Origin of the sequence: Mycobacterium palustre, from assembly GCF_002101785.1 — a bacterium.
Taxonomy (GTDB): Bacteria; Actinomycetota; Actinomycetes; order Mycobacteriales; family Mycobacteriaceae; genus Mycobacterium; species Mycobacterium palustre.
Genome location: NZ_LQPJ01000102.1, coordinates 57,226 through 156,771 on the forward strand (window position 1 = coordinate 57,226; position 99,546 = coordinate 156,771).

General features: G+C 63.8%; 95 protein-coding genes and 1 pseudogene (1 of these 96 only partly in view). 36 read left to right on the forward strand and 60 right to left on the reverse strand.

Going from position 1 to position 99,546, the window contains the following annotated elements:
• Positions 1–1,251, forward strand: partial view of an amidohydrolase family protein gene (locus AWC19_RS14025; protein ID WP_085078661.1) — the 3' portion only. 150 nt of this gene lie to the left of the window's left edge; the window shows 1,251 of its 1,401 coding nt (coding positions 151–1,401); its start codon lies off the left edge, out of view; its stop codon occupies positions 1,249–1,251.
• 54 nt (positions 1,252–1,305) lie between these two features.
• Here the strand turns inward: AWC19_RS14025 and AWC19_RS14030 are convergent, their stop codons facing one another.
• Positions 1,306–1,893 carry a hypothetical protein gene (locus AWC19_RS14030; RefSeq protein ID WP_085078662.1) on the reverse strand — a complete coding sequence of 196 codons (588 nt, stop codon included), beginning with the start codon at positions 1,891–1,893 and terminating at the stop codon, positions 1,306–1,308.
• A 317-nt stretch (positions 1,894–2,210) separates the two neighbouring features.
• Here AWC19_RS14030 and AWC19_RS14035 point away from each other — a divergent pair, with 317 nt between their 5' ends.
• Together AWC19_RS14035 and AWC19_RS14040 are read left to right on the forward strand one after the other, a co-directional pair.
• On the forward strand, positions 2,211–3,578 hold the full coding sequence (locus tag AWC19_RS14035; RefSeq protein ID WP_085078663.1) for an amidohydrolase family protein: 1,368 nt from the start codon (positions 2,211–2,213) through the stop codon (positions 3,576–3,578).
• A 50-nt stretch (positions 3,579–3,628) separates the two neighbouring features.
• A complete protein-coding gene (locus AWC19_RS14040; protein WP_142281166.1) occupies positions 3,629–4,324 on the forward strand; it encodes a carboxymuconolactone decarboxylase family protein in 696 nt (231 codons plus the stop codon).
• Positions 4,325–4,388: 64 nt separating this feature from the next.
• Here AWC19_RS14040 and AWC19_RS14045 read toward each other — a convergent pair whose 3' ends face one another.
• The 7 genes from AWC19_RS14045 to AWC19_RS14075 all read right to left on the reverse strand — a co-directional run bounded on the left by AWC19_RS14045 (position 4,389) and on the right by AWC19_RS14075 (position 10,125).
• Positions 4,389–5,102, reverse strand: coding sequence for a hemerythrin domain-containing protein (locus AWC19_RS14045; RefSeq protein WP_211284925.1), 714 nt, complete (start codon positions 5,100–5,102; stop codon positions 4,389–4,391).
• Positions 5,103–5,264: 162 nt separating this feature from the next.
• A complete protein-coding gene (locus tag AWC19_RS14050; protein WP_085078666.1) occupies positions 5,265–5,843 on the reverse strand; it encodes a hypothetical protein in 579 nt (192 codons plus the stop codon).
• Between the two features lie 66 nt (positions 5,844–5,909).
• On the reverse strand, positions 5,910–6,311 hold the full coding sequence (locus AWC19_RS14055; protein ID WP_085078667.1) for a hypothetical protein: 402 nt from the start codon (positions 6,309–6,311) through the stop codon (positions 5,910–5,912).
• Positions 6,312–6,976: 665 nt separating this feature from the next.
• Entirely contained in the window at positions 6,977–7,759 is a 783-nt protein-coding gene (locus AWC19_RS14060) for a hemerythrin domain-containing protein (protein ID WP_142281167.1), read from the reverse strand.
• Positions 7,760–7,889: 130 nt separating this feature from the next.
• The gene (locus AWC19_RS14065; protein WP_085078669.1) at positions 7,890–8,462 is read right to left on the reverse strand and encodes a hypothetical protein; all 573 of its coding nucleotides are present in this window, start codon (positions 8,460–8,462) and stop codon (positions 7,890–7,892) included.
• Between the two features lie 39 nt (positions 8,463–8,501).
• Positions 8,502–9,053, reverse strand: coding sequence for a hypothetical protein (locus tag AWC19_RS14070; RefSeq protein WP_085078670.1), 552 nt, complete (start codon positions 9,051–9,053; stop codon positions 8,502–8,504).
• Positions 9,054–9,348: 295 nt separating this feature from the next.
• Positions 9,349–10,125 (reverse strand): hemerythrin domain-containing protein, encoded by a 777-nt coding sequence (locus AWC19_RS14075; protein ID WP_245848965.1) that lies wholly within the window; start codon positions 10,123–10,125, stop codon positions 9,349–9,351.
• A gap of 274 nt (positions 10,126–10,399) precedes the next feature.
• Between AWC19_RS14075 and AWC19_RS14080 the strand changes: the two genes are divergently transcribed.
• Both AWC19_RS14080 and AWC19_RS14085 read left to right on the forward strand, forming a co-directional pair.
• Positions 10,400–10,990 (forward strand): TetR/AcrR family transcriptional regulator, encoded by a 591-nt coding sequence (locus AWC19_RS14080; RefSeq protein WP_281255282.1) that lies wholly within the window; start codon positions 10,400–10,402, stop codon positions 10,988–10,990.
• Positions 10,991–11,199: 209 nt separating this feature from the next.
• On the forward strand, positions 11,200–11,862 hold the full coding sequence (locus AWC19_RS14085; RefSeq protein WP_085078673.1) for a TetR/AcrR family transcriptional regulator: 663 nt from the start codon (positions 11,200–11,202) through the stop codon (positions 11,860–11,862).
• 42 nt (positions 11,863–11,904) lie between these two features.
• On the opposite strand, the gene AWC19_RS14090 is transcribed toward AWC19_RS14085, so the two are convergent.
• Together AWC19_RS14090 and AWC19_RS14095 are read right to left on the reverse strand one after the other, a co-directional pair.
• The gene (locus AWC19_RS14090) at positions 11,905–12,600 is read right to left on the reverse strand and encodes an HXXEE domain-containing protein (RefSeq protein WP_158090870.1); all 696 of its coding nucleotides are present in this window, start codon (positions 12,598–12,600) and stop codon (positions 11,905–11,907) included.
• 213 nt (positions 12,601–12,813) lie between these two features.
• Positions 12,814–14,028 (reverse strand): FAD-dependent monooxygenase, encoded by a 1,215-nt coding sequence (locus AWC19_RS14095; protein ID WP_085078675.1) that lies wholly within the window; start codon positions 14,026–14,028, stop codon positions 12,814–12,816.
• A 520-nt stretch (positions 14,029–14,548) separates the two neighbouring features.
• On the opposite strand from AWC19_RS14095, the gene AWC19_RS14100 reads away from it, so the two are divergent.
• On the forward strand, positions 14,549–15,952 hold the full coding sequence (locus AWC19_RS14100; RefSeq protein WP_245848976.1) for an amidohydrolase family protein: 1,404 nt from the start codon (positions 14,549–14,551) through the stop codon (positions 15,950–15,952).
• A 57-nt stretch (positions 15,953–16,009) separates the two neighbouring features.
• Here the strand turns inward: AWC19_RS14100 and AWC19_RS14105 are convergent, their stop codons facing one another.
• Positions 16,010–16,594 carry a hypothetical protein gene (locus AWC19_RS14105; protein ID WP_085078677.1) on the reverse strand — a complete coding sequence of 195 codons (585 nt, stop codon included), beginning with the start codon at positions 16,592–16,594 and terminating at the stop codon, positions 16,010–16,012.
• 230 nt (positions 16,595–16,824) lie between these two features.
• On the opposite strand from AWC19_RS14105, the gene AWC19_RS14110 reads away from it, so the two are divergent.
• The 10 genes from AWC19_RS14110 (at position 16,825) to AWC19_RS14155 (ending at position 25,842) form a co-directional block, all read left to right on the forward strand.
• A complete protein-coding gene (locus AWC19_RS14110) occupies positions 16,825–18,192 on the forward strand; it encodes an amidohydrolase family protein (protein ID WP_211284926.1) in 1,368 nt (455 codons plus the stop codon).
• 27 nt (positions 18,193–18,219) lie between these two features.
• The gene (locus tag AWC19_RS14115) at positions 18,220–18,798 is read left to right on the forward strand and encodes a hypothetical protein (protein WP_142281168.1); all 579 of its coding nucleotides are present in this window, start codon (positions 18,220–18,222) and stop codon (positions 18,796–18,798) included.
• A gap of 83 nt (positions 18,799–18,881) precedes the next feature.
• A complete protein-coding gene (locus AWC19_RS14120) occupies positions 18,882–19,424 on the forward strand; it encodes a hypothetical protein (protein WP_085078680.1) in 543 nt (180 codons plus the stop codon).
• 117 nt (positions 19,425–19,541) lie between these two features.
• The gene (locus AWC19_RS14125) at positions 19,542–20,084 is read left to right on the forward strand and encodes a hypothetical protein (RefSeq protein WP_142281169.1); all 543 of its coding nucleotides are present in this window, start codon (positions 19,542–19,544) and stop codon (positions 20,082–20,084) included.
• 8 nt (positions 20,085–20,092) lie between these two features.
• On the forward strand, positions 20,093–20,635 hold the full coding sequence (locus AWC19_RS14130) for an NADPH-dependent FMN reductase (protein ID WP_085078682.1): 543 nt from the start codon (positions 20,093–20,095) through the stop codon (positions 20,633–20,635).
• 490 nt (positions 20,636–21,125) lie between these two features.
• Positions 21,126–22,259 carry an LLM class flavin-dependent oxidoreductase gene (locus AWC19_RS14135; protein ID WP_158090871.1) on the forward strand — a complete coding sequence of 378 codons (1,134 nt, stop codon included), beginning with the start codon at positions 21,126–21,128 and terminating at the stop codon, positions 22,257–22,259.
• A complete protein-coding gene (locus AWC19_RS14140) occupies positions 22,256–23,143 on the forward strand; it encodes an alpha/beta hydrolase (RefSeq protein WP_085078684.1) in 888 nt (295 codons plus the stop codon). Before AWC19_RS14135 ends, AWC19_RS14140 begins: the two co-directional genes overlap by 4 nt.
• A 743-nt stretch (positions 23,144–23,886) precedes the next feature.
• Positions 23,887–24,582 carry a carboxymuconolactone decarboxylase family protein gene (locus AWC19_RS14145; RefSeq protein ID WP_085078685.1) on the forward strand — a complete coding sequence of 232 codons (696 nt, stop codon included), beginning with the start codon at positions 23,887–23,889 and terminating at the stop codon, positions 24,580–24,582.
• 44 nt (positions 24,583–24,626) lie between these two features.
• On the forward strand, positions 24,627–25,076 hold the full coding sequence (locus AWC19_RS14150) for a PPOX class F420-dependent oxidoreductase (protein WP_085078686.1): 450 nt from the start codon (positions 24,627–24,629) through the stop codon (positions 25,074–25,076).
• A 34-nt stretch (positions 25,077–25,110) separates the two neighbouring features.
• Positions 25,111–25,842 (forward strand): class I SAM-dependent methyltransferase, encoded by a 732-nt coding sequence (locus AWC19_RS14155; RefSeq protein WP_085078687.1) that lies wholly within the window; start codon positions 25,111–25,113, stop codon positions 25,840–25,842.
• A gap of 152 nt (positions 25,843–25,994) precedes the next feature.
• On the opposite strand, the gene AWC19_RS14160 is transcribed toward AWC19_RS14155, so the two are convergent.
• From AWC19_RS14160 to AWC19_RS14215, 12 genes and pseudogenes are all read right to left on the reverse strand, one after another.
• The gene (locus AWC19_RS14160) at positions 25,995–27,113 is read right to left on the reverse strand and encodes an FAD-dependent monooxygenase (RefSeq protein ID WP_158090872.1); all 1,119 of its coding nucleotides are present in this window, start codon (positions 27,111–27,113) and stop codon (positions 25,995–25,997) included.
• Positions 27,114–27,214: 101 nt separating this feature from the next.
• Positions 27,215–27,490: pseudogene (locus tag AWC19_RS14165) on the reverse strand (acyl-CoA dehydrogenase family protein); the annotation flags it as partial.
• Complete coding sequence (locus tag AWC19_RS14170; RefSeq protein ID WP_085078689.1) at positions 27,490–29,229, reverse strand: CocE/NonD family hydrolase; 1,740 nt, start codon at positions 29,227–29,229, stop codon at positions 27,490–27,492. The gene AWC19_RS14170 and the pseudogene AWC19_RS14165, both read right to left, overlap by 1 nt.
• A gap of 184 nt (positions 29,230–29,413) precedes the next feature.
• On the reverse strand, positions 29,414–30,046 hold the full coding sequence (locus AWC19_RS14175; protein ID WP_158090873.1) for an HXXEE domain-containing protein: 633 nt from the start codon (positions 30,044–30,046) through the stop codon (positions 29,414–29,416).
• A gap of 130 nt (positions 30,047–30,176) precedes the next feature.
• Positions 30,177–30,944, reverse strand: a complete 768-nt coding sequence (locus tag AWC19_RS14180) for a TetR/AcrR family transcriptional regulator (RefSeq protein ID WP_085078691.1) — start codon at positions 30,942–30,944, stop codon at positions 30,177–30,179.
• 144 nt (positions 30,945–31,088) lie between these two features.
• Positions 31,089–32,207 (reverse strand): LLM class flavin-dependent oxidoreductase, encoded by a 1,119-nt coding sequence (locus AWC19_RS14185; protein ID WP_158090875.1) that lies wholly within the window; start codon positions 32,205–32,207, stop codon positions 31,089–31,091.
• 153 nt (positions 32,208–32,360) lie between these two features.
• Positions 32,361–33,827, reverse strand: a complete 1,467-nt coding sequence (locus tag AWC19_RS14190) for an AMP-binding protein (protein WP_085078693.1) — start codon at positions 33,825–33,827, stop codon at positions 32,361–32,363.
• Positions 33,828–33,957: 130 nt separating this feature from the next.
• A complete protein-coding gene (locus AWC19_RS14195) occupies positions 33,958–34,458 on the reverse strand; it encodes a VOC family protein (protein WP_085078694.1) in 501 nt (166 codons plus the stop codon).
• Positions 34,459–34,510: 52 nt separating this feature from the next.
• The gene (locus AWC19_RS14200; protein WP_085078695.1) at positions 34,511–35,296 is read right to left on the reverse strand and encodes an enoyl-CoA hydratase-related protein; all 786 of its coding nucleotides are present in this window, start codon (positions 35,294–35,296) and stop codon (positions 34,511–34,513) included.
• Positions 35,293–36,429: a CaiB/BaiF CoA transferase family protein gene (locus AWC19_RS14205; RefSeq protein WP_085078696.1), complete on the reverse strand. Its 1,137-nt coding sequence runs from the start codon at positions 36,427–36,429 to the stop codon at positions 35,293–35,295. The genes AWC19_RS14200 and AWC19_RS14205 overlap by 4 nt, the downstream gene beginning before the upstream one ends.
• A 2-nt stretch (positions 36,430–36,431) precedes the next feature.
• Complete coding sequence (locus AWC19_RS14210) at positions 36,432–37,970, reverse strand: carboxylesterase/lipase family protein (RefSeq protein ID WP_142281172.1); 1,539 nt, start codon at positions 37,968–37,970, stop codon at positions 36,432–36,434.
• Between the two features lie 25 nt (positions 37,971–37,995).
• The gene (locus AWC19_RS14215; protein WP_085078698.1) at positions 37,996–38,913 is read right to left on the reverse strand and encodes a fumarylacetoacetate hydrolase family protein; all 918 of its coding nucleotides are present in this window, start codon (positions 38,911–38,913) and stop codon (positions 37,996–37,998) included.
• 480 nt (positions 38,914–39,393) lie between these two features.
• Between AWC19_RS14215 and AWC19_RS14220 the strand changes: the two genes are divergently transcribed.
• The 3 genes from AWC19_RS14220 to AWC19_RS14230 are packed head-to-tail and all read left to right on the forward strand — an operon-like array spanning position 39,394 to position 42,342.
• A complete protein-coding gene (locus AWC19_RS14220; protein WP_085078699.1) occupies positions 39,394–40,212 on the forward strand; it encodes a cupin domain-containing protein in 819 nt (272 codons plus the stop codon).
• Positions 40,209–41,438 (forward strand): DUF3500 domain-containing protein, encoded by a 1,230-nt coding sequence (locus AWC19_RS14225; RefSeq protein ID WP_085078700.1) that lies wholly within the window; start codon positions 40,209–40,211, stop codon positions 41,436–41,438. Before AWC19_RS14220 ends, AWC19_RS14225 begins: the two co-directional genes overlap by 4 nt.
• A 22-nt stretch (positions 41,439–41,460) precedes the next feature.
• Positions 41,461–42,342 (forward strand): SDR family oxidoreductase, encoded by an 882-nt coding sequence (locus AWC19_RS14230; RefSeq protein WP_085078701.1) that lies wholly within the window; start codon positions 41,461–41,463, stop codon positions 42,340–42,342.
• 17 nt (positions 42,343–42,359) lie between these two features.
• On the opposite strand, the gene AWC19_RS14235 is transcribed toward AWC19_RS14230, so the two are convergent.
• Genes AWC19_RS14235 through ipdE1 form a run of 5 tightly spaced genes read right to left on the reverse strand, consistent with a single transcriptional unit; the run spans position 42,360 to position 47,342 of the window.
• A complete protein-coding gene (locus AWC19_RS14235; RefSeq protein WP_085078702.1) occupies positions 42,360–42,770 on the reverse strand; it encodes a MaoC/PaaZ C-terminal domain-containing protein in 411 nt (136 codons plus the stop codon).
• Positions 42,767–43,231, reverse strand: coding sequence for a MaoC family dehydratase N-terminal domain-containing protein (locus AWC19_RS14240; RefSeq protein ID WP_211284928.1), 465 nt, complete (start codon positions 43,229–43,231; stop codon positions 42,767–42,769). The genes AWC19_RS14235 and AWC19_RS14240 overlap by 4 nt, the downstream gene beginning before the upstream one ends.
• Positions 43,231–44,925 carry a thiolase C-terminal domain-containing protein gene (locus AWC19_RS14245; RefSeq protein ID WP_245848969.1) on the reverse strand — a complete coding sequence of 565 codons (1,695 nt, stop codon included), beginning with the start codon at positions 44,923–44,925 and terminating at the stop codon, positions 43,231–43,233. The genes AWC19_RS14240 and AWC19_RS14245 overlap by 1 nt, the downstream gene beginning before the upstream one ends.
• 40 nt (positions 44,926–44,965) lie before the next feature.
• The gene (fadA6, locus tag AWC19_RS14250; RefSeq protein ID WP_085078704.1) at positions 44,966–46,114 is read right to left on the reverse strand and encodes a steroid 3-ketoacyl-CoA thiolase FadA6; all 1,149 of its coding nucleotides are present in this window, start codon (positions 46,112–46,114) and stop codon (positions 44,966–44,968) included.
• 49 nt (positions 46,115–46,163) lie between these two features.
• Positions 46,164–47,342 carry an acyl-CoA dehydrogenase IpdE1 gene (gene ipdE1 / locus AWC19_RS14255; protein WP_085078705.1) on the reverse strand — a complete coding sequence of 393 codons (1,179 nt, stop codon included), beginning with the start codon at positions 47,340–47,342 and terminating at the stop codon, positions 46,164–46,166.
• A gap of 88 nt (positions 47,343–47,430) precedes the next feature.
• On the opposite strand from ipdE1, the gene ipdE2 reads away from it, so the two are divergent.
• Complete coding sequence (gene ipdE2, locus AWC19_RS14260) at positions 47,431–48,411, forward strand: acyl-CoA dehydrogenase IpdE2 (RefSeq protein ID WP_085078706.1); 981 nt, start codon at positions 47,431–47,433, stop codon at positions 48,409–48,411.
• 254 nt (positions 48,412–48,665) lie between these two features.
• Positions 48,666–49,442, forward strand: coding sequence for a TetR/AcrR family transcriptional regulator (locus AWC19_RS14265; protein ID WP_085078707.1), 777 nt, complete (start codon positions 48,666–48,668; stop codon positions 49,440–49,442).
• 261 nt (positions 49,443–49,703) lie between these two features.
• Here the strand turns inward: AWC19_RS14265 and AWC19_RS14270 are convergent, their stop codons facing one another.
• On the reverse strand, positions 49,704–50,015 hold the full coding sequence (locus tag AWC19_RS14270) for a hypothetical protein (protein WP_142281173.1): 312 nt from the start codon (positions 50,013–50,015) through the stop codon (positions 49,704–49,706).
• A gap of 303 nt (positions 50,016–50,318) precedes the next feature.
• On the opposite strand from AWC19_RS14270, the gene AWC19_RS14275 reads away from it, so the two are divergent.
• Positions 50,319–51,944 (forward strand): AMP-binding protein, encoded by a 1,626-nt coding sequence (locus tag AWC19_RS14275; RefSeq protein WP_085078709.1) that lies wholly within the window; start codon positions 50,319–50,321, stop codon positions 51,942–51,944.
• Between the two features lie 421 nt (positions 51,945–52,365).
• Positions 52,366–53,619: a DUF3500 domain-containing protein gene (locus tag AWC19_RS14280; RefSeq protein WP_085078710.1), complete on the forward strand. Its 1,254-nt coding sequence runs from the start codon at positions 52,366–52,368 to the stop codon at positions 53,617–53,619.
• A gap of 310 nt (positions 53,620–53,929) precedes the next feature.
• Here AWC19_RS14280 and AWC19_RS14285 read toward each other — a convergent pair whose 3' ends face one another.
• The 5 genes from AWC19_RS14285 to AWC19_RS14305 form a co-directional block, all read right to left on the reverse strand.
• The gene (locus tag AWC19_RS14285; RefSeq protein WP_085078711.1) at positions 53,930–55,066 is read right to left on the reverse strand and encodes an acyl-CoA dehydrogenase family protein; all 1,137 of its coding nucleotides are present in this window, start codon (positions 55,064–55,066) and stop codon (positions 53,930–53,932) included.
• Positions 55,067–55,158: 92 nt separating this feature from the next.
• The gene (locus AWC19_RS14290) at positions 55,159–55,944 is read right to left on the reverse strand and encodes a TIGR03084 family metal-binding protein (RefSeq protein ID WP_085078712.1); all 786 of its coding nucleotides are present in this window, start codon (positions 55,942–55,944) and stop codon (positions 55,159–55,161) included.
• Positions 55,945–55,963: 19 nt separating this feature from the next.
• Positions 55,964–57,946, reverse strand: coding sequence for an acetyl/propionyl/methylcrotonyl-CoA carboxylase subunit alpha (locus AWC19_RS14295; protein ID WP_169718115.1), 1,983 nt, complete (start codon positions 57,944–57,946; stop codon positions 55,964–55,966).
• Between the two features lie 5 nt (positions 57,947–57,951).
• Positions 57,952–59,550 (reverse strand): acyl-CoA carboxylase subunit beta, encoded by a 1,599-nt coding sequence (locus AWC19_RS14300; protein ID WP_085078714.1) that lies wholly within the window; start codon positions 59,548–59,550, stop codon positions 57,952–57,954.
• Between the two features lie 159 nt (positions 59,551–59,709).
• A complete protein-coding gene (locus tag AWC19_RS14305; RefSeq protein ID WP_085078715.1) occupies positions 59,710–60,588 on the reverse strand; it encodes an NAD(P)H-dependent flavin oxidoreductase in 879 nt (292 codons plus the stop codon).
• A 360-nt stretch (positions 60,589–60,948) separates the two neighbouring features.
• Between AWC19_RS14305 and AWC19_RS14310 the strand changes: the two genes are divergently transcribed.
• Both AWC19_RS14310 and AWC19_RS14315 read left to right on the forward strand, forming a co-directional pair.
• The gene (locus AWC19_RS14310; RefSeq protein ID WP_085078716.1) at positions 60,949–61,872 is read left to right on the forward strand and encodes a helix-turn-helix transcriptional regulator; all 924 of its coding nucleotides are present in this window, start codon (positions 60,949–60,951) and stop codon (positions 61,870–61,872) included.
• Positions 61,869–63,029: a LuxR C-terminal-related transcriptional regulator gene (locus AWC19_RS14315; RefSeq protein ID WP_085078717.1), complete on the forward strand. Its 1,161-nt coding sequence runs from the start codon at positions 61,869–61,871 to the stop codon at positions 63,027–63,029. The genes AWC19_RS14310 and AWC19_RS14315 overlap by 4 nt, the downstream gene beginning before the upstream one ends.
• 227 nt (positions 63,030–63,256) lie before the next feature.
• On the opposite strand, the gene AWC19_RS14320 is transcribed toward AWC19_RS14315, so the two are convergent.
• From AWC19_RS14320 to AWC19_RS14340, 5 genes are read right to left on the reverse strand one after another with little or no spacing between them, the layout of a single operon-like run.
• Positions 63,257–63,721 (reverse strand): hypothetical protein, encoded by a 465-nt coding sequence (locus tag AWC19_RS14320; protein WP_085078718.1) that lies wholly within the window; start codon positions 63,719–63,721, stop codon positions 63,257–63,259.
• Positions 63,722–63,756: 35 nt separating this feature from the next.
• Positions 63,757–65,265, reverse strand: coding sequence for an aldehyde dehydrogenase family protein (locus tag AWC19_RS14325; RefSeq protein WP_085078719.1), 1,509 nt, complete (start codon positions 65,263–65,265; stop codon positions 63,757–63,759).
• 15 nt (positions 65,266–65,280) lie between these two features.
• Positions 65,281–66,864: an AMP-binding protein gene (locus tag AWC19_RS14330; protein ID WP_085078763.1), complete on the reverse strand. Its 1,584-nt coding sequence runs from the start codon at positions 66,862–66,864 to the stop codon at positions 65,281–65,283.
• Between the two features lie 31 nt (positions 66,865–66,895).
• Positions 66,896–67,399, reverse strand: coding sequence for a ketosteroid isomerase-related protein (locus tag AWC19_RS14335; protein ID WP_085078720.1), 504 nt, complete (start codon positions 67,397–67,399; stop codon positions 66,896–66,898).
• A gap of 11 nt (positions 67,400–67,410) precedes the next feature.
• Complete coding sequence (locus tag AWC19_RS14340) at positions 67,411–67,863, reverse strand: nuclear transport factor 2 family protein (protein WP_085078721.1); 453 nt, start codon at positions 67,861–67,863, stop codon at positions 67,411–67,413.
• Positions 67,864–68,070: 207 nt separating this feature from the next.
• Between AWC19_RS14340 and AWC19_RS14345 the strand changes: the two genes are divergently transcribed.
• On the forward strand, positions 68,071–69,315 hold the full coding sequence (locus tag AWC19_RS14345; protein WP_085078722.1) for an acyl-CoA dehydrogenase family protein: 1,245 nt from the start codon (positions 68,071–68,073) through the stop codon (positions 69,313–69,315).
• On the opposite strand, the gene AWC19_RS14350 is transcribed toward AWC19_RS14345, so the two are convergent.
• Positions 69,312–70,349, reverse strand: a complete 1,038-nt coding sequence (locus tag AWC19_RS14350) for a TIGR03617 family F420-dependent LLM class oxidoreductase (RefSeq protein WP_085078723.1) — start codon at positions 70,347–70,349, stop codon at positions 69,312–69,314. The genes AWC19_RS14345 and AWC19_RS14350 overlap by 4 nt on opposite strands.
• A gap of 114 nt (positions 70,350–70,463) precedes the next feature.
• Between AWC19_RS14350 and AWC19_RS14355 the strand changes: the two genes are divergently transcribed.
• Positions 70,464–71,300: a hypothetical protein gene (locus AWC19_RS14355; protein WP_085078724.1), complete on the forward strand. Its 837-nt coding sequence runs from the start codon at positions 70,464–70,466 to the stop codon at positions 71,298–71,300.
• On the opposite strand, the gene AWC19_RS14360 is transcribed toward AWC19_RS14355, so the two are convergent.
• Together AWC19_RS14360 and AWC19_RS14365 are read right to left on the reverse strand one after the other, a co-directional pair.
• On the reverse strand, positions 71,208–71,741 hold the full coding sequence (locus AWC19_RS14360; protein WP_142281181.1) for a TetR/AcrR family transcriptional regulator: 534 nt from the start codon (positions 71,739–71,741) through the stop codon (positions 71,208–71,210). The genes AWC19_RS14355 and AWC19_RS14360 overlap by 93 nt on opposite strands.
• Positions 71,742–71,997: 256 nt before the next feature.
• On the reverse strand, positions 71,998–73,197 hold the full coding sequence (locus tag AWC19_RS14365; protein WP_085078726.1) for a LuxR C-terminal-related transcriptional regulator: 1,200 nt from the start codon (positions 73,195–73,197) through the stop codon (positions 71,998–72,000).
• Between the two features lie 271 nt (positions 73,198–73,468).
• On the opposite strand from AWC19_RS14365, the gene AWC19_RS14370 reads away from it, so the two are divergent.
• Both AWC19_RS14370 and AWC19_RS14375 read left to right on the forward strand, forming a co-directional pair.
• Positions 73,469–74,383: a 1,4-dihydroxy-2-naphthoyl-CoA synthase gene (locus AWC19_RS14370; protein WP_085078727.1), complete on the forward strand. Its 915-nt coding sequence runs from the start codon at positions 73,469–73,471 to the stop codon at positions 74,381–74,383.
• Positions 74,384–74,507: 124 nt separating this feature from the next.
• A complete protein-coding gene (locus tag AWC19_RS14375) occupies positions 74,508–75,614 on the forward strand; it encodes an NDMA-dependent alcohol dehydrogenase (protein WP_085078728.1) in 1,107 nt (368 codons plus the stop codon).
• A 73-nt stretch (positions 75,615–75,687) separates the two neighbouring features.
• Here AWC19_RS14375 and AWC19_RS14380 read toward each other — a convergent pair whose 3' ends face one another.
• Together AWC19_RS14380 and AWC19_RS14385 are read right to left on the reverse strand one after the other, a co-directional pair.
• Complete coding sequence (locus AWC19_RS14380) at positions 75,688–76,839, reverse strand: helix-turn-helix transcriptional regulator (RefSeq protein ID WP_085078729.1); 1,152 nt, start codon at positions 76,837–76,839, stop codon at positions 75,688–75,690.
• Between the two features lie 21 nt (positions 76,840–76,860).
• The gene (locus AWC19_RS14385; protein ID WP_085078730.1) at positions 76,861–78,309 is read right to left on the reverse strand and encodes an aldehyde dehydrogenase; all 1,449 of its coding nucleotides are present in this window, start codon (positions 78,307–78,309) and stop codon (positions 76,861–76,863) included.
• 755 nt (positions 78,310–79,064) lie between these two features.
• On the opposite strand from AWC19_RS14385, the gene AWC19_RS29670 reads away from it, so the two are divergent.
• The 5 genes from AWC19_RS29670 to AWC19_RS14410 all read left to right on the forward strand — a co-directional run bounded on the left by AWC19_RS29670 (position 79,065) and on the right by AWC19_RS14410 (position 82,088).
• Complete coding sequence (locus AWC19_RS29670) at positions 79,065–79,607, forward strand: cytochrome c oxidase subunit 3 (protein WP_158090877.1); 543 nt, start codon at positions 79,065–79,067, stop codon at positions 79,605–79,607.
• Entirely contained in the window at positions 79,607–79,882 is a 276-nt protein-coding gene (locus tag AWC19_RS14395; protein WP_085078732.1) for a cytochrome C oxidase subunit IV family protein, read from the forward strand. Before AWC19_RS29670 ends, AWC19_RS14395 begins: the two co-directional genes overlap by 1 nt.
• Before the next feature lie 36 nt (positions 79,883–79,918).
• A complete protein-coding gene (locus AWC19_RS14400; RefSeq protein WP_245848971.1) occupies positions 79,919–80,662 on the forward strand; it encodes a hypothetical protein in 744 nt (247 codons plus the stop codon).
• Between the two features lie 65 nt (positions 80,663–80,727).
• Positions 80,728–81,411, forward strand: a complete 684-nt coding sequence (locus tag AWC19_RS14405) for a 3-oxoacid CoA-transferase subunit A (protein WP_085078734.1) — start codon at positions 80,728–80,730, stop codon at positions 81,409–81,411.
• Positions 81,408–82,088 carry a 3-oxoacid CoA-transferase subunit B gene (locus tag AWC19_RS14410; RefSeq protein ID WP_085078735.1) on the forward strand — a complete coding sequence of 227 codons (681 nt, stop codon included), beginning with the start codon at positions 81,408–81,410 and terminating at the stop codon, positions 82,086–82,088. Before AWC19_RS14405 ends, AWC19_RS14410 begins: the two co-directional genes overlap by 4 nt.
• A 30-nt stretch (positions 82,089–82,118) precedes the next feature.
• Here the strand turns inward: AWC19_RS14410 and AWC19_RS14415 are convergent, their stop codons facing one another.
• The 10 genes from AWC19_RS14415 to AWC19_RS14460 form a co-directional block, all read right to left on the reverse strand.
• Complete coding sequence (locus AWC19_RS14415; RefSeq protein ID WP_085078736.1) at positions 82,119–82,919, reverse strand: enoyl-CoA hydratase/isomerase family protein; 801 nt, start codon at positions 82,917–82,919, stop codon at positions 82,119–82,121.
• 3 nt (positions 82,920–82,922) lie between these two features.
• Complete coding sequence (locus tag AWC19_RS14420) at positions 82,923–83,738, reverse strand: enoyl-CoA hydratase/isomerase family protein (protein WP_085078737.1); 816 nt, start codon at positions 83,736–83,738, stop codon at positions 82,923–82,925.
• 7 nt (positions 83,739–83,745) lie between these two features.
• Positions 83,746–84,510, reverse strand: a complete 765-nt coding sequence (locus AWC19_RS14425; protein WP_085078738.1) for an enoyl-CoA hydratase/isomerase family protein — start codon at positions 84,508–84,510, stop codon at positions 83,746–83,748.
• Positions 84,507–85,265 carry an SDR family NAD(P)-dependent oxidoreductase gene (locus AWC19_RS14430; RefSeq protein WP_085078739.1) on the reverse strand — a complete coding sequence of 253 codons (759 nt, stop codon included), beginning with the start codon at positions 85,263–85,265 and terminating at the stop codon, positions 84,507–84,509. Before AWC19_RS14430 ends, AWC19_RS14425 begins: the two co-directional genes overlap by 4 nt.
• 36 nt (positions 85,266–85,301) lie before the next feature.
• Positions 85,302–86,246: a hydroxymethylglutaryl-CoA lyase gene (locus AWC19_RS14435; protein ID WP_085078740.1), complete on the reverse strand. Its 945-nt coding sequence runs from the start codon at positions 86,244–86,246 to the stop codon at positions 85,302–85,304.
• The gene (locus tag AWC19_RS14440; protein WP_085078741.1) at positions 86,243–87,469 is read right to left on the reverse strand and encodes an acetyl-CoA hydrolase/transferase family protein; all 1,227 of its coding nucleotides are present in this window, start codon (positions 87,467–87,469) and stop codon (positions 86,243–86,245) included. Before AWC19_RS14440 ends, AWC19_RS14435 begins: the two co-directional genes overlap by 4 nt.
• A complete protein-coding gene (locus AWC19_RS14445; protein ID WP_085078742.1) occupies positions 87,466–88,668 on the reverse strand; it encodes a thiolase family protein in 1,203 nt (400 codons plus the stop codon). Before AWC19_RS14445 ends, AWC19_RS14440 begins: the two co-directional genes overlap by 4 nt.
• The gene (locus tag AWC19_RS14450; RefSeq protein ID WP_085078743.1) at positions 88,669–89,439 is read right to left on the reverse strand and encodes an SDR family NAD(P)-dependent oxidoreductase; all 771 of its coding nucleotides are present in this window, start codon (positions 89,437–89,439) and stop codon (positions 88,669–88,671) included.
• Positions 89,439–90,605 carry an acyl-CoA dehydrogenase family protein gene (locus AWC19_RS14455; protein WP_085078744.1) on the reverse strand — a complete coding sequence of 389 codons (1,167 nt, stop codon included), beginning with the start codon at positions 90,603–90,605 and terminating at the stop codon, positions 89,439–89,441. Before AWC19_RS14455 ends, AWC19_RS14450 begins: the two co-directional genes overlap by 1 nt.
• A gap of 80 nt (positions 90,606–90,685) precedes the next feature.
• Entirely contained in the window at positions 90,686–91,774 is a 1,089-nt protein-coding gene (locus AWC19_RS14460) for an acyl-CoA dehydrogenase family protein (protein WP_085078745.1), read from the reverse strand.
• 103 nt (positions 91,775–91,877) lie between these two features.
• Here AWC19_RS14460 and AWC19_RS14465 point away from each other — a divergent pair, with 103 nt between their 5' ends.
• Positions 91,878–92,633 carry a FadR/GntR family transcriptional regulator gene (locus tag AWC19_RS14465; RefSeq protein WP_085078746.1) on the forward strand — a complete coding sequence of 252 codons (756 nt, stop codon included), beginning with the start codon at positions 91,878–91,880 and terminating at the stop codon, positions 92,631–92,633.
• Between the two features lie 15 nt (positions 92,634–92,648).
• Here AWC19_RS14465 and AWC19_RS14470 read toward each other — a convergent pair whose 3' ends face one another.
• From AWC19_RS14470 to AWC19_RS14490, 5 genes are all read right to left on the reverse strand, one after another.
• Positions 92,649–93,839 carry an acyl-CoA dehydrogenase family protein gene (locus AWC19_RS14470; RefSeq protein WP_085078747.1) on the reverse strand — a complete coding sequence of 397 codons (1,191 nt, stop codon included), beginning with the start codon at positions 93,837–93,839 and terminating at the stop codon, positions 92,649–92,651.
• 5 nt (positions 93,840–93,844) lie between these two features.
• A complete protein-coding gene (locus tag AWC19_RS14475) occupies positions 93,845–95,530 on the reverse strand; it encodes an AMP-binding protein (RefSeq protein ID WP_085078748.1) in 1,686 nt (561 codons plus the stop codon).
• A 71-nt stretch (positions 95,531–95,601) separates the two neighbouring features.
• Positions 95,602–96,411, reverse strand: coding sequence for an enoyl-CoA hydratase/isomerase family protein (locus AWC19_RS14480; protein ID WP_085078749.1), 810 nt, complete (start codon positions 96,409–96,411; stop codon positions 95,602–95,604).
• Positions 96,408–97,388: a quinone oxidoreductase family protein gene (locus AWC19_RS14485; protein WP_085078750.1), complete on the reverse strand. Its 981-nt coding sequence runs from the start codon at positions 97,386–97,388 to the stop codon at positions 96,408–96,410. The genes AWC19_RS14480 and AWC19_RS14485 overlap by 4 nt, the downstream gene beginning before the upstream one ends.
• Positions 97,389–97,430: 42 nt before the next feature.
• Positions 97,431–97,865, reverse strand: a complete 435-nt coding sequence (locus tag AWC19_RS14490) for an ester cyclase (RefSeq protein ID WP_085078764.1) — start codon at positions 97,863–97,865, stop codon at positions 97,431–97,433.
• A gap of 317 nt (positions 97,866–98,182) precedes the next feature.
• Between AWC19_RS14490 and AWC19_RS14495 the strand changes: the two genes are divergently transcribed.
• Positions 98,183–99,130, forward strand: a complete 948-nt coding sequence (locus AWC19_RS14495; RefSeq protein ID WP_245848973.1) for an NAD(P)/FAD-dependent oxidoreductase — start codon at positions 98,183–98,185, stop codon at positions 99,128–99,130.
• 3 nt (positions 99,131–99,133) lie between these two features.
• Here the strand turns inward: AWC19_RS14495 and AWC19_RS14500 are convergent.
• A partial coding sequence (locus AWC19_RS14500) for a transposase (RefSeq protein ID WP_196761794.1) occupies positions 99,134–99,546 on the reverse strand: 413 nt, incomplete at its 5' end.

A 99,546-nucleotide genomic window follows, 5' to 3' on the forward strand; every position in this document is an offset into this window, starting at 1 on the left:
GCCAAGCTGCCGGCTGAGGTTCGCGCAGTTATCGACGAGCGGGGTGTGCGCACCGGGCTGCCCGACGTGTTCTGGGATGTCGATAAGCGGGTAGCCGAACTGGACGCCGAAGGCATCGCCTGTGAGCTGGTGCTCGCGGACTCGAGTCTGGCGCCGTTTTTCAGCAGTCTGGGCGATGCCTATCCGGCCCCGCTGCGCTCGGCTGGATCGCGTGCTTTCAATCGTTGGGCGGGTGAGTTCCTCAGCGCCGCGGGTGGCCGAATCGTCGGCAACGCCGAGATCTACCCCGACGACATCCCTGGCACCGTGGCGGATCTGCCGAAGCTGGCCGAGCAGGGGTTCGTGTCGATCACACTTCCCGGCGCGAACGCCGACAACAGCTTGCCATCTCTGGAGAGCCCCGAGTATGAGCCGCTGTGGGCAAAGTGCGCCGAGCTGGGGCTGGCGCTGAGCGTACACGCGGGTTGGGGCAGGCCCCAAGGTGCCGCGATGAAATTCTTCCGCGCACTTGCCGACGAAGGTAAGAGCGCGAACATGATGGCGCCTGAGGAAGCGGCTTCGCAAGAGAGCGGCGAGATGATGGAGGCCTTGGAAAGGCTGGGGAAAGAGAAGAAGATCGATGCCAAGAACCCCGATTCGCCCTTGGCGCTGACCCTGCACCCGCAGCAGGCGCTCTGGCGACTGATGCTCGCCGGCGTATTCGACCGCTACCCGACGTTGCAGTTGGTGTTGACGGAGGTCCGCGCCGATTGGGTGCCGGCGACGCTGAAGTATTTGGATCAGCGATTCACCGAGCATCCAGGCAGGTGCAAACTCAAGCCGAGTGAGTATTACGAGCGCAACTGTGTTGTCACACCGTCGGCCCCGCACCGTGCCGAGATCGAGATGCTGGACCAAATCGGTGTTTCGAAGTTCATGTTCGGCGCCGACATCCCCCACCCGGAAAGCACCTGGCCCAATACCCGGCAGTGGATCGCCGATGCGTTCCGCGGTCTGCCCGAGGACAAACTGCGGACGGTGCTGGGCGAGAACGCTATTCGGGTCTACCACCTAGACCGTGCCGCGCTCGAAAAGACCGCCGCGCGGCTGGCGATCACCCCGAACGATCTGTTCAGCGGCGGTGCTCTTGATGATCGCCTGTTGGCCAATTTCGATGCCAGGGCGGGCTACCGACGTCCCGCCGACGAGGTCGACACGGAGCGGATCGGCCAAGAACTGGATCAGGACTTCGCCCGACTCGCGAAGGTCTGACAACGATTCTTTGTCTGGGACGGACGTTTTCGCAGGCGGACGTCTGATAGTCGGTCAATCGATTGCTGCGCCCCACCACTCGTAGGGAAAACCGAGCCGTTGCCGGAGGGCTTCGAGGAAGACCGCTGGCGGGCCTGCCTGCCACGGGGTACTGAGAGCGTCGACGGTGGAGCGGTTGACGTAGTGCCGGACGTAGGTCGGCAGGGGGAGGCCGGAGCTTTCCAGGAATGGTTCGGCGATGTAACCGGTGAGCTTCTCGTGGATGTAGGCCTCGCCGTGTTCGAGGAGTTCTGGGTGGTCGGCGTCGATGATGTGGAAGCTTTGATTTTGGTCCCAAATTTCGGGCAATAGTTCAAACATTTCCTGGTAGCGGTGTGCGGGAGTTGCTCCGTCGTCTTTTGCGGCGTGGGCTTGGTCTTCGGAGTCGTAGGTGTTCATCTGTTGGCCCATGATGTCGGTGGACTCTTGGCGAATGAGTGAGGAGACATCCAGGTAAGGGTTGCCGTGGGCCCGGGCCTCGTTGAGATTGGTGCTCTCACCCATTCCCCATAGGCCTAGCTCGTCCATTCGGTGCAGGTAGCCGTCGACTTCGGCGGTGTAGTTCTCGTTGTAGGCGACGCCAAACACGCTCCACAGGGCCATGGCTCTCCGATCTCGTTATGTCGTGCCGGGTTCAGCGGTGGAGCCCCGATCGAAGTGACGTTGGCGGCCGTACCTCGCCGATGGCTCACCTCGCGGAGCGTACCCCAGCGGGTTAGCAGCCGTGAACCCTTTCGCCCGAGGGTTGCGGCGTTCAACGGTTTCCGATTCGGAGGCTTTAAAGAGGCGAATCGCCCGATTTGCGGGTCAGGTTTCGAGCATTGCGGTTAGTGACCGCTAGCAGTACTGTCGCTGACAGTGTGGCCTGCCGTAGGCGTGGCGGGCAGTTGGTTCGATGGATCGAAGGGGTGTTTGGACAAGTGCAGCGGATCACGGTGGTTTCTGGCGACGGTCATTTCGGAGGTTCGATCGACGTGTACCGGCCCTACATTGATCCGGCCTATCGCGATCGTCTGGACGACTTGGCGTCCGAGGAAGCCGGCAACTTGATGTTCGCCGGACTGCAGCGCAACAGCATGTTGGTGCCTGGCGTCTACGAGAAGGAGACTCTCGCGGTGGCGCCTGATCTCGGCGAAGACGTCGCCAAGCGCTTGGCGGTGCAGGACGACCAGGGAATCGCGGGGGAGATCCTGCTGGTCGGCAGCGATCACACCCAGCCGTTCTTCACGGTGACCAACCGGGTTTATCCGGCTGATCTTCGGGCCGCCGGCATGCGGGCCTATCACCGATGGGTGGCCGATATAATCAGCGAGGCCAAAGGGCGTCTGTTCCCGGTGGGCTATGCCGGTGAGCTGCTGGACGTAAACGAGGCGGTCGCCGAGCTGCACTGGCTGGCCGAACACGGGTTCGTGTCGGTGTTTTTGCCGGGGTATGTCACCGATAACAGCCGGCCGCCAATCTATGACCGGTCCTATGATCCTTTCTGGGCGGCGTGCGCCGATCTGGGTCTGGTGATCAACCTGCACGTCGGATGGGGGATGCCGCAGGGCGCCATCACCAACTTGTTCGACATGGCGCTGGCCGCGGACAGCAAGGCGCTCGACACCGATGGCTTCGATCTTGAAACGTTCGGCAGCCAGGTCATGGAGATGATGGACGCCAACAACGAAGGGTCGCCGTTCGCTTTGGATGTCGGGCCGCGCCAGGGTGTTTGGCAGCTGATGATGAGCGGAGTGTTTGATCGTCATCCGACGTTGAAGTTGATGATGACCGAGCTCCGGGCGGACTGGGTGCCGGCGACGTTGGCCTTCCTCGACGAGCAGTTCGCCAAGCACGCTCACGGCCTCGAGCTGACACCTAGCGAGTATTTCTACCGCAACTGCGCGCTCACCCCCACTTCGCCGCATCGGGTCGAGGTGCAGATGCGCCGTGAGATCGGCGTCGATCACTTCTGTTTCGGCGCCGACATCCCGCATCCGGAAAGCACCTGGCCGCACACCCGCGAGTGGATCCGGCACGCATTTGCCGGTGTTCCGGAGGACGAGGTTCGAAAGATCCTGGGCGGGAACGCGATCCGCTTCTATAACCTCGACGGCACACATTTGGACAAGATCGCGGCGAAGATCGGTCCCACCGTCGAAGAGGTATATGAGGGGATCGAAGTGGACCAGCAGTACCTGGACAATTGGCAGAACCGGGCCGGCTACCTCAAACCGGTCGAGCAGATCAACACCGGTAAGCTCACCGAACTGATCGAGGCGGACTTCGCCCTACTCGGCGCCCAGTAACGAACTAATCGCTGCCCCTCTCCTCATACCCGTTCCCTAGGAGTGCAAAGTTGCCTTCACCTGCTGAGCAGAAGCCGTTTAAGCTCCGCCTGCCTCACATCGACAATGACGAGCTGATCCGGCGGGCTAAGGAGTACGGACGCCTGCAGCACTGGCCTAAAGTCATGGAGGCGCCGGCGAGGTACGGCGAAAACCTGTTCTCGGGAACCGTTCCGGAGATTTACGCTGCCGATTTCGACTACTGGGTCGTGCTCATGGCGCTCGTTTTGGGCGTCGATCCCTCGCTGCCGCCGGATGAGATTCTGGCACGCGGGGTGCCGGTCGATCAGCCGAAGAGTGAGCAATATCTGCGCTACATGCTGATGTCGACCTGGCTGCACGTCAAGCACATGCACAACGGGTGGACGCGAACGGTGATGGGCGGCTGGGCATCCGAAGGGGCCGGCATCACCCGGACCAAGTTGCTGCTGCTCGACATGCCCGACTCCGACATCTGGACCGATGACGAGCGGCTGGCGCTCAAATTCGTCAAGGCGTCCTTCGAGTGGAACATGACCGACGAGCTGTGGGATGCTGCCGTTGCGGCGTGGGGCGAGAAGTGGATCCTCGCTGTGTTGGCGCTGCTGGTCCATTACTACGGCTACTCACTGCGCTTTTCGGTTCTCGGGCTGGACCGCGTCGACGGCTTGACCCCCGACAAGCCGCTCGGCGAGGTTCTCGGCTTGGTGCCGCCCGGCGGGTCCTGAGATCCAGACGTCACCGCGTTTAGAGATGTCTTAAGACAGAACGCTTTTCGCCGTTCCGGCGGACTCAGGGCTGCGTGGTGCCATGGATGCGGAGGTTGTGGCGCGCATACATGCGGCTGGATATCAGCGGCACGATGACTCGGACCGGGGCGGGAATGGCCTTGAACATCATCGCGATCACTTCGGGATCCGCCTTATAGATGCACATTCCGGCGCCGAGCAGCAACGATTTTGGTGAGAGGGCCCGGAGGGACTGTCCGATGGCCCGCCACTCGGGGTCGCTCAGGTATGCAGCCGCCAGGGGAAGAATGTCGCGCTCTTCGTCCGCCAGATGTTCGACGACCAGTTGGTGCAAGGTTTCGAGTTCGTTGGCCAATGCCGCAGCGTGGTTGGAGTCAGGCTGCTCGAGAAACCTGCGGCGAGCACCTTGCACCCGCTCTAGCGCGGCGTTGATGCCAGCGTGCTGTGTCTCAACCTTGTCGAGTAGTCGACGATCGGCAGCTGACAGCCGGGCTCTGAGGGTAGGCCAGACGATTTCGTCCTCGCCGACGTGATGCTCGTGGAGCAGCTTGCAGATGAAGCCGAGATGATCGTTTACCTTGCGTGCGTGTTTGCGATCTCCTGGCTTGACCCGACGGACCGCCGCCGGTGCGAGGCGAAACTCGCGTGACAAAGCTGCGTGAATAACCAACATGTCGCGGACATCGACGAGCGCGGTCGGGCTCTCGGCGGGATTCCCGTGCGGATCGCACGCCCGGGTGCGGTCGGTACTAGTCACGAAAGCCAGCCTAGGCCCCGGACGGCGTGGCTACCATTCCCTACTTTGTGGTAATTAATCTCGCCGACCGCGACGGTCCGAAGCTAACCCGCAGCTAAGTGACGGCTGGTCCACCCCGGCTGTGTTAGTGGGCGCTTAATTTCCGGGCCGACTAGTAATCGGTCAATCGATCGGTGCGCCCCACCACTCGTAGGGAAATCCCAGTCGTTGGCGTAGTGGCTCGAGGAAGACCGCCGGTAGCCCGGTGTACCACCCGTCCGCGAGTCCGATGACCGTGTTCTGGTCGACATATGAGCGGATGTAGGGAGGCAACGCGGCCGAGTTCGCCCGAAACGGCTCGGCGATGTAGCTCGTGAGCCGTTCGTGTATGTATGCCTCGCCATGCTCGACAAGCTCAGGATCGTCCGCATCGATGATGTGGAAACCATGGTTCTGGTCCCACATGCGGGGAATGTTTTCGAACATCTCCTTGTACCCGTACCCCGCGGGCTCCTCGCCTGACGCGCGACCCTCGTCCTCGGCGCGATAGGTGTTCATTTGACCGGCCATTCGCGCGGTGGATTCGTGCCAGGCGACCGACGACACGTCGAGGTAGGGATTGCCGTGCGAGCGGGCCTCACTGAGGTTGTTCGGGTTTTCCTCGATTCCTGCCCAGCGCGCCCCCATCTGGTGCAGGAAGTCATCCATTTCCTGGGTGTAATTTCCGTTGAATCTGAGCCCGTCTACGTACCACATCGGCATAGTGTCTCCTAAGTTCGGACCGTCACTCTAAAGGCGATATTTGGCTGCCGGTTCTCTGCGCCGCGATCACCTCGGGGTTTGACTGTCGGCCCAGTACCCTCTGCCGGTACAGGCTGTCTTACCGACATCAAGTGTGATTTCGCAGAGCAGGCTTCCTTTGCTGTAAATGCGGAGAGTTACCCATAGATAACGGCCGGCGTTCGGGTACGTAATCGTGCCGGGTTGCCACTCGGCGGCAAGCCGTGCGTCGTCGCTGCGGGCGTTGTCGACCATCACGCTGGTTCGCCACGGTAGCGGTACGTTCTGCAATGAATGTGTTCCGGCGGTGTCAGACCAGTCGATGTTCGCCGTCGGGATGGTCGATGACCGGACTTCGTACACCACGGGATCGTCGGCGTGAGCGACCGGTGCCAGCGCCAGCGGGGAGATGCAACTCATCAGTGCGACGATGATGGGGTAGATGCGCATCGTGTGCTCTTTCTTGCTCCGAATGTCGCTGTCGGCCGATGTACGGAGTCAACCACAATTGGGTTGTTTCGCAGTAGGGTTAGTCGTGAAAAATGTGAGAAGGCCGTTGCGGTTCTCCGCGACAACTTTCACCAGCCGGTTCGACCCGGCGGAACAGCAGAGGGTAAGCGCCGTGACTTTGAAACGATGCATCGGACTCTGGGGCGTCGGAGCTGCGCTCGCCGCAATCGCGGCCGTGGCCGAGGGTGTGGCCGCGCCGGGTGTGGCATCCGGTGTGCCATGTGACGGGGTGAGTTGCGCCGACCATGTGCGGACAGGTGCAGTCGAGGGTGCTTCATGCGAGGCCATGCGCATCTACCCATTCGGAGTGGATGCGAGCGGCAACACCTTGATCTGTCTGGCCTCATACCGCCACCCGAGGACGAACACCTGGACGCGAGTTCCGCAATTCGACGGGGTGAAATTTTACGGCGAGGCTTGTTCCGATGACCAGGCCGCCGCGCAATCACCTGAAGGCATACCGCTTCGGTGCACCGACTCGATATGGCAGCAGTACATCATCGGGATTCCGCAAGGCTAGTTATGTCCGGATGGCGCCTGAAGAAGCGGTGCAGGGCGTACAGATGGCGTGGTTCGGGCACGTGCCACATAGCAATTCGCAGAACCTAGGGCCGCCTAGTGCCGTGAACGCGGGCGGCGCGGCGGACGTACATGAGGCGCGCCAGTGGGGGGATGGCAATTTTGGCCGGAGCTGAAAGGGAGTACAGCACCACGTTGGTGAGCCGCCGGTTCACCCGGTAGCAGGTCATGCCGACGATGAAGAGAACAGCTTTGAATGAAAGCACAGCTTTCCCCCCTTCGTTTACGGCGTGCCACTCGGCTTCGCTCAAGTAAGCGGCGGCCAGCGGGAGAATGTCGCGTTCTTCGTCGTCGAGGTGACGATCCACCAGCCGGGACAGCGCGTGCAGCTCGTTCGCCAGTGCGTCGCCGTGGTGGTGATCGAGGTGCAAAAACCATTGGCGCCGAGCATCTTCGACCCGTTCGATGCAGCTCGTGATGTCCGCATGTTGGATCTCGATCTTGTCGAGCAGCCGACTTTCCTCGGCGGAGAGGCGTTCTCGTAGGACGGGCCAGAGGATCCTGTCCTCGCCGTCGTGATGCGCATGAAGGGCGTAGCACAGCATGCCGAGATATTCATCGACGGCTTGAGCATGCTTGCGATCCCCTGGCTTGACTCGCGCCACTGCCGCGGGCGCGAGGCGAAATTCCCGGGATGCGGCCGCATGAAACACCAGCATGTCGCGGATGTCGACAAGCTCAACCGTGCCGCCACCGCAGTTCTGCAGATCATCGACGGGGCAGATCCAGGTGTAGCGAGCAGGATCCTTCCGGCAGCGGTCGGTGTGACGGTGAGCCGTGAACGTCGGAGTTCTGCCGGTCTCAGTCACGGGGCCGGCCCAAGCCTCGAAGGGATGCCTCACCCGCCAACGTCATGGTTGCTGACGCTTGGGATAACGGGGTCCTGCGTCGCACCACAGTCGGAAAGGCACTCGCAATCGTCGGTTTCACGTGACGAGATCAGCCTGACTGGGTGACGGTCTTGGCGCCGCGCTCCGCCGCGAATTCCGGCCAGGCGAGGCGTGCGTCAGGACCGCCGAACCACTTCTGCGGGAAACCCAGCCTGTCGCGCCACACGGCCTGAACGATCGAAGGCGGGAACGTGTTGTTCTTGACGCACGACACCCCGATCACGTTGAGGTGGTAAGCCACCTCTGGGTTCGCCTTGGCGACGTCGATCCAGGGTTGCACCGCTTGAACGTGCCACCCGTCATCGCCCAGCGAGACCAGGTCCGGGTCGTCGCGGGGGACCATATTGCGGATCTCCATCGCCGCTAGCGATGGCGAGAGGATCCGCAGATTGCGCAGCAGGTTATCCACATCTTCGACCTCGGCGCGCAGCGCCGCGAGGCCATCGCGGCGAAACACGCTGGCATGGGTATAGATGGGATGTCCCCAGGTGCGACCGAAGAAAGTACCACGGGCCGGGTCGACGCCCGGGTACACCTTTTCCACTCCGCGTGTATCCAGCTCGTCCAACGCAGTCGGGGCCATCCCCCGGTTGAAGCGGTAAAGCCATACGGTGAACATCATCGCGCTTCCATCCTTGTGAGTCTCATCAGCGGCCCTGCGCTAGTCGTCGATCTGGGCGCTCGGCCACGCGTAAGGCAACCCCATTTCCTGCCGGATGATCTCCATGAGGATCGTCGGCGGCAGGTGGCCCGCGGCGAACGAATTGAGCACGATCGAGTTGACGTAGTGCTTGCAGGTGTCCAATCCGAAGTTTTCTGGGCGGTCTTCCTCCGGCATCGTCCAGAGATCAGCCATGTGGCTCGTCAGTCGCTCATGAATTCGTTCTTCGCCCAGCTCCAGGAACTCCGGGTCGTCGCGGTCGAAGATGTGGATGCTCTCCATCCGGGTCGCCTGGTCGGGCAGGAGTTCGAAGAGCGGCATGAACAGCCCGTTGTCCTTGTCGTAGAACTTCGCGTCGAGCTCGCCGCGGCGGTTCTCAACCGAATCGAGCCAGGCGATGCTCATGGTCTTCATAAACGGGTTTCCGTGAACCCGACAGCCATAGTCGCGTCGGTCATCGCTGGCCCACTCGTCCCCCCACTCACCGTTGATCGCGGCATCGACCTCGCGGGTGTAGTTGTCGTTCCAATTGATCGAGTCGATGTACCACATGGCAAGTCACACTCCCTCGAGGAAGACGTAATGGCCGACCGTGATCTCCGCCCGCCACCACAAATCCTGCGTCGTTCGGACCATACTGCTAGCGGGTACTAACCGCAATGCTCAACGCGCGGCAGCTAGCGCGTGAGTTGAAGTCGCAGCTGCTGCTACGTTTTACGATTCCTATCGACCACTCGCACCCCGGTTGACTTAGCCGACGGTAACCCTACGAAGCGCCGTGTCCGGGACGAATCGACCTCCCGTGCGCGATGGTCATCGCGGGCGAGTAGCCCGGGGTGCGAAGCTGTTAGGGACGCCTCGTGCCGTAGACGCGTGCGGCGCGGCGGGCGTACATGAAGCCGCCTATCCGGACGACGGCGGGTCGAAGTGGGGCGGGGATCACACCGAGGATCACCTGTATGAGCTCGCGGTCTGTCCCATAACAACACAAGCCGGCAGCAAGCAGCAGCATCTTCGGCGAAAGCGTCAATCCGGCCTCGTTGATGGCGCGCCATTCGCGTTCGCTCATGTACGCCTCCGCCAGCGGGAGAATGTCGCGTTCTTCGTCCTCGAGATGTGTGGTGACCAAGTCGTAGAGAGTTTGCAACTCGTTCGACAATGCGCTGCGCCGGGCGCGGTCGGGATTTTCCACCCACTCGCGGCGAGCTTTGTTGACGCGCTCGATACTGTCGTTGATGCCGACATGCTGGCTCTCGATCTTGTCGAGCAGCCGATTCTCGTCAGCGGATAGCCGCGGCCGCAGGACCGGCCAGAGGATCGCGTCCTCGCCGCCATGATGTTCGTGGAGCATGTCGCAGATCAGGGTGAGATGCTCGTCGACGTATCTAGCCTGCTTGCGATCACCAGGGTCAACTCGACTGACCGCCGCGGGCGCGAGGCGAAACTCCCGTGCCAACGCGGCGTGAAGAATCAGCATGTCCCGAATATCGACACTTGAGGACGCGCCTCCCGCCGGCCCACTCGCGGCGTCGGGGCATGTCCAGGTGTGTCGAACGGGATCTTTTTGACAGCGGTCCGTATGACGGTGCGGGCTGAACGCCGGCGTGCTGGAGATCTCGGTCACTGGGCCAGCCTAAGCCTCCAAATCTGTCCTCCCAAGGCTCTAATTTGTGACCGCTAACGTCCCGGCGGGCCGCTGCGTGGTGGGGCCGGGGGTCGAAGTGCCGCGTCCGTTCAATTCTCGACACTATTTTGAGATCCGATCGTCTCGTAACGTAGTAAGCTAACCCCTCGTGAACCGTCTCCCTCGCCAGAGGCAGGACGTGGCGCAACGACGCCCGGGCCGACCTCGCATCACTGACGAGGCCGCGGTCGCTCGCGCGGTGCTCCAGGCCTTGGTGGATCGGGGCTATGACGGGATGACCGTCGACCACGTCGCCCGGCTCGCCGGGGTCGGTCGCGCCACGCTGTACCGGCGCTGGCCGACGAAGACGGCCATGGTCATCGATGCGCTGAAACGGAGCCAGGTGGCCGTTCTGGAAGATCCTGACAGTGGCGACCCTCAGGCTGACTTCGAAGTCCTGCTGCGCGTTCTGTATGCCGCGATCGAGCGGGAGCACCCCATCATCCGGGCTCTGGAAATAGAGACACACCGTCACCCCGACCTGGGTGTTGCGCTGCAGCGCGACTTCGTGGCGCAGCGAAAGGACGTCCTCATCGGCGTGCTGCGTCGGGCTGCCGCCGATGGACTGCTTCGAGCACCGTCCGACCTGGAGCTTCTCGCCCGGGTGGGTCCTGCCCTGATCTGGGAGCAATTCGCCTTGTCGGCCGAGGGGCCGTGGGACTCGGACCTACTCCGGCGGATCAGCGACCTCATCTTCGTCGACCGCGTGCCCTCCCGCGCCGGCATTAACGAGCATGATCGCGCGGCTGATGTCGGTAGCAACGATGCGACGTACTCCGTCGCCCACGAGCTTGGATCCGCGTGACTAGGCGCTGGTCAGAAACCGGAGACGAAGGAGAATTGCCCATAGCCTGAATCATCATCGACGAATGCTGGCATAGAGCAGGCAGTGGCTTTTCCTGCAGCACTGCCACGGCGGCCACCGCGCGATCGTGATCTGCGTCGCGCGGCATGTCGTGTTGCCTTAGTGGGCGCTAAACTTCCTCCAAAGGCTGGAAAACCCGGGACACTGAGGTGGCATTCAAGATGGCTAGACGGCAGGACGTCGAGACGCGCTCGTCGCGACAGAAGGAGTTCATTGCGGCCGCGGCGCGGCTCTTCTCGGCCCGCGGTTACCACGCCGTCGGCATCAACGAGATCAGCGCCGAACTCGGGCTGTCCGGACCCGCTATCTACAACCACTACTCCAGCAAGCAGGCACTGCTGATCGCGGTGCTAGACGACGTGATCACCACCCATCTGGAGAGCACGCGCGATCTTGTGTCTTCACTGACGGACCCGTACGAGACGCTGGCGGCCATCATCGACCACCACCTCGCTTTCGTATTCGATCAGTACGAAAACATCGTGACGTGGCGCACTGAATTTCGGAACCTTCCAGAAGCCGACAGCCATCGGCTGCGTTACCTGCAGCGCCTCTTCATTGGCGAATGGGTTAGGACCGTATCCAAGTTGCGCCCGGAGTTGGACGAAGGCGTAGTGCGAGCAATGTGTGATGCGGCGATCGCATTGCTGCAGTCACCGACGGAGCCTTGTGCCGCGGACCCTCGGAAGCGGCCTTCGCACAGCGGATTGCCGCGGGAGGAACTTGCGCCCGTGCTCGCCCAGATGGCCTTGGATGCGCTGCTGGGCGCCCGTGTCCCCGCAGAAGCGGGTGCCAGTAACGGCGCGGCCTAGTAAAAGCAGGCCTAGTAAAAGCAGCGGACGGTTAGCCGACCGTCAGGCTTGCTTTTTCGCTGCGCGGCTTCGCTGGGCGGCTTCAAACTTTTCCGGAATCCGGAAGCGCGCCAGTTCGTCTTCGTCGAACGGGTGGTAATTCGGATCATCGCTACCGAGCCACACTTGTTCGACCAGATAAAAGCAGCCCACCCCGCCGGCGATTGTGTATGCGACTGCGAGCGGCCAGTCCCATGCGCCAACCAGGCCGTGATCGTAGATGTACTTCACATAGATCACACCCAGCGGCAGCCAACCGAGCACGGCTGTAATGGTGCCGGGGCTGATCAGGGATCGGATCTGATAGTTCACGACGATGCCGTGGCCGATCACCTGAAGGACTGACCCGAAGATGAAGGTTCCCAGTGCCAGCCAAATCGTGTGCGGGAAGAAGACCGGCAGAAGGTAGAAGACGTACGCAAAGGTGCAGTTGGCCGCCGCCGACGAGAGCTGGTTCAGCGGCTTGAAAAAATTTCCGCCCACCAGCGGGATGAATATCTTATTGGCCACGTACGGAAATCCGCCGGGCCAGCTGTACTCCTCGAATTGATGCAGGACAACAATGATGAAGTTAATGATCACAATTCGCTGGAGAACATCGAGGTGCTTCCAGGCGATCGCAAGGTAGATGCCCGCGATCAACCCAGAGACGACGCCCACGTCGTGCCAATGCCGCGAGAAAAATTTCAACGGGGTCATCTCCGACTCCTTATTTGACCTGGTTGCAACCGCCCCGACGCGCCGCGCCGACCAAGTGGTTGGCGACCGACTGCCGAATCGTACGATACGAGACGGTCCCATATCAACACCAAGCCACCTGCGCCCAGGTTAACTTCAAGCCGCCGTTGGTTAGCGCTCAATAACCTGCGCTTTCGAAGGATTCGGCCGGGTCCGTGAATCGCAGCCTGCGCACTACTTGGGGCGTTTCATGCATTCGGTATCTGGATAATCGGGCAGGTCGATTTTGTCGGCCGCGACGTTGACGAGTCTCTTGCCGAGCAGGTTCATGGCAGCTCGACCGACGGGACTTGCGGCGAGCCGGGCGGCTGCGTGTAGTGCGCTGATGCCCGCTGGGGTGCGGGGGCTGATGCGCCGTAGCAGGCGGGCGCTGACGTGCCGAGTGGCGTCGACGTGGGGACGCATGAATTGTTCGTACCGGATTAGTGCGGCACAGTGGTCGTCGGTTCGGGATAGTTCTCCGGCCAGGACGTAGGCCTCGATGAGGGCAAGACTGGTGCCGCCACCGTCTGCGTTGTAGAACGCGGTGTCGCCGAGCAGCGCTATGCGGCCCTTGCTCCAGTTGGGGGCCCGTAGGTGGCCCATGGCTTCGAAGTAGAGCGGTGCGTCTCCGTCGAGTTCCGCGAGTACGCGCGGAGCGACGCCGCCGACGTCGGCAAAGGTCCGGCGCAAAATGGAGATTTGATCGGCTCTGCCGAGGTCCTCGAGGCCGCGCACGTCGGACAAGAAGCTCAGTATGGCGCGGGTGGTGCCGAGGTTGTCCGGCCGCAGGTGCACAGAGCGGGAGCCCGGTGCGTGTTGCCAGTTCCACCATTGGTCGTCGGTGTCCTGGCGGGCGATGGTGAGGTAGGCGATGAACACGCCCAGTTCGTGGACTTCGACGGAGGTGACGTACTTGCGTGATCGCGAGCGCAGTCCTTCGGCGATGACGACGACGTCGGCGTCAATGGCGGATCCATCGTGCAGGGTTGCGGTCACGTGGTCGCCATGGTCGATGAGATCGGAGATCTGGGTGGCGAAGCGATAATCGGTGCGGTCGCGGGTGTGCTCGACCAAAATGCGAGACATCTCTCCGCGTAGGATCTCCAATTCCGCGGTGGGCCCGTCGATCTTGCCGCCGGCATTCGCAGGAAAAGACGCCGCCGGTGAGCCGTCCGGGTTGATGAAGCGCATACCGACTTCACCGGTGGCGGCCGCCCGAAGATCGTCTTCGATGCCCATCCGGCGGGCGACTTCGCGTGCGGCGCCGCGCACGTCGATGTTCTGTCCCTCGTCGCGGCGCTCGGGGAAACGCTCGATGACGGTGGTCCGCCAGCCTCGGGTGGCGAGTTGATGGGCCAGTGCGGGTCCGCCGATGCCGGCTCCCGAGATGACTGCGTGGGGAGTCATGCGGGCTGACGTCCCGGGTATGCCAGCCTGCTCCGAACATCATCCATCTAGATCAGCGTAATCCGTCTGATCGGAGGCTAGACCCGACCGGCGGCCAGCTCGCGAGCCGATCTTCGGGCAGCGATCGGCGGCTCCCACCGTGCGCTGATCGAAATCCTCTGTGGCACAATGTGATCGAACTACTCTTGATCACCTACATTGCGCTGACGCGGCGCGTCACCTTTGCGTCTAATTCGGAGCCCGCAGTGCTGCCGGTGCAGCTCACCGGTCACGACCAAATCCCCTAACAAGCGCAGCTTTGTGGCTGCTAACGGGGCCGAGAAGGCAGCTATCCAGCGGATTGGCAAGCTCGTCTCCTACCGATCAAGTGGCGACTTGGAATCAACGATGGCGCTTCTGGCGCACGAGCGAGGCGGTCCATGTCGCCAATCCTGGACAAGCGAAGGCGCAATGGGTTAGCGTTCGCAAATCCTCGCTAGGCGCATCAGTGCAGGGTTGCTTTGCTGGAGGGCCGGTGAACATGGATGACCCATTGGTGATCGTTTCGACCGATGGCCACATCGGGCAGCCGTTCGAGCAGTATCGGGACTATATCGATCCGGCGTACCGGGACCGGCTCAGCGATTTGGCCGAGATCCAACAGTTTTTTGCGACGGTCGTGTTCGGGAAGTTGGGCAAGTTGCCGCCCGATGTCGCCCGGGTGGTCGATGAGCGCGGGGTGCGCAGGGGCCTGCCGGAAGTGTTCTGGGATGTCGACAAGCGGGTCAAGGAACTGGACGCCGAGGGCATTGCCTGCGAGTTCGTCATCCATGACGGCAGCCTGGCGCCGTTTTTCAGCAGCTTGGGTGATGCGTACCCGGCCGATGTCCGCGCCGCGGGCGCCCGTGCCTTCAACCGCTGGGCGGGCGAGTTCCTGAGCGCAGCGCGCGGCCGAATCGTGGGCAACGCGGAGTTGTATCCCGGCGATATCGCCGGCAGCGTGGCGGACCTGCCGGGCCTGGCCGAGCGCGGATTCGTCTCGGTCACGCTGCCGGGCCACAACGCCGATCCGAGCTTGCCGGGCCTGGAAAGCCGTGAGTACGACCCGTTGTGGGCGACCTGCGCGGAACTGGGACTGGCGTTGAATGTGCACGCTGGTTGGGGCAGGCCTCAGGGCGCCGCGATGCAATTTTTCCGCCAGCTTGCTCCAGGGGCGAGTGCGAACATGATGCAACCCGAATCCGGCGCTTCGGCGGAGGAGGGCGGCGAGACGATGGAGGCTTTGGAAAAGCTGGCGCGCGAGAAGAAGATCGATGCAAAGAATCCCGATTCGCCGTTGGCGTTGACGCTGCATCCGCAGCAGGCGCTGTGGCGGTTGATACTGGGGGGTGTTTTTGATCGGTTTCCGACGTTGCAGCTGGTGTTGACCGAGGTCCGCGCCGACTGGGTGCCGGCCACCATCAGGTATTTGGATGAGCTCTTCGCTAAGCATCCGGGCAAGTGTGAGCTGAAACCGAGTGAGTATTACGAGCGTAACTGCGCTGTCGCACCGTCAGCGCCGCATCGCGCCGAAGTCGAAATGCTCGATCAGATCGGGGCTTCCAAGTTCATGTTCGGCGCCGACATCCCCCATCCGGAGGCCACCTGGCCCAACAGCAGACAGTGGATCGCTGATGCGTTTCGCGGTGTTCCCGAAGACAAGCTGCGGATGGTGCTGGGCGAGAACGCCATTCGGGTTTACAACTTGGATCGCGCAGAGCTCGAGAAGACGGCGGCGCGACTGGCGGTCAAGCCCAGCGATCTGTTTACCGGCGCTGACCTTGATCCTCGGCTTTTGGACAACTTCGACGCCAGGGCAGGTTACCGCCGTCCCGCCGACGAGATCGATAAGGACCAAATCCGCCGAGAGCTCGAATCAGACTTCGCTCGACTCGCGAACGTCTGACCTACTTAGCAACCGCTGCCCACCCGGCGACCCGCAGCTGGGTCGGGCACATGGGCGTCAGTCGATCGGTGCCCCCCACCACTCGTAGGGAAATCCCAGGCGCTGACGTAGTGGCTCGATAAAGACGGCAGGTAGGCCCCCGTGCCACCCCTTCGCAAGGCCATTGACTGTATTGCGCTCGACATAGGGCCGGATGTAAGGGGGCAGTACCACCTCCGAGCCCTCGCGGAAAGGTTCAGCGACATAGCTGGTTAGCTGCTCGTGGATATAGGCCTCGCCGTGCTCGACCAGTTCGGGATCGTCGATGTCGATGATGTGGAAGCCGTGGTTCTGGTCCCAGATTTCCGGCAGGACCTCGAACAACTCCCGATAACCGTGCCCGGAGGGGGCCTCCTCACCTGCTGCACGAGCCTCGTCTTCTGAACCGTAGGTCTTCATCTGTCCGCCCATGACGGACGTGTTTTCCTGACGGATGATCGAGGTGATGTCGAAGAACGGGTTGCCGTGGGCGCGGGCCTCATTAAGGTTGTTGCCCTCGTCCATCCCCAACAGCCCTAAGTCATCTAGCCGGTGCAAAAAGCCGTCGATTTCGGCGGTGTAGTTCTCGGTGTATCTGGCGCCAAACACATACCACATTGCCATCGGCCTCCGACCTCCTTATGTCGCTTCGGAAGGTTAGCATCCGTGAATTTGGCGAGCGAACGTGACAGGGGAACGAGACGAAAACCCCTGCTAGCGCCGAGGGATTACCGGAAGCTTGGGGCCGATCACACCGGGTCAACCGAGGTCATTGCGGTTAGTCACCACTAGCGGTAGTGTCACTGCAGCGGGTCGCGGCAGCGTGGCTAGCGGCCGCATTGAGCAACGTAGGAGTGACTGGCAAAGTGCAGCGGATCACGGTGGTTTCAGGAGACGGGCATGTCGGCGGTGCCATCGACGCGTATCGGCCCTACATCGATCCCGCCTACCGCGATCGCCTAGACGATTTGGCCGGTGAGGAAGCCGGCAACCTGATGCTGGCGGGAATGCAGCGGAAGAGCATGACGGTGCCGGGCGTCTACGAGCTCGGTGACGTGTCACCGCCAGACCTCGGCGGTGATGTGGCCAAGCGGTTGGCGGTGCTCGACGACCAGGGGATCGCCGGGGAGATCCTCCTATGCGGAAGCGATCACACGCAGCCGTTTTTCACGGTGACGAACAAGGTTTACCCGGCGGAGCTCCGGGCCGCCGGCTTGCGGGCCTATCACCGGTGGCTGGCGGATGTGATCAGCGAGGGCGACGGGCGTCTGTTCCCGGTGGGCTACGCCGGGGAGCTCCTCGACATGGACGAGGCTGTCGCCGAGCTCCACTGGCTCGCGGAGCACGGATTCGTGTCGGTCTTTCTCCCCGGGTATGTGGCCGAAAAGAGACCGCCGATCTATGACCGGTCCTACGATCCCTTCTGGGCGGCATGCGCCGATCTCGGTCTGGTGATCAACCTGCATGTGGGCTGGGGCATGCCGCAGGGCTTGATCACCAAGTTCTTCGACCTGGCCCTCACCCCCGAGGGCAAACCGGTCGACACCGACGGCTTCGATCTCGAATCCTTCGGCAACATGCTGATGGAGATGATGGACGCCAACAACGAAGACTCGCCGTTCGCGTTGGACGTCGGTCCACGCCAGGGCCTTTGGCAGCTGATGCTCAGCGGTGTCTTCGACCGGCACCCGACATTGAAGCTGATGCTCACCGAGCTGCGCGCCGACTGGCTTCCGGCGACGCTGAAGATCCTGGATGAGCACTTCGCCAAGCATGCCCAACACCTTGAGCTCACCCCCACGGAGTACTTCTACCGCAACTGCGCGACCACTCCGACATCGCCGCACCGGGTCGAGGTGCAGATGCGCCATGAGATCGGTGTCGATCACTTCTGTTTCGGCGCCGACATCCCGCATCCGGAGAGCACCTGGCCGCACACCCGCGAGTGGATCCGGCACGCATTCGCCGGCGTGCCGGAGGATGAGGCCCGAAAAATTCTCGGAGAGAACACCATTCGATTCTTCAATCTCGATAGCACCCATCTCAACGAGATCGCCGCGCGGATCGGGCCCACCGTCGAGGAGGTGTTCGGCGGCATCGAAATCGACCAGCAGTTCTTGGACGGTTGGCAGGAACGGGCCGGCTACCTCAAGCCCGTCGAGCAGGTCAACGCTGGCAAGCTGGCCGAACTGCTCGAGGCAGACTTCGCGCACGTTAGATAGCTACGAAAGCCCGATACTCATATGGCGATGTGGTACGTCGTTGGCTGGAAATACAACAGCAATTACACACAGCAAATCGATGACGCGCTCAACCTGATGGCAGACCCGTTGGAAATCCGCGAGGACTCGAGCGCCAATGAGGCCCGAGCCCACGGCAATCCGTTCCTGGACGTGTCGTCAGTCATCCGGCATGATTCCACGGCTGTCATGGCCGGTCAGATGAAGTCGTATAAGGCCGAGGTCGCGGAGCGCGCGGCAGGCGACGAGCCGGCCACCGGTTTCGGATACGCGGAGATGTTTGAAGCGTTACCGGATGCCTGGGATCAAAACCACGGCTTCCACATCATCGACATCGACGATCCTGAACTCGTCGAACATGGCGAGGCGTATATCCACCATCAGCTCACCAGCTATATCGCCGAGCCCCTCCGAGAGGGGTCGGAGTCCTATCAGTCTCTGCCTCCATACGTCCAGCGTTACGTTGACCGCAACACCGTCAACGGGCTGGCGAAAGGGTGGTACACGGGACTCCCGGCCGTCTTCCTCGAACCGCTGCGCCAACGTCTCGGATTCCCGTACGAATGGTGGGGCGCGCCGATCGACTGATGAATCCATGCTGATCTCGACTCAGCAATCCACCCCGAAGCGCCGAAAATTGACCTACGACCGAACAGGGAGATCCGCCGAAGATGATGTACACGTTGTGGCTGTACCGGTTCAAGCCGGGTATGACTTACTCGACGTTGTCGAAGCTGCGTTCCCGGGGCCCCGAGAGGTTGTATCCGGGCATCGAGCCGGGCAGCGGCTCGTTTTTAGGCCGAATCTGGGGCCATCCCCACTTCACCTTCGGCAGCGTGTTTCGTCGCGACGGCATCGCCGCCGCCCAGGCGGAAGCCAAGGATGTCGACAACCTGCTGCGGAACCTGCGCATCCTGTCACCGAACGTCGCGGCGATGGAAGTGCGCAACCTGATTCCCCGGGACGACAAAGAGCTCACCGAGCTCGGCGACGACGGTTGGCACGCGAAAGTGGTGGAGCCCTACCTCGAGGCGGCGAAGGCTAATCCGGAAGTCGAATACCACCTCAGCGCCATTGGTTTGTCCTGCTTGAAGAGCAGCGTAGTGCCGCCCTACATGGTGCAGGCGATCTGGCGCGAGAAGCTCGGCTTCCCCCAGCAATGGCTTGGCGGCGTCGATCCCCGCACCCGCATCAAGGACAAGGTCGCCACCTGACCGGCGGCCGTGCTGCTTGAGCACTGACCAGCTCTGCCGCCCTGTGCATGTTGTTGGCTACGAACGATATCCATAGATTAACAACGACTGGAGTAAAAGTTGGACACCGTGTGGCACATGCCTCCAGCGGCCGGCAAAGAGCTTCCGTTTGTCGTGCTCAATCTCTTTCACTTTCCCAGCGATGAGGACGTGAAGCACTTCGAAGAAACGGTGTTGAACTGGTGGCCCGAACTCATCTTCTTCGTCGGTCGTCTGTCCGGGGATGTGTCCGAGCGTTACACCCACTGCGTCGTGTGGCTCTACAAAGACTTCGACGAGTACAAGCGCAACGTCGAAGAGTATGCGAAAGTGCTGAATCAGATGCCAGAAGGCTATGGGGACTGGCCGGGTTACAGGTTCGATCACGCCTATTGCGCCAGGGCCGCGGACCTGAGGGACCCCATCCTGAAGGAACACGGCATCGAAGGCTGGACGCAGCGTTTGCATGAGATCTGGGGAAACCCGAACGTTCCTGACGATGCACGGGTGCGCGAGTGGAGCAAGCAGCTGTGGGGGAAGCTGGCGAATGATTGGACCGCCGAAGCGCTCGTCCGCAGCGGCTGGGTTCCGGCAGCTGGTCCAAAAGCGTTGCAGCACACACCGACCCGTGAGCCGGAGTAGAGCAAGCGATGTCCAACACAAAGATTCTGGCGCTGGTGGGAAGTCTTCGCGCGGCATCACTGAACAGGCAGATCGCAGGTCTTGCGGCCGGGGCGGCCCCGGCGGGTGTCACGGTGAGCGTCTTCGAAGGCCTTGGCGATTTGCCGTTCTACAACGACGATATCGACGGCCCTGATGTTGCTGCCCCGGTCGTCGGCCTCCGTACCGCAGCTGCTGAGGCTGACGCGCTGCTCGTGGTGACACCGGAATTCAACGGCAGCATCCCCGCGGTGATGAAGAACGCGATTGACTGGCTGTCGCGACCTTTCGGTGCCGGTGCCGTGAAAGGCAAGCCGCTCGCCGTGATCGGCACCTCGATGGGTCAGTACGGAGGTGTGTGGGGGCACAACGAGACCCGCAAATCGTTCGGAATCGCCGGCGCCAGGGTGGTCGACACGATCAACCTGTCGCTACCGGTAAAGTCATTGGGAGGCAGACACCCTCGAGACAACGCCGAGTTAATGGCAGCGCTTGGCGATGCGGTGCAGAAGCTCGCCGCTGAAGTCGGCTGAAGTGCCTACCGCCACTGTCAGGCCGGCTTTCGACTTCTTCGCCCCTCAACCGGTTGCCAGCGCCTCGACTTGTCGCTTTCGCCCTCGCCCGTACCAGACTCACTCAAATGCGGTCGCAACGGTTGGATTTCACATGGTCCCGGTGCCCTCGATACGACTCTTCAAGACGGATTCGGGATCGTTACCGCGGCTGGCGCGTGGCGCCGACGCCTGCCGAGTGCCGGTGAAGATCGCGTCGCCGGACAGAAGCGGCAGCGCGGCCGCACCCGCTCAATCAGCTGGGCAACTCCTAAGGCCAGGTCGCTCACGGTGCCCGTGGGACTGCGCCTCCGTCCACGGACTAGCCCCGTGGCGCCTGTTTCCATGCAAGCTGACGCAGATAGGCAGGGATGTAAGAGACCGACATTGAAAACTCCCATTAGCAGCTGCTAACGTCATCACTAGACTGCGCGTCCGCAGGCGACGGCAGCGGCATTGGCAAAGGATGGTCATGATCGAGACGTGGGGTTTTTACATCTTCGGGTTGTCGAAGAAAGTCATGGACGCCGGGTCCACCACAGAGGATTACCAACGGGTCTTTGACCGGTACCTGGATCTTTGGCCGCGGTGTGAGGGTTGGGGCTTTGATGGTCTGACATTTGCTGAACACCATTTCAATGCGTCCACCATCTCGCCGTCAGTGAATTTGCTCGTCGCCGCGGTTGCGGCGCGAACGACGACGCTGAAGTTCACCACTTTGGGGGCGGTGCTGCCGCTGAACGACGCCCGGCGGTATGCCGAGGAGTGCGGCATGCTGCAGTACATGACCAACGGCAGGTTTGAACCCGGGATCGCACCGGGAGCCGGGGTTATCGAGCTGGCCGCCATTGGTATTCCGCCCGAGGAGTCGCGGCCTCGCTATTACAGCGGCGCCGACCTGCTACAGAAGGCAATGGCGGGTGGCCCGGTCACCCACAAGGACGCGTTCTACAACTTGGAAAAGGTGCCTTTGGAGCCGCCGATTCGCTTGCGGCCGGATCAGGCGGTCTGGGTGACAGTGCTGTCCCCGGATTCGGCGGCGTGGGCTGCCGAGCGGGGGTACAGGATGTGCACGGCATGGAGTAAGACAGACATCGCGGCGGCGGTGGCCGGTCGCTACTACGAAGCCGCTGACGCCGCTGGGCGCAAGGTTGATCCGTCGATGCTCGGTCTGCGACGTCGAGTCTTCGTCGCCGACTCCGATGCCCTAGCTCAAGAGCTCGCAGAAGAGGCGGGCGACCTTGTGCAGGCCCACGCTGGAACTGCGTTCGAAAGCTTGGACCCGGCGATCTTCAAAATGCTTATGGATCCAGATGATTACGCTATCGGGTCACCCGAAACGGTGGCCGAACGGCTCATCGATCAGTGCCAGGCCGGGGGCTTTGGCCACCTTGTCTGCTTCACCGATTTCGGGGATTTCGCCGAGAAGGATCTGTACCGCTCACACGAGCTCATCGGCACCAAGGTCGCCCCGATTCTGCGTAAGGCCAAGGTGGAGGGGGGCAAACGAGCTGCCAGCGCCAACGTGGACGCCCACGGCTTCGATGCGGCTCACGGCAGAATGATCAACCCCGTGAGGTTGAAGAAGGACGAAGTGAGCCAGTGAGCGACAGTCTCGACGTCGTTTATAGCACCACGCACGGCCAGGATTTGCATCTCGATATCTATCAACCCACCAGCCCGAGCGATCACCGCACCGCGGTGTTGCTCGTGCACGGTGGGGGCTTCCGGCAAGGTGATCGCAAGCTGCTGGCACCGCGGTGCGCTGCGTTGGCGCGGCGCGGGTTTGCCGCCATCGCGGTGCAATACCGTTTGATCAACGACACCACCACCACATGGCCTGATCCGCTCGACGACCTTCAGGAAGCGATTTCCTGGACAGCGGCTCACGCCCAAGAGATTGGCGTCGAGGCGGACAGGATTGTCGTGCAAGGCCACAGCGCCGGCGCACAACTGGCATTGATGGCGGCCGCAGCGGCGGACAAGCTGGAGGCGCGCATCGCCGCGGTCATCGCTTACTACCCATTGGTGGAGTTCGTTATTCGGGATATGCCGGCGCTTCCCACCGATGGGCCGCCGACCCCGGAGATCATGGCCGAGATGATTCAGGCGGCGCGCGGTGAGGACGGCACCACGCCGGCGTCGATGCTGCTGGGACCTGCGGCGACCGAAGAGCAAGCGGCGCAGGCGAGTCCGATCAACCAGGTGAACTCGGCGCTTCCGCCGACGTTAATCTTCGCCGGCACCGACGACATGGTGGTGGCGCCGGCGGCGAGTTTCCGCCTTTTCGAGGCGTTGCGAGCTGCCGGGGTTACTGCGGAGTTGCACATCCTGGCTGACTCCCTGCACGAGTTCGACGCCACACCGAGTCTGCTCGAACCTGCCGTGGCTGTCATGGAGTCTTTCCTGCACCGAATCGTCCTGGACCCCGCGGGCTTCGCCGAAGAGGAGGCAACTCACAACCCGCTCGCCGCACTCGGTCGCCCGTAGCTCACCAGCGGCCTGCTGTCAGTTGGTTGCGATCCGCGCCTTATGTGCGCGGATGAACGTGGCACCCCGTCCCGTGGTCGTGAGCGGTGTAGTGCTGGCGGAGTAGATCGTTGCCGTAGGCGTGCCATTCGGCGTCGGCACGATGGTGTGGATATGAAACGTCGTCGGCCCTCTGTTGCTCAGCAAGATCCCCCAGTGGTGATCGAATTGGGCCATCATCACTGGGCCTCGGGTCCATGAGTGAAAGGCCGATCTTTTGCGGGCTGCCGACCCAGCAGCAGTACGTTGCATCGGAATGTTCTTCGACCTGGGCCAGCCGCGCCGATCGGGGACCGGACAGGGAGGCAGGAGGGCTTGACCAGACCGAGTAGTTTGTCGCTCGCCGGCGTCGAACTCCTTAACCGGCGCACCTTCGTAACCGATCACGCGGTTGTCTTGAAGCGCGCCACCCAAACGCAGCTGGAAGACCATGTGGACGCGGCCCGGTGGTGGCTTCGGATCACGAGTTTCGTTGTATAGCACCACGTCTTCGCTCAGTCCCGATGAGCGATTTCCGCCGTCGTGCCAAGCCCGAAGGACGCCGAGCCGCAAGGACGGCTAGTGGTGACTAATGTCTTGATTTGGATCATCTGAGCCCAATCACGGTGCCCCTTCCGCCACCGTCCGTTTTAGACTAGCGTTCGCTAATACGGCGAGCAGTTTGGTTCGCTGGTGTTCCGCGCACGTAATCAAGGAGTGACAAGTTGCCTTCCCCTGCCGAACAGAAGCCGTTCAAGCTGCGCCTGCCCCACATCGACAACGACGAACTGATCAGACGGGTGAAGGAGCACAGCAAGATCACGGGTTGGCCCGAGGTCATGAAAACGCCATCGCGGTATGGCGAAAATCTGTTCTACGGCACCGTCCCGGAAATCTATGGCGCCGATGTCGAGTATTGGTCGGTGCTCATGGCGCTCGTCTTGGGGATCGATCCCAAAACTCCGCCAGCGGAAGTCATCAAGCGCGGGGTGCCGGTCGATCAGCCCAAGAGCGAGCAGTACAAGCGGTACATGTTGATGTCGTCCTGGCTGCATTGCGTGCACATGCGCAACGGCTGGACGCGCACGATCATGGGCGGCTGGGCATCCGAGGGTGCCGGCATCACGCGCACCAAGCTGTTGCTGCTCGACATGCCCGACGCCGACATTTGGACCGACGACGAGCGGCTTGCGCTCAAGTTCGTCAAGGCGGCGTTCGAATGGGAAATGACCGACGAGCTTTGGGATGCGGCCGCCGAGGCATGGACTCCAGAGTGGATCCTCGCCGTCCTCGGCCTGCTGGTCCATTACTACGGTTACTCGCTGCGGTTCTCGGCAATAGGGCTGGACCGGGTCGTTGGCCTGACCGCCGACAAGTCAATCGGCGAAGTCATCGGGTTAGTGCCGCCCAGCGGATCTTGAGACCCTAGTTCGCTCAACGTCGGGTCAGCACGAGAGGATTGAGTGTGGCCGGGGTCGGCGATCTTCACAGTGCGCGGTACGTCCTGCTGACGACGTTCCGCAAAGACGGCAGCGCGGTGAGTTCACCGGTATGGGCTGCTTCGGAAGCGGACCGGCTGTTTGTGTGGACCGAAACCGAGTCTCTCAAAGTCAAGCGGATCCGTCATAATTCCGAGGTTCTGGTTCAGCCGTGTACACATGGCGGTAGCCCTCGCGGCCCGGCCGTCCGGGGGCGCGCCGAACTTCTCGATGCGGTCGGCACCGCCCACGTTCGAGACCTGTTGGCGCGCAAATACGGAATCGTCGGGTGGCTGGGGGTTCGGTGGTGGCCGTGGACGCTGAATTTCGGCCTGTCGCCACGCATTCTGCGCGACATCATCACCAAAGGCCGGACCGCCAAGATCGGGCTGGCGATCACACTCGCGGCGGACACGTCGGATATTAGTAGTCAATAACCACACGGCTGGGTCGGCGTGTAGCCTGGTGAGCATGTCTAATGAGGTCGGCCTGCCGGATTTCGATGCGCTTTATCGCGACGAGCCCACGGTGGCGCCCTGGGATATCGGAGGGCCGCAGCCTATCGTGCAGCAGCTGGTGGCCTTCGGTGGGGTCAGGGGCGAGGTGCTCGATCCGGGAACCGGTCCCGGCCATCATGCGATCTACTACGCGTCGAAGGGTTATTCAGTCACCGGAATCGACTCCTCTAGTGCGGGGATCGAGCGGGCAAAGGCCAACGCGGCACGGGCCGGAGTGAGCGTCGACTTCCGCGTAGCTGATGCCAGCAAGCTGGATGGGCTGGAGAATCGGTTCGACACGGTGGTGGACTGCGCCTTCTACCACGTGTTTACCGACGAGGACACGCAGGCCGGGTACATGGCCGCGCTGCACCGGGCGACCAAGCCGGGCGCGCGGCTGTTTATGTTCGAAATGGGAATGCACAACATCAACGGCATCCAGTGCGGGCTGGTGTCGGCGGATAATTTCGAGCGCGTGCTTCCGCCGGCAGGGTGGCGGATCGACTACATTGGCCCCGGCAGCTGGGTCAACAACTATGTCCCGGAGTCGTTCGCCCGATTGTCGGCAGTGCAGAGCGAGGGAAATCCCGAGCTCGCGGAGCGGTCCAAACGGCTGCTGCACCAGCTTGAGGTTATCGGGCCGCTGTTGACCGACAACCGGATTTACATGCCATTTTGGGCAGTGGCGGCGACGCGCGTCGATTAGCAACCGCAGATGCACGTTATGTGGACCTGTGCGGCGGACGGTCGCCAGCGGCGCGAGCGCGGGCGCGGCCGTGAGGCCACCGATGCCCGCACCTACAACGACCGCACGCGTCGAAACCATTGTCCGCCCAGACATTCTCCTATGGCTGCCGCTCAGCGGCGAGCCTCGGCTTCGGCCTCGATGTCGTAGTCGTCGCTAGGCCGTTGCGCCATGTTGGCCTCCCCCGAATCCAAGAGTTGCCCGTTGGCGCGCGAGCCTTGTTGGATCATCGCGGTTCGGCTACGCCGGAGATCCTCGTAGCGGATCAGTGCGTCGGGGACATCGCCGGCGTCGAGTCCTCGGATCAAAACCGCCAGTGCCATGCCATCCTCGATGGCCTGGTTCCCACCCTGACCCATATGCGGCAGCATCGCGTGGGCCGCGTCGCCTAATAAGGTGAGCCGGCCGCGCGTCCAGCGGGGCAACGGGTCGCGGTCGTAGAGTCCCCACCGGAAGGTGGTGTCGACCTGCTGCAGTAGCGCCTCCAGCTGTGGGTCCCAGCCGGCGAACTCGGCGGCCAGGACAGCGGGATCGCCCGGCGCCGACCAGGATTCACGCATCTGTTGATCGGCGGGTACGAATCCCACGAAATTCCTGAGCTCGCCCGAACGTAGCGCGTACGTCAGGAAGTACTTCTCTTGGCCGTTCCACATCACGGCGTCGCGACGCGGCAAGTCGGGCAGTCGGTCTGCCGGAATTATCCCGCGGTAGGCCACCTTGTTGGAGAACACCGGGGGTCGTGGTTGCACGACGTGGCGTTGCAGCACCGAATGGATGCCGTCGGCAGCTACGACGACGTCGGCCTCCGCGATCACGCCGTTGTCGAAGACAACCCGAGCCACCCGCTCGCCTTGGCTGAAGGAGATGCAACGGTGCCCGGTGTGAAGCACTCCACCACCGAGGGCGGCGGTTAACGTTGCGATCAAATCGGGACGATACAAGGCCATCTGAGAGCCCGCGGAGTTGGTGTTCATCTGCCCGACGACAGTCCCGTCCGGCTGACGGAACCAGAGTCCGTCTAGCGGAGCCGCGACTCGGCGGATTTCGTCGCCGACGCCGAGCCGATCCAGCACCCGCATGCTGGAAGGCGAAAGTCCCAGTCCCGCACCGACATCACCGAGCTGGCGGGCCTGCTCATAGACCTCCACCTGGGCCCCGATGGACTGCAGCGCAAGCGCGGCCGTGAGGCCACCGATCCCGGCGCCCACGATCGCTACACGAACCGCAGTCATCGGGTACCAACAGATTCGCATAGCGTCACGACGCACGCGCCGCCGAGGCCGAGGGCACGTTGCAGAGCGAGTTTTCGCCCATCTCTGCGTAAACCGCGCGGGTGCTCGCACACCGTCGGTGCGGCCATCCCGTACTCCATCGGGCGCATCGCCGGCGAAACGGGACCGCCGGCGGCGTGCAAGATTTCGTCGGCGACCGCCTGAAGGAAATGCGATAGGCCAAGGCCGCCGAGCCCCTTTGGGAAGTGCACCGATGACAGCCCGGTGTCGTAGCAGGCGCCGAGGAATTCGGAGACGGGCACGGATTTCGGGTCGTGATCGGCCACGACCGGTCGGGCGAGAGCCGCGACCCGGTCAGTTTCGGTGGCCGCGCTCATCAGTGGTCGAATTGTCCAAACAGCCGCGCGCCCGCTTCTGCTTGCGCCGAGCCAGTTTCGGTTAAGCGGCGTCCCGAGATAACTGGGACGAGCAGGTGCGAATCGTATTTTCCGCCCGCGTGAATCACGTGCTCTCCGCGGTTGCGCAGCTCCCAGGCGAACGGCAGGAACCAGGCCGGGGTGCGGTGACCCGATACGACGACGCGCAATCGTTCACCGGGATACCAGATTCTGCTCGACGGCCAAATGGCAATGTCCACCGGCACGATCTGCCCGGCCTCCAGAAGCTGCTCGCGGCGATGGGTGACGACGGGTTCGGCCGGTGTCGACCGTTTTTCGTCGAGTTCGCGATGTGACACCCGCAGAAGTCCGAGCGCACCGGCATGGGGGAAGCCAAGATACTCCATGGGCACGAAGGTGCCGTCGGCGTCGGCCTTCTGGACGGCCACGAAAAGGTCCATGTCGTCCGCATCTCGAGCTTCGACCCACAAACGCAACTTCATGTATCCGGTCAGCTCGGTGATCTGGTCGAACGGCATGTCGAAGGACACCAGCCCGTCCTCGGCTTTGTAAGCAACGGCGGATTCGTGGTCCACGGGGCTGGGCGTCAACGTGTGGTTCTCGGCGTCGAGGAACAGCTGCTGATATTTTGTGTGCTCCAGCGGGAAGTCCTTCTCCGCGCGCTCGGACTGGTAGTTAGTGTCGCCCGCGTCCATCACGTCGATGCGCACCGGGGGTGTCAGCTCCCAGCCGTTCCTGATGCCCTTCAGGTAGCGGTCGAAAAACCTCCGCAAGTCCTCCAGGCTCTGCCACGAGTAGTAATCCGGCCATTCGAACTCGCGATGTGCGCGCAGCCATTTCTCGTCGGACGCGATCCGTCGAAACCCTTCGATGGACCCTTTTGTATGTAACGGGTTGGTCCACCCGGCGCAGACGTAGGTCGGGATCTCGATCTTGTCGAGGGCGACTACTTTGTCCTCCCAGTAGGTGTCCATGAATGGGTGCTTGCGGTTCATAGCGACGGCGTCCTCGAGATGCCCTTGCCCCTGGAGCATGCTGGCGACCATCCCGGTGAAGCCGATCTCGGGCACGCCGCCGCCGCAGAACAGGGAGTCGTAGGTGTCGACGAACCCGTCCCAGGGTGCAATGCACGTCAGGTGGGGCGGCTGTTCGGCCGCGGTGAACCACTGGCTGACGGCCAACCAGGAATTGCCCGACATGCCGACTTTGCCGTTGCTCCACTCCTGGGCCGCCACCCACTCGACGAGGTCGGCGCAGTCTCGGCCTTCGCCTGAGCCGAATATGTGGATAGTGCCCTCGGAATTGCCGGCGCCCCGGGCGTCGGGATTGATGATCGCGTACCCGTGATAGCACCAGTACGCCGGGTCGGGGCCTTCGGCCTTCGTCATGTCCGAGTAGGTCCCCGGCGGCACGCCCGGCATGAACGTCTTGCGGGCGTAACCCGCGCGTTTGCCGTAGGGGCTCCACGCGATGATCGCGGGCAGATTGGTGGCGCCGGCTGGGCGATACACATCGGTGTAAATGGTCGTGCCGTCGCGTAATTGAACGGCCACGTCGCGGTCGTAAACAATCCCATCCACAACGCTTCGGCCCGGTTCGAGCGCGCCCTCCTCGTCGATCGGGGCGGCCTTGCGGAGAGCCACCTCAATGTCCTCGCCCCGGATGTTGCGGACTTCACTGGTCGCTGCTTCCGACTCGGCGACCTGGTGCTCTGCCATCGGTTCCTCCTAGCGGTGAAGGCGGGCAGCGCGGCGGGGCCACGCGACATCAGTCGTTCCCGCGCACGCCAGCCTATAGTAATGGGCTACCGTTATTTCTAGTGATGACACATCATTAGTTCATGCTGGCTAACGGCTCGTCAGCAAATGGCAACCACTTCAGCCACCGAGAGAAGCGGAACGCCTAAGCCGAGTCGATAGTGCTGGTGGGGACCGGATGTGTGCCGGTGTCGTAGCGGCCCATGTGTTTGGCGCTGAAGGTATAGGGGCTGTTCTTGTCGAGGTAGCCGAACAACGGAACCATCAAGGCGGCGAAGAAGAGCGTTGTGACGCCGATGCTCTTGCGCCAGGTGCCGCGGTCGATCGGTCCCTCAGTGCGCAGTGCCCGGATGTAAGTAAGGCCGATCGGAACGTGCAGCAGGCTGGCGGCAAGGAAGCCGGGGCTGTACTTGGAGCGCGCCAGGGCGGGCATGACTATTCCGTGGTCGACGGCTTGGAAGAGGCCGAACAGCATCGGCGGCAGCCCCAACCATTTGAGCCGGGGGAAGATGATCGGCGCGAGATAGAAGGGGTATGCGAGGACGGTATTGATGCACAGTGATGATTGCCTGTTCAGCGGGTAATTGCGGGGTTGCTTGCTGCGCACGACGCCGGCGTTGAACTGACCGGCGAAGTAGCCGGGGTCGACGTACTCCTCGTATTGGTGGACCGCCAGCGCGAGGGCATTCATCACCGACAGGGCACGCAGGTTGGTCAGTTGCTTGCGCCCGACCAGCACACTTGCGCCGGCCAGTGCCATCGCAGCGACCGCGCCCACCCGGGGCCACTCCTCGCGGTAGTTGTCGAGTGACCAAGCCTTCGGTGTCTGCCTGCGTGACCCGGTTGTAGTCATGGATGGACATTATCAAGAGAGCATCACAACCGGAAGGCTGCAGCGTTGCTAACGCCTAGCGCTGCTTGCGCTTTAGTGGTTGTCCATCCCCGGCTCGCCGGGCGGTTCGGCCGTTGACACTTCGAGAACGCCGGCCGCGTTTCTCATTCACCGTGGCGAGCATCGCTGACGTGCTTGCCGAGACCGGGGCGGTCATGGTCGCGATGAACATGTCCACCAGATTGGAGATGAACAGTTGTGGGTCTTCCGATTGCTCTGGGCCGTATTTGTCCCAATGGCGCGCGAAATCGGCCAATGAGCGCGCGACGAAAGTCCCCGCAACGGTCATGCGGATGGAGCCGAGCGGTTCTGGCAACGGGGCGATGCGGTCGAGAAGCAAAGCCTCGGCCTCACCTATTTCGCCTTCGCCATTCCGGCGGACCAGACGGATTCCGGTCAAATCGGCCCACTGCGGATCGCTGATGCGGGTCCCGGCGAACATTTGAGCGAAGAGCTCCACAAATGCGCGATCGCGCCAATCGCCCGTAAGCAGTCTGCCCAAAGGCAGCACGATGGCCTCCGCCGCGGGCCGCACCCGCTTGGAGGCTCTCGCCCGTTGGACCAGCTCCTCATAGTGCTCGGTAAGGGGTGGCACGAACCGCTGATAGATCGCACGGATGAGGCCATCGCGGCCCTCGAAGTGATATTGGATGGCCGAGGTGTTGCGCTGACCGGCGGCTTCATTGATGTCAGCCAGCGTCGTGCCCTCCAACCCCCGCACCGCCCAAAGCTTGAGCGCAGCGTCTAGCAACTTCTCCCGGGTTGGACCGCCATCTCTTGGCACTCAGGTAGCTTACCGACCGATGTGAGAATCGCCCGTTGACCCAAGGCCGCCGGGTCTGGTCCAAATCATTTCCGCACAGCTCTCCGTCTCTTCAGCGCGCTCCAATCGCGACAATGGGGCAGACGGTCGTCGAGAGCGACGGCCTCACTTGCGATCGGCGCTGACGCTTCGTATGTGCGCTGCGCTGGCTTCGGCAAGTTCGTCGAGGTCAACGTTTGTGCCGCGACCGCCGCCTTTGACGTCGGCGGAGCGCAGAAGCGGAGCGACCTTGGTGCCGATCAGTTCGTGGGAACGGGCCAGGACTTCGGGCGTGAAGCCGCCGAAGTCCGTGAACGCAAAGAGCGTGCCGAAGCCGCCGGCCTGGCACTGGTCGATGAGCCGTTCGGCCACCGTTTCGGGCGAGCCGATCGCAAAGTCGTCGGGGATATCAAACATTTTCAAGATGGCTGGATCCTGGGTTTCGAACATCGATCCAGCGTGGGCTCCGACGAGATCGACTGACTCTTCCCAAATTTCATGGGCCAAAGCGTCGGTCTCGGCGACGAAGACCCTGCGTCGCAGACCCAACATCGACGGATCGACCCGGACCCCGGCGGCGTCGGCGGCTTCGTAATACCTACCGGCCACCGCGGTAGCCTTCTCGACGGGATGCCACGCGGTCGCGATCTTGAACCCGCGTTCGGCGGCCCAGGCGGCCGAGTCGGGTGAGAGCACCGTCGTCCATACCGATTGCCCCGGCCCGAGATGGATTGGCGGTTCGAGCGGAACGTTGTCGAGGTTGTAGAACTCGTCCTGATGGGTTACTCGCTTGCCTGCGATGGCCTTTCTCAGCAGCTCGGCGCCGCTGTAATAGCGAGGGCGCACCTCCTCCCACGTCATGCCGTCACGCATGGCCTCCGCGGCACCGGCGCCGGGCCCAATGCCGGGTTCGAACCGGCCGTGGGTCAGGTACCGGAGCATGCCGCACTCCTCGGCGTACCGCCTGACGTTGTTCATCGGCAATACCGTGCCGAGGATGGTGAAGCGCAGCCTAGTCGTTCGCGCGGCAACCGCGGCAACGAGCAGGTTCGGCGACGGCGACAGAGTACCCGGGTTGAAATGGTGCTCGGCCCAGGTCACGCCATCGAAACCCCAGGCCTCGCAGCGCACCCAGAGATCGACGTACTGGTCGAAAATCCGCTGATAGTCAGCCTCGGCCAACTCGACGCCGTCCTCTGGCGGCGAGCCGAAAAAGTAAAATCCCCACGTCGCGATCATGGCCATACTCTCTGCTGTCGCTTCACCGATCGGCGCGGACCCACACTCGCTCCCCGACATTATCCCGATGGGGCCCAAGATTTAAATGTAATGCTCTTAAAACGCCTGATGTATCAATGCGGTGTTCTTACCTATGGCCATCGGCGGCGAGCGATCCGGTCAGGCGCGTGTGTCGGCGAGCCGTGCGATTACAGCGTCGCGCACCGCCGATCGCCGCGCCTTCCCCGCATCGTCGCGCAATGGCGCGGCGACGAACTCTACGCTTCGCGGCACCTTGTATGAGGCGATGCGCTCGGCCAGAAAGTCGATTACCGCGGCTTCGTCAAGGCCCTCGGCTTGCACCAAGGCGTACGGTACTTGGCCGAGGTCGTCGTCGGGGACGCCGACCACAAGGCAGGACAACACGTCCGGATGGGCCGAAAGGGCGTTCTCGATTTCGGCGGGGTAGACGTTCCGGCCGCCAACGGTGAACATATCCACGCGTCGGTCGTTGAGGTAGAGGAAGCCGTCTTCATCGAAGTAACCGAGATCGCCCAACGAGTCCCACCCATCGCGGGTTTTGGCTGTGGCGCCGATGTAGCGGTAGGCGGGCGGGCTGCCCGGCACCGGCCGCATGAAGACTTCGCCCACCACGCCGGGTGGGCACTTCCGGCCTTCGTCGTCGAGGACCTTCATCTCGCCTCCGGCCACCTTGCCGACCGAACCGGGGTGCTCTAGCCAATCGCGGCCGCCGATCACCGTGAATGCCTGAGCCTCGGTGCCGCCGTACACTTCCCAAACTGCATCGGGACCGAGTATCTCGATCCACCGTTTTTTGACACTGGGCGGGCACGGCGCCCCGACATGCCCCATCTGCCGAATCGAGGACAGGTCATATGCTGTCGGGTCCTTGTCGTAGACCGCCAACAGTCGATGCATGATCGTCGGCACGGTAAACAGCCAGTCGATACGGTGCTCAGCGACCAGGCGCAAAAACTCCGCCGGTTCGAACCGTGGCATGAGCACGATGTGGTGTCCCCTCGTCAGGCCAACCGCGGCGGACATCATTCCGGTGTTGTGGGTCAGCGGCACCGATATGAGTTGGGTGTCATCGTCTGTGGCGCCCAGCGCACGACCAAACGGAGCGAGGTCGACGCGGCCGTCGTTGCCGGCTTCGATAAGTTTCGGCCGGCCCGTGCTGCCCCCGGATGCCATCACCTTCCATGCCGGAGACACCGCCTCGGGCAGCTCGGCGTCAGACAATCCGGGTTCAGGCGTGAATCCCCTCGGGATGCTGGGGATTTCGCCGTGTGGGTCTGGGCGCCCGACTAGCAGCACTCGGGGGTGCAGCCGCAGGATCGCCTCGAATTCGGCCTCGGGCAGTCGCGGCGATAGCGGTTGGGGAATCGCCCCGAGCTTCCAGGCTGCGATCGCGGCCTGGAAGAACTCGATTGAGTTCGGTAACGCGATCGTCAGGTAGTCTCCACGGCCCACTCCCAGTTCGGCATAGGCGCGGGCCAGCCGGTTGGTGGAAGCGTCGAGTTCGCTCCGGGTGATGGTGCGGCCCGCACAGGTGACCGCCGGGTGCTCGGGTGCCTGCGCGGCCCGCTGCGAAATCTGAACGCCGAGTGGAGGAACGTCTGCCATTTCCAGTCGCCCCCTCGGTTTTGAAGATCTTTCGGGCTCGCCGATTACGTCGCCGAGCCCGGTCGCACGCCCGCGACGGAGAACCACCATCGTCCAGGCGACAACGGCAGTTACCCGCGGAGAGCCGGTACTAGATATCGGCCAGGGATGATTTCCCGTCTGCCGCTTTGACGTATTCACGAACCTGCCGCATGAGCTCGTCCGGCGTCTCCGTCAAGTCCAGCAGCTGACCGAAGGGCTGGACGGCCGGGATGCCAGTCGGCCAGTAAACCTCTGCAGTATTGCCGTCGGGATCCTCGAAGTAGACGCCGATCGCGTTGCCGTGGGTGATCGTCATCTGGATGGGCACCTCCGCGGCGACGAAGCGCTTGTAGTACTCGAGCACGTCTTCGAGCGTCGGGCAGCGGAACGAGACCTGCTGGACTACTTTCGCGCCGGGCGGCGCGTCACGCCCGCCGCAGAGGAGGAGCTCATGATGCTCATGATCAGGGCGTGAGCTGAGGAAGACCATCTTCATGTTCGCATCCTCGTCGGTGACCTGTAGCCCTAGTAGCTCGGTGTAGAACTTCTTGGAGCGCTCGAGGTCGTTCACGAACAAGCCGACATGGCCAAGCTCTGCGATCTGAGGCATCGGGACCCCTCCGTTCCTTTCGTGTAGTGGGTTCTCTTTCTGGGGTGCAGGCTCACCGGCCGGTGAACCTGGGCGGTCGCTTCTCCCTGAAGGCGGTCTGGCCCTCTGCAAGGTCGGCCGACCGCATGCAGGCTTCGGCCATCGTTTCCACACGGGCGCGGTCGCGCTGCGCTGGCTCGAGGCGGAGCTGACGGATCGCCGCCTTGCTCGCGGCGATCGTCAGCGGCGCGTTCTGGGCGATCTCAGCGGCCAGCGCCATGGTGAACGTGCGCAGTTCATTTGGGTCGACGACGTGGTTGACGAGACCGATGCGAAGTGCCTCTGCCGCCGAGAGCCGTCGTGCGGAAAAGAGCATCTCGGCCGCCCATGAGCTTCCGACCGCCGCGGCGAGCCCCTCGACGTAGCGGGGCCCCAATCCCAGCCCCAGCCGAGCCGCCGGGATCGCAAACTGGCTGCCCTCGGCGGCGATGCGAAGGTCCGCGTCGAGTGCCAACATCAGCCCGGCACCGATGCAGTATCCGTGGATCATCGCGACGACCGGCTTCTCCAGGCGGTCCCACGCGGCGGCCAGTTCCGCGTCGAATTGTTCGGCCTCGCTGAGGATTTCCGCCGCTGTGGCGTCTCCCGCCAGCTCGGAGAGGTCGGCGCCGGCGACGAACGCCTCGTCACCGTCCCCCGTCAGGACGACGACTCGCACGGCCGGGTCGTCGTGCACCTTGTTGACCATGGAGACCAGTGCGCGACGCATGTGCAGCGTCAGCGCGTTCCGCTTGGCCGGGTTGCTGAATGTGATGGTGGCGATCGCCCCATCGATGTCCAGCAACAACTCGCTCGTCATGGCACGCGCCCGGCATCGACGCTGCCGTGCGCGAGCTCGGCGAGCAATTCCTCGGTGTGCTCGCCCGGTCGATACGGCCCCCGTCGCACGGATGGCTTGGTCTCGGAGAAGTTGAGCGGCGCGCGAAGCACGTTCACCACCCGACCACCCTCGGCGGTGACGGGACAGGACATGTTCAGGTGCTCGACCTGGGGGTCCGCAAAGACTTCGTCCATCTGGAGCACGGGGCCGCAGGGGACAACGCCGGCCAATTGGTCGACCCACTCGGCGGTGGTCCGGCTTGCCAGGACGGCCGCCACCCGCTCCTGCAGCCGGTCGGCTGCTTCGCCGTCAACCGCCTCGAGCCCGATCGCCGCCAGCAGGCGGTCGATGCCGCCCAGGGCCGCCACGTTGACGTAGCCGTCGCTCGTCGCGAGCGTCGATCCTCCCTTGAGCGGCATGCTCGGGTGCGCGTTTCCGGTGGATGCCGGGACCACTCCGTCGATCAGCCAGCGGACGGCCTGGAAGTCCATCATCGAGATGGCCGTTTCGAGCAGCGAGGTATGCACCCACTGACCCCGACCTGTTCGTTCGCGGGCGAACAGCGCAGCGATTATTCCTTGGGCGAGCATTTGACCTGTGGCCACGTCGAACACGGCGATGCCCGTTCGCCATGGACCCGATCCGGGCGGACCGGTCACGCTCATCAGCCCCGACATGCCCTGGATGACCTGGTCGACCGCGGGACGGTCGGCGTAGGGGCCGTCCTGCCCGAACCCTGACAGGCTCGCGTACACCAGGCGAGGGTTGCGCTTCATCAACGACTGGGGGTCGATGCCAAGCCGATGCTTCACGCCCGGCCGGAAGTTTTCCACCACCACGTCGCTGCGATCGACCAGCTCGAGAAAGATTTCGAGGCCCGCGGGCGTCCTCAGATCCAAGGTCATCGATCGCTTGTTGCGGTTGAGATTGACTCCGTCCGACCCGCCGAACGCCGCCGAGCTCAAGTCGTCCCCGGGCGCGCTGATCTCGACGACGTCGGCACCCAGGTCGGCGAGTTGGCGCGTGCACGTGGGTCCCGCCCGGGCCCGCGTCAGGCCGAGCACCTTGACGCCCGCGAGCGGACCGGCCGGACTCTGTTGCGGTTGCATCATGGTCACCAGTTGGGCGTGCCGCCCGCGAGAGCCAAATCGCCCCAAGCGCGGCGCTCGACGCCGTAGGCGTCCGGGACGCAAGTTGTGTCGGTGCCGAACACCATCGTTGCCCGTCGCTCGAAGTCGTAAGCGTCCCACCGGGGGATACCTGGGTGGTTGGGGTCGCCGCTGCGAGCGAACGCCACCCACGCGCCGCTGAGCTGGTCGGCAAGGGGCTGCGCGACTGCGATGTCGGTGCGGTGCGGGTCGAGCAAATCGAAGGTGAACGGCAGATCGCCCGCATGCAACGCCCAGCCCTTGGACGGGTCGGGGTAGGAGAACAGATACGTGTAAACGTTCGCCCGCCCCCGACCGACGATGGTCTCGGCCAACCGAATCGCAGGCATGCGCCGATTGCAGTCGGAGAGTACGGCGACGAAAATCTCCAACGGCGATGCCGTTGGGCGGCAGGCACGGTACGTCGGGAGCACGAACTCGGCGGTCTCGCGGCCGATCAGGCGGTCGAGCTCGACCCGCAGGCCGCCCTCGTCGAGCTCGTTGAACCGTGGTTCGTACAGAAGCGCGACTGCTTCGTCGTCGCGGGTGGCACCCACGATGACGGGGACATCGGACCCCAGACCCGCCTCGATCGCATCGATGGGATCGGCAGGCACGTCCTGGCCGTCCACCATCGGTTGGAGGGAGAACCCGGTCCCGCTCGCCGCGATGAGGCGGTCGGCGGGCACGCGTTGCAGCTCCCGCACCTGGTCCTCGCGAAGTCCGAGTGCTCGCATCATCGCGGCGGCCTTGCGCGCGGATACCTCCGGTGCCGGTGCCCGAAGTTGCGCTCCGCTTTGGATTATCACCCGATGGAAAAGCCCCTTGGCAGCAGGCATGGCCAGCATGAAGGTGCCCTTGCGGCCTCCGCCGGACTGGCCGAACAGCGTCACGTTGTCCGGGTCACCGCCGAAGCGGACGATGTTGTCTCGCACCCACTCCAGTGCCAGAACGATGTCGAGGACCCCGACGTTGCCGGACCGAGCGAACTTCTCGCCGCCCACCTCGGCCAGGTTGGAAAACCCCAGCGGCCCGAGTCGGTGATTGATCGACACCACCACGACATCCCCGCGGGTGGCGAGTCGCTCGCCGTCGTAAAAGTGGCTCGTTCCCGCGCCGATGACCCACGCGCCGGCGTGCAGCCACACCATCACAGGCCGGCCCGCGTCGTCGGCTGCGGGTGTGGTGACGTTCAGGACGAGGCAGGCCTCACTGGGCCCTTCTTTTCCCGTCCCCGGCAACGGGACGACGTCGTAGCCGCCCAGGTATGCGCGGAGGCCCTGCCGCAACCGCTCGTCGAGCTGAGGCTGGGGACACGACGGCCCGCTGATGACGGCATCGAAGACCCCGGTCCACGGTTCGGGGGGGCCGGCGGGCGTGAAGCGAGCCGCCCCCCCGGTGGGTGCGCCGTAGGGGACGCCCAGGAAGCGGCTGACTTTGCCGCGCCGGCGGCCTTGAACATCACCGCTGGTTGTCTTGACGACGACGGGGTTTCCCTCGGTCATCGACACATAGCTTGTGTATGGTCCGTCATGCGCCTCCGGGGCCGACCGCCAGCGCGGGGATCTGAAACCAGGGGAAGCCTTCGTGGTGAGGGCTTTTGGGACCGACGCGGCTACGTAGCAACCCGATTCCCTGGATTTCGAACTCGAGCTGGTCGCCGGGGTTCAGGAACCGGCCGGTGCCGGGCTGGCGCATTTCGTCTTCGAGCGCGACGCCGCCCGGCGTGCCGAACCAGACCTGATCGCCGGAGTGCAGTGCCGAGCGCTTGTCGATCCACTGCAGGCAGCGCTCCACCCCCCACGTCATCCCGGCTGTCGACTCGTGCTGTCGCACCTCGCCGTTAATCCTCGTGGTCTGCATCAGGTCGGGCTGCTCGTCGCCGCCCAGCTCATCGCGCGTGACGATCCACGGACCGAGCGGCTTGGTCGCGTCGATGCCCTTCATCGAGTAGAAGTCGACCGGTGCGTTGGGCAGCATTCCCGTATCGCGGGCGCTGGTATCGCATCCGATCGTGTAACCGAGCACCGACCTGACAGCCGGCTCGCCGGCCACCAGGGGCTTGCCCAACACACCCACCAACTCGACTTCGTAGTCGAGCATGTCGGTGATGGTTGGATACCGAATCTCCTCGTCGGGTCCGATCACGCTTTCCATCGGCACCGTGAAAGACAGTGTGGTGTCCCGACGTGCCTCAGCGGACGCCATCGGGGTGTGAGAGGCGTAGTTGACACCGATTGCAAAAAGCCGCGCGCTAGGGGCGACGGGGCTGAGCAGCTGGACGTCCGAGAGCGGCACGGATCGTGCGGAGAGTGGGGCCGCTGCAGCGCCCCCGGTGGTGATCCGTCCAGCCCACTCGTCGAAGGACCCGTCCAGGGGGTGTACGTCGTCACCGACGATCGCGCCCCACGACACCTGACCTGCTGCGCGGTAGCGCGCCAGTTTCATTCTGAGCACCCCAAACTAATTGCATGCGATTAAATTATCTGACGGTGTGATCATCGGTCGCTCGCATGGCTGTGTCAACCCATTTGGTACGGGCCGGGCATGTGGTAGTAATGAATATCGATTAATGAGCTCACCGCGCTCGAGCCGCGCGAAGGAGAAGCGATGTCCCTGCCCACGGGGCCGCCTGTGGCCGTGATGATCGGCTTCCCGGTTCAGGTCTACCAAGCCGAGTGCGGGTTCCTCGACCCACGCGGCAAGGGACGCGGTGTTCGAGAAGCGGATGGACTTTCCGGTGGAGTGCATGTCCAAGGATGCGCCGAAGGAAGAGCCCCAGGCAGAGGCACTGGTGGGGACGACGGTGAGCCAGGTAAAGCGCCGCGGAAGCCCGAGGGGCGTCGTCGACAGCCGCGCCCCGGAACTTGCCCAAGTGCTTTGCGGAGTCGAACCAGCCGACCGTGAGCCGCGAGAAGGGAATTCGCTGTGGACTTCGTGCGCCCCCTATCCGAAGGCCGTGCCTTCGACACGGGATATCCGGGCTATCACGCTCAGATTCTGTGGTTCAACGAAGGCGCCACCATGATCGCGAGTTACATCCAGGAGGGCGGGTGCGGGCCTGACCTGCATTACCACCATTGCGACCAGGTCTACTTTCTGACCGAGGGCCACATGAATGTGCGATTGGGCGAGGACACCCACTCGATCGGCCCCAACACATTGGTGTTCATTCCTGCCGGGCTTCCGCACTGCAATTGGAACGACGGTCCCGGCACCGAACTGCATTTCGAGATGCTTGCGCCTACTCCCGTGGTCGGGGCCCCGGTCGCGATCCCGGTCTCTTCTGCAGCAGAAATTCCCCCCGACCGCCGGGCCGCGCTGGAGGGCTTCGTTCTGACGGTCGATCCTGGCTCGTTGCTGGAGGCCAAGCCCGGATTTCGGATTCAACTTCTCATCGATCAAGACAACGGATCGGCCAACGCAGCGCTCATGTATGCCGAAGTGGATCCCGGTGGCGGCGGCCCGGGGACACATGTTCACGAGTTCGACCAGTACTACCTGGTTCTCGAGGGGACTCTCACCGTCGAGGTCGCCCTGCACATCCACCACGTTGAAGCGCCCGCCCTGGCGGTGCTTCCGGCCGGTGTCCCGCACCGTCAGTACAACGACGGGACCCGCACTGAAAAGCACCTATCGATACTGGTTCCGCCGCCGGCCCCGGATCAGCCGTGGGACCGCGGGGTCGAGTTCTCGACCACTGGTGAGGATCTGTTCGGCATCACCACTGGCTCACTAGGCCGATGACCAACACCGCGGCCGACTATCACGGATACCACCCACGCAAAGGGCCCTTCCCGTTACGGCGCGGTGCGGCCGACTTCAACGACCCGGCAGCGTTGGCCGGGCTGATCGAGTTATTGGGCGATGCGGAACTTCCCCCGGTGGAAGCCAACGCCCGCGAGCCGTTCGTGGGTGTCACCACCGACGGGCAACCGGTGATCCGTCGCGAAAAAATTCGCGGCGGCTTCGACCCCGAACCGGCGGGCCGCGCGGCGCAAAGTTACCTGCGCTCGCTGGAGACCTCCGAACGGGTTAAGGCGTCGTTACCGTTCGACGTCCCCGAGTGGCGCTTGTGGACCAACGCGTTCCTGACGTTTCCCGAGCACGGTCTGCTGTTGCAGGAATTGACCATGGAATGTCGGCAAGCCGCGCTGGCGGTGATCAAAGCGACGTTGAGCCCAGAGGGTTTCGGGCAGTTACGCATGGCCATGCAACTGAACGCCGAGCTCGGCGAATTCGTCGACGACTACCACGACACGCTGACCGAATGGTGTTATTGGTTCACCATCTTCGGCGATCCCACGCAGCCGAACGAACCGTGGGGGTGGCAGCTGGCCGGCCACCACGTCGATCTGCACGCGGTGATGCTCGACGGGCATCTGGTGATGACGCCTGCTTTCCTCGGATGCGAGTTCCGGGCCGAGACGCTTTTCGCCAAACACCGCAGCAACGCCTTGATGTTCATGAACAGTCTGGGCCCGCGGGAGCAGAGCAAAGCTCAACTGTATGGCTCGATGCTGGCTGACGAGCTGCCCCACGCCCTGGCCGGAATCATCGACGGACGCCACCGAGCCGGTGCCGGACGCGACAACCTGGTCCTCCCCTACGAGGGGCTGCGCGGTGACGACCTCAGCGCGGGTCAGCGAGAACTGTTGATCGCCCTGGTCGATGTGTACCTCGACGGTTTGCCCCAGGGCCCGGCCCGTGAGTCACGTCGGCGGGAGATCGAAAGGCACTTGGACGAGACGCATCTCGCCTGGATCGGGCAATGGGATCCCGACGGTCCCTTCTATTACCGCGTTCATAGTCCGGTCGTGCTGATCGAGTACGACAACCATCCTGGGATCTTCCTGGACAACGACGTCCCCGAACCGTTCCATGTGCACACCATCGTTCGCACACCCAACGGCGGTGACTACGGCAAGAACCTTCTGCGTACCCATTACGAGCACGAGCACGAGCACGGCTAATTGTCACCGATAGGGGATTGTGTTGAGCGAGTACAGGTTCGACGATCGAGTGGCGATCGTTACGGGGGCCGGTGGGGGACTGGGCCGCGCCCATGCATTGCTGCTGGCGGCTCGAGGCGCACGCGTGGTGGTCAACGATCTCGGTGGATCAGTACACGGCGAGGGGGCTGACGCCAGCGCAGCCCAGAAGGTCGTCGATGAGATCCGGGCTGCGGGTGGCACGGCAATCGCCAGTACGCACTCCGTGAGTTCTGCCGAGTCCGGGCGTGCCATCGTCGAGACCGCAGTCAAGGAGTTCGGCCGGCTGGACATCGTGGTCAACAACGCCGGAATTTTGCGGGATAGCAGCTTTCACAAGATGACGGCCGAAGCGTTCGAGGCGGTGCTTTCCGTTCACTTACTCGGCACCTTCTACGTCACGCAGCCGGCTTACGCGATGATGCGTGAGGCCGGCTACGGCCGCATCGTGTCGACCACCTCGGCGGCGGGCCTGTACGGCGGTTTCGGTCAATCCAACTATGCGGCGGCCAAGGCCGGCCTGATCGGCTTGACCAAATGCATCGCCATCGAAGGCGAGAAGCGCAATATCAAAGCCAATGCCATTTCGCCGGGTGCCAACAGTCGGATGACCGAGGGCATCATGCCGGAAAAGGGCCTGTTGACCTTCACCCCGGAGATCGTGGCGCCCGTCGTCGCCTACCTCTGCCATGAAGACTGCGCCGTTTCCGGCGAAACCTTGACCGCCTTCGGCGGGCACGTAGGCCGCGCCTTCATTGCGGAAACGACTGGCATCGACAAGGAGGGCCTGACGATCGAAGACGTCGCCGCCAGTATCGACGAGGTCATGGATGTGGACGGATTCAAGGTTCCGGCAACGGCGTACGAGTCGCTCGGTCTCTCCTGACCCCTGGCCGCTGCCCGTCACTCGAGGGCGACGACGGCCTCGCCGCGCAGGGTCACGGTGCCGTCGGACAAAGTCACCGTCAGGTCGAGGGTCGCCCGGCGCTCGTCGTCGACCGCATCGACCGAGGCCACGGTGGCGGTGCAGGTCGGCTGTGCATGCACCGGGGTGATCGCGGCGAACCGCACCCGGTAGGACCGAAGTTGTTGCTGCGGAACGATGTCGGTGAGCAATCGGCCGAGATAGGCCATGGACAGCATGCCGTGGGCGAATACGTCGTCGAGGCCGGCGGACTTGGCATTGTCGATGTCGATGTGGATCGGGTTGGGGTCACCGGACGCGCCGGCGAACAGGGCCAGGGTTGTCCGGGAGATCGGTTCGATACGCAACGGCGGCACCTCGGCGCCGACCTGCGGGATGAGTGTGGTCACGACAGGTCTTTCTTGCGGTCATGTTGTACGACGACGGTGTTGCGCATCGTCGCCACTTTCTCACCGGCCTGGTTAGTGACGGTTGACTCGCGGATGATGAACCCGAGTAGACCGCCCTTCTTCTCGTAGATGTCGGTAATGCGACACGTCGAGGTCAATTTGTCTCCGGCATAGGCCATCTGGTGATAGGTGAATTCCTGCTCGCCGTGCAGTGCGGTGCGCAGGTCGACCCCGAGATCTTCGAGGTACGCAGCGGGGTTGGGCGACTCCAGGTCGATGGAATAGAAGAAGGTCGGTGGTACCGGCAGGTCGCGGTGCCCGGCTTGTCTAGCCGCGTCGACATCCGTGTAGGTCGGATCCTGCTGTCCGGTGGCCTTCGCAAAGGCGCGCAACCTGCTGCGGGTAATCAGCAGCGACGTGCTGGGAAGCTCACGCCCGATGGCGGACCGGTCGATGTTCATCAGGTGTCCGCCCGCAACAGCATTGCGATGCTGGGAGTGACTCCACCGCAGCTCACGACGCCGACCTGCGCACCCGGTATCTGACGTTCACCGGCTTCTCCTCGCAGTTGTGTGACCGCCTCGTGAACCAGGCCCATGCCGTGCGTGCGCCCGTGTGAGAGCTGACCGCCGTGCGTGTTCAACGGCAGCACACCGTCTCGCGCGATGTTGTGGCCGCCGGCGAGGAAGTCCTTGGCCTCACCGATGCCGCAGAACCCGAGCGCCTCGATCCAGGACAGGCAGTTGATGGTAAACCCGTCGTACAGCTCCGCTACGTCGACATCCTTGGGGCGCAACGAGGTTCGCGACCACATGTGCGCGGCTTGGCCGAATGTGAGCGGCTCATGGGTCAACGTGCTCTGGTCCCACTCGAGGCGCTCGATCAGCTGGGTTCCGACGGCCTCCACCAATACCGGTGGTTTGGCCATATCGCGCGCCGCATCCACGTGGGACACGATGATCGCGACCGCCCCGTCACATGGGACGTCGCAGTCATAGAGGCCCAGCGGCGTGGTGATCATCCTCGCCTCGAGGTAGTCCGCCATCGTCAGCGGCGTGCGATAGATGGCGCTCGGGTGCAGCGCGGCGTTGGCGCGCTGATTCAACGCGATCCACCCGAGGGTTTCCCTGCTGGTTCCGTAGCGGTGGAAATAGCGCTGCGCGATTTGCGCGATGGTGTTAGCCGCCGAGACCAAACCAAACGGGATGAACCACTGCTGCGCCTCGGGCCCGTACGGGCGCAAGGGGTCGTCGCGCACCAACGGGGCGACCCTGCCCTGCCGCACCAGCTCGGTATGGGTGGATTCCCACAGGGTGCGGTAGCACAAAACGTGACAGGCGAAGCCGCTGGCGACGGCGAACATCGCGGCGACCAACGGTCCGCTGGGGCCGAACGTTTCCATCGCCCCGTTGAACCAGGTCGGCCGGAGCCCGAGCGCCGACGCGAGGCCCGTCACTCCGCCTTCGGAGAAACCTCCGAAGCCACCCATGCCCGGGTAGGTCGACAACCCGTCGATATCGTCGAGCGTCAGCCCGGCGTCGGCGACCGCGGCCTCGCACGCTTCGACGGTCAGTGACAATGGTGGCCGCATCAGCCGGCGGCCGATCTGCGACATCCCGATGCCGGTGAGCGCGACCTTGTCCTCGTACTTGTCCTGGCTCACCATCGGCCGGACGTATTCGCCGATTCGCTCCAGTGGAATCTCGTCGGGTGCCTGCGGCGCCGCCTCCGGCTGCTCAGCCGCCGGCCGAAACACCGGCAGCCAGATGTTTTCGTCAGCGGTCTGCTCGAACTCGACCTCCAACAACATCCCGAGCTCGAGTTGTTCTGGATCGCAGTCCGCCACGATGTTGGTGGTCATCCGAACCCGCGGATCCTCGACGATGGCGACCTGAGCGATCACGTACGGGGGAGGCTTCCCCGGAATGCTGAACCGGTGATTGACGGTGAAGCCCGCCAGGGTCGCCTGCCCGGAGACTATTCGCACGCCCGTCTTCTTCGACCGGCAGTGCCGACAAACCGGTTGCGGCGGATGGATCAGCGCGCTGCAGTCGAGGCATTCCAGGAACCGCAACTGCCCGTCGGCGCCCGAGGCCCAGAAGAATTCGGTCTCGGGGGTGACCGGCGGCAGCGGACGATTCAGCGGTTCTGTCACGTCACACCCCGCCCCGTCGACAGGGACGTCACAGCCGGCATCACAGGCGCTCGATGATGGTGACGTTGGCGACGCCGCCGCCTTCACACATCGTTTGCAAGCCGAAGCGACCACCGGTGCGTTCCAGCGTGTTGAGCATGGTGGCAAACAGCTTGGGGCCGGTCGCGCCGAGCGGGTGTCCGAGGGCGATCGCACCGCCGCTGGGGTTGACCTTTTCCGGGTCGGCCTTGATCTCCTTGAGCCAGGCCTGCACAACTGGGGCGAACGCCTCGTTGATCTCGACGGTGTCGATGTCGTCGATGGACATTCCGGTCTTTTCCAGCGCGTAGCGGGTGGCCGGGATCGGGGCGGTGAGCATGAACACCGGATCGGCGCCGCGGACGCTGATGTGATGGACGCGGGCGCGCGGCGTGAGGCCGTGGTCCTTGACCGCTCGCTCGGACGCCAGCAGCACAGCGCTCGCGCCGTCCGATATCTGGCTGGCCACCGCTGCGGTGAGCCTGCCGCCCTTGATCAGCGTTGGCAACGCGGCCATCTTCTCGAGCGACGTCTCGCGCGGCCCCTCGTCAACGCGGAAGTCGCCGACCGGAATGATCTCGTTGTCGAAATGGCCGGCTTGGATGGCCGCGAGTGCCCGTTCGTGGCTGGTGAGCGCGAACTGCTCCATCTCCTCGCGGGAGATGTTCCACTTTTCGGCGATCATCTCGCTGGCGCGGAACTGCGAGATCTCCTGGTCGCCATAGCGTTTCAGCCAACCCTCGGACTCGTTGGTTGGAGACGTGTAGCCGAATGGCGCCCCGCCCCCCATCGCCGACGCGATCGGGATCCGGCTCATGTTCTGCATGCCCCCGGCCAGGATGACGTCTGCGGTACCGGACATGATTGCTTGAGCACCAAAGGAAATCGCTTGCTGCCCGGAGCCGCAATTGCGGTCGACGGTCACCCCCGGCACCTCCTCGGGGTAGCCGGCGGCCAGCCAGGCGTTGCGCGCGATGTTGCCGGCCTGTGGGCCAAGCGCGTCGACGCAGCCCACGATGACGTCGTCAACGGCGGCAGGGTCCACGTCGACGCGGTCGAAGATCCCGTGAAACGCGAGCCCGCCTAAGTCGACGGGATGCACGTGCGACAGTGCGCCGTTGCGCTTGCCGACCGCGGTTCGTACAGCGTCGATGACGTAGGCCTCGGGCATCTTCAGACTCCTTCACTCATTGGGGCGTTGTGATGACGCATCGCCACCCTCATCCGCGCGCCTCCCTGGGGAGGCCGAGCACCCGCTCGGCGATGATGTTGCGCTGGATCTCGTTGCTGCCGCCGTAGATCGTGCCGGCCCGCGAGAACAGGTACATCCGCTGCCAGTCGTCGAGGTCGCCGTCGGCCAGCGTCATGCCGCTCTGGCCGAGGATGTCCATCACAAGGTCGCCGAGATCACGATGCCAGTTGGCCCACAACAACTTCGAGACGTTGTCCTGGCCGTTGTCGAGGCCACCGCCGGCCCGGGTCCGGTCTTGCTTGAGGCCCATGGTGGCCAGCACATAGGACCGCATCGCCCGCTGGCCCGCCCACGCGCGGGCCAGCCGCTCGCGGATCACCGGATCCTCGGCGGTCCCGTTCCGTTTGGCGAGGTCGGCCACGGCGGCAAGCTCACGCGCATAGACGATTTGCTGACCGAGCGTCGATACCCCGCGCTCGAACGACAGCGTCGCCATCGCGACCCGCCAGCCGTCGCCCGGTGTACCGACCACCAGGTCGGCGTCTGTGCGCGCGTCGTCGAAAAACACCTCATTGAATCCGGAATCCCCGGTCAGTTGGACGATCGGGCGTATTTCGACGCCCGGCTGATCCAGCGGCACAAGGAGATACGAAAGGCCGGCGTGACGTTGCGAACCCTTCTCCGTGCGCGTCAGGACGAAGGACCACTGCGCCTCCTTGGCCAGCGAAGTCCACACCTTCTGCCCGTTAATCACCCACTGATCGCCGTCGAGCACTGCGCTGGTCGACACGTTAGCCAGGTCGCTGCCTGCCCCGGGCTCAGAATAGCCCTGGCACCAGAGCTCGGTGACGTCCAGAATATGGGGGAGAAAGCGCGCCTGCTGCTCGGGCGTTCCTAACTCGATCAGCGTCGGGCCGAGTAGCTCCTCCCCGAAGTGGTTGACCTTTGTGGGAGCCTGCGCCAACGCGTATTCCTCGTAGAAGGCGACCCGATGCTCGACCGACAGCCCCCGTCCCCCGTGCTCCTCGGGCCAGCCCAGGCAGGTCAGCCCAGCGGCCGCGAGGTGTTGATTCCACGCTAGGCGCTCTTCGAACGCCTCCTGCTCGCGGCCTTGGGCGCCTCGACCCTTCAGCGCGGCAAACTCGCCGACCAGGTTGTCCGCCAGCCACTCGCGTACCTCGGCCCGGAACTCCTGAACGTCGATCACGGCTGTAGCCTAACTTACTAAGCACAGGCTCTTACTAAGAAAATGTGATTACTAATCGCCCGCTCTGAACGAAGATCGGACTGGGACCGTGACCGAAGAACGTGATTTGCTCCGCGAGACGGTGCGTGGACTGGTCACCAAGCATGCCGGGCCCAAAGCGGTGCGCGACGCGATCGCCTCCGAGCGGGGCTACGACGAGTCGCTGTGGAAGCTGCTTTGCGAACAGGTCGGTGTCGCGGCCCTGCTCGTGCCGGAAGAGTTCGGTGGCGCCGGGGGTGACCTGGCCGACGCCGCGACCGTACTGGCCGAGCTGGCCAGAGGCTTGGTGCCCAGTCCGCTGCTCGGTACCACCCTCGCGGAGCTCGCGCTGTCGGCGTCCGACGATCCCGACGCCGACACCCTGGCTCGCCTGGCCGAAGGTACCGCGATCGGCGCGGTCGTGTTCGACGCCGATGCGGGCCGGCGCGAAGAGCAGCGGGCTGTCGACTATGTGGTCAACGGCGATGTCGCCGACGTGGTCGTCGCGGTCGGCGACGGCCGCCTCACCAGGTGGACAACCTTCCTATCGGAGCCGCTCGCCACGATGGATCCCACCCGGCGGTTGGGACGGGTGACGCCTAGGAGCACAACGCCTTTGGGCACCGACCCGGGGATTGCCGACATCGCGGCGATCCTGGTGGCTGCCGAACAGATCGGCGCCGCCGGACGTTGCCTTGAACTCACCGTCGAGTACACAAAACAGCGGTTTCAGTTCGGCCGCCCGATCGGCAGTTTCCAAGCGCTCAAGCATCGAATGGCCGACCTATTCGTCAAGCTTGCCGCCGCGCGGGCGGTCGTCGACGACGCGCTGGCCGAACCGTCGCCAACGGCGGCCGCGCTGGCCCGGTTCATCGCGACCGAAGCGTTCAGCGCGACGGCCGCCGAAGCGGTGCAAATGCACGGCGGGATCGCGATCACGTGGGAGCACGACATCCAGCTGTACTTCAAGCGCGCGCATTCCAGCGCACAGCTGTTGGGCCCGGCGCGCCACCACCTGCGTCGGCTTGAGCGGGAAGTGCTGGGTAACTAACGATGCTCGCCACAGTGATGGTTGAACCTTTTGGTCTTCGTTCGGGCCCCTCAGCATTTCAAGGCATCAAATCAGGCTCAGGAGCATTCTGTGGCTGCCTTTGCGGGAGGCTGATCGCTGACTCGCAATTCGCCCAGATGTAGTGCCACCACCACCCCCGTTGCCGGAGATTCTCATCACCCTCAAGCCTAAGTAATGCTGGCTGGCGGCGTCGGGCCACCAGCCAATGTCAGGCCACTCGGTAAGCTACCTGAGTGCCAAGAGATGGCGGTCCAACCCGGGAGAAGTTGCTAGACGCTGCGCTCAAGCTTTGGGCGGTGCGGGGGTTGGAGGGCACGACGCTGGCTGACATCAACGAAGCCGCCGGTCAGCGCAACACCTCGGCCATCCAATATCACTTCGAGGGCCGCGATGGCCTTATCCGTGCGATCTATCAGCGGTTCGTGCCGCGCGTTATCGCACATCATGAGGAGCTGCTCGAACGGGCGAGAACGTCGAAACGGGTGCGGCCCGCGGCGGAGGCAATCGTGCTGCCCCTGGGCAGACTGCTTACAGGTGATTGGCGCGATCGCGCGTTTGTAGAACTGTTCGCCGAGATGTTCGCCGGGACTCAGATAACTGATCCTCAGTGGACCGATTTGCTGGGTGTGTATCTGGTTCGCCGGAATGGTGAGGGGGTTATTGGCGAAGCGGAGGCTTTGCTTCTTGATCGCATCCCGCCGTTGCCGGCTCCGCTCGCGAACATGCGACTGAGCGTTGCCAGCCATTTCGTTTCCCGCTCATTGGCTGATTTCGCCCGGCATTGGGACAAATACGGCCCACGGCGATCGGACGACCCACAACTGTTCATCTCCAATTTGGTGGACATGTTCATCGCGACGTTGACCGCGCCGGTCTCGGCAAGCACTTCGGCAGTGCTCGCCACGGTCGACGACAAGCCTGGCCGCGGTACTCACGCTCTTCCCGCGCGCGCCCACCGCCCAAGGAAGCGGCCTGGAACACGCGTCCGCATTAGCGCTGAGTCTCATTGACGCGGGTTCACCGTCCGCCGGCCTGATGGCCAGGATGTCGGACACCGATCTGGCCAGTGTCGAAGTTCGGGACGTTCACCGCTTCGAGTACGCTGACATCAAGGCCTCGACACCGCGATTGTCGTTTGTCGCCGAATGGCATAGCGAGGGTGGTGGCGGCGGTTTCGAAGACTGGGCCAAGGGGCTCGGCGAGTACTTGCGCGCGTTGTGCGTCGACACCGAGAGAAGCCGATGTCATTGCACCGCCGGACCGGTCGCGGCTCACCCGGCCGAAGTTCGGGTGCCCTCGATCTCTCCGGTGCCGAGCCTGCTCGACATCTGCCCGCGGATGCTGTCACCGTCGACCTTGGCGGTGCACTTCCCGGTCATAAACCACGGCGCCTTGAGTTTCACGCTCCATGCGATGTCGTTCCCATCGGCTTGTACATCGCGCAGGGGCATGTCGCCAAGCGGGGGCACGGTGATGACGCCACCGATGCCGTCGTCGCTCTCCTCAATGCGGAGCGTTCCCTCCTGAGCCCCCATCGGCGTGGTCATTTTGATGGTCCAGAATCCAACGGCGTTACAGCTCACGAGGTTCCCTTTCGGCGTTGGTACGGGGCGGGTGGATGGTGTGGTTCCGGCGCGTCGATTGTCTTGGCGACCGCAGTGATGCGGCAGCGGCCGCCGCCCAAGAATATAGTAATGGGACACGGTTATATAGTCATGGTCAATCCTTAGTTCAAGTGGGCCGGCTTCTTCTGCCATGGCAGCCGGCTCTAGGCAGCGAGGGAGCACCGCTATGAGCGCGCCGTTTGAAGTCGGTTGGTCTCGGGCCCGGCAAATGCGCCGCGACGCGGCGGTCACGGGCTATCTCCACGGCCGCCCGGTGGCTCGATGAAGTCCTACGATGCGGGTCCCACCGACGTGCCCTTGCTCGAAGAGACCATCGGCGCGAACCTCGAACGCATCGTCTCGGCGTACCCGGACAACGAAGCGCTGGTTGATGTCCCGGGTGGGCGGCGATGGACCTACCGCGAGTTCAATGCCGAAGTGGACGCCGCAGGAAAGGGTCTGATGGCCTTGGGCGTGGCAAAAGGCGATCGAGTTGGTGTCTGGGCGCCGAACTGCGCAGAGTGGACGATCGCGCAGTATGCGGCCGCCAAGATCGGCGCCATCCTGGTTAACGTCAATCCCGCCTATCGCACCCATGAACTTCGATACGTGCTCAATCAGGCTGGCGTCGGCACCTTGATCAGCGCGTCGGCTTTCAAGACATCCAACTATGCAGAGATGCTCGACGAGGTGCTCGACGAGCTGCCGTCATTGCGCCATGTGGTTTTCCTGGACACGGGCGACTGGCAGGGCCTGCTCACGGCAGGTCGGAGCATCTCCGATGGCGATTTGCGTGACCGGATGGCCGGTCTGCGGCCACACGAGCCGGTAAATATCCAATATACGTCGGGGACAACGGGTTTCCCCAAAGGCGCGACCCTTTCGCATCGCAACATCCTGAACAACGGCTATTTCGTGACGGAGCTGATCAAGCTAGGCCCGGATGATCGGCTGTGCATTCCCGTGCCGTTTTACCACTGCTTCGGCATGGTGATGGGCAATCTTGGATGCACGACGCACGGCGCGACCATGGTGATACCGGCGCCCGGTTTCGACGCCGGGACGACCTTGGAAGTCGTTGAGAAGGAGCGCTGCACGGCGGTCTACGGTGTCCCGACGATGTTCATCTCGATGCTGGCGCACCCCGATTTCGCGCAGCACAGTTTTTCGTTCCTACGCACCGGGATCATGGCGGGTTCCACCTGCCCGGTCGAGGTGATGAGACGCTGCATGAACGAGATGCACATGGCCGACGTTGCGATCGCCTACGGCATGACCGAAACGTCGCCCGTCTCGTGCCAGACGCTTATCGACGACGATCTCGAAAGGCGGACAACGACAATCGGGCGTGCTCACCCGCATGTCGAGGTTAAAATCGTCGACCCCGGAACCGGCGTGATTGCCGAACGCGGACAGGCGGGCGAGTTTTGCACGCGCGGATACTCGGTGATGCTGGGCTATTGGGAAGACGAGGCCAAGACCCGCGAGGTGATCGATGCGGACGGGTGGATGCACACCGGCGACCTGGCCGTCATGCGGGAGGACGGCTACTGCCTTGTCGTCGGTCGCATAAAGGACATGGTGATTCGGGGCGGAGAGAACATCTATCCGCGGGAGATTGAAGAGTTCCTGTACACACACCCGGACATCGCGGACGCCCAGGTGATCGGCGTGCCGGACGATACATACGGGGAAGAAGTCTGCGCTTGGATCCGAATGAAGCCCGGCCGCCCGCCGCTGAGCGCCGATGCCGTTCGGGCTTTCGCCACCGGCAAACTGGCGCACTTCAAGATTCCCCGTTATGTATATGTCACCGACGAGTTTCCTATGACCGTCACTGGCAAGGTTCGCAAAATCGAGATGCGTAAACGCAGCATTGAACTGCTCGGTCTCGGCGACGCTCCTTGACAACTCCGGCACGTCGCAACGAATGTTTGTGGCGGCTTATCCTTCATCGGGTGGTCGCCCGTCGCCGCCTTCGGTGGCCGGATCATGTCGCGCGAGGGCGAGACCGGCTGCAGCAACCGCCTCCGGCCGGACGTGGACGACATTGCAATATTAGCGATCACTAATGTAGGGTCGTGAACCAAACCCGTTCCCCTTGCCTGCAGTACTTCAGACACGTATCAGAGCTTGACATGGACCCCGACGAATACGACGCAACTGACGCCACACGGTGTGGAATCAGCTGGCCAGCTCGCCATCCGTCGCGCCAACCTGCAGTTACGCTGTCAGCCGCTGCCCAACCCCGCGGGCAAGGCTCGTCTTGCACCGAGAAGGCATACATTCGCCGAGATTCCACCTCGCCTGGAAGGACACACCACACAAGATGACGGCCGACTTCCGTAATCATTTGCTCCCCCCGGACCACCCCCGAGTGGCGGGGCTTGGTCACCTCGACGCTGTCAGCTTCACCGACGCGGCGTTCGACGCTCCATTCATCGGCGACGTACTACGGGGCTGGCAAAAAGCTTTTCGTGAGGGCAGCTTCCGCGGTGTTACCAGCGACGGATCGGTCATTCCGGGGCTGTTCGAACCGGGCGCTGACGAAGGAGCACCGGTGGCGCAGGCGGTGAGTGCGGCCAATGACCTGCTCAACAAGTTATCGCCGCAAGCCCGCGATCAGCTGAACCACCCTCTTGACAGCAGAGTGTGGCGCGCGTGGTTCAACCCAGAGTTCTATATCAACCGCTACGGGCTTCGGCTGGAGGAGCAAGATCCCGCCATCCGCGAGCTGGCGCTTGCCGTCATCGAGGCGAGCCTGAGTGAAAAGGGCTACGGCCTGATTCGCAACATCATGCGGACAAATAAGTTCCTCGGCGACCTCGTCGGCCTGCCGAAGATCATGAACGAAAACAGTTACAACATCAACCTTTTCGGGGAGCCTTCGACCGAAGCTCCCTGGGGGTGGAACTTCTACGGGCACCACCTGTGCCTCAACTGTCTTTTCATCGGTAACCAACAGGTGTTGACGCCAATCTTTTTCGGGGCCGAACCGAACGAGATCGATGAGGGGGAGTACGCCGGGACCGTTATCTTTTCCGAACAAGAGCAGGCTGGGGTGGCGTTCATGGAGTCGCTGCCGGCCGAGCTTGCCGAGCAAGCCATACTTTATCGGAGCACGCGCGATCCGAATATGCCGGCGGGACGGGTTGTACCGGGAGACGAGCTCCACTTAGGTGGAGCCTTCCAGAATAACCGGGTAATACCGTACGAGGGCTTGCCGATGAGCCGATGCACCGCACAGCAGCAGGATTCGCTCGTGAAACTGGTCGAGTCGTTCCTGTCCTATCAGCCTGACGGACCGCGCGCTGCGCGGCTGGAGGAGGTGCGCCGTCACCTCGACGAGACGTGGTTTTGTTGGATTGGCGGCACCCGTGCTCCCGAGCCGTTCTATTTCCGAATCCAGAGCCCGGTGATCTTCATCGAGTTCGACCACCACGCGGGGATTTATCTGGCGAACACCGAACCCGAGCGATTCCACATCCACATAATCGTTCGTACTCCCAACGGCAACGATTACGGCGCAGAACTGGTCCGCCAAGCCACCGGTACGAAACATAGTCTTGAAGCGCTGCCGTAATCGGTGGCGGCAATACAAACGTTGGTCGCGCGTCGCGACGAGTGGATCATCAACGATCGTGCCGCCGCTGGCCATTTTCGGCGCCCGCGCCCCGACTTGCCGGACGATGTCGACCCGTTCGCACGTGCGCTCCAGCGGTTTTCGGAAGCTCGGCCCATACCAGCCGTCGGCGACCTGAGGTCCCGAGACACTGTGACGTCCGTCAGCGTCAACGGTGCCATTCCTCCGCTGCAGCCACGAGTTCAGCATGACTCGTAGGCGGCCGCACGCCCCGATAACGTGACTGCAGAGTAAGTCTCATGTTCAAGCCCTAATAAGAGCGCGGCAGCGCAAGTGTGTGTAGCGCCACGTAGTTGAGGATCATCTCCCGGCTCACCGGCGCAATTCGCAACAAGCGGGCGAGGCCCCAATACGGCAGCAATCCGTACTCCGCCGAAAGCCCGTTGCCGCCGTGCAATTGGATGACGTGATCCACCGCTTCGATAGCTGCTTCCGCCGCCGCATACTTCGCCATGTTGGATGCTTCGCCCGCGGGATGCTGCTGGTCGAAGAGCCAGGCGGCCTTCGCGGTCATCATCGCGGCCAGTTCCACGTTGATCTTGGCTTGGGCCAGCGGGTGTGCAATCGCCTGATAAGCCCCGATCGGCGGCCCCCACACGGTTCGCTTGCGGGCGTAGTCGGCACCGCGCCCCACCGCGTAGCGCCCGATGCCAATACACACCGCGGCGCCGGTGATCCGTTCTGGGTTGAGTCCGTCGAATACCTGGCGGAAGCCCTCGTGCTCGGTACCGACCAAATTCGAAGATGGCAGCCGGACGTTGTCGAAATGCAGGGTGAACTGTTTTTCCGGAACGCTGATACCCACTGGCAGACGGTGTTTGATCAGTCCCGGTGTATCCGTGGGCACGATAAACAACGACAGCCGTTCGGGAGCGGTCCGGGTCACGACGATCAGCGCGTCGGCCTCGTCGACGCCGGAGATGTAGTACTTGGTGCCGTTGAGCAGATAGTCCCCATCGTCACGGACGGCGGTGGTGCTGACCTGCCTGGTGTTCGAGCCGGCGTTGGGTTCGGTGATCGCGAAGACGACCTTCGTCTCCCCGGACGCCATGCGCGGCAGCCATTCTCGGCGCTGTTCTTCGCTGCCGTGGCGCGCCAGCAGCTCACCGCAGATGGCGCTGGATACCAATAACAGCAGCAGGGGACATCCGTGGGCGGCGGTTTCTTCGCAGACGATCGCCAATTCGGCCATCCCGGCATCTCCGCCTCCGTACCGGGCGGGGAAGTTGATGCCGATGAAGCCGTGGCGGCCCAGGTCATGCCACAGCTCGGTGGTGGGTTCCCCGGCGGTCGCCCGTTCGGCGAAGTAGTCGGGACCGTATTTGCCGGTGACCGCGGCAACGGCCTTGCGCAGATCGTGATGTTCAGGGGCGTCGGTGAAGTCCATCAGCCAACCAGCTTTCGGGGGTCGCGGTGTTCAGTGCGCACAGGCGGGCACGGACGGGCGCCGATGGGTTGCCGGGTGCGAACGAGATTGCGTCATCTCGGCACGGTGCGACGGCTGGGCGCACCGGCGAACGCCTGCGCGATGTCCAGCCAGCGCTTTGCGACAGCGCCCCGCACCGTGAGCGCTGTTTCCGTCCAGTGCCGGCGCTGGGTGACGGTGAGAACGAAATCCTGAGCGGGACCTTCGATTCGGTTATCCGAGTTATCCGGCCCCCAGGGCCACACCTCGCCCTCCGGGGAGTAGAGCTCGATCCGGACGCGTTGGTCGGGTACGTCGATGCCATGGATGCTGTGGGCGAAGGCGAAAGTCGCGACCCCGAGGTGAGCGATGTTGCGCAGGCCGGGACTCGGTGGGTGGGGCATGGCAAGCGTGTCGTACACGTCTTGGCCGTGGGCCCACGTTTCCATCAGGCGTGCGGTGGCCGAGGATGCCACGCTCATGTCCGGACCGAACCACGGCAACCTTCTCGCGGGATCGTTTCCGGCGAAGGCTGTCAGCAACTGGGGGCGAGCCTCGACAAACCACTCGAGTATTTCCTTCGAAGTCTTCGTCCGGTATTCAGCCGCAATGCGATCGGGAAAGTTCATCCCGCCCGCCATGAGATCGTCGGCTTTCCGTCGGAAGCGCTCAGGATCGGAGAGGGCGAGCCGGGCGATGTCGTCGAAGAAGGCAAGGTGTGAAACTTGGTCCTGGATGTTCCATCCGGCCGCCGGTGTGGCCAAATTCCACTGCGTGGCGCTAAGCCCGCTCAAGCACGAGACGAGCTGTTCCGATTCGTGACGCAGGTCTGCCAGCAGGCCCGGATAATCGAGACCCATCAGCGCCCCTCCCGGAAGCTCATTTCGATTCATCCGCACTGACTACGGCCAGTATTTGACCGGATTCCACTTGATCTCCGGCGGCGACCGCGATCGAGGCGACGACCCCGTCGGCCGGCGCGCGCACGGTATGCTCCATCTTCATCGCCTCGAGCACGATGATCGGGGTTCCGGCTGCCACCCGACTGCCCTGGATGACCTCGATGCGCACCACAGCGCCGGGCATCGGGGCGACCAGCGAGCCGGCTTCGGTTATTTTCGCTGGATCAGGGAATCGTTCGATCTCACGGAGGGCGGTCGAACCCAGCGCGCTGTCGACGAAGTAGTCCAATCCGTCCCGAACCACGTTGAAGCGCCTTCGGATTCCGTCGATCTCGGCGTCGACCAACCGACCGGATGCCTCGATCAGCCGAATCGCGATATCGGTCCCGCCCACGGACGCGACGAGGTCGCCGCGGTCGAAGCGGTAGGCCACGTCGATCGTGCTGTCACCCCAGGTGAAGCTCACCCGCTGGTCGGCGCTGACCAGCGTGCGAAATCCCGACGGCAGTCCGGGCAGCACCACAGCGGCGGCGCGGCGCTCCGCCTGGCCGGCCAGCGCGGCCACCAGCGCGTGGACTGCGACACTGTCTGAGCCGGCCGGGATCAGTGTGGCCGGTTGATGGCGCTCCAAATAGCCGGTATCGATATTGCCCGCGCGGAACTCAGGCTCGCGCAGAATGCCGATCAACAGGTCCCGGTTGGTCGCCACACCGTGCAGACGGGTTTCGGCCAACGCCCGCGCCAGCCGAGCGCAGGCCTCGTCGCGGGTGTGCCCGAAGCCGATGACCTTGGCCAGCATAGGATCATAGAAGGTGCTGACCACCGAGCCGGACTCGAATCCGGCGTCGACCCTAATGCCGGGCAGGTCTGGGAACTCCAGGGTCTTCAGCGTCCCTGATGCCGGAACGAAGCCCGCCGCAACGTTTTCGGCGTAAAGCCGGACCTCGACCGCGTGGCCATGCGCGGAGGCATTCAGCATGTCGTTCGGCAGCGGCTGGCCGGCAGCCACCAGAAGTTGGGCGCGTACCAAGTCGATACCGGTGACCATTTCGGTGACAGGGTGCTCGACCTGCAGCCGGGTATTGACCTCCAGGAAGTAGAACTGCCCGTCGGGCGCCATGACGAACTCGACCGTGCCTGCGCCCTCATAGGCAAGAGCTTTGCCCGCCGCAACGGCCGCTCGGCCTAACTCCTCTCGCAGTGCGGCGTCGACCGCCGTCGACGGCGCCTCTTCGATGATCTTTTGGTAGCGGCGTTGGATGGAGCATTCGCGCTCACCGAGGTGGACGACGGTGCCGTGGCTATCTCCAAAGATCTGCACCTCGATGTGGCGCGGCGACTGCACGAATTTCTCGAGGAAAACGGTGCCGTCGCCGAATGCCAACGCGGCTTCGCGGCGCGCACTGGCCACCGCCTCGAGCAGGCTGTCCGCGCCGGCCACAATCCGCATGCCACGACCGCCGCCGCCGTAGGCGGCTTTGACCAGGATCGGATAGCCGACAGCGTTGGCAGCGGCGGAAAGTCGCTCGGTGTCGAGATCGACGTCGCTTTCCACCGTCGCGCCCGGAAGGACCGGCACTCCGGCTGATGCCATCAGCTCTTTGGCGGCGATCTTGGAGCCCATTGCGCGGATCGCTGCGGGGCTGGGCCCGACGAACACCACCCCCGCGTCAGCACATGCGGACGCGAAATCGGCGTTCTCCGAGAGGAATCCGTATCCCGGGTGCACTGCGTCGGCGGCCGTGCGGGCTGCGGCCGCCAGTACCAGATCAGCACGCAGATAGGTGTCGGCCGGTGCGGTGCCGGCCAGGTGAACGGACTCGTCGGCAGCCCTCACATATGGGGCATCGCGGTCGGCGTCGGAGTACAGCGCGACGGTCGCGATGTCCATCTCGCGTGCGGTGCGGATGATACGGGCGGCGATCTCGCCGCGGTTTGCGATTAGTAGCTTGCCGATCACTTTCGTCACATCCTGAACACGCCGAAGCCGCGGCGTCCCTCGACGACGTTGGAATGGGCGGCCGATAAGGCCACACCAAGCACGGAGCGGGTATCGCGCGGGTCTATCACACCGTCGTCATAGACGCGGGCGGAGATGAAGAACGAGTGCGATTCTCGCTCGATCTGCGCTTCGATCTCGGCGGTACGTCTGGCGTCGGCTTCGTGGTCGAACTCCCGTCCGGCTGCCTTTGCCGAGGCCTGTCCGACAATCGACAAGACTCCCGCGAGCTGGGCGGCTCCCATCACGGCGAGTTTGGCGTTGACCCAGCTGAACATAAAGCGGGGGTCATAGGCACGCCCGGACATGCCGTAGTTGCCGGCGCCGAACGACCCGCCCATATTGATGGTGATGTGTGGAACGGTGCTGTTGGTGACGGCGTTGATCATCTTGGCGCCGTCCTTGATGATGCCGAGCTGTTCGTACTCGGTGCCCACCATGTAGCCGGTGACGTTCTGCAAGAAGATCAGCGGGGTATCGGTTTGGTTGGCCAACAGGATGAATTCCGTTGCCTTCTTGGACTCCTCGGAGAATAAGACGCCGCGAGTATTGGCCAGTATCCCGACTGGAAATCCGTGGATGGATGCCCAGCCGGTGGCGATGCTGGTGCCCCAGCGCGGCTTGTATTCGGAGAATCGCGAGCCGTCAACGATGCGCGCGATCACCTCGCGCGGGTCGAACGGGATTCGTGGGTCGGCGGAGGCAATGCCGAGCAGTTCCTCTGCGTCGTACAGCGGCTCGTCGGCGGGCAACGTGGCTCCGGGACCGAGTTTCCGCCAGTTGAGGTGCGCGACGACGTCTCGCCCGATGCGGATCGCGTCGACCTCATCGACGGCGAAGTAGTCGCCGAGCCCGGAAATACGGGTGTGCATATCTGCGCCGCCAAGTTCCTCCTCATCGGCGTCTTCGCCGGTGGCCATCTTGACCAGGGGAGGCCCACCGAGGAATACCTTGGCTTGCTTGTCGACAAGGACGGCGTAGTCGCACATGCCCGGCACGTAGGCGCCACCTGCGGTGGAGTTGCCGAAAACCAGCGCAATGCTGGGGATGCCCATCGACGAAAGCTCGGTCAGATCGTGAAAAATCTTGCCCGCGTGCACGAAGAGCTCCGATTGGGTGGGCAGGTCCGCGCCGCCGGACTCGACGAGGTATACCACCGGAAGGCGGTTGACCCGCGCGATTTCCAGCGCCCGCAAGTTCTTTCGCAGGGTGTAGGGGTTCATCGTGCCGCCGCGCACGGTGGGGTCGTGGGCGATGATGACGCACTCTGTGCCGCAAACCACGCCGATTCCGGTAACGATCGCGGCGCCGACGTTGAATTCGGTGCCCCAGGCGGCCAGCGCGGACAGTTCCATAAACGGTGCGTCGCGGTCCACCAGAAGTTCGATTCGTTCGCGGGCCAAGAGCCGCCCGCGCTCGTGATGGCGCTGGACATAGCGGGGACCGCCACCGGCCGCGGCCAGCCGGAGTTGCTCGTTGAGCGCCGCTACCGCCGCTTTCTGCACTTGCAGGTTGGCCAGATAGGTCGCGGACGAGGTGTCGACCTGGGTGCTCAAAACCGGCATGAAAACCCCTTGTCCCGGCAGCAGTCGGTAAGCCCGCAGCCGCAGAGTGAACGACGAAACATTAAAAGAGATCGGGCGGAGCCCGAGAACGGAATCCCGGTAGTCACCTCTAATTGGTGACGGAGACGATCCACGAGTAGTAGGTGACGGGGGCCCGAGCTATCCACTGGTCACTAGCCGTTCCAGGTCTTTGCGGGCTTGCGCATATTGGCTGACGAGCGTGGCGACGAGGTCGGCGACGGGCGTTATGGCGGCGACACCGGACACGCTGTGACCGGCGCTCCAGGCGGTGCTGTTAGACAGCAAGCGGTTCTGGTCGAATCCTGCTGAGGGCAGCGCACTTTCGCGATTGGTTCGATCGGCTTGGTCGAGCCAGCTAGCGAGCAGGCTGGCGGGGACGCCGCCGATGCGGCTGGACAGCCGCACGTCATCCAGCGATGAGGCGATCAGCGCCGCCCGGTACTCGTCGTCGGCCATGCTCTCGGGTGTGGCGATGAACCGCGTTCCCAAATAGACCAAATCGGCCCCCAGCATCTCGGCTGCCAGGATCGACCGGCCGTCCGTGATTCCGCCAGCGAGCACCAACGGGCCGGCGTAGTGCTCGCGCACGGCACGAACGAAAGCGAACGGATTGGCCCACCCGGTTTGTCCCCCAGCGCCCGCGGTGAGGAGAACGAGCCCGTCGACTCCGGCCGCCAGTGCACGTCGCGCGTGGCTCATGCTGGCAACGTCGGCGTATACCTGCGCGCCGGCGTCGTGCAGGGGTCCCACGACTCGGTCTGGTGTACCGACGCTGGTGATAACCAGTTCCACTCCGTGTCGTTGCAGGCACTCAAGGTCGGCGGTCAGTCGCCGGTTGCTGCGGTGGACAACCAGATTGGCCGCCACCGGCGCGCAGGTGGGCGTCAGCTGTCGGCTGACCTTGTCCAGCCAGTCATCGAGCGCTTCAGTGCTTGGCGCATTGTGGGTCGGAAAGGCGCCGATCACACCCACCTGACAGGCGGCGACGACTAAGTCCGGCCCGGATACGGCGGTCATCGGGGCCGCGAAGGCGGGTATCGCAAGCCGGTCTCGCCATGGTCGGGGGATAGCCAACGGTCGCCTTCACTGACTGGAACAGTTAGTGAATCAAGAATAACTAACTGTACTGGACCCGTGTCAACTGCATCCGTCGGTGTGCTCGTTATTCGCAGACAAAGCGGGAGATTTCCAGGGTGAGCCGCAGTTGACAAAGGTGACGCAGCTCACCAATGATGTGGCAATAAGTTATTCGCGGGCCGCATTGGCTCGGTAGCCCGAAGGAGTCGCCCTATCGCCACAGGTGTCTCGCCCGACACCCTCGGCTCGTCTCACAAGGTCGACCAAAGTGCCGAGGTCACCGTCGCGCACTGGACGTCGGTGCAAGAATCCACCGACCGCTCCGGCGGCGCGCTGAGCGCGGTGCTCGACGCCCTGCATCGAACGCGCGCTGAGACCGCCAAGGATCGTTTGATCGGGACGGCCCCGTATCAGCTATGTGCCAGCGGCGCCTTCGACTGGGTGATGCTGTCCGCGGTTCGCGGGTCGATGTGGTTGCCCCAAGCGCTCTACGTCCGGACTCCCGGCGGGGAAGTAACTTTGGAGATCGACGAGGATCTCGAAAAGCTGGAGATACCGTTGGCCTCCCCGTTGGTGGAAGCAGAGGTGGTGCGCCGACGGCTTCCGGCGTTGGTCAACGACGCACCCCACGAGCCGCGAGCGCATGCATCCCTCATACGGCGCACCGGCAGCCGAGACTACGTGGTGGCCCCCCTGGTGGCCATGTCGACGGTCATGGGATTGTTGCACGCCGACCGGCGGGTAAGCGCAGCGCCGGTCGCGGAGGTCGACCGTGAACTCCTCCGGATGTTCGCCGACGGTGTCGGCGTGGCTTACGAGCGGGCCGTTCTGCAGGAACGTGCCGAGCGTCAGCGGCGCAGCGTTGCCGAGGTGTGCGACGCGGCGGTTCGCGCACTGGCGCAATGTGAGCAGCCACCGGCGCTGGCGACGGAGTCACCGAGGCAATCGATGCCCAGCCGCCCGGCATCAACACCGGTTTGGGACCGCGGTGAGGTACGTGAGTCGAATCGGCTAGCTCGGTTGACCGCGCGCGAGCGCGAAGTACTAGGACTCCTAGCCAGCGGCGCTACCAACGCTCAACTGGCCGACCGGTTGACGGTCGCCGAAAGCACCGTCAAATCTCACGTCAAACACATCCTGCACAAGCTCGGCGCCGGTAACCGCGCCGCCGCCATCGCCTGCTATCTACGCGAGACCCGACTGGACGAACGGCGGCCGCGATGAGCATTTCACTGGCCAGTGACGCGACTCGTTACAGCTCGACACGATCAAAGACCGAGTGGTGGTCCAGAGAGATCGAGCTGGTCGACCGGCTGCGGGCGGCCAGCGCGCGGACCCAGGCGACGCTCGGTGCCGAACTGAGCCTGCCCGCCGTCGAGTGGGAGGTGCCCTGGCGCGCCGCAGAGACGATTTCCACGCTAACCCATGCGTGCATCAAGCGGCTCCGCAGCAATCCCGATAGCGATGTTGTCGGCGCCCGGCGGCTCTGCGACCTGATCCTGCATTTGCAGCAGCTGGCCATGGACTGGTATCTGCACGACACCGCAATGCGTGGGGAACGGCTAGCCGACTGCGCCGCCGGATTGGCCCGGCTGCGCGGGATGCCTAGTGCGACGGCTCTTGTCGACAATGTCTGCGAGGAGTTGGTGTTGCGCTGCGGTTTTCACCGGGCGGTGCTGTCGAAGGTCGAGAACCGTAGTTGGAAACCTCTGATCTTGCATGACCGCGGTGGTAGTACGACAACGTCCTGGTTCAGCGAATGGATCAATCAGCGAGTCCCGTTGACAAAAACGGCTCCAGAAGCACAGATGCTGTCGCGGCGACGCCCCTCACTCGTCTATGACACGTCCAACGCCCCGGTATATCGTCCACTGATCGTGGCGGCGGGACAGTCTCGCTCATACGTCGTGGCGCCGCTGGTACTCGGCGAAGACGTCATCGGGTTCCTGCACACCGATCACCATCCCTTGCCCCGGAGGGTCGACGAGTCAGATCGCGACGTTCTATGGGCATTCGCTGACGGCTTCAGCCACATCTACGAGAGAGCGGTGCTGCTCGAGCGCTTGCGCGTCCAGCGTGACAATGTGCGCGAACTTTTTTTCGGGGCCGTGGACCGGATCGATGAGCTGTGCGAGTCTGGGGTGGAGTCTGCGCGGATGGCCGAGGACCGCGAACCCGGTGCTGGACCCTGCGGCGTGGAACTCACCGAGCGCGAGGCCGAGGTGTTCGAGCTAATGGCGACCGGAGCGACCAATCAGGACATCGCCGATCGTTTGGTCATCACCGAGGGCACGGTGAAATCGCACGTCAAGCACATTTTGCGGAAGTATGGCGCGGTGAATCGGGCGCAGGCCATCGCTTGGGTGCTCAAAGATCGCTGAGGTCACTTCTCGTAGATGTCGTGAGGGCACGGCTCGGCGATAGTGGCGCAACGCAACTCGCCGACATTGCCGCCGATTTGGATGCCATCCCAGGGTCTCGGTGGTGCGGGGGCTCAGTGGGGCGGTCGACGAAATCGACCGGACCACAACAGCGTTGGTGATGCGCACGCTGGTCGCTATCGAGTCAAGCGGCTTTTTCGGTAACGCTGGCTAGAACGGTCACGCGTTCAAGCCGGGCGTGCCTCCCGGCCCGGCGCGGGTAGCTGCAGGCTGGTTTGCAGGAGGGGCAGAACGGCGTCGCGGATGAGGATCGCTGCTTGGGTTGTCCGCGGAATCAGGACAGCGCCGTCGACGATGCCGAGCGCGTGGATATCGGTGATGAGCGACGCCAGCCCTGACGGGGTGCCGACGTAAAGCAAGGTGCGCTCTCTTGTTTCGTCGAAGCTGGCGTCGAGCATCGCGCGCGCGGTGCGCGCCTCGGCGGCGATGACGATGTCGATGTCGGCGACGACATCGACATCGGGTTGGTCGCGCCGGCGATTTACCGACTTGCGCGCGATGTCGGCCAGGTCAACGCCGCGGATGCGCTCGGCCGCGGCATCGCTATCCCAGTGGATCCCATCGCTCAGCGCGATCCCGAGCCGCAGCGGCCGACTCTGGGTCAGGTCGATGTCAACGTCGCACATGGTCATCTCCGAACTCTGTTGGACGAAAGTGGTGCCATGCCTCAGTTTCGCGTCTGCGCAGGATCGATGACGATGGCGAAGGCCTTGTTCTCAATCCCCCCGGAACGGTCCAGCGAGATGAACTTTTCCTCGACGTACTCGTCGATCGAGTGCGGACCGCCCTCGCGGCCCAACCCGCTTTCCTTGAAGCCGCCGAACGGGTACGCGGGGTGAATGACGTGCCAGTTGTTCACCCATACCATGCCCGCATCGAGGCGCCTGGCCACCTCTAGGGCCCGTTCCTCGCTACCCCAAATGCCGGCGGACAGGCCGTAATTGGTGTCGTTGGCGATCTTGACCGCCTCGTCGACGGAGTCATAGGTCAGCACCACCAGCACGGGCCCGAACACCTCGTCGCGCGCGATGCGCATATCGTTGGTGACGTCGACAAAGATCGTCGGCTCGATCCAATAGCCCTTGTTGAACTCGGGGCCCGACGGCGCTCGGCCACCGAGGGCGATCGTCGCACCCTCTTCGAGCCCGATGCGGAAGTAGTCCAGGATCCGGTCGCGCTGAGTCGCTGAAATGATGGGCCCGACGTGGGTTGTCGCGGCCAGCGGATCGCCGAGCCGTAGCGTGGCGGCCCGCTCGACGAGCTTGCCGACGATTTCATCGCGGCGGCTCGCCGGAATCAGCAGCCGGGTGCCTGCCTCGCACGCTTCCCCGTTGTTGGCCATGCACGCGAATAGCGCGCCGTCGACGGCCATGTCGATGTCGGCATCGTCGAGGATGACATTGGCGCCTTTGCCGCCGAGTTCGAGGGTCACCCGCCGGATGGAGTCGGCCGACTGCCGCAGAATGCTCTTGCCGACCGCGGTCGAGCCGGTGAATGCGACCTTGCGCACGTCCGGATGGCCCGAGAGGTAAGCTCCCACCGGTTCGCCGTCGCCGGTGACGACATTGAGCACCCCAGGAGGCAGCCCTGCGGCCTCGAATTCGCGCGCCAATTCCAGCGGAAGCACGGGCGCGTGCTCGTCGGGCTTGAGCACTACTGAATTTCCGGCGGCCAAAGCGGGCCCGACCTTCCACACGGCGGTCAGTAGTGGGATGTTCCACGGCACAATCGCGGCCACGACCCCAATCGGTTCGCGCACGACGATTCCAGCGGCCGGCACCGGCTCGATCGCGGGACCCGTTGTCTCCCATTCATATTGATCCACGATGGCGGCCAAGTACTGCAGTTGGCCCACCGATAATCCGACGTGCAGCGCGCCCGTGATGCGGATGGTGGCGCCGTTCTCCCGGCTCTGCAGGGCAGCGAGCTCGTCGGTTCGAGCGGCCAGCCGTTCTGCGACGGTGTTGATCAACGCTGCGCGCTCTTTCGGCGGTGTGCGTCGCCAGATGCCCTGTTCGAAGGTGCCTTTGGCCGCGGCAACGGCAGCATCGACGTGTTCGGTGGTGCCCTTGGCGACCGTGGCCACCAGCTCTTCGGTTGCGGGGCTGCGGATCTCGTACACCTCGTCGCCATCGACCCACTTGCCGTCGATGTACATGGAGTAGTGGTTGGTCATGACAGCTCCTTTGCGTCAGCCGATTTGGCGGGCACGACCCTGCCAGTGGGACTTGCGAATGGCTTTCTTGTCGACCTTGCCGGCCGGGTTGAGCGGGAGTTCGTCGGCGAATAGGACGGACTTGGGTGCGGGAACGGAGCCGAGCGCCGCCTTGACATGGTTGATCAGTGCCGCTTCCAGCGCAGGCCCGGTGCTTTCGCCGGCGTGTGTAACCACGACCGCGACCACGGCCTCGCCCCACTTCGGGTGGGGCACTCCGATCACGGCACTCTGAGCCACAGCCGGGTGGGTGGACAGCACGTCTTCGACCTGCCGCGGAAACACGTTGAAACCACCGCTGATAACCATGTCTTTCTTGCGGTCGACGATGTAAAGGAAACCGCTCTCGTCGAGGTAGCCGATATCCCCGGTGTGTACCCAGCCGTCGCGCAGCGTCTCGGGGTTGCGCGCCGAGTCCAGGTAGCCCACCATCTGCCCGAGTTGGCGTGAACAGATCTCTCCGGTCTGGCCGATTGGCAGCTCGCGGTCCTCGTCGTCCCGGATGGTGAGCTGGACCTGAAACATCGGCCGCCCAGCCGAGGCAAGCCGTGCGGTCCATCGCTCGTCGTCTTCGGTCCCGATGCGCAGGTGTTCGTGTTTGCGTAGGCACGACACGTAACCCTGTTCGGTGCCGGCGTACGTCTGGATGAAGATCGGGCCGAACGTCTCGAGGGCCTCGCGCAGCCGTTCGGGTGTGATGGGGGCGCCCGCGTAGATCACGGTTCGCAGCGAGCCGAGATCGAACTCGGCAAGATGCGGGTGATCGAGCAGGAGGTAGATGATGGTGGGCACCAACGCGGTGGCCGTGATGTGATGACGCTGGACGTTCGCCAGCAGGCCTCCGACTTCCAGACCTGGCAGCATTACGTTGGTGCCACCGCGAAGCAAGGTGGGCATGACGAAGATTTGCGTGAAGTGGGTCAGCGGCGCGCCGTGGGCGAACACCTCGCCGAACGCGATATCGCCGATCTCTAAGCCCGCGGAGATGCTGTAGTAGCTCCAGGTGAAATGGGAATTGACAACACCTTTGGGCTCTCCGGTGCTCCCGGAGGTGAAAAGTACATACGCCTCCTCGTGCTCGTCGATCCGGACTTCGGGACGGGTGGCGGGCTGGGTATCGACGACTTGGTCGAAGTCGAGGGCATCGACCTCGATGTTGTCTGGGGCGCCGACGCGAATCACGTTCTGCAGCTTGGGTAATTGGGCTCTGATCTTGGCCACTGCGCTTTCGAACTTTGCGTGATAGATCAGCGTGGTCGCGTCGGTTTGGGCCAGGTTGCTTCGGAACCCGTCCGCGGCGGCTCGGGTGGGCATCTGCACCAACACCGCACCCGCCGCCCAGATCCCGTGCTGTGCGGGGATGAACTCCAGGCAATTGGGCATTAACAACCCGACGCGGTCGCCCTTTTGAACGCCAGAGGCGATAAGCGCGTGGGCGATCCGGTTCCGCAGTTGCTGCAGTTGCCGATACGTCAGGTGCCGATCACCGTCGATGATCGCCACCTGCCCGGCGTAGTAAGTGCAGGCCCGATCGAGAACATCGGGCAGCACTCCCCACATGCCGCGGGCCTCCAGATTCACTGGTGCCGTTTCACTGGGGCGTCAGCGCCGCGGGGTCGAAGCCCTCCACCCAGTACTCCGGGGTGATGATCGGCAGGCCGAGTTCCTGCAACACCGGGGTGTCGTTCCAGTACGTGGTCTCGCGGGCGATCTTGCCGTCGCTGTCCAGCTGGTGCCAGGTGATTCCGCGCGTGTGCAACGTCTTCCCCCCGGTGGGCACGCCGCGGTAGGTATCCAGCCCCTCGCCTGTCCAGTTCCACAGGATCACCACGGCCGGATTACCGTTCACGCCGGCCAGCTGGAACGCCTCGGTGGCGGTGAAGTGGTGGATGCCCGCACCATTGTGGCTGTCCTTGTTGGCAAATGGGGCCAACCGCGGTTGGAGCTCCGCCTTGGTGATCGCGGTGTCAATCATGTGATCGGAGTCGGCATGATCGTCATAAACCAAGTCGTCGGCATAAAGGTTCACCGCGGCGGCGGTGTCGGACGTCAACGCGGTGACCCAGCGGTCGGCGTGGTCGGTGGCGAAAGTCATCTAAGTTCCTCTCAGACCAGTGCCGGCAGCTTGGCGACGGCGGTCGGGTCGACCGGCAATCCGAGGTCGCGCACCGCGGTCGCGCAGTCCCAAAAGCTCTCCTCGCGCTTGATCCGGCCGTCGGTGTCGTAGATGTGGAAGGTGATCCCGCGGGTGCCGGGCACCTTACCGTTGGTTGGCACACCGACGAACGCCGCCGCTGTCGGTGCGTGCCACGTCCAGCGGTAGATGGCCGCCTTCTCATCGCCCACTACCTCGTCGATGCGGAAGTTGTTGATACCGATGCCGTTCTCGGTGTCCTTGTTTGCGTAGGGAGCGAAGACCCGCAGCAATTCCTCCTTGGAGGTGATCGACTGGCCCAGGATGGGGTCTTCGAACAGGAAGTCGTCCGCGTAGAGGGCGACCACTGCTTCTGCGCTTTCCCGGAACGCCTTCAACCATTTGACCGCGAATGCGTGGCTCACGCGCGTTTCTCCTTCTGGTGGGAACGATGCATTCGACGCTAGGAGCGGAGTCTGGCAGCGGCGACTACCGACGGGAGGAAACCGACCGCCCCAATGGGGGAGGGGCTCCCCTGTTGTTGGAGCGAGTTACCCCCTGTGAGGGGTGTGCGCACGTCCCGCGAAGGGCAGCATCGGCCTCAGTCACCGCCAATTGACGATGGAGAGATCATGCTGCAGCAAGACATGACGGACGAGGAATTCGCCCCATACTTCGCCAAGGCGCAGGAGGTCTCGCAGTACTTCCGCGAGATCGGCCCCAAGTACGACGCCGAGAACACCTTCGCCTACCCCTCGATCGACGTGTTCAAGAAGTCCGGACTCGGTGGTTTGCCGGTGCCCAAGGCGTTCGGCGGTCCCGGCGGCAACATCCTGCAGGTGTCGAAGGTGGTGTCCGAACTATCGCGCGGCGACTCGGCAATCACGCTCGCGTACAACATGCACTACATCATGGTCGGGATTGCCGGCAACTTGATGACCGAGGAACAGAACAAGTACTGGCTGGGCCGGGTCGCCGACGGTGACCTGATCTTCGGCCCGTTCTCCGAGAAGCGCGCGGGATTCTCTGGTTTGGCCGACATGCGCGCCGTGCCACAGCCCGGCGGTGGCTGGAAGCTCTACGGCAAGAAGACCTGGGGCACCCTATGCGAGGCCGCCGACATCGTCACCACCAACGCCACCGAAACCGATGCCGACGGCAATCTGCCGGATACCTTCGACGCTCGGGTCGCCGCTGAAAAATTCTTCATCGGTGACTTCAAGGTCGACGAGAACGGCGTCGGCGACGGCCTTCGGATCGAGAAGACCTGGGACGCATTGGGTATGCACGCGACCGGCACTCAAGTCATCCACTTCGACGGTTACTTCGTGCCCGAGGACGGCTTCATCTCAATTTGGCGGGCCGGCGCGTTTGGCGTGCTCGAGTGGGCTTCCTTGATGTTCGCCAGCATCTATTACGGGATGCAGCAGCGCATCCTGGAAGAGTCCGTAGCCAAGCTGTCCAAGAAGCATCTGGGTGCGACCTTCGGTGCAATCGTGGCCGCAGACACGGAGGTGAAAAACGTCGGCCACATCATCGACGGCATTGGGGACATGGCGTCCCGGGTGGAGCAGTCCCGGCGGGTGCTCTACCAGACGTGTGAGGATCTGATCAATGGCCGGGACAAGGACTGGGCGCCCGAATTGCGTTTTCCCTACCTGGGCTTGGCCAAGACCTACGTGGCCGAGAACGTGATGCACATGGCCCAGCGGGCTATGAGCATGGTGGGCGGCGAGTCGTTTCGCCGGGGCTCCATCTTTGAGCGTCTCTACCGCGATGCGGCGGCGTCGATGTTCCAGCCGCTCAACGCCGACCAAACCCGAACCTACATCGGCCAGTTCTTATTGGAATCCGCTGCGGCGCAGGCGAGCGCTTAACCGGCTTGCTTGATCCCCTCGACGACGGCGGACCGCGCGGCTTGGTCGAGGGGGTAGGGCGTGTAAAGGGTAAAGCGATCCACTAGCTCGCCGAAGCGTCGAACGATCTCGGCGCCTGCATGTTTCGGCTCCCCGATGACGGCGCAGGTGGACAGGACGTCGTCGTCGATCATCGCCGTCATGGCGGCCCAGTCACCAATTTTGGATAGCCTGTGCAGTTCGGTGTGCAGGTCCCCCCATCCGTGGAGGTCCATGACCGCACGGTACGCGGGTGTGGCCGCGTAAAAGGCGATCTGCCGGCGCACCCGCTGCACCGCTTCGAGATATCCCCGCTCGTCGTCGGCCGTGATGACCAATCCCGGGTAGCACACGGCGAAATCGGCCCGGCTGCGATCGGCGGCGCGCAACCCCGCGTGCACCGCCGGCATCGTCACTTCCCGCAGATACCGTGCCGTCGTGAAGCCATGCAGGAGCAGCCCGTCGGCGACTTCGGCGGCCACGGCGGTCATCTTCGGGCCCACTGCTGCCAGCATCACCCGTGGCGACCCGAACGGGTTCGGTTCGGGCCGGAACATCGGCGTCATCAGCGTGTGCTGGTAGTAGTCGCCGCGGAAGTCCAGTTTGCCGCCCGTGTGCCAACTGGTCCAGATAGCTCGCAGCGCCAGGATGTATTCGCGCATCCGCGCAGCCGGCGCCGACCAGGGCATACTGAACCGTCGCTCGATGTGCGCCCGGATCTGCGAACCCAGGCCAAGGACGAACCGGCCCCGGCAGAACGTGTTCAAGTCATTGGCCACCGCAGCCATCGTCATCGGGTTGCGCGCAAATGCCACCGCTGCAGCGGTTCCCAGCAGCAAGGTGGAGGACTTCTGAGCTGCAACAAGCAGGGGCAAGAACGGGTCTCGACTCACCTCAGTCGACCAGACGCCGTCCAGCCCAATCCGCTCGGCCGCAGCGACCTGGTCGGAAAGAACATCGAAATCCGCCCCGCCGGTGCCGTCGATGCCGCCGCCGACATTGCCGTCCACGTACACGCTGGCAGCCTGACACGGCCGGCGTACGGCCGGGCGCTTTTACTCCCTGGCGGGGGAGCTAAATCCCCCGGAGTGGTAGAGCCGCAGTGTGAGCGGCGTCATAGCTTGGGGCTCATGCCACCGATCGATCACCCATTGAACCTCACCGCGCAAGCCATTTTGAACTACGCCAGTTGGGGGTTGACCGCGGTCATCCTCGTGTTGGCCGTCAGAATGGGAATGCGCGAGCGCACCCCCTTTTACGTGTTTATGGTGTTCGCCGCCGCGGTGGGGGCGTTCGGTGAGCCGCTCTACGACGTGGCTTTTATGCTGTACTTCTACTCGACCCATGGGATGGTCACGCACTTCACCGCCTTCGATATCCCGCAGCCGATCTGGACACACAGCGGGTACGTCGTGCTGTACGCCGTGGCGGCCGTGTTCTTCGCCCGCGAAGTTTGGCGGGGAACGGTGACCCGCAGGAAGCTGTTCATCTTCGCCGGTATCGAATTGGCCATGTCGGCCGCCTTCGAAATATTCGGCATCAACGCCGGCACTTACAGCTACTGGGGACCGCACGTATTGCGAATCTTCAACTACCCGTTGGTCATCGGGATTCTCGAGGCCGTTCAGGTCATCTGCTTTACCGTGGTGGCCGCGCAGCTGCGGGCCCGCGCCACCGCCTGGTGGCAGTTGCTCGGGCTGTTCGTGATTTTTCCGGTCACTTTCTTCGGAGCCAACTTCGGCGCCGGCATGCCCACGATCATCGCCCTGCACTCCAAGGGCACGTCGTCGGCGCTGATTATGGCGTGCACGCTGGCAAGCATCGCGTTGGCCGTGGCGCTGGTCGCGATAGCGGGGTTGTTCGTGCCCGGGCGTTCAGCCGGTGATCCCGAGCACCGCGCGGGCGGCGTCAGTAAGCAACTCCCGGAGCCGGTCCTCGGCCAATCCGATGCCGTGGAACAGCGTTGACTGAATAGCCCCGATCGCGGCATGCACCACGGTGCGTGCGTCGGCGTCGCTGAGATCCTCGCGCAGTTCGTCGACCAAGTGGACCCACTCCTCAAGGTAGAGCCGCTGTTTGCGGCGCAGTCGGCGTCGATCCTCACCCGGCAGGTTATTGATCTCGTTGTGGTATACCTGCGCCAATTCCCGGTCGCTGACCACGAATTCGACTTGGCCGGCGATCAGTTGGTCGAGTGCCCGGGCGAGGTCGCTGGTGGTCTGCAGAATTTGCTGCTCGTCGCGCAATAAGTCATCGATGACCCGGTCGAACAGTGCGACAAGAACCGCCGACTTGCTATCAAAGTGGCGGTAAACACCCGATCCGGTGATTCCTGCCGCCGAACCGATCTCGGACATCGACACCGCGTGATACCCCTTGCGCGCCACGAGGTCCGCAGCGGCGGCCATGATTCGGGCCTTGCGTTCCGGGTCACGGGTGCGCGCGGGGGTCGGTGCGTCACCTGCTGCCCCTGCAACGATGATCCTCACCTCCGATGTGATGGCGGTCGACGCGATGCTATATGGGCTGTAATCGCTGATACATCCACCTATGGTTCAACATGTCCGCGGCGGATACCGCATGCAACGCTCTGCGTAAGTTCTGCACGACATTGGCGCCGGCAGCCTGCTGCTGTCAGCGCATCTCCCGCCGGAAGGAACTGCCCTACCCCTGGTCCGACTGCGTTCTACCGCGCGCTTGTCGGGCCCGGTGGTACTTGACAACAGCTTCCGTCCGGTTGGAGGCACCCAATTTGCGAAGGATGTGCTTGACGTGGGACTTCACCGTCCCCTCCGTGACGAACAGCGATGCGGCGACCTGGGCGTTCGTCTTGCCGGCCGCGATCGCGCGCAGGACCTCTGCTTCCCGGGAGCTCAGCTCACTCAGCAAGTGACTGTCGTCATCGCCGCCACCCAGCGGCGCCGACGGATCCAGGCCGATAAGGTCGTCCACCTGAGACAGCACTGGTGCTGCCGATTCGATCACGTCAAGGGTGAAGTCGTCGGCTAGTGAACCTGCGCGCCGCATGTGTTCCTCCGCCGCCTGGCGCATAGCCCGGAGTCGACCTGCCATTAGATTGCGCTCGAAGGCCAGCCCGAGGCCCGCGGCGAACAATCCCAGGACGTCCCGGTCGAACTCTGTTACGCCATGTGCGTGGGTGTGCCGGTCTGCGTGCACCAGGCCGATCGGCTTGCCCCAGCAGAACACAGGTGCCGCCACATAGGCCGCGGTCTGGGTTACCGCGACCAGTTCGGGATGGACATGGGGGTCGCTCTGCGGGTCGGCGACCAAGATGGGGGAGCCGCGCCGAACCATCTCCGATTCAACTAGCGGGTTGACCAGTTGCCGAGGGTGCGCGAGGCCCGCTTCGACCATTTTCGATGCCATCTCCTGGTCCGCCCCGGCGAAGGCCGAGCAGGTCACCCACCACCCGTTTTGAATGCGGGAGAAGAGCACCCGGGAAAAGCCCATCCGGTACACCTCGGTCGGGATGCGCTCGACCAGCGTGGCAGCCGAGGTCGCGGTGCGAAGTCCGTTGAGCGCATTCTGCGCGCTCTCCACCTGCTGGGACTGCAGCTTTAAGAGCGCATCTTTGAGTGCAACCTGGGTCTGTTCGGCCCGGAGTGCCAGTGCCGCCAAGGACGTTTGATCGCCGATGTTCCGCGTCACGCTGGTGAGTTCGAGCCGGCGGGTCAGGGCTTGGCGCGCCGCCGACAACGCGGCGTCAGCAGCATGAGTTTCAGGCCTGGGTTGGGCTGGGCAGAGATCGTCGACCCCGACCAGCTGTTCGGTCGTTCGCACGATTTCCCAGGCCTGCTCGATGCAGTCAAATACGTCGGGGGCCGACTGTACGAGCTGGCTCATCCAACCTCCTCCCGTGCCACGTTCGCGCAGTACGACCAGCGCCGCCAGCGCGTCGATGACCTGCGAAGACTAGTATATGTGACCTGCACCACTTCGTAGCCCAAAAGGATTAGGCAGCATTAATGATTACTATGGTCAGACCATAGCAAGTCGCCTCACGACGCAGGGCTCATTCGCTGCCATGCTTCTCGGCGTGGTGCATTTTTGTCCGCTAAAAGGTGGGGTTTCACCCGATGGTGTCCTGTCGCAAAGCCGCGCCTAGATTCACACCGTGACCGATAACCCGTTCGACCCGTCGCTGTGGCAGCTTATCGAGGGCTTCGAGGAACTCACCGACATCACCTATCACCGGCATGTGCTCGACGGTGTTAAGCAACCTACTGTCCGGGTCGCATTCAACCGGCCGCATGTCCGTAATGCGTTTCGTCCGCACAGCGTCGACGAGTTGTATCGCGCGCTCGACCATGCGCGGATGTCTCCAGACGTCGGTGTGGTGCTGCTGACCGGCAACGGGCCTTCCCCAAAGGACGGCGGTTGGGCGTTCTGTTCCGGTGGTGATCAACGCATCCGCGGACGCAGCGGCTATCAGTACGCCTCCGGAGAAACAGCCGACACCGTCGATGCCGCACGCGCCGGGCGGCTGCACATCATGGAGGTTCAGCGGTTGATCAGGTTCATGCCCAAGGTGGTGATCTGCCTGGTCAGCGGGTGGGCAGCCGGTGGCGGCCACAGCCTGCACGTGACGTGCGACCTGACCTTAGCCAGCCGCCAACATGCCCGGTTCAAGCAGACGGACGCCGACGTCGGCAGCTTCGACGGCGGCTACGGCAGTGCCTACCTCGCTAAGCAGGTGGGGCAGAAGTTCGCCCGCGAGATCTTCTTCCTGGGCGAGTCCTACACCGCCGAGCAGATGCACGAGATGGGCGCGGTCAACCGCGTCGTCGACCATGCCGAGTTGGAAACCGTCGGCCTTCAGTGGGCTGCGGCGATCAACGCCAAATCCCCCCAGGCCCAACGCATGCTCAAATTCGCGTTCAACCTGCTCGACGACGGACTCGTCGGCCAGCAAATCTTTGCCAGCGAGGCGACTCGGCTGGCCTACATGACCGACGAGGCCGTCGAGGGCCGTGACGCCTTTCTGGAGAAACGGGCGCCGGACTGGAGCCGGTTCCCCCGCTACTTCTAGAAACCTCAACCGGCTCCCTATCTCATTTCGGATCCCAATACACCCCTTGAGGGAGATGCCTGCGCAGTGCCGATCGGGTGACGATTGCGATCGAGACGTCTCGGCATTGGACGAAAGGTGCGCTGTGCGGACTAAGGCCGCGGTCCTGTGGGGGACCAATGAGAAGTGGCAGGTCGAAGAGGTCGAGCTTGATCCTCCCAAGGAGGGCGAGGTTCTGATCAAGCTCGTCGCCAGCGGATTGTGTCATTCCGACTACCACCTGGTGACTGGAGACATTCCAGTTCCACTGCCCTTCGTCGGCGGCCATGAAGGGGCCGGCATTATTGCCGGGGTGGGGCCAGGCGTCACGGAGGTCGCCGAGGGCGACTCAGTGGTGCTCAGCTTCTTGCCGGCGTGCGGGCGGTGCTCGCACTGTGCGCGCGGTATGACGAACCTGTGCGACCTCGGCGCCCATGTCATCCAGGGCCCGCAGCTGGACGGCACCTACCGTTTCCACGCGCGCGGCAAGGATCTGGGACAAATGTGCCTTCTGGGGTCGTTCGCCGAGTACACCGTTGCGCCCACGGCTTCGGTCGTCAAAGTTGACCAGGGCAGTCCGCTGGACCGCGCCGCGGTGATCGGCTGCTGCGTTCCCACCGGGTACGGCAGCATCGTGAACACGGCCGGGGTGCGCCCCGGTGACGCCGTCGCGGTCATGGGGATCGGGGGCATCGGCGCCAACGCACTCCAGGGAGCCAAACGTGCGGGCGCCCGGTTCATTGTGGCGATCGACCCGGTCGAGTACAAACGCAAGAAGGCGCTCGAGTTCGGTGCCACCCACACCGTTGCTGATGTCGCCGAGGCGCAGACATTGATCACCGAGTTGACGCGTGGCGTCATGGCTGACGCATGCGTGATAACGACCGATCATGCCGAGGGCGCTTACGTGGCTGAAGCTTTGAGCCTCGTCGGCCGCCGCGGCAAGGTCGTCGTCACCGCTATCGGCCATCCCACCGAAATGACCATGAGCGGGTCGCTGTTCGAGCTCATGCTCTACGAGAAGTCAATCCACGGCTCGTTGTTCGGCTCATCAAACCCCCGCCACGACATCCCGCGCTACCTCGAGATGTATGCACTCGGCGAGTTGAAGCTCGACGAGTTGATCACTCGGGAATACGCCCTGGACGATATCAATCAGGGCTATGAGGACATGTTGTCGGGCCGCAACATTCGTGGACTGATCCGCTTCTAGCGGTCGCAAGTCCTTTGCGAAGGGGTCGCCAGATGCGAGCGCCCGCTTATGAATGAAACTGTGGTGGTGTCGGTCAGCCGGCTTTGGCGGGTCCGGCGCCCGCCATAAGCTGGTGACAGCGCGCCACCGCTTCGGTCCGGTTGCTCGCGCCGAGCTTCCGCAAGATGTGCTTTACGTGCGACTTGACCGTGCCCTCGGTGACGAACAGCCCGTTGGCGATCTGGGCATTCGTCTTGCCGGAGGCAAGGTTTCGCAACACGTCCCATTCGCGGGGTGTCAGACGCTCGCCGCGCTCATCGCGTGGCGGGGGAGCTTGCGCCCTGCCTGTTCCACCCTGTGCCGCAAGGCCAAGTTCGGCAATGTCGAGAACGTCGGCGGTGAAGTCGTCGGCTATTGCCTGGACTCCCGCCAGGTAATCGGTGGTCGCCTGACGGACCGCCCGCAGCCGCTCCATCAGCTGGGCCCGCTCGATCGCCATACCGAGGCCCTCGGTGTACGTGCCCAATATGTAGCGATCGAAATTGTCTACGGCACAGTCGGTATCGCGATCAGCATGCATCATCGCCACCGGAACTCCCCAGGCGGTGACCGGGGCGGCGACGTAGCTAATGGTCCGGCTGTACCGGACGAATTCGGCGTGCACGCGAGGGTTCGACTGCGGATCGGCGACCACCATTGGCGTACCCCGGCGTACCATCTCACTTTCGATCAGTGGCCCGTTGAGGCGGCGTGGATTGGCACGGCCGATAGCGACAATTTCTTCGGCGAAGTCGGGATCATCAACTGCGAACGCGGTGCGAGCGAGCCAAATCCCTTGCTCGATTTTGGAAAAAAGGGCCCGCCGAAACCCGATCTGGCGTGCCTCGATTGGCGCGCGCTCGGCCAGGGCGGAGGTCGACGGCGCATTGCGCAGCCTGGACAGGGCCTCGCGGACTCCGAGCACCTTCTCAGCACGTCGTTGGATCAGCCCATCCTTGACAGCTGCCTCGGCGGCAACGGTGTTCAGTACTAGGGCGGTGGCCTTGGCCCTGGGGATCCCCGTCGTTGCCTCGGCGCCTCCGTCGAGGGCCCGCATGAGTGCTTGCCGGGTTGTTTTCAGCGCGGTGTTGCTGGACTTCAGATCTCCGTGGGCCGGTAGTGGGCAGATTTCGTCCGTCGCAAGCAACTCGGCTGCAACACTGACGATCTCGCGGCTTCGTTCGATCGCTTCGTCGTGATCAGTCATAGACACCGTTGTCCTTTCCACTCAAGCCGGCGGCAGGTAGATCGTCTTGTAAACCTGGTATGCGTGCAGGCCCTCGGGTCCGAGTTCTCGGCCCATGCCGCTGTCCTTGATACCGCCGAACGGCGCGACGGGCTCGTTGACGTAGTGGTTGACGCCGACCGTGCCCGAACGCACCTTGCGTGCGACCTCAGTGGCGCGCCCGGCGTCGGAGGACCATACCGTTCCGCCGAGGCCGTAGGCGGAATCGTTGGCGATCGCGATGGCCTCGCTCTCGTCGCCGTAGGGGACGACCGACAACACCGGTCCGAAGATTTCTTCGCGGGAGATTGTCGCGTTGTTGTCAACGTCGGCAAACACTGTCGGCTCCACGAACCAGCCCTGGTCAAAACCCGGCGGTCGCGAGCCGCCCGTAGTCAGCCGGCCTTCCAGCTTCCCCTTCGCGATGTATCCTTCCACGCGCTCGCGCTGACGGCTCGACACCAGCGGGCCGATTTTGGTTTTGGGGTCCAAGGGGTCGCCGATAGTGAGCGAGCGAGCCAAATCGGTAATGGTGTCTACGATTTCGGTGTATCGACTGCGCGGAGCGAGTACCCGGGTGCTGAGCCAGCAAATCTGCCCGTTGTTGAGCAACGTGGCTCCGAAGAAGGATTCGATCGACGCACCTAGATCCGCGTCATCGAGCACGATGGCCGCCGACTTGCCGCCGAGCTCCAGTGTTACCGGACGAAGCAATCGACCACACGTTTCAGCGATGGCCCGGCCGGTGGTGGTCGATCCGGTGAAAGAGATTTTGTCGATGCCGGGATGAGACACGAGGTAGGCGCCGATGTCAGCGCCGCCGGGCACGACATTGAGGACACCGGCCGGCAGTCCGGCGGCCACGGCGGCCTCTGCCATCAGGAAGGCGTCGAGCACGGTTTGCTCTGCAGGCTTGAGCACCACCGTGCAACCGGCGGCCAAGGCGGGCGCGACCTTGAGGAAAGAAATGCCCTGCGGAACATTCCACGGCACGATCGCGCCGACCACCCCGACAGGCTGTCGGGAGACCAACGAGGTGCCACCGAGCATGCCAGGGCGCTCTTCTTCAACAGGAGCACTGTTCATCACGTCGCTGTAGTAGCGCAGCAGCAGGGGAGGGAAGATCGTTTCGAATTGCTGGGCCAACCAGATGGGCATGCCGTTCTGCATGGAGACCCGTGCCGCAGTCTCAGCACCGCGCGCGTCCAGCTCGGCGGCGAATTGCTCCAGCGCCTCGCCCCGCTGCTTCGGGTGCCAGGAGGCCCACCCGCCGGGTTCGTCAAACGCCGCCCTGGCAGCAGCCACCGCGGCGTCGACATCCGGCTCGCTTGCCCGCGGCACCGATCCGATCAACTCTTCGGTGGTCGGGGAATGCACAGCGATCGTGTCCGCCGTGGCGGGATGTGTCCATTGACCTCCGACGTAGAGCTCGCGGTAGTCGATCGCTGGCATTTAGCCTCCTCGTCAGTGACGCAGTGCGAACTGTGGTGACTATGTGATAGCTGTCACGTACAGGGTGATCGCGCCAACATGCAAGTTCAATTGTTATTATGGTCAGACCATAAAGTTCACCCTGTTGAGGTACCTCTAAAGGGCGAGGCCCCGGATCGTCAGGGCCGTTGCATCGTGGGTGATGCCCGGTGCTCGAACCGAACCCGAGCAGCGACGGACGGAACGTCGTGGATTAGGGGCGGGAAGGGCCCCACGCCGGACGACCGAAGCCGGTCTTGCCGGCGCCCGGCGTCAAACTACTACGCCCTGGCCCCGCACGCGAGAAATCCGATGCGCGATAACGCGTCTTCAGCCTCGGCGACAAGCCGCCGCACCGTCCTGCAACGCATCGTCGCCCTCACCGCCGCCATCGCTTTTGACCGGTGAGTGGCAACGATATGGGCGGCACGGGCGGTTCGTCAGCTCGCGACCTTGTGACTATCGCGCAGGACTTCGGCCCGATCCCCGCGATGCCGCCGGTTTCCCCCAGAAGGGGCAGCAATGGTGCCCCTAGGGGCGAAGCACTGGCTGCGGTGCTAGGGCGAGGATGGCAGGAATCCACGCGCACACAGCGCGTGACACTTGGAGTGCCCGATGACGATGGATGCCGACGTTGGCTGCTCTGCCGTTGCCGCAGCGTACCGCGCGCCGGTGGCCGGATAGTCGCCGTGGCTGCCCTCTCCACCCACTCCACGAGGCGTGGGCGGCTGCCTGGCGTGGAGGGCATTTGGGCCCTCATCGGCGCAGACTCGCTCGTCTTCGCAATCCTGTTCGGCAGCTTCATGGCTGAACGCCGCCAGCACCCGGGAGTCTTCGAGGCGTCGCGGCACACACTCAACATGGATTTGGGCGGCATGGACACGCTGATCCTGCTGACCAGCTCGTGGACGGTTGCCTTGGCGATACAGGCCCTCAAAGCTGACCTTGTCGCCCGAGCACCGCGTTACCTGCTCGCCGGAGTGCTCACCGGCGCTTTGTTCATGGTGTCGAAGTCAATTGAGTACTTCCAGAAAATCACCCACGGCATCACGCCCGGCACCAACGGCTTCTTCATGTGGTACTTCACGCTCACTGGTGTTCATTTGTTGCACGTCGTGCTGGGTACCGCGCTGTTGACCTACGTATGGATGCGATCGCGGCGTGGCTGCTACCACAGCAGCACGCGAGCGGTGCCCGAATGCGCAGCCTCCTTCTGGCATCTGGTCGATCTGCTGTGGATCGTGTTGTTCCCGTTGCTTTATCTGATGAGGGCGGCCTGATGGCCGTGCTGCGTGAACGGGTCACCAAAGTCTGGCTTGTCCTGATCGCGTTGACGGTGGTGACGACCTGGGTGCTGTCGAACGATGTGTTCAGTCCCGCTGCCGCGGTGGCCGGAATCTTTTTGATCGCCGCCCTGAAAGTGCGATACGTGATGTTGGACTTCATGGAACTTCGCTGTGCGCCGCAGTCGGTGCGAGCCGTCTTCGAAGGATGGATCGTCGTCGTGATCGCGCTGATTGGCGGCTTTTGGTTCCTCACCCCACCGGTCGGGTGACGCTTTGCCGACCGTTGCCGATCCGCAATGTCCGCAGTGAAAGGGGTAGTCGTGTCAGACAAAGGCAGGACCAAGTCGCTCAAGATCGGGCTCTGGTGTAACTGGATCTTCGTCGCCCTCACCGCGATCGGCTGGCTGGGGATCGCACACTTCATTCTGCCGGCGCGGGCGGACTTGGGCTTGGAGGCGACCAAGGTGTGGTTCACCGACACTCACCACTGGGGTGTCATCTTCGGCTGCACGCTGTTCTATATCGCCGCCGGGATACTGACGCCCGGGTCGATCGCGTTCGGCATCATGTTGTCGAAAGTCGAAGGCCGCCACCCAATCTGGTCGTACACCACCGCGGTGTGCGGTGTGTTCATCTCGTTGATCGTCTTCTTCAACTGCTGCGCATGGATCGTGGCCGCCTATCGGCCGGAGTTCGGGGCTGACGTGATTCAGTCCTGGTATGACTGGGCGTGGTTCGCCTTTCTCCTCGGCTGGATCTATCTGGCGATTGAGATGGGTGCCACGGCCATCGTGGAACTGATGGATGACCGGCCCCAGCCGATGGTGCCGCGCTGGTTCACTTGGTTGACGGTCGCCGGCGCTCTGACGATATTTTTCGCGGCCGGACCGGCATTCACCAAGAGCGGACCATTCGCCTACCACGGGTTGCTGGCGTTTTACCTACCGGTCGCCGTCTGGGGCGCCTACATTGCGGTGACTACCTGGTTCCTGGTCAAGGAACTTCAACGCACGCCCGAGTCCGCCGGGGTTGCAGCGCCGGCTGTCTGACTATTTTCAGTTTCGGCATAAAGAGCCATCCCGATCGTCTTGGCGAACTGCACAGGAGGAACATCGTGACCCCGACCATCACTGACAACCCCGCCGAAGCGGTCGCCGGCATCCACGACGGCGCCACCATCTTGGTCGGTGGTTTTGGCATGGCCGGTATGCCTCTCAGCCTCATCGAAGCGCTCGTCGAGCAAGGCGCCTCCGGCCTGACCATCGTCAGCAACAATGCCGGCACCGGCGAAACCGGTGTGTCCGCCTTGCTAGCCGCCGGTCGGGTACGCAAGTTCGTTTGTTCCTTTCCGCGCCAGGAAGATTCATACGTGTTCGATCGCCTCTATCGCGCCGGCCAAATCGAGCTTGAACTCGTGCCCCAGGGCACTCTCGCCGAGCGGCTTCGTGCCGCCGGAGCCGGTATCGGCGCGTTCTTTTGTCCCACCGCCGTCGGTACTCCGTTGGCCGAAGGCAAGGAAACTCGCACCATCGACGGCCGCGAGTATGTCCTCGAGTACCCGATCCGTGGCGACTACGCTCTCATCCGCGCCCATCGCGCCGACCGAATCGGTAACCTGGTTTACCGAAAGACCGCCCGGAACTTCAATCCCGTGATGGCGGCCGCGGCGGCCACCACCATCGTTGAAGTCTCCGACGTCGTCGATGTCGGGGGTATCGACCCCGAACACGTTGTCACGCCAAGCATCTACGTCGATCGCGTGCTACGGCGATCAAACAACCAAAGGAAGGTGTCATGACCACCGCTCGCGAGTATGTCGACCGCAAGCCCCTCACCCGTGCGGAAATGGCAGCCGCCGTTGCCCGCGACATCCCCGTCGGCTCGATCGTCAATCTCGGCATCGGGCTGCCCACCAGCGTCGCCGGCTATCTCCACCCCGATCAGCAGGTCACGTTGCATACCGAAAACGGGATGTTGGGGATGGGACCCGAGGCCCACGGCGAGGACATCGATCCCGACCTCATCAACGCCGGAAAAATTCCCGTCACGGAATTGCCCGGCGCCGCCTACTTCCACCACGCCGATTCGTTTGCCATGATGCGCGGCGGGCACCTCGATATCTCGGTCATGGGCGCGTTCCAAGTCTCCAGCAGGGGGGATCTTGCCAACTGGAGCACCGGCGCGCCCGACGCCGTCCCCGCGGTTGGCGGCGCGATGGACCTGGCAATCGGCGCCAAGGCCGTCTACATCATGATGCCGCTGTTCGCCAAAGACGGCACCCCGAAATTCGTGCCCGAGTGCACCTACCCGCTCACCGGAAAGCGCTGCGTCAGCAAGATTTACAGCGACCTGGCCATCATCGGAATCGACCACGAGCAGGGAGCGACCGTCTACGAAACGTTCGGCATCTCATTGGCGGATCTCGCAAGACGACTTGATATGCCGCTGCTGAAGCAGACCCCCGTCACCGTATAGCCCCGTCGCGTAGCTGGCGTGCGCGGGTGATCACGACAACGCGGTGCGGCATACCACCTGGCTGCGGTTTTCCAACTCCAGGGCGGCCAGAAACGAGGTGACCTCGGCGCTGCGCATCAGCGAGTTCTTCGTTGCCCGTACACCTTCGGCGCCGTTGGCGACGATGGATTCGGCAAGCTCGATGGCCGCGGCGACGACGTCGTCGCCGTCGGCAACGATGCGGTTGGCCAGACCGATGCGAACCGCTTCGTCGGCCTTCACGGTGCGGCCGGTGAAGGAGATTTCGGCGGCCCTGGCCGGGCCGACTACACGCGACAGGTGCCAGGACGCTCCAAGCTCACCGATCGATAGCCCAACACGGACGAAACCTGCGCTGAAATTCGCGGACCGGCTGGCCAGTCGGATGTCGGCCGACAGTGCCAGCGACAGCCCACCGCCCGCGACCGGTCCGCTGATCGCGGCGATCACCGGAAACGGCAAGGCGCGCAAGCCCGAGGTCCCCGCCGCGGCGGTATCGATTAGTTCGTTGAACTCGGGGATCGTCATCTCCGTGATGACTGCGACCTCCGCGAGGTCGAAGCCGGTGCAGAAGGTTGCACCGCCGGCGCCTGTGATTATTAGCGCGCGCAATGGCGCCTTGCGTAACGTGTGTGCGTACCAAGCGATTTCGCCGAACATTTCGACCGTCTGAGAGTTACCGCGGTCGGGGCGGTTCACCGACATCAGCCCGATACCGGGCCGTGGCTCCGCGAAGGTCAGTGTGTTGGCCGAGCCGAGCTCGGCGATGATGTCTGCCATTGGCCGCTGCGCCACCCGGTTCCACGTGCCCATTGGTCAGCGGCCCGTGAAGTTCGGTGGGCGCTTCTCTCGGAATGCCGCGAGCGCCTCGGGCATGTCGGCGCATCGGGTCAGCAGCGCCTGGCCCCGGCTCTCCAGTTCGAGCGCGGCGGCGAACGAGTCGATCTCCATATTGGCCTGCAGCGCACGTTTGGACAGCTTGACTCCGCCGGGGGAATTGGCGCAGATCTGACGCGCCATCGCCAAGGCTTCATCGAGCAGGTCGTCCGCCCCGGTGACCGCGTTGAGTAGTCCCAGCCGTTCGGCCTCCTCGGCTTCGACGATTCTTCCGGTGTAGGCGATGTCGGCCGCCTGCGCGGGCCCGATGAGCCGGGGCAACAGCCAGGAGGCGCCCAGGTCGCCGGCCGACAGCCCGATCCGCACGAACGCGGCGTTGAATCTGGCTGCGGGAGAACCCAATCGGATGTCGGCCATCAGGCTCAGCGAAAAGCCGCCGCCGGCCGCGGCCCCGTTGACCGCAGCGATCACCGGCACCGGGATGGCGCGCACCGCGGCAAGCGCGCGGGCGGCGTTCTCCTGGCGTTCGAGCATCCCGAGGGGCGATAAACCCGGAAGGCCCTCGGCGTCGTCGAGGTCATAGCCCGCGCAGAACGCGTTTCCCGCGCCGGTCAGGATCACCACGCGCACGGCACTGTCGGCGCCGAGCGACCGGGCGACCTCCTCCAATTCGTTGAACATCGTCACGGTCATCGCATTGAGACGGTCGGGCCGGTTCAGCGTGACGAGGACAACGCCTTCGGCTGGTTGTGTCACTGTGAGCGTGTGTAGCTCCGCGGAGGTCGGGCTCATCATGCACTTCCTAACCGAATTTCGGGGCGCGCTTTTCCACGAAGGCCCGCAGCCCCTCGGCGGCCTCGCCGTGCTCGAACAGCTCCTGAATCTGCTCGACTTCGTACCGCAGTCCCTCGGCGAGGGGAAGGTTGGCGGCGGCGTCGACCGTCCGTACCACCGCCCGCTGCGCGGGCGCCGACGCGGCGCAGAGTTCTTCGGCCAAGGCGCGTGCGGTCGACACCGCGGCGCCCGGTTCGACGAGCCGGTCGATTAGTCCGACGCGAAAGGCTTCGGTCGCATCGATCTGGCGTCCGGTCAGCATCAGGTCCAGTGCGGGGCCGCGGCCAACCAGGCGCGGCAGGCGCTGCGTTCCGCCGGCACCGGGAATGAGGCCGAGCTTGACCTCCGGCAAGCCCAGCTTCGAGGTGGACCCGGCAACCCGCAACGTGCAGGCCATCGCGAGTTCCAGGCCGCCGCCGAGCGCCAGCCCGTCGATCGCGGCCACCGACACCGCGGCGTGGTCGGCGAGCCGGTTCAAACTGGAGCGCAAACTGTCGCCATAGGCTTTGAACGATGCGGCGTCGACGGTCGTCATGTGTTTGATGTCGGCGCCCGCGGCGAAGAAGCCGTCCAGGTCAGATGACACCAGCAGCACTTTCGGCTGCGACTTATCCGCGGCGTCGAGGGCGGCGTGCATTCCCTCGATGATCGCCGGCCCGAGCGCGTTGGCCGGCGGCCGGTTCAGCACGATGTGCAGCACCGGACCGTCGGCGGACCAGGTGACCGCACTCATGCCATCGTCAACCCGCCGCTGACCGACAGGGTCTGACCGGTGATGTAGCCGGCGGCATCGGAGGCGAAAAAGGCCACCGCCGCGGCGACGTCGGCCGGAGTCGCCAGCCGTTTCATCGGCACCGACCGGGTCATCCCGCCGATCACCTTGTCGGCGTCCTCCCCGGAGTTGTCGGCGACTTTGCGCAACGCCGGGGTATCGGTGGGACCGGGGCACACGGTGTTGACCGTGACGCCCTTGGTGGCGACCTCGCGTGCCAACGTCTTGGTGAAGGCGATGATCCCGCCCTTGGCGCCGGAATACACGGCTTCCAGTGAGGACCCGACCCGCCCCGCGTCGGAGCCGATGTTGACCACCCGTCCGAAGCCGCGCTCGACCATGCCGGGCACGACGGCGTGGCAAACTCGCAGCGCGCCTTTGAAGTTGATGTCGAGGATCCGGTTCCAGAAGTCCTCGGTGGTCTTTAAAAACGGCATGAAGTCGTCCCAGCCGGCGTTGTTGACCGCGATCTCCACCTCGCCGAGTTCCGCGGTGACCGTCTCGACCGCGCCGCGGACCGATGCGGTTTCGGTGACGTCGACGTGCACCGCGATCGCCTTGCCCCCGGCGTCGACGATGCGTTTGGCGGTTTCCTGCGCGGCGTCGATGTTGAGGTCCGCGACGGCGACGCGAAAGCCGTTGTTGCCCAACGTTTCGGCTATGCCGGCGCCGATGCCCTGGGCGGCGCCGGTGACGAATGCGACACGGTCGGTCATAGTTGGCCTTACCTGCCTTTCAGTGCTCGGTGTCTGTTAATTGCAGCCGGTTCCGGTGCCGTCGGGATGCCAGTCCACCGGACCGGCGACGATGCAGTGGCTGGTCAGCTTGCGCCCAAGCACGCTCTGGGCGGCGCGGGCCGCGTCGATCACCGCGGGCAGGCTCACGCCGGTGGCCACACCCATCTCGTGGAACATGTTGATCAGGTCCTCGGTGGCGATGTTTCCCGTGGACCCGGCGGGAACGGGGCAGCCGCCCAGCTCCCCGAAGCTGGATTCGAAGCTGGTGCAACCGGCCTGCAAGGCCGCGTACGCATTAGCGAGGCCCTGCCCGCGGGTGTTGTGGAAATGGGCGGTGATCTCGATGCCGGGCAGGCGTTCGAGTGCCGCTGAGAAGATGTCGAAAACGTAAGCGGGATGCGCCATTCCGGTGGTGTCGCCGAACCCGATCTCGGCGCAGCCGGCGGCGGCGAACTGCTCGGCGATCTCCAACGTGCGCTCCATCGGGACCTTGCCCTCGAACGGGCAGCCGAACGCCGTGGCGATCACCGCGGTGGGGCGGAGGCCTTCGGCGTCGATGCGTTTGGCGACGATCTCGTTGTCGGCCATTGATTCGTCGATGGCCCGGTTGACGTTGCGCCGGTTGTGGGTTTCCGACGCCGAGACGAACATCGCGACTTCGTGGAACCGGTCCCGAACTTTGAGTGCGTTGTCCAGGCCGCGGTTGTTCGGCACCAGCACCGTAAGTGAGACGTGCTCGGGAATATCCACGCCGCTCAAGACTTCGACGGCGTCGGCCAGCTGGGGGATGACATCGGGACGTACGAAGCTGGCGATCTCGATGCGATCGAGGCCGGTCCGCGCCAATTGGTTGATGAGTGCAATCTTGTCCTCGGTGCTGATGATCTCGGGTTCGTTCTGAAAACCGTCGCGGGGACCCACTTCGCGGATGCGGGCGGTGGCGGGCAATGTGGGACTCATAGCTTGGTGATCTCCTTCTCCAATTGCTCACGGAACTCGGGGGCGGCGATGGTGGCCAGTCGGCGGGCCCGCTCACCGATGCTGCAGCCGCGCAGGTGTGCCGCGCCGTGCTCGGTGACGACGACGTCGACGTCGGACCGGGCGGTGGTCACCACCCCGCTGTCGAGGCGGGATTTGATCGTTGAGCGGCCGCGGAATTGCGAACGCAGGGCAATGATCGAGCGCCTGCCGGTGAGGGCGGCGGCGCGGGTGAAGTCGACTTGGCCGCCGACGGCGCCGACGTAGACGCCGCCGCTGACCTCGGCGCCGACTTGGCCGGACAGGTCGACCTCCACGGCGAAGTTGATCGACACCAGGGAGGCCAATTCGGCGAGAACCCGGGGGGAATGGGTATAGCTGGTCGGTCGAAATCGGGTGGGTAACTCGGGAATGCGTCGGTAGAGTTCTGCGGATCCCAGCGCAGTGCCGACGACGACGAGACCGGGCTCGATTTCCTTGTGCCGGCCGGTGGCTACCCCTTTGTCCACCAATCGCATCAGGGCGTCGGTGATCATGCCGGTGTGAAAGCCGAGGTCTTGGTGCTCGGCGAGGGCTTCGAGGACCGCCGCGCCCAGTGATCCGACGCCCAGTTGGACGGTGTCGCCGTCGTCGACCAGTGCGGCGATGTGTGCAGCGATTCGCCGGTCCACCGCATCGGGCGGGCGGGTCGGGTCTTCGGGTAGGGGGCGGTCGGTGGTGATGGTGGCCGCGAACCGTTCGAGGGGAATCGGTTCCGTTCCGATGGTGGCAGGCATTTGGGCGTTGATCTCGGCGACCAGCACTGGGGTGTGCCCGACGGCATCGGCGACGTAGTCTACGCCGATGCCCAGCGAGCACCGTCCGTCGGCGTCCGGTGGCGACACCTGGACCAGCCCGACGTCGCAGGGCAGTCGGCGTTCGGCGAACATCCTCGGCAGCGCCGAGTAATGACACGGGACGACGTCGAGCCGTCCGATTCGGCTGAGCTCCCGCAGCTCCCCTAATCCCCCGTAAGACACCATCGACACGCGTGCGGGCATGTTCAGCGCCAGCTGGTCGTTCCAGGACAGGCCGGTGAACGTCCGGATCGGTCCGATGCGGGCGTTCTGGGTGATCAGCGCATTCACCAGGGGGCGGGGTTCGGCGGCTGCCTGGCCCCACCACACTCCGTCGCCGCGCGACAAGAACTTGGTGAAATCGATCAAGACGGCACTCGCTGGATGATGGTGCCGGTGCCCAGACCGCCGCCGCAGCACATGGTCACCAAACCGAGGTTGGCCTCGCGTCGCTCGAGTTCGGCGACCAGCGTGGCGATCAGCCGCGCACCCGTGGCACCGACGGCGTGGCCGAGAGCGATCGCCCCGCCATTGACGTTGACCCGCTCGGGGTCCGCTTTGAGTTCACGCTGCCAGGCCAAGACGACGGAGGCGAAAGCCTCGTTGACTTCGAACAGGTCGATATCATCGACCGACAAGGCATTGCGTTCTAACAACTTTCGGGTCGCCGGTATGGGACCGGTGAGCATGATGATCGGGTCCACTCCGACGGTGGTCTGATCGACGATGCGGGCCCGGATGTGCAGCCCGTGCTCGCGGGCGGCGTCCTGCGAGCACAACAGCACCGCGGCGGACCCGTCGGAGATCGGCGAGGAGGTCCCCGCGGTGATGGTGCCGTTTTCCCGCCGGAACGCGGGCCGCAGTCCGGCTAAGGCCTCGACGGTGGTGTCGGGGCGCACGCATTGATCGCTGGTGCGCCGCTCACCATCCAGCAGCAGCGGCACCATCTCCGCATCGAACCGGTGCTCGGCGATCGCGGTTGCGGCGGCTCGGTGTGAACCAGCGGCGAATTCGTCCATCTCGGCGCGGCCGATGCCCCAGCGGTCTGCGATGAGCTCGGCACTTTCGCCCTGGTGCACGAAGCTGTATCGCTCGCGCAACTCGGGCGGCCACGGGTCACCGTACAGCTCGCTGATCTTGATGGGGGAGTCGATCGGGACGTGGCCCATGTGCTCCACGCCGCCGGCGATCACGATGTCGTGGGTACCGGAGGCGATCAGCGCTGCACCCATCTCGACGGCGGTTTGCGCCGAACCGCAGCGGCGATCCAAGGTGGTAGCCGGAACTTCCGGGGGGAATCCGGCCTGGAGCCAGGCATTGCGCCCGATGTTGCGGGACTGTTCCCCGAAAGGCGCTGTGCAGCCGATGATCAAGTCGTCGATCACTGCGGGTTGGAGTCCTGTCCGCGAGATCAGCTCGGTGTAGCAGGCGGCCAGGATGGTGTTGGGGTGCATGTCGCGATACCAGCCGCGTTCGGGGTGCGACTTGCCGATGGGGGTGCGCACCGCCTCGGCGATGAACACGGCACGGCCGGCCCGGGTGAAGGGTCCGTCTACCGATGCGTTCACCTACATCACCGTCCCGCCGTCGACGGGCAATACCTGGCCGGTGATGTAAGAGCCGGCGTCCGAGGCGAGGAAGAGGAAGCTTGGCGCGATCTCCTCGGGTGTGGCCCACCGTCCCAGCGGAATACGGGCCAATGTCTTCGCCGCGAGTTTCTCGTTGGCGCGGATGTTGGCCGTCATCGCGGTGGCCGCCAGCGGCGCGATCGCGTTGACAGTCACTGCTTTTCCCGCCAATTCGCGAGCGAGTGATTTGGTCAGCCCCACGATGCCCGCCTTGGCGGCGCCGTAGTTCACCTGACCGATGGTGCCGGTCAGTCCGGCCGCGGAGGTGACGTTGATGATGCGGCCGCGACCATCGTCGGGCAGAAGTGCTTGTGCGGCATGGCTGCACAGGAAACTGCCGACCAGGTGAATGTCCACTATCCGGCGGAAGATCTCTTCTGTCTGGTTGGCAAGCATCGCCGGGGCGATGGCGCCGGCGTTGTTTACGAGGATGTACAGTTTTCCGTGCGTCAGCGCCGCGGCCCGCGCGGTGGCGTCGGCGGCGGCCGCCGCGTCGCGCACGTCGAATCCGAACGAGTCGGCCCGGCCGCCGTCGGCGGTGATCTCGTCGGCGACCGCCGCGGCGGCGTCTTTGTCGATGTCGCCGACCAGCACTGCCGCACCCGCGGCGGCGAATGCCCGCGCGACAGCGGCACCGACACCAGCGCCGGCCCCCGTCACCAACGCCGAACGGCCGTCAAGGCGGAACACTTCCGCAAGGTCGCCGGCCATCAGTAGCTCCTCGGCATGCCGAGGACGTGTGAGCCCAGGAAGTTGAGGATCATTTCCTGGCTGATCGGCGCGATCCGAGTGAGCCGCGCCTCGCGAAAGTATCGGGCAACGTGGTACTCCTCGGAGTAACCCATCCCGCCATGGGTCTGCAACGCACGGTCGGCCGCATCGAAACCGGCTTCGGCGCAAAGGTATTTGGCGGTGTTGGCCTCACGGCCGCACGGTTTACCGTTGTCGTACAGCCAGGTGGCCTTACGCAGCATCAACTCGGCGGCATCCAGCTTGGCCAGCGAGTCGGCCAGCGGAAACTGGATGCCTTGGTTCATCGCGATCGGGCGGCCGAATACCTCGCGCTCGTTGCCGTAGCGAACGGCGGCGCGAAGGGCGGCGCGGCCTATTCCGAGTGCTTCGGCGGCGACCAGGCAGCGTTCGGGATTCAGGCCGTCGAGAATGTATTGGAAGCCTTTGCCCTCCTCGCCCACTCGGTCCTCGACGGGAATCTCGAGGCCATCGATGAACAATTCGTTCGATGTCACGGCATTGCGACCCATCTTCGGAATCGGTCTGATGTCGACCTTGCTCCGGTCCAAGTCGGTGAGAAATAGCGTCAATCCGTCCGTTTTGCGGGCGACGTCCTCGAATTTCGTTGTGCGGGTGAGCAATAGGATCTTCTCGGACTCCACCGCCTTGGAGATCCAGACTTTACGTCCGTTGACAACATAGTGGTCGCCATCGCGGCGGGCGAAGGTCGTGATTCTGGTGGTGTCCAGGCCCGCGCCGGGCTCGGTCACGCCGAAGCAGACGTGGAGGTCGCCGCTGACGATCCGGGGCAGTGTGCGGCGCTTGAGTTCGTCGGATCCGTGCACTATGACCGGGTGCATGCCAAAAATCGACATGTGAATGGAACTGGCGCCGTTCATTCCGGCACCGGAAGCGGCGACCTCCTCGAGCAGGATCGACGCCTCGGTGATGCCGTAGCCGTGACCGCCGTATCGCTCAGGCGCGGTGATTCCAAGCCAGCCGCCTTGGGCGAACGCGTCGTAGAACTCTTGAGGGAATTCGTGATCGCGGTCCTTTGTCATCCAGTAGTGATCGTCGAACTTGCCGGCCAGCTCTGCGACTGCGGACCGGATCGTCTGCTGATCCTCGGTCGGCTCGAAGTCCACGCCGAACTCCCTTCAGCACTGCGATGTCGAAATAATGATACTAATGGACAGACCAAAACGAAAGGTCGCCGTCGTCGGGCTCATGAGGCGGCCGGCACGATCGGCAGCCTGGCTGCGATTTGTTCATTCCATGCTGCTGGCGCGCCGAAGAGGATGCGGTCCAGCTTGGCCCGCTTATAGAACAACTGCAGGTCGTATTCCCAGGTGTAGCCGATGGCGCCGTGCACGGTAAGTGCAGCATCGGCAAGCTCGGCGCTATGCTGCGTCACCTGGGCCTTGGCGGCGGCGGCGTGCAGCACGGCTTCGGGGGCCCCCTCCTGTGCCGATGCTGCGGCGAACAACGCTATGGAGTAGCACGATTCGACTGTCACCAGCATCTGGGCAGCCGCATGTTTTACCGCCTGGAATGCCCCGATTGGGCGGCCAAACTGCTTGCGCTGCATCGAGTAATCAACGGTCATGTCGAGCATTCGCTCAGCGGCGCCGAGGGCGTCGGCGGCCACCAGCGCCGCGGCCCGCCCGGCGAGCGCCGTGAGCACCACTTCGGCGTCGTCGTCGAGTTCGATCGGACTGGCGGGGGCCGCATCGAACACCACGTCACCAGCGCTGCGAGAACGGTCGAGGAGTGTCCGCGGGTGAACGTGGACGTTGCCACCGTCACGTTCGACGACTGCCAGACCCGTGCCCCCTTCCGAATGGGTCACCGGGACCAGGAAGCGATCGGCTTCATCGGCCGCCAAAACGCAGGGTATCTGTCCGTTGACCAGGCCATTGCTCATGGGCAACGCCGAACCGGTGGACGGGATTCGGTCGCAGCGCACTGCCAAAACGGTCAGTTCGCCGCCTTCGAGAGCGGCCCGCGCCAGTTTGGGTTCCCGCATCAGTGCCGCATCGGCTACGGCTCGCGCCAGCCAGCGCGCCGACGGCGCTGCGGCACGGCCAAGTTCGCGTGAGGTTAACGCCATTTCCAGCAGATTTCCGCCTTGCCCGCCGACGGCTTCGTCGAAGCCGACACCGGCCCAACCATTTTCGGTCAGGGCGTCGTCAAACGTCCGATAGTCCCCGGCGTCCAGCCACGCGCGCAACTGAGTCGGATCAGCGCTCGCAGTCAGCCATTCTCGTAGCGATTCGGCGTAAAGGTTCTGTTCATCAGAGAGTTCCCAGTGCATGTGTCTCTCCACGAGGTGATGGGCGGCGACTCGATTGGATCCCGGTGAAGCTGAGCCGCGGATGGTAATTTGGGTCAGACCATAAGTCCATTGAGGAGGCGTGATGGAAAGTGACGCGGCGCGGCCAGCGATCACGCTTGGCCCAGTGGACGTGCCAAAAGCTCCCGACGTGCTCGCGCGTGAGTTGCGAGAGCGGATCCTCAACGGCGAACTCCGGGAGGGCGCGGCCCTTCCTGCGGAACGCGAACTGGTCAAGCAGACGCAGATGAGCCGCGCGACGGTGCGCGAGGCGTTGCGGATCCTGGAGGTTCAAAACCTGGTGCGCGTCAAGGCGGGCCGGGCCGGCGGCGCGTTCGTCCAGCGCCCCAGCACCGCCTCCATGGCCAACTCGGTGACCACCCTCATCCGTGGCAGGCAGATCAAGCTGGCCGATCTGATGGAGACGCGCGAAGCGCTCGAGCCGTTCTGCGCTGAGCTCGCCGCTGCCAAGCGCACAGAAGCCGAGCTGGCTGCCCTCGATCGCGCCAACGAGGCGATCGCCGACCCGGGCGCCGAGCTGTCGAAGTTCCTGCAGGCCAACCTGGACTGGCACGTCGGGGTGGCGATTGCCAGCCACAACGAGCTTCTGATCGGTTTCATGACCGCGCTGTCGCAGGCTATCTATATGGGCACCGAAAATGCGGCTTTTATCGATGACTCGGTGCGCGCGGTGACCGCGCGTGCCCACAAGTCGATCACCAAAGCTATCCGCGACCAGGATGCCGAAGCAGCCGGGCGCAGGATGCGCAGGCACGTGCACAGCTACGCGTCGGCGGTACTGAAAGTCGATCAACGGGACTCGATCACGGTCGACGACTAGCACGGGCTAACCCTGTCACTCCCTCGGCATGCCGAGGATCCGCTCGGCGACGATGTTTCGCTGGATGAAGGTCGAGCCGCCGGCGATGGCGGTGCCACGCGCCTGCGTCGCCAGCCGCAGCCAGCGCTCGGCTGCGGCATCGGGACTCGGGCAGTCCTTTTCGGGTAACGAGAACTGCCCGTTCAGCTGCGACAGGGACAGGCCGAAATCGGCGATGTCCTCTACCAGCGGGCAGAAGTACAGCTTGCCGATCGAGGTGACCGGCCCTGGTGGCTCGCCACTGGCCGCCCCGGTGATGACTCGCTGGCTGATCAGGTAGTGGGTCAACGCTCGGCCGTAAAGATCCGCAATTTGTTGACGCACCAGCGGATCGGCGCCCAGTGGGCTGCCGTCCTCGGCGGTGCGCCCCGCGATTTCGGTGATCAGGTCGTTGACCGCTCGGGTCGTGTTGACGCGTCCGGTCGCGATGGCGACGCGCTCGAAGGCCAGGGTGCCCATGGCCACTTGCCACCCGCCGTCGATGGCACCGACAACGTCCTCGTCCGGAACAAAGACGTCATCCAGGAATACCTCGTTGAACTCGGCTTCGCCGAGCATATGCGCGAGGGGGCGGACCCGCACACCTGGCGCTGTCATGTTCAGGAGGAAATACGTGATGCCGCGGTGCCTGAGTCCGCCACCCGTGCGCGCCAACAGGATTGCGTGCGCCGCAAGCTGGGCCCGGCTGGTCCAGATCTTTTGCCCGGTGATGCGCCATCCGCCCTCGACCCGGACCGCCGCCGTGCGCAGCGATGCCAGGTCAGACCCGGCTTCGGGTTCGGAGAACAGCTGGCACCAGATGTGCTCGCCGGTGAGGATCGGCCGCAGATAGCGCTCCCGCTGATCCTGAGTCCCGAAGGCGATGATCGTTGGGCCGGCGAAATCTTCGCCGATGATGTTGAGACGCTCGGGGGCTCCTGCGCGATCAAGCTCCTCGGTGAACACGGCTTTGAGCTTGGCGTCGGCTCCGCCACCACCGAATTCTCGCGGCCATGACAAGCCGGCGAAGCCGGCGTCGAATTGCATCCGCTGCCAGCGTCCCCAATAATCGCGCTTGTCTTCCAGGCGCTGAGGTTCGGGTCCACCAAGTGCGGGCAGGGCGTCGTTGAGCCAGCTACGAACCCGCTGACGGAACTCGGCCTCGGCCGCACTGTCTTTGAGATCCATGGCCGCTATGGGGTGGCGCCGATGTGGTCTGACTTGACGGCGTTTGCCGCCCGGTCGCGAAGGACGTGCTTTTGCACCTTCCCGGTGGCCGTCATGGGCAGGCTGTCGACACAGAAAACCACCTCCGGAGTTTTCTGGATGGCGACGCCATGGCCGGTGAGGTAGTTCCGCAGCTCTTCCACGGTGGGCGCGGATCGGCCCTCGCGGGCGACTAAGAAACAGCCCACCCGCTCGCCCAGGCGATTATCTGGAACACCGATCACGGCCGCCGAGCTGAGCGCCGGATGAGCCGCAAGATGATCCTCGATCTCACGGGCACTGATGTTCATGCCGCCGCGGATGATGATGTCTTTGACGCGGCCGGTCACCCGAACGAAACCGTCGTCGTCCATAATGCCGAGATCCCCGGACCGAGACATGCCTGTCGGAGTGAACAAGGCGGCCGTCTCCTGCGGGTTGGCGAGGTAGCCGATCATGTGTGACGGGCCCCGATAAGCGATGTCTCCCTCGGTTCCACGCGGAACCTCGCGGCCCCGCTCGTCGACTATCGCCACCTCGTGGCCCGGCAGCGCCGCGCCGTCAGAGGTCAGGGCCCTGGATGGATCGTCATCGACGGTACATGTTGTGGTGCAAAGATTTTCACTTCTGCCGTATAGGCTGAGCACCTTCATTTTGGGCAGGGTCGCCGTCGCTTGTTCGACCACGGCTCTGGGGATGGGCGCGCCCGCGCACACCCACAATCGGAGGCCGGGTTCGTTGTCGCGTTCAGGATCGAAGACATTGAGCAACATCTGTAGGAAGGTGGTCGCCGTCACGGACTGGGTGCAGCCGAATTCGGCGATCTCGGCCAGGCCGCGCTTCGGTTCCCACTCGGCCATCAGATGGGTCGCCGCTCCGTTGAGCAGGGGCACGAGCACGCTGGTGACCAGCCCGGTGGTGTGGGTGACCGGTGACGGCCCGAACTGCACATCATCATCGGTATAGCCGAAGGCCTTGGACAGGCTGCGCGCCCCCGAGCAGTAGGTGTTGAAGGTGTGCACACAGCCCTTGGGTCGGGAGGTCGTGCCGGAGGTGTAGACGATTACGAACGGATCATCGGGATCCGGTTGAGCCGGCAGGTCAGACGAATTCGGCACGGTTTCAGCGCGAATGGCGTCCAAAGCGCTTACTGCGCTGTCCGTTTCGACCGCGATGTCGAGGGCGACGGCGTCCGGGCGTGCGACCACGATTTCGAAGTCCGGTCGCTCGCGCCGCACATCGCGGTACATGGTCAGATAGTCGAAACCTCGGAAGGTCGCCGGCGCGATGACTGCTCGCACCTCGGCGTGACGGGTTACATAGTCGACCTCATCGTGTCGGTAGATCGGCATGATTGGCACGGTGATGATGCCCAGCCGCGACAGCGCGGTGACCGCCTCGATGAACTCCACCCAGTTCGGTAGCTGAATCGCGACCGTGTCGCCGGCACGCCAGCCCCGCTCGTGGAACCCCGCGGCCAGCCGCAGGGCGGAATCGTGAACGTCGCGGTAGGTCAAAAAGCGCTGCCCGTCGGTGGCGAAGACCTTGTCGGGACGTTGGTCGACCTGTTTGACCAGCAGGTCGAACAGAGTTTCGTCGCCCCACAAACCGGCATCGCGGTAAGCGCGAATGTCGTCGGCCGTGTAGCGGTCGGTGTGTTTCCCCGGCGTCATCCTTACTCACCCTCTGTAAAATCTCCGGAAAACGTTATTATGGTCAGACCAAAACCGCAAGGTTGGCGAGCTCAGACGTTTCGCCACACCGGCGGCCTTCGCTCCTTGAACGCACGGACGCCCTCGGCAAGGTCGTCGGTGGTGAACGCCAGTGCGAGCTGAGCCTGCAGGTAGTCCAATGCCGCGTCCAGCGGCAGGTCGCGCGTCGCCGCCAACGCCTTCTTTCCGAGTCCCAGCAGCAGCGGCGACTTTTCGGCGATGGTGGCGACCCAGGCCCGCACGGCATCGTCGAATTCCGCGTCGGGAACCACCCGGTTCACCAGCCCAGCGGCGGCGGCCTCCGTGGCGGAAATCAGCCGGCCCGTCATCATCAGGTCGTTTGCTATGAGTCGGCCGGTGGCCCGGAAGATGAGTGCTGAGATCATGAATGGGAAGGCGCCCACGTTGACCTCGGGGCAACCCAGCCGCACCGACTCCTTGGCAATGACAAGGTCGCACGCCAGCGCGATCCCGAGTGCCCCGGCGAGCACGTCGCCATTCGCGGCGCATATCACGGGCTTGTCGATGGAGGTCAATGCCCGAAAAATGTCCGGAAACCGTTTGAGCCCAGCGTATTTCGCGATGGTGGGGCGGGTGTCGGCGAATGCGTCGAGATTTCCGCCCGATGAGAACACGCGTTCGTGCGAGGATGTCAAGACGATCACCCGCACGTCGGGATCGTCCGCGGCGCGGCCGAGTGATTCCATCAGCTCGTCGAGCAGCGTGTCCGACAGTGCGTTGCGCCGCTTCGGATCGTCGAGGATCAGGTAGGCCGCCGATGGCGCATCGGTGCCGGCACGCACGGGTCGCTTGCGGTAGTCGATCAAAGACGTCGTGGTCATGCGTGCTCCAATACGGTCTTCCCGAATCCACTCGATGACTCGAGGTGCGCATGTGCGTCTGCGGCGTCGTCCAGGGAAAACACCCGGTCGATGAGTGGCGGCGGTACGCGGCGTTCGGTCAGCAGCTGCAAAAGACTGGTGAAATCGCGGGTGCTGCCCAACGTGGTTCCCAAGAGGTCGTATTGGCCGAAATAGAACTGTCGCACATCCATGGCGGCGGTCTGGGACGCGCTGGCACCGAGGACCACCAGCCGCCCTCCGGGACGCAACGCGCGCACCGACTCGGCCCAGCGACCAACAGGATCGAGCACTAGGTCGAATCCGGTGCCCGCCGGTGACAGGGCGCGAGCCTGCTGGAGCCAATCCGGATCGCTGTGCAGCACACCGCCGAATGCGCCTTCGGCGACGGCGCGCGCGATCTTCTCGGGCGAGGACGACGTAACGGCGATCGACGCGCCCACGTGTGACGCGAGTTGGACTGCCATGGTGGCGATTCCGCCACCGGCGCCCAAGACCAGCATCGATTCGCCCGCCCGCAGCCGGCCCCGGGTGAACAACGCGCGGTAGGTGGTCAGGCCAACCAGCGGCAGCGCCGCGGCTTGGAACCAGTTGTAACCCTTCGGTTTCGGGGCGAGGCAATTCTCTGGGACGCTTACCAATTCGGCGTAGGTCCCGGGCAGGCGGTCGCCCAGGATGCACCAGCCAGGCGCGGGGGCGTCGTTGCGGTCGCCCCAGTAGAGCGAAGGCACGATCATCACGTCCTCGCCGGTGTCACGCCTCACCCCGGCCCCATCGGCGCCTATCACGTGCGGCAGTGGCGAAGCGTAGAGGCCCTGTCGAACCAATACGTCGTGCCAGTTCAATGCTGCGGCACGCAGTCTGACTACCACCCAGCCGGGCCGCTCGATCGGGTCGGGGAAGCTGTCCGGCCTCAACACCTCGGGTCCACCGAACTCGTGAATCACGACGGCCCGCACGCGGTCTCCTTCCGTTCCCGACCGTCGATGGCGCTGTCGGGTTCAGGCCAGGCCGAGTTGCGTCATGAGTGTCGCGACGTTCCAGTAGGCATGCACGGCTACCGCGCGGCCGTCGTCGTCGATCTGCCAGATGTCGGTTCCCATGACGTCGAACGGGCGCCCGGTGGGTGGCACACCAGGAGGAAAGCCTTCTCCGGTGTGGGTGCCGACCATCCGCCACTCCTGCGAGACCCGCCGGTTGGCCGCGTCGACTAACGGCTCCCCTAAGGGGTGAAAGGCCAGATCGGGAAAGCCAGACCACGCCGCGGCGAAGAAGGCGGCGACGTCGTCACGGTTGGTGATCGGTCCGGGCAGCCCGGGATCCTGCCAGTCGACCCCGTCGGCGATCACGCTCAACGCGGTGGCGATGTCACGCTGACCCCAGGCGGCGAAATAGCGAGCCGGATAGGCGGCAAGGTCTGCGGTAGTGAGTGGCATGGTCACATCCCTTCAGCCGCGCGTTTCGGCGGCGTGCGGCCAACCGTAACGGCGGTCTCGGGTTTGGTTCGTCCCCCCTACGAGGGTTTTTCCAGCCACGTTCGGATGGGTCGAGCCGGACCGGGGGCGTCTGATTTGCATCGATGGATTGGTGCGAACGCCGCTGGTGTCGGTTTGCCACGTTATCCAGGCCACCCCGTTCGGGCGGCACGATGTCACTCGAAAGGGTGGCGCGCTCGCGACGATCCCGTCAGCACACTTGACTGGAGGACAAGCGAGAGGCCGCGGGCGACGCGGCATGTGGAGGTTGGGTAATCGTGGTCCTGAGCAACGACCAGTTGCCTGCGACGATCGAAGAGACCGACGTGGTGATCGTCGGCGCTCGGCTGGCAGGTACGGCGACCGCCGTGCCGTTGGCCCGGGCGGGGCTGGAAGTGGTCGTGCTGGATAAGGTTCGCTTCCCGTCCGACACGTTGAGCACCCACGCGTTGGTTCCCAGCGGTGTCCAGGAGCTCCTGATGATGGGCGCCCTGGACCGCGTGCTGGCACTGGGTCCGGCCAAGCCTCGTTACCTCGCGGTCAACGACGGGCCGGTGTCGTTTCGGGAACGCTTCCGTGAGTTCATGGGCATCGACTTCGGTTTGTGCATACCGCGCGACCAACTCGATGTGCTGCTGGTCGAGACCGCACGCGCCGCCGGTGTGGATGTGCGCGAACGCTGCAGCGTCGAAGACGTGGTGTGGCGGGGTGAACGTGCCGCGGGAATCCGTTACCGCATCGGCGGCCGGCCTGACCACGTGCACGAGATTCATGCGCAGGTGGTGGTCGGCGCCGACGGCCGCAGATCACGGATGGCGGCGGCGTTGGGAGTTTGGGAGCCCTATCGAGGGTCGAAGAACCTGCGCGGCTTTGCCTTTCGGTACGTCGACGACCCGGTGGGCGCCCAAGGACAAGACGCCTTCGAGATTTACCGAGCCGAGGGCAACATGGCTTTGGTGCTGCCCAGCTGCCCCGCCGGCCGGGCGACGGTCGTGCATATGTGCGACTCGAAGGACATCCCGCGGTTTCGGGCGCAGCCGGAGGAGATCTGGCAGGAGAAGCTGGCTCGTGATCCGCGCCTGCGTCAGCGCATCGGAGACGCCACGAACATGAGCAAGCTGCGCACTACCGATGACCTGTCGGCCTTTTACCGTCGCTCCAGCGGGGGTCACGTCCCGTGGAGTGGTGTAAGAGCGGTCGCGTGTCCGCGTGTGGCTCTGTGGTAGCCACTATGCCGTGAGAGCGGCTGTGGGGGCAATGGTTTCGGCACTTTGGTCACTGACGTCGAGCAGAGCGAGGCTGGTCTCGGAGAGGTAGCGCTTGTCGGCGACCTGCCATTCGTCGTGGGCCTCAACGAGTACCGAGCCGGCCAGCCGTAACAGCGCGGCGGGGTTGGGGAACACGCCGACGACGTCGGTGCGGCGTTTGATTTCCTTGTTCAATCGCTCCAGTGGGTTGGTTGACCAGATCTTTTTCCAGTGGGCCACCGGGAAGTCGGCGAAGGCGGTGATGTCGGCGGCGGCCTCGCGCAACATGGTTTCGACCTTGGGGAACTGGCGGCCGAGCATGCCGGCGATGGTGTCGAGTTGTTCGCGCACGTGCTCGGCGTCTGGCTGGGCGAAGACGGTGCGGATCGCGGCGG

Coding starts and splice junctions, on each gene's coding strand:
- AWC19_RS14130 (WP_085078682.1), top strand. CDS start 20,093: ATGTCCAACACAAAGATTCTGGCGCTGGTGGGAAGTCTTCGCGCGGCA.
- AWC19_RS14380 (WP_085078729.1), bottom strand. CDS start 76,839: ATGACTGATCACGACGAAGCGATCGAACGAAGCCGCGAGATCGTCAGT.
- AWC19_RS14325 (WP_085078719.1), bottom strand. CDS start 65,265: ATGACCAACCACTACTCCATGTACATCGACGGCAAGTGGGTCGATGGC.
- AWC19_RS14415 (WP_085078736.1), bottom strand. CDS start 82,919: ATGGGCACGTGGAACCGGGTGGCGCAGCGGCCAATGGCAGACATCATC.
- AWC19_RS14275 (WP_085078709.1), top strand. CDS start 50,319: ATGAAGTCCTACGATGCGGGTCCCACCGACGTGCCCTTGCTCGAAGAG.
- AWC19_RS14240 (WP_211284928.1), bottom strand. CDS start 43,231: ATGAACATCGACCGGTCCGCCATCGGGCGTGAGCTTCCCAGCACGTCG.
- AWC19_RS14475 (WP_085078748.1), bottom strand. CDS start 95,530: ATGACGCCGGGGAAACACACCGACCGCTACACGGCCGACGACATTCGC.
- AWC19_RS14305 (WP_085078715.1), bottom strand. CDS start 60,588: ATGACCGCCGTATCCGGGCCGGACTTAGTCGTCGCCGCCTGTCAGGTG.
- AWC19_RS14430 (WP_085078739.1), bottom strand. CDS start 85,265: ATGACCGACCGTGTCGCATTCGTCACCGGCGCCGCCCAGGGCATCGGC.
- AWC19_RS14115 (WP_142281168.1), top strand. CDS start 18,220: ATGTGGTACGTCGTTGGCTGGAAATACAACAGCAATTACACACAGCAA.
- AWC19_RS14290 (WP_085078712.1), bottom strand. CDS start 55,944: ATGGGTCTCGATTATCCGGGCCTGCTGGCAGACCTGCGTCACGAATCG.
- AWC19_RS14100 (WP_245848976.1), top strand. CDS start 14,549: ATGGATGACCCATTGGTGATCGTTTCGACCGATGGCCACATCGGGCAG.
- AWC19_RS14185 (WP_158090875.1), bottom strand. CDS start 32,207: ATGGCCATGATCGCGACGTGGGGATTTTACTTTTTCGGCTCGCCGCCA.
- AWC19_RS14070 (WP_085078670.1), bottom strand. CDS start 9,053: ATGTGGTACATCGACTCGATCAATTGGAACGACAACTACACCCGCGAG.
- AWC19_RS14345 (WP_085078722.1), top strand. CDS start 68,071: ATGCTGCAGCAAGACATGACGGACGAGGAATTCGCCCCATACTTCGCC.
- AWC19_RS14065 (WP_085078669.1), bottom strand. CDS start 8,462: ATGATGTTCACCGTATGGCTTTACCGCTTCAACCGGGGGATGGCCCCG.
- AWC19_RS14460 (WP_085078745.1), bottom strand. CDS start 91,774: ATGCACTGGGAACTCTCTGATGAACAGAACCTTTACGCCGAATCGCTA.
- AWC19_RS14160 (WP_158090872.1), bottom strand. CDS start 27,113: ATGACTGCGGTTCGTGTAGCGATCGTGGGCGCCGGGATCGGTGGCCTC.
- AWC19_RS14490 (WP_085078764.1), bottom strand. CDS start 97,865: ATGCCACTCACTACCGCAGACCTTGCCGCCTATCCGGCTCGCTATTTC.
- AWC19_RS14055 (WP_085078667.1), bottom strand. CDS start 6,311: ATGCGCATCTACCCCATCATCGTCGCACTGATGAGTTGCATCTCCCCG.
- AWC19_RS14120 (WP_085078680.1), top strand. CDS start 18,882: ATGATGTACACGTTGTGGCTGTACCGGTTCAAGCCGGGTATGACTTAC.
- AWC19_RS14200 (WP_085078695.1), bottom strand. CDS start 35,296: ATGACGAGCGAGTTGTTGCTGGACATCGATGGGGCGATCGCCACCATC.
- AWC19_RS14225 (WP_085078700.1), top strand. CDS start 40,209: ATGACCAACACCGCGGCCGACTATCACGGATACCACCCACGCAAAGGG.
- AWC19_RS14095 (WP_085078675.1), bottom strand. CDS start 14,028: ATGACTCCCCACGCAGTCATCTCGGGAGCCGGCATCGGCGGACCCGCA.
- AWC19_RS14030 (WP_085078662.1), bottom strand. CDS start 1,893: ATGGCCCTGTGGAGCGTGTTTGGCGTCGCCTACAACGAGAACTACACC.
- AWC19_RS14435 (WP_085078740.1), bottom strand. CDS start 86,246: ATGAGTCCCACATTGCCCGCCACCGCCCGCATCCGCGAAGTGGGTCCC.
- AWC19_RS14470 (WP_085078747.1), bottom strand. CDS start 93,839: ATGGATCTCAAAGACAGTGCGGCCGAGGCCGAGTTCCGTCAGCGGGTT.
- AWC19_RS14410 (WP_085078735.1), top strand. CDS start 81,408: ATGACCACCGCTCGCGAGTATGTCGACCGCAAGCCCCTCACCCGTGCG.
- AWC19_RS14335 (WP_085078720.1), bottom strand. CDS start 67,399: ATGACTTTCGCCACCGACCACGCCGACCGCTGGGTCACCGCGTTGACG.
- AWC19_RS14465 (WP_085078746.1), top strand. CDS start 91,878: ATGGAAAGTGACGCGGCGCGGCCAGCGATCACGCTTGGCCCAGTGGAC.
- AWC19_RS14205 (WP_085078696.1), bottom strand. CDS start 36,429: ATGATGCAACCGCAACAGAGTCCGGCCGGTCCGCTCGCGGGCGTCAAG.
- AWC19_RS14195 (WP_085078694.1), bottom strand. CDS start 34,458: ATGCCTCAGATCGCAGAGCTTGGCCATGTCGGCTTGTTCGTGAACGAC.
- AWC19_RS14125 (WP_142281169.1), top strand. CDS start 19,542: ATGCCTCCAGCGGCCGGCAAAGAGCTTCCGTTTGTCGTGCTCAATCTC.
- AWC19_RS14285 (WP_085078711.1), bottom strand. CDS start 55,066: ATGGACTTCACCGACGCCCCTGAACATCACGATCTGCGCAAGGCCGTT.
- fadA6 (WP_085078704.1), bottom strand. CDS start 46,114: ATGCCCGAGGCCTACGTCATCGACGCTGTACGAACCGCGGTCGGCAAG.
- AWC19_RS14355 (WP_085078724.1), top strand. CDS start 70,464: ATGCCACCGATCGATCACCCATTGAACCTCACCGCGCAAGCCATTTTG.
- AWC19_RS14385 (WP_085078730.1), bottom strand. CDS start 78,309: ATGCCAGCGATCGACTACCGCGAGCTCTACGTCGGAGGTCAATGGACA.
- AWC19_RS14215 (WP_085078698.1), bottom strand. CDS start 38,913: ATGAAACTGGCGCGCTACCGCGCAGCAGGTCAGGTGTCGTGGGGCGCG.
- AWC19_RS14480 (WP_085078749.1), bottom strand. CDS start 96,411: ATGACCACGACGTCTTTGATCGACTACCGCAAGCGACCCGTGCGTGCC.
- AWC19_RS14135 (WP_158090871.1), top strand. CDS start 21,126: ATGATCGAGACGTGGGGTTTTTACATCTTCGGGTTGTCGAAGAAAGTC.
- AWC19_RS14330 (WP_085078763.1), bottom strand. CDS start 66,864: ATGTGGGGAGTGCTGCCCGATGTTCTCGATCGGGCCTGCACTTACTAC.
- AWC19_RS14105 (WP_085078677.1), bottom strand. CDS start 16,594: ATGGCAATGTGGTATGTGTTTGGCGCCAGATACACCGAGAACTACACC.
- AWC19_RS14395 (WP_085078732.1), top strand. CDS start 79,607: ATGGCCGTGCTGCGTGAACGGGTCACCAAAGTCTGGCTTGTCCTGATC.
- AWC19_RS14170 (WP_085078689.1), bottom strand. CDS start 29,229: ATGGCAGAGCACCAGGTCGCCGAGTCGGAAGCAGCGACCAGTGAAGTC.
- AWC19_RS14425 (WP_085078738.1), bottom strand. CDS start 84,510: ATGAGTGCGGTCACCTGGTCCGCCGACGGTCCGGTGCTGCACATCGTG.
- AWC19_RS14300 (WP_085078714.1), bottom strand. CDS start 59,550: ATGCCGGTTTTGAGCACCCAGGTCGACACCTCGTCCGCGACCTATCTG.
- AWC19_RS14155 (WP_085078687.1), top strand. CDS start 25,111: ATGTCTAATGAGGTCGGCCTGCCGGATTTCGATGCGCTTTATCGCGAC.
- AWC19_RS14210 (WP_142281172.1), bottom strand. CDS start 37,970: ATGACCGAGGGAAACCCCGTCGTCGTCAAGACAACCAGCGGTGATGTT.
- AWC19_RS14365 (WP_085078726.1), bottom strand. CDS start 73,197: ATGAGCCAGCTCGTACAGTCGGCCCCCGACGTATTTGACTGCATCGAG.
- AWC19_RS14050 (WP_085078666.1), bottom strand. CDS start 5,843: ATGCCGATGTGGTACGTAGACGGGCTCAGATTCAACGGAAATTACACC.
- AWC19_RS14450 (WP_085078743.1), bottom strand. CDS start 89,439: ATGGCCGGCGACCTTGCGGAAGTGTTCCGCCTTGACGGCCGTTCGGCG.
- AWC19_RS14315 (WP_085078717.1), top strand. CDS start 61,869: ATGAGCATTTCACTGGCCAGTGACGCGACTCGTTACAGCTCGACACGA.
- AWC19_RS14190 (WP_085078693.1), bottom strand. CDS start 33,827: ATGGCAGACGTTCCTCCACTCGGCGTTCAGATTTCGCAGCGGGCCGCG.
- AWC19_RS14420 (WP_085078737.1), bottom strand. CDS start 83,738: ATGATGAGCCCGACCTCCGCGGAGCTACACACGCTCACAGTGACACAA.
- AWC19_RS14090 (WP_158090870.1), bottom strand. CDS start 12,600: ATGACCCCGTTGAAATTTTTCTCGCGGCATTGGCACGACGTGGGCGTC.
- AWC19_RS14280 (WP_085078710.1), top strand. CDS start 52,366: ATGACGGCCGACTTCCGTAATCATTTGCTCCCCCCGGACCACCCCCGA.
- AWC19_RS14320 (WP_085078718.1), bottom strand. CDS start 63,721: ATGACCATGTGCGACGTTGACATCGACCTGACCCAGAGTCGGCCGCTG.
- AWC19_RS14360 (WP_142281181.1), bottom strand. CDS start 71,741: ATGGCCGCCGCTGCGGACCTCGTGGCGCGCAAGGGGTATCACGCGGTG.